This is a genomic window from Marinimicrobium alkaliphilum (assembly GCF_003259155.1).
Classification (GTDB): Bacteria; Pseudomonadota; Gammaproteobacteria; order Pseudomonadales; family Cellvibrionaceae; genus Marinimicrobium_A; species Marinimicrobium_A alkaliphilum.
The window spans coordinates 57,672-173,014 of sequence record NZ_QGMQ01000001.1 but is presented as its reverse complement, the minus strand read 5'-3'; the positions used below and the strand labels follow the sequence as shown (position 1 = coordinate 173,014).

The 115,343-nt window shown below is 59.5% G+C and carries 111 protein-coding genes and 1 pseudogene (2 of these 112 cut by a window edge); 41 read left to right on the top strand and 71 right to left on the bottom strand.

Translation table 11 applies throughout. The features are described 5' to 3' along the window. From DKW72_RS16305 to DKW72_RS00735, 18 genes and pseudogenes are all read right to left on the bottom strand, one after another. Positions 1-1,555, bottom strand: partial view of a DUF6701 domain-containing protein gene (locus DKW72_RS16305; protein ID WP_157960348.1) — the 5' portion only. Its footprint begins 1,235 nt before the window's first position; 1,555 of the gene's 2,790 nt are visible here — the first part of the coding sequence; the start codon lies at positions 1,553-1,555; its stop codon lies beyond the left edge, outside the window. Positions 1,556-1,801: 246 nt separating this feature from the next. After that, the gene (locus DKW72_RS16655) at positions 1,802-2,230 is read right to left on the bottom strand and encodes a type II secretion system protein (RefSeq protein WP_111640425.1); all 429 of its coding nucleotides are present in this window, start codon (positions 2,228-2,230) and stop codon (positions 1,802-1,804) included. A gap of 11 nt (positions 2,231-2,241) precedes the next feature. Beyond that, positions 2,242-2,721, bottom strand: coding sequence for a pilus assembly PilX family protein (locus DKW72_RS00805; RefSeq protein ID WP_111640424.1), 480 nt, complete (start codon positions 2,719-2,721; stop codon positions 2,242-2,244). Further along, complete coding sequence (locus DKW72_RS00800; protein WP_111640423.1) at positions 2,711-3,469, bottom strand: PilW family protein; 759 nt, start codon at positions 3,467-3,469, stop codon at positions 2,711-2,713. The genes DKW72_RS00805 and DKW72_RS00800 overlap by 11 nt, the downstream gene beginning before the upstream one ends. Beyond that, entirely contained in the window at positions 3,469-3,933 is a 465-nt protein-coding gene (locus DKW72_RS00795; protein ID WP_111640422.1) for a type IV pilus modification PilV family protein, read from the bottom strand. The genes DKW72_RS00800 and DKW72_RS00795 overlap by 1 nt, the downstream gene beginning before the upstream one ends. Then, entirely contained in the window at positions 3,920-4,201 is a 282-nt protein-coding gene (locus DKW72_RS16545; RefSeq protein WP_232522262.1) for a hypothetical protein, read from the bottom strand. The genes DKW72_RS00795 and DKW72_RS16545 overlap by 14 nt, the downstream gene beginning before the upstream one ends. A 75-nt stretch (positions 4,202-4,276) precedes the next feature. Continuing rightward, positions 4,277-4,360, bottom strand: a pseudogene (locus tag DKW72_RS16725) (prepilin-type N-terminal cleavage/methylation domain-containing protein); the annotation flags it as partial. Positions 4,361-4,386: 26 nt separating this feature from the next. Next, positions 4,387-4,782 (bottom strand): prepilin-type N-terminal cleavage/methylation domain-containing protein, encoded by a 396-nt coding sequence (locus tag DKW72_RS16650; protein WP_111640420.1) that lies wholly within the window; start codon positions 4,780-4,782, stop codon positions 4,387-4,389. Between the two features lie 43 nt (positions 4,783-4,825). Then, positions 4,826-5,377, bottom strand: coding sequence for a prepilin-type N-terminal cleavage/methylation domain-containing protein (locus DKW72_RS00780; protein WP_111640419.1), 552 nt, complete (start codon positions 5,375-5,377; stop codon positions 4,826-4,828). Then, a complete protein-coding gene (locus tag DKW72_RS00775) occupies positions 5,374-6,594 on the bottom strand; it encodes a type II secretion system F family protein (RefSeq protein WP_111640418.1) in 1,221 nt (406 codons plus the stop codon). Before DKW72_RS00775 ends, DKW72_RS00780 begins: the two co-directional genes overlap by 4 nt. 1 nt (position 6,595) lies before the next feature. Further along, positions 6,596-8,338: a GspE/PulE family protein gene (locus tag DKW72_RS00770; RefSeq protein WP_111640417.1), complete on the bottom strand. Its 1,743-nt coding sequence runs from the start codon at positions 8,336-8,338 to the stop codon at positions 6,596-6,598. A gap of 3 nt (positions 8,339-8,341) precedes the next feature. Beyond that, entirely contained in the window at positions 8,342-9,292 is a 951-nt protein-coding gene (locus tag DKW72_RS00765) for a tetratricopeptide repeat protein (RefSeq protein ID WP_111640416.1), read from the bottom strand. Between the two features lie 13 nt (positions 9,293-9,305). Further along, positions 9,306-10,223 (bottom strand): ExeA family protein, encoded by a 918-nt coding sequence (locus tag DKW72_RS00760; protein WP_111640415.1) that lies wholly within the window; start codon positions 10,221-10,223, stop codon positions 9,306-9,308. Positions 10,224-10,238: 15 nt separating this feature from the next. After that, positions 10,239-11,996, bottom strand: a complete 1,758-nt coding sequence (gene mshL, locus DKW72_RS00755; protein ID WP_232522261.1) for a pilus (MSHA type) biogenesis protein MshL — start codon at positions 11,994-11,996, stop codon at positions 10,239-10,241. Between the two features lie 33 nt (positions 11,997-12,029). Further along, on the bottom strand, positions 12,030-12,350 hold the full coding sequence (locus tag DKW72_RS00750; RefSeq protein ID WP_157960346.1) for a hypothetical protein: 321 nt from the start codon (positions 12,348-12,350) through the stop codon (positions 12,030-12,032). Further along, positions 12,343-13,020 (bottom strand): type II secretion system protein GspM, encoded by a 678-nt coding sequence (gspM, locus tag DKW72_RS00745; protein WP_111640413.1) that lies wholly within the window; start codon positions 13,018-13,020, stop codon positions 12,343-12,345. Before gspM ends, DKW72_RS00750 begins: the two co-directional genes overlap by 8 nt. Beyond that, positions 13,017-13,622, bottom strand: a complete 606-nt coding sequence (locus DKW72_RS00740; RefSeq protein ID WP_111640412.1) for a hypothetical protein — start codon at positions 13,620-13,622, stop codon at positions 13,017-13,019. The genes gspM and DKW72_RS00740 overlap by 4 nt, the downstream gene beginning before the upstream one ends. A 3-nt stretch (positions 13,623-13,625) precedes the next feature. Next, positions 13,626-14,561: a type IV pilus biogenesis protein PilM gene (locus DKW72_RS00735; protein WP_111640411.1), complete on the bottom strand. Its 936-nt coding sequence runs from the start codon at positions 14,559-14,561 to the stop codon at positions 13,626-13,628. A gap of 220 nt (positions 14,562-14,781) precedes the next feature. On the opposite strand from DKW72_RS00735, the gene trmL reads away from it, so the two are divergent. The 5 genes from trmL (at position 14,782) to DKW72_RS00710 (ending at position 18,786) form a co-directional block, all read left to right on the top strand. Further along, positions 14,782-15,294 (top strand): tRNA (uridine(34)/cytosine(34)/5-carboxymethylaminomethyluridine(34)-2'-O)-methyltransferase TrmL, encoded by a 513-nt coding sequence (trmL, locus tag DKW72_RS00730; RefSeq protein WP_111640410.1) that lies wholly within the window; start codon positions 14,782-14,784, stop codon positions 15,292-15,294. 96 nt (positions 15,295-15,390) lie between these two features. Beyond that, positions 15,391-15,837: a flavodoxin domain-containing protein gene (locus DKW72_RS00725; RefSeq protein WP_111640409.1), complete on the top strand. Its 447-nt coding sequence runs from the start codon at positions 15,391-15,393 to the stop codon at positions 15,835-15,837. Continuing rightward, on the top strand, positions 15,834-16,355 hold the full coding sequence (gene fldB, locus DKW72_RS00720) for a flavodoxin FldB (protein WP_111640408.1): 522 nt from the start codon (positions 15,834-15,836) through the stop codon (positions 16,353-16,355). The genes DKW72_RS00725 and fldB overlap by 4 nt, the downstream gene beginning before the upstream one ends. Beyond that, entirely contained in the window at positions 16,352-18,421 is a 2,070-nt protein-coding gene (gene mnmC / locus DKW72_RS00715; RefSeq protein ID WP_111640407.1) for a bifunctional tRNA (5-methylaminomethyl-2-thiouridine)(34)-methyltransferase MnmD/FAD-dependent 5-carboxymethylaminomethyl-2-thiouridine(34) oxidoreductase MnmC, read from the top strand. The genes fldB and mnmC overlap by 4 nt, the downstream gene beginning before the upstream one ends. Positions 18,422-18,474: 53 nt before the next feature. Beyond that, positions 18,475-18,786, top strand: a complete 312-nt coding sequence (locus tag DKW72_RS00710; protein WP_111640406.1) for a late competence development ComFB family protein — start codon at positions 18,475-18,477, stop codon at positions 18,784-18,786. Here DKW72_RS00710 and DKW72_RS00705 read toward each other — a convergent pair. Then, positions 18,725-19,405: a DUF502 domain-containing protein gene (locus tag DKW72_RS00705; RefSeq protein ID WP_111640405.1), complete on the bottom strand. Its 681-nt coding sequence runs from the start codon at positions 19,403-19,405 to the stop codon at positions 18,725-18,727. The genes DKW72_RS00710 and DKW72_RS00705 overlap by 62 nt on opposite strands. Before the next feature lie 57 nt (positions 19,406-19,462). Here DKW72_RS00705 and DKW72_RS00700 point away from each other — a divergent pair, with 57 nt between their 5' ends. The 5 genes from DKW72_RS00700 to DKW72_RS00680 all read left to right on the top strand — a co-directional run bounded on the left by DKW72_RS00700 (position 19,463) and on the right by DKW72_RS00680 (position 24,604). Continuing rightward, a complete protein-coding gene (locus tag DKW72_RS00700; RefSeq protein WP_111640404.1) occupies positions 19,463-20,239 on the top strand; it encodes a glutaminyl-peptide cyclotransferase in 777 nt (258 codons plus the stop codon). A 98-nt stretch (positions 20,240-20,337) separates the two neighbouring features. Continuing rightward, positions 20,338-22,479 carry a TonB-dependent receptor gene (locus tag DKW72_RS00695; protein WP_111640403.1) on the top strand — a complete coding sequence of 714 codons (2,142 nt, stop codon included), beginning with the start codon at positions 20,338-20,340 and terminating at the stop codon, positions 22,477-22,479. A gap of 121 nt (positions 22,480-22,600) precedes the next feature. Then, positions 22,601-23,335: a fumarate/nitrate reduction transcriptional regulator Fnr gene (fnr, locus tag DKW72_RS00690; protein ID WP_111640895.1), complete on the top strand. Its 735-nt coding sequence runs from the start codon at positions 22,601-22,603 to the stop codon at positions 23,333-23,335. 3 nt (positions 23,336-23,338) lie between these two features. Next, the gene (locus DKW72_RS00685) at positions 23,339-23,932 is read left to right on the top strand and encodes a DUF4202 domain-containing protein (protein WP_111640402.1); all 594 of its coding nucleotides are present in this window, start codon (positions 23,339-23,341) and stop codon (positions 23,930-23,932) included. Between the two features lie 156 nt (positions 23,933-24,088). Continuing rightward, a complete protein-coding gene (locus DKW72_RS00680; protein WP_157960345.1) occupies positions 24,089-24,604 on the top strand; it encodes a hypothetical protein in 516 nt (171 codons plus the stop codon). Positions 24,605-24,615: 11 nt separating this feature from the next. On the opposite strand, the gene trhO is transcribed toward DKW72_RS00680, so the two are convergent. The 6 genes from trhO to DKW72_RS00650 form a co-directional block, all read right to left on the bottom strand. Further along, complete coding sequence (trhO, locus tag DKW72_RS00675; protein WP_111640400.1) at positions 24,616-25,563, bottom strand: oxygen-dependent tRNA uridine(34) hydroxylase TrhO; 948 nt, start codon at positions 25,561-25,563, stop codon at positions 24,616-24,618. Positions 25,564-25,677: 114 nt separating this feature from the next. After that, a complete protein-coding gene (locus DKW72_RS00670; RefSeq protein ID WP_111640399.1) occupies positions 25,678-26,004 on the bottom strand; it encodes a BolA family protein in 327 nt (108 codons plus the stop codon). A 2-nt stretch (positions 26,005-26,006) separates the two neighbouring features. Continuing rightward, a complete protein-coding gene (locus tag DKW72_RS00665) occupies positions 26,007-26,585 on the bottom strand; it encodes a hypothetical protein (RefSeq protein ID WP_111640398.1) in 579 nt (192 codons plus the stop codon). After that, on the bottom strand, positions 26,585-27,319 hold the full coding sequence (locus DKW72_RS00660) for an OmpA/MotB family protein (RefSeq protein WP_111640397.1): 735 nt from the start codon (positions 27,317-27,319) through the stop codon (positions 26,585-26,587). The genes DKW72_RS00665 and DKW72_RS00660 overlap by 1 nt, the downstream gene beginning before the upstream one ends. Then, on the bottom strand, positions 27,303-28,580 hold the full coding sequence (locus DKW72_RS00655; protein WP_111640396.1) for a hypothetical protein: 1,278 nt from the start codon (positions 28,578-28,580) through the stop codon (positions 27,303-27,305). The genes DKW72_RS00660 and DKW72_RS00655 overlap by 17 nt, the downstream gene beginning before the upstream one ends. A gap of 98 nt (positions 28,581-28,678) precedes the next feature. After that, complete coding sequence (locus DKW72_RS00650; RefSeq protein ID WP_111640395.1) at positions 28,679-29,053, bottom strand: diacylglycerol kinase; 375 nt, start codon at positions 29,051-29,053, stop codon at positions 28,679-28,681. A 106-nt stretch (positions 29,054-29,159) separates the two neighbouring features. Here DKW72_RS00650 and DKW72_RS00645 point away from each other — a divergent pair, with 106 nt between their 5' ends. Continuing rightward, positions 29,160-29,690, top strand: coding sequence for a phosphatase PAP2 family protein (locus DKW72_RS00645; RefSeq protein ID WP_111640394.1), 531 nt, complete (start codon positions 29,160-29,162; stop codon positions 29,688-29,690). Continuing rightward, the gene (locus DKW72_RS00640) at positions 29,687-30,757 is read left to right on the top strand and encodes an MJ1255/VC2487 family glycosyltransferase (protein ID WP_232522260.1); all 1,071 of its coding nucleotides are present in this window, start codon (positions 29,687-29,689) and stop codon (positions 30,755-30,757) included. Before DKW72_RS00645 ends, DKW72_RS00640 begins: the two co-directional genes overlap by 4 nt. Here DKW72_RS00640 and DKW72_RS00635 read toward each other — a convergent pair. From DKW72_RS00635 to rpoE, 4 genes are all read right to left on the bottom strand, one after another. Beyond that, on the bottom strand, positions 30,739-31,215 hold the full coding sequence (locus DKW72_RS00635) for a SoxR reducing system RseC family protein (RefSeq protein WP_111640392.1): 477 nt from the start codon (positions 31,213-31,215) through the stop codon (positions 30,739-30,741). The genes DKW72_RS00640 and DKW72_RS00635 overlap by 19 nt on opposite strands. Next, a complete protein-coding gene (locus DKW72_RS00630; RefSeq protein WP_111640391.1) occupies positions 31,212-32,171 on the bottom strand; it encodes a MucB/RseB C-terminal domain-containing protein in 960 nt (319 codons plus the stop codon). Before DKW72_RS00630 ends, DKW72_RS00635 begins: the two co-directional genes overlap by 4 nt. An 8-nt stretch (positions 32,172-32,179) precedes the next feature. Then, positions 32,180-32,884 (bottom strand): sigma-E factor negative regulatory protein, encoded by a 705-nt coding sequence (locus tag DKW72_RS00625; protein WP_111640390.1) that lies wholly within the window; start codon positions 32,882-32,884, stop codon positions 32,180-32,182. A 102-nt stretch (positions 32,885-32,986) separates the two neighbouring features. Beyond that, entirely contained in the window at positions 32,987-33,577 is a 591-nt protein-coding gene (rpoE, locus tag DKW72_RS00620) for an RNA polymerase sigma factor RpoE (RefSeq protein WP_111640389.1), read from the bottom strand. A gap of 275 nt (positions 33,578-33,852) precedes the next feature. Here rpoE and nadB point away from each other — a divergent pair, with 275 nt between their 5' ends. Next, entirely contained in the window at positions 33,853-35,478 is a 1,626-nt protein-coding gene (gene nadB, locus DKW72_RS00615) for an L-aspartate oxidase (protein ID WP_111640388.1), read from the top strand. Between the two features lie 18 nt (positions 35,479-35,496). Here the strand turns inward: nadB and DKW72_RS00610 are convergent, their stop codons facing one another. Together DKW72_RS00610 and DKW72_RS00605 are read right to left on the bottom strand one after the other, a co-directional pair. Next, positions 35,497-36,018 carry a protein YgfX gene (locus DKW72_RS00610; RefSeq protein ID WP_332835780.1) on the bottom strand — a complete coding sequence of 174 codons (522 nt, stop codon included), beginning with the start codon at positions 36,016-36,018 and terminating at the stop codon, positions 35,497-35,499. Then, entirely contained in the window at positions 35,975-36,232 is a 258-nt protein-coding gene (locus DKW72_RS00605; RefSeq protein WP_111640894.1) for an FAD assembly factor SdhE, read from the bottom strand. Before DKW72_RS00605 ends, DKW72_RS00610 begins: the two co-directional genes overlap by 44 nt. Before the next feature lie 146 nt (positions 36,233-36,378). On the opposite strand from DKW72_RS00605, the gene ygfZ reads away from it, so the two are divergent. Both ygfZ and DKW72_RS00595 read left to right on the top strand, forming a co-directional pair. Then, the gene (gene ygfZ, locus DKW72_RS00600) at positions 36,379-37,281 is read left to right on the top strand and encodes a CAF17-like 4Fe-4S cluster assembly/insertion protein YgfZ (RefSeq protein WP_111640386.1); all 903 of its coding nucleotides are present in this window, start codon (positions 36,379-36,381) and stop codon (positions 37,279-37,281) included. A gap of 16 nt (positions 37,282-37,297) precedes the next feature. Beyond that, positions 37,298-38,137, top strand: a complete 840-nt coding sequence (locus tag DKW72_RS00595; RefSeq protein ID WP_111640385.1) for an HDOD domain-containing protein — start codon at positions 37,298-37,300, stop codon at positions 38,135-38,137. Here the strand turns inward: DKW72_RS00595 and ung are convergent. Further along, complete coding sequence (ung, locus tag DKW72_RS00590) at positions 38,134-38,832, bottom strand: uracil-DNA glycosylase (RefSeq protein ID WP_111640384.1); 699 nt, start codon at positions 38,830-38,832, stop codon at positions 38,134-38,136. The genes DKW72_RS00595 and ung overlap by 4 nt on opposite strands. 197 nt (positions 38,833-39,029) lie before the next feature. Here ung and DKW72_RS00585 point away from each other — a divergent pair, with 197 nt between their 5' ends. The 3 genes from DKW72_RS00585 to DKW72_RS00575 all read left to right on the top strand — a co-directional run bounded on the left by DKW72_RS00585 (position 39,030) and on the right by DKW72_RS00575 (position 40,905). Continuing rightward, complete coding sequence (locus DKW72_RS00585; protein WP_111640383.1) at positions 39,030-39,236, top strand: bacterioferritin-associated ferredoxin; 207 nt, start codon at positions 39,030-39,032, stop codon at positions 39,234-39,236. Positions 39,237-39,385: 149 nt separating this feature from the next. After that, positions 39,386-39,856, top strand: coding sequence for a bacterioferritin (gene bfr, locus DKW72_RS00580; RefSeq protein WP_111640382.1), 471 nt, complete (start codon positions 39,386-39,388; stop codon positions 39,854-39,856). A gap of 26 nt (positions 39,857-39,882) precedes the next feature. Beyond that, positions 39,883-40,905, top strand: a complete 1,023-nt coding sequence (locus DKW72_RS00575; RefSeq protein WP_111640381.1) for a 2-hydroxyacid dehydrogenase — start codon at positions 39,883-39,885, stop codon at positions 40,903-40,905. On the opposite strand, the gene DKW72_RS00570 is transcribed toward DKW72_RS00575, so the two are convergent. Genes DKW72_RS00570 through DKW72_RS00560 form a run of 3 tightly spaced genes read right to left on the bottom strand, consistent with a single transcriptional unit; the run spans position 40,865 to position 44,471 of the window. Then, complete coding sequence (locus tag DKW72_RS00570; protein WP_111640380.1) at positions 40,865-41,188, bottom strand: YqcC family protein; 324 nt, start codon at positions 41,186-41,188, stop codon at positions 40,865-40,867. The genes DKW72_RS00575 and DKW72_RS00570 overlap by 41 nt on opposite strands. Further along, complete coding sequence (gene dinG / locus DKW72_RS00565; RefSeq protein WP_111640379.1) at positions 41,185-43,311, bottom strand: ATP-dependent DNA helicase DinG; 2,127 nt, start codon at positions 43,309-43,311, stop codon at positions 41,185-41,187. The genes DKW72_RS00570 and dinG overlap by 4 nt, the downstream gene beginning before the upstream one ends. Positions 43,312-43,319: 8 nt before the next feature. Continuing rightward, positions 43,320-44,471, bottom strand: coding sequence for a 1-acyl-sn-glycerol-3-phosphate acyltransferase (locus DKW72_RS00560; protein WP_111640378.1), 1,152 nt, complete (start codon positions 44,469-44,471; stop codon positions 43,320-43,322). Positions 44,472-44,715: 244 nt separating this feature from the next. Here DKW72_RS00560 and DKW72_RS00555 point away from each other — a divergent pair, with 244 nt between their 5' ends. Beyond that, the gene (locus DKW72_RS00555; RefSeq protein ID WP_111640377.1) at positions 44,716-45,990 is read left to right on the top strand and encodes a diguanylate cyclase; all 1,275 of its coding nucleotides are present in this window, start codon (positions 44,716-44,718) and stop codon (positions 45,988-45,990) included. Here DKW72_RS00555 and pbpG read toward each other — a convergent pair. Both pbpG and DKW72_RS00545 read right to left on the bottom strand, forming a co-directional pair. Then, a complete protein-coding gene (pbpG, locus tag DKW72_RS00550; protein ID WP_111640376.1) occupies positions 45,979-46,959 on the bottom strand; it encodes a D-alanyl-D-alanine endopeptidase in 981 nt (326 codons plus the stop codon). The genes DKW72_RS00555 and pbpG overlap by 12 nt on opposite strands. An 8-nt stretch (positions 46,960-46,967) precedes the next feature. After that, positions 46,968-47,984: an aspartate carbamoyltransferase gene (locus DKW72_RS00545; protein WP_111640375.1), complete on the bottom strand. Its 1,017-nt coding sequence runs from the start codon at positions 47,982-47,984 to the stop codon at positions 46,968-46,970. Positions 47,985-48,199: 215 nt separating this feature from the next. Between DKW72_RS00545 and DKW72_RS00540 the strand changes: the two genes are divergently transcribed. Then, positions 48,200-49,108 carry a DUF2971 domain-containing protein gene (locus DKW72_RS00540; RefSeq protein WP_111640374.1) on the top strand — a complete coding sequence of 303 codons (909 nt, stop codon included), beginning with the start codon at positions 48,200-48,202 and terminating at the stop codon, positions 49,106-49,108. Between the two features lie 3 nt (positions 49,109-49,111). Here DKW72_RS00540 and DKW72_RS00535 read toward each other — a convergent pair whose 3' ends face one another. Beyond that, positions 49,112-50,272 (bottom strand): glycerol-3-phosphate dehydrogenase/oxidase, encoded by a 1,161-nt coding sequence (locus DKW72_RS00535; RefSeq protein ID WP_111640373.1) that lies wholly within the window; start codon positions 50,270-50,272, stop codon positions 49,112-49,114. Between the two features lie 62 nt (positions 50,273-50,334). Further along, a complete protein-coding gene (locus DKW72_RS00530) occupies positions 50,335-50,670 on the bottom strand; it encodes a DUF1820 family protein (protein ID WP_111640372.1) in 336 nt (111 codons plus the stop codon). 185 nt (positions 50,671-50,855) lie between these two features. On the opposite strand from DKW72_RS00530, the gene miaB reads away from it, so the two are divergent. The 8 genes from miaB to DKW72_RS00490 all read left to right on the top strand — a co-directional run bounded on the left by miaB (position 50,856) and on the right by DKW72_RS00490 (position 60,738). Further along, the gene (miaB, locus tag DKW72_RS00525; RefSeq protein ID WP_111640371.1) at positions 50,856-52,229 is read left to right on the top strand and encodes a tRNA (N6-isopentenyl adenosine(37)-C2)-methylthiotransferase MiaB; all 1,374 of its coding nucleotides are present in this window, start codon (positions 50,856-50,858) and stop codon (positions 52,227-52,229) included. Positions 52,230-52,353: 124 nt separating this feature from the next. Continuing rightward, positions 52,354-53,403 carry a PhoH family protein gene (locus DKW72_RS00520; protein WP_408631098.1) on the top strand — a complete coding sequence of 350 codons (1,050 nt, stop codon included), beginning with the start codon at positions 52,354-52,356 and terminating at the stop codon, positions 53,401-53,403. Then, positions 53,400-53,882: an rRNA maturation RNase YbeY gene (gene ybeY / locus DKW72_RS00515; RefSeq protein ID WP_111640369.1), complete on the top strand. Its 483-nt coding sequence runs from the start codon at positions 53,400-53,402 to the stop codon at positions 53,880-53,882. Before DKW72_RS00520 ends, ybeY begins: the two co-directional genes overlap by 4 nt. 5 nt (positions 53,883-53,887) lie before the next feature. Continuing rightward, the gene (locus DKW72_RS00510; protein ID WP_198411173.1) at positions 53,888-54,742 is read left to right on the top strand and encodes an HlyC/CorC family transporter; all 855 of its coding nucleotides are present in this window, start codon (positions 53,888-53,890) and stop codon (positions 54,740-54,742) included. After that, entirely contained in the window at positions 54,739-56,283 is a 1,545-nt protein-coding gene (gene lnt / locus DKW72_RS00505; protein ID WP_111640368.1) for an apolipoprotein N-acyltransferase, read from the top strand. The genes DKW72_RS00510 and lnt overlap by 4 nt, the downstream gene beginning before the upstream one ends. Positions 56,284-56,341: 58 nt before the next feature. Then, positions 56,342-57,169 carry an ion transporter gene (locus DKW72_RS00500; RefSeq protein ID WP_111640367.1) on the top strand — a complete coding sequence of 276 codons (828 nt, stop codon included), beginning with the start codon at positions 56,342-56,344 and terminating at the stop codon, positions 57,167-57,169. A gap of 141 nt (positions 57,170-57,310) precedes the next feature. Then, on the top strand, positions 57,311-57,856 hold the full coding sequence (locus tag DKW72_RS00495) for a hypothetical protein (RefSeq protein ID WP_111640366.1): 546 nt from the start codon (positions 57,311-57,313) through the stop codon (positions 57,854-57,856). Then, positions 57,853-60,738: a prolyl oligopeptidase family serine peptidase gene (locus tag DKW72_RS00490; protein ID WP_111640365.1), complete on the top strand. Its 2,886-nt coding sequence runs from the start codon at positions 57,853-57,855 to the stop codon at positions 60,736-60,738. The genes DKW72_RS00495 and DKW72_RS00490 overlap by 4 nt, the downstream gene beginning before the upstream one ends. Here DKW72_RS00490 and DKW72_RS00485 read toward each other — a convergent pair. Next, positions 60,735-64,337, bottom strand: coding sequence for a S41 family peptidase (locus DKW72_RS00485; RefSeq protein ID WP_111640364.1), 3,603 nt, complete (start codon positions 64,335-64,337; stop codon positions 60,735-60,737). The two genes, DKW72_RS00490 and DKW72_RS00485, sit on opposite strands and share 4 nt — an antisense overlap. 156 nt (positions 64,338-64,493) lie before the next feature. Between DKW72_RS00485 and DKW72_RS00480 the strand changes: the two genes are divergently transcribed. After that, complete coding sequence (locus DKW72_RS00480) at positions 64,494-67,316, top strand: insulinase family protein (protein ID WP_111640363.1); 2,823 nt, start codon at positions 64,494-64,496, stop codon at positions 67,314-67,316. On the opposite strand, the gene DKW72_RS00475 is transcribed toward DKW72_RS00480, so the two are convergent. Beyond that, positions 67,313-68,635, bottom strand: coding sequence for an amidohydrolase family protein (locus DKW72_RS00475; protein ID WP_111640362.1), 1,323 nt, complete (start codon positions 68,633-68,635; stop codon positions 67,313-67,315). The genes DKW72_RS00480 and DKW72_RS00475 overlap by 4 nt on opposite strands. Positions 68,636-68,748: 113 nt before the next feature. Here DKW72_RS00475 and DKW72_RS00470 point away from each other — a divergent pair, with 113 nt between their 5' ends. Continuing rightward, complete coding sequence (locus tag DKW72_RS00470; protein WP_111640361.1) at positions 68,749-69,225, top strand: NADAR family protein; 477 nt, start codon at positions 68,749-68,751, stop codon at positions 69,223-69,225. A 21-nt stretch (positions 69,226-69,246) separates the two neighbouring features. Here DKW72_RS00470 and DKW72_RS00465 read toward each other — a convergent pair whose 3' ends face one another. Continuing rightward, positions 69,247-70,203 (bottom strand): GGDEF domain-containing protein, encoded by a 957-nt coding sequence (locus tag DKW72_RS00465; protein ID WP_111640360.1) that lies wholly within the window; start codon positions 70,201-70,203, stop codon positions 69,247-69,249. A 180-nt stretch (positions 70,204-70,383) separates the two neighbouring features. Between DKW72_RS00465 and DKW72_RS00460 the strand changes: the two genes are divergently transcribed. After that, the gene (locus tag DKW72_RS00460) at positions 70,384-71,232 is read left to right on the top strand and encodes a DUF6279 family lipoprotein (protein WP_111640359.1); all 849 of its coding nucleotides are present in this window, start codon (positions 70,384-70,386) and stop codon (positions 71,230-71,232) included. Here the strand turns inward: DKW72_RS00460 and DKW72_RS00455 are convergent. The 7 genes from DKW72_RS00455 to pdxH form a co-directional block, all read right to left on the bottom strand. Next, a complete protein-coding gene (locus DKW72_RS00455) occupies positions 71,210-72,037 on the bottom strand; it encodes a hypothetical protein (RefSeq protein WP_111640358.1) in 828 nt (275 codons plus the stop codon). The two genes, DKW72_RS00460 and DKW72_RS00455, sit on opposite strands and share 23 nt — an antisense overlap. A 13-nt stretch (positions 72,038-72,050) precedes the next feature. Next, on the bottom strand, positions 72,051-72,350 hold the full coding sequence (locus DKW72_RS16300; protein ID WP_157960344.1) for a hypothetical protein: 300 nt from the start codon (positions 72,348-72,350) through the stop codon (positions 72,051-72,053). A 446-nt stretch (positions 72,351-72,796) separates the two neighbouring features. After that, positions 72,797-73,270: a hypothetical protein gene (locus DKW72_RS16295; RefSeq protein WP_157960343.1), complete on the bottom strand. Its 474-nt coding sequence runs from the start codon at positions 73,268-73,270 to the stop codon at positions 72,797-72,799. Positions 73,271-73,498: 228 nt separating this feature from the next. Continuing rightward, on the bottom strand, positions 73,499-74,059 hold the full coding sequence (locus tag DKW72_RS00440) for a dihydrofolate reductase family protein (protein ID WP_111640355.1): 561 nt from the start codon (positions 74,057-74,059) through the stop codon (positions 73,499-73,501). A 6-nt stretch (positions 74,060-74,065) separates the two neighbouring features. Then, positions 74,066-74,878 carry a PhzF family phenazine biosynthesis protein gene (locus tag DKW72_RS00435; protein WP_111640354.1) on the bottom strand — a complete coding sequence of 271 codons (813 nt, stop codon included), beginning with the start codon at positions 74,876-74,878 and terminating at the stop codon, positions 74,066-74,068. 42 nt (positions 74,879-74,920) lie between these two features. Further along, positions 74,921-75,889: an NAD(P)H-quinone oxidoreductase gene (locus tag DKW72_RS00430; protein ID WP_111640353.1), complete on the bottom strand. Its 969-nt coding sequence runs from the start codon at positions 75,887-75,889 to the stop codon at positions 74,921-74,923. A 10-nt stretch (positions 75,890-75,899) separates the two neighbouring features. Continuing rightward, a complete protein-coding gene (gene pdxH, locus DKW72_RS00425) occupies positions 75,900-76,538 on the bottom strand; it encodes a pyridoxamine 5'-phosphate oxidase (RefSeq protein ID WP_111640892.1) in 639 nt (212 codons plus the stop codon). A 227-nt stretch (positions 76,539-76,765) separates the two neighbouring features. Between pdxH and mobA the strand changes: the two genes are divergently transcribed. The 4 genes from mobA to DKW72_RS00405 all read left to right on the top strand — a co-directional run bounded on the left by mobA (position 76,766) and on the right by DKW72_RS00405 (position 82,848). After that, the gene (gene mobA / locus DKW72_RS00420) at positions 76,766-77,413 is read left to right on the top strand and encodes a molybdenum cofactor guanylyltransferase MobA (protein ID WP_111640352.1); all 648 of its coding nucleotides are present in this window, start codon (positions 76,766-76,768) and stop codon (positions 77,411-77,413) included. Between the two features lie 317 nt (positions 77,414-77,730). After that, on the top strand, positions 77,731-79,215 hold the full coding sequence (locus tag DKW72_RS00415; RefSeq protein ID WP_111640351.1) for a SulP family inorganic anion transporter: 1,485 nt from the start codon (positions 77,731-77,733) through the stop codon (positions 79,213-79,215). Positions 79,216-79,228: 13 nt separating this feature from the next. After that, a complete protein-coding gene (locus DKW72_RS00410; RefSeq protein WP_111640350.1) occupies positions 79,229-80,086 on the top strand; it encodes a universal stress protein in 858 nt (285 codons plus the stop codon). 89 nt (positions 80,087-80,175) lie between these two features. Beyond that, positions 80,176-82,848, top strand: coding sequence for a cation-translocating P-type ATPase (locus DKW72_RS00405; RefSeq protein WP_111640349.1), 2,673 nt, complete (start codon positions 80,176-80,178; stop codon positions 82,846-82,848). Here DKW72_RS00405 and DKW72_RS00400 read toward each other — a convergent pair whose 3' ends face one another. Next, on the bottom strand, positions 82,849-83,850 hold the full coding sequence (locus DKW72_RS00400) for an alpha/beta hydrolase (protein ID WP_111640348.1): 1,002 nt from the start codon (positions 83,848-83,850) through the stop codon (positions 82,849-82,851). Between the two features lie 156 nt (positions 83,851-84,006). Between DKW72_RS00400 and DKW72_RS16490 the strand changes: the two genes are divergently transcribed. The 3 genes from DKW72_RS16490 to DKW72_RS00390 are packed head-to-tail and all read left to right on the top strand — an operon-like array spanning position 84,007 to position 85,960. Further along, the gene (locus DKW72_RS16490) at positions 84,007-84,378 is read left to right on the top strand and encodes a response regulator (protein ID WP_198411172.1); all 372 of its coding nucleotides are present in this window, start codon (positions 84,007-84,009) and stop codon (positions 84,376-84,378) included. An 8-nt stretch (positions 84,379-84,386) separates the two neighbouring features. Next, positions 84,387-84,995 carry a histidine kinase gene (locus tag DKW72_RS16485; protein WP_198411171.1) on the top strand — a complete coding sequence of 203 codons (609 nt, stop codon included), beginning with the start codon at positions 84,387-84,389 and terminating at the stop codon, positions 84,993-84,995. Between the two features lie 2 nt (positions 84,996-84,997). After that, positions 84,998-85,960, top strand: coding sequence for a sensor domain-containing diguanylate cyclase (locus DKW72_RS00390; protein WP_111640347.1), 963 nt, complete (start codon positions 84,998-85,000; stop codon positions 85,958-85,960). A gap of 201 nt (positions 85,961-86,161) precedes the next feature. Here the strand turns inward: DKW72_RS00390 and aceF are convergent, their stop codons facing one another. The 5 genes from aceF to DKW72_RS00365 all read right to left on the bottom strand — a co-directional run bounded on the left by aceF (position 86,162) and on the right by DKW72_RS00365 (position 95,020). Beyond that, complete coding sequence (aceF, locus tag DKW72_RS00385) at positions 86,162-87,817, bottom strand: dihydrolipoyllysine-residue acetyltransferase (protein ID WP_111640346.1); 1,656 nt, start codon at positions 87,815-87,817, stop codon at positions 86,162-86,164. A 71-nt stretch (positions 87,818-87,888) separates the two neighbouring features. After that, positions 87,889-90,537 (bottom strand): pyruvate dehydrogenase (acetyl-transferring), homodimeric type, encoded by a 2,649-nt coding sequence (aceE, locus tag DKW72_RS00380; RefSeq protein WP_111640345.1) that lies wholly within the window; start codon positions 90,535-90,537, stop codon positions 87,889-87,891. 260 nt (positions 90,538-90,797) lie between these two features. Next, positions 90,798-93,659 (bottom strand): insulinase family protein, encoded by a 2,862-nt coding sequence (locus DKW72_RS00375; protein ID WP_111640344.1) that lies wholly within the window; start codon positions 93,657-93,659, stop codon positions 90,798-90,800. An 18-nt stretch (positions 93,660-93,677) separates the two neighbouring features. Next, a complete protein-coding gene (locus tag DKW72_RS00370) occupies positions 93,678-94,760 on the bottom strand; it encodes an AI-2E family transporter (RefSeq protein WP_111640343.1) in 1,083 nt (360 codons plus the stop codon). Positions 94,761-94,774: 14 nt separating this feature from the next. Then, complete coding sequence (locus DKW72_RS00365; protein ID WP_111640342.1) at positions 94,775-95,020, bottom strand: sulfurtransferase TusA family protein; 246 nt, start codon at positions 95,018-95,020, stop codon at positions 94,775-94,777. Between the two features lie 157 nt (positions 95,021-95,177). Between DKW72_RS00365 and DKW72_RS00360 the strand changes: the two genes are divergently transcribed. Continuing rightward, entirely contained in the window at positions 95,178-96,620 is a 1,443-nt protein-coding gene (locus DKW72_RS00360; RefSeq protein WP_111640341.1) for a M48 family metalloprotease, read from the top strand. A 3-nt stretch (positions 96,621-96,623) separates the two neighbouring features. Here the strand turns inward: DKW72_RS00360 and DKW72_RS00355 are convergent, their stop codons facing one another. Genes DKW72_RS00355 through DKW72_RS00345 form a run of 3 tightly spaced genes read right to left on the bottom strand, consistent with a single transcriptional unit; the run spans position 96,624 to position 98,424 of the window. After that, on the bottom strand, positions 96,624-96,860 hold the full coding sequence (locus DKW72_RS00355; RefSeq protein WP_111640340.1) for a SlyX family protein: 237 nt from the start codon (positions 96,858-96,860) through the stop codon (positions 96,624-96,626). After that, positions 96,860-98,065 carry a serine hydrolase domain-containing protein gene (locus DKW72_RS00350; RefSeq protein ID WP_111640339.1) on the bottom strand — a complete coding sequence of 402 codons (1,206 nt, stop codon included), beginning with the start codon at positions 98,063-98,065 and terminating at the stop codon, positions 96,860-96,862. The genes DKW72_RS00355 and DKW72_RS00350 overlap by 1 nt, the downstream gene beginning before the upstream one ends. Continuing rightward, positions 98,065-98,424 carry a c-type cytochrome gene (locus DKW72_RS00345; protein ID WP_111640338.1) on the bottom strand — a complete coding sequence of 120 codons (360 nt, stop codon included), beginning with the start codon at positions 98,422-98,424 and terminating at the stop codon, positions 98,065-98,067. The genes DKW72_RS00350 and DKW72_RS00345 overlap by 1 nt, the downstream gene beginning before the upstream one ends. A 114-nt stretch (positions 98,425-98,538) precedes the next feature. Between DKW72_RS00345 and yciH the strand changes: the two genes are divergently transcribed. Continuing rightward, positions 98,539-98,871, top strand: coding sequence for a stress response translation initiation inhibitor YciH (yciH, locus tag DKW72_RS00340; RefSeq protein WP_111640337.1), 333 nt, complete (start codon positions 98,539-98,541; stop codon positions 98,869-98,871). 79 nt (positions 98,872-98,950) lie between these two features. After that, the gene (locus DKW72_RS00335) at positions 98,951-99,490 is read left to right on the top strand and encodes an energy transducer TonB (protein ID WP_111640336.1); all 540 of its coding nucleotides are present in this window, start codon (positions 98,951-98,953) and stop codon (positions 99,488-99,490) included. A gap of 91 nt (positions 99,491-99,581) precedes the next feature. Here DKW72_RS00335 and DKW72_RS00330 read toward each other — a convergent pair whose 3' ends face one another. The 13 genes from DKW72_RS00330 to uppS form a co-directional block, all read right to left on the bottom strand. Next, a complete protein-coding gene (locus tag DKW72_RS00330; RefSeq protein WP_111640335.1) occupies positions 99,582-100,532 on the bottom strand; it encodes an acetyl-CoA carboxylase carboxyltransferase subunit alpha in 951 nt (316 codons plus the stop codon). 128 nt (positions 100,533-100,660) lie between these two features. Continuing rightward, a complete protein-coding gene (gene dnaE, locus DKW72_RS00325) occupies positions 100,661-104,176 on the bottom strand; it encodes a DNA polymerase III subunit alpha (RefSeq protein ID WP_111640334.1) in 3,516 nt (1,171 codons plus the stop codon). 29 nt (positions 104,177-104,205) lie between these two features. Further along, the gene (gene rnhB / locus DKW72_RS00320; RefSeq protein WP_111640891.1) at positions 104,206-104,811 is read right to left on the bottom strand and encodes a ribonuclease HII; all 606 of its coding nucleotides are present in this window, start codon (positions 104,809-104,811) and stop codon (positions 104,206-104,208) included. Beyond that, on the bottom strand, positions 104,811-105,992 hold the full coding sequence (lpxB, locus tag DKW72_RS00315; protein ID WP_111640333.1) for a lipid-A-disaccharide synthase: 1,182 nt from the start codon (positions 105,990-105,992) through the stop codon (positions 104,811-104,813). The genes rnhB and lpxB overlap by 1 nt, the downstream gene beginning before the upstream one ends. A gap of 7 nt (positions 105,993-105,999) precedes the next feature. Further along, positions 106,000-106,770: an acyl-ACP--UDP-N-acetylglucosamine O-acyltransferase gene (gene lpxA, locus DKW72_RS00310; RefSeq protein ID WP_111640332.1), complete on the bottom strand. Its 771-nt coding sequence runs from the start codon at positions 106,768-106,770 to the stop codon at positions 106,000-106,002. A gap of 49 nt (positions 106,771-106,819) precedes the next feature. Then, a complete protein-coding gene (fabZ, locus tag DKW72_RS00305) occupies positions 106,820-107,257 on the bottom strand; it encodes a 3-hydroxyacyl-ACP dehydratase FabZ (protein WP_111640331.1) in 438 nt (145 codons plus the stop codon). A gap of 48 nt (positions 107,258-107,305) precedes the next feature. Next, complete coding sequence (gene lpxD, locus DKW72_RS00300) at positions 107,306-108,334, bottom strand: UDP-3-O-(3-hydroxymyristoyl)glucosamine N-acyltransferase (protein WP_111640330.1); 1,029 nt, start codon at positions 108,332-108,334, stop codon at positions 107,306-107,308. Between the two features lie 10 nt (positions 108,335-108,344). Continuing rightward, positions 108,345-108,863 carry an OmpH family outer membrane protein gene (locus DKW72_RS00295; RefSeq protein WP_111640329.1) on the bottom strand — a complete coding sequence of 173 codons (519 nt, stop codon included), beginning with the start codon at positions 108,861-108,863 and terminating at the stop codon, positions 108,345-108,347. A 64-nt stretch (positions 108,864-108,927) separates the two neighbouring features. Continuing rightward, on the bottom strand, positions 108,928-111,579 hold the full coding sequence (gene bamA / locus DKW72_RS00290) for an outer membrane protein assembly factor BamA (RefSeq protein ID WP_198411199.1): 2,652 nt from the start codon (positions 111,577-111,579) through the stop codon (positions 108,928-108,930). A gap of 44 nt (positions 111,580-111,623) precedes the next feature. Then, the gene (rseP, locus tag DKW72_RS00285) at positions 111,624-112,979 is read right to left on the bottom strand and encodes an RIP metalloprotease RseP (RefSeq protein ID WP_111640328.1); all 1,356 of its coding nucleotides are present in this window, start codon (positions 112,977-112,979) and stop codon (positions 111,624-111,626) included. Positions 112,980-112,988: 9 nt separating this feature from the next. Continuing rightward, the gene (gene ispC, locus DKW72_RS00280) at positions 112,989-114,176 is read right to left on the bottom strand and encodes a 1-deoxy-D-xylulose-5-phosphate reductoisomerase (RefSeq protein WP_111640327.1); all 1,188 of its coding nucleotides are present in this window, start codon (positions 114,174-114,176) and stop codon (positions 112,989-112,991) included. A 7-nt stretch (positions 114,177-114,183) separates the two neighbouring features. Then, complete coding sequence (locus tag DKW72_RS00275) at positions 114,184-115,035, bottom strand: phosphatidate cytidylyltransferase (protein WP_111640326.1); 852 nt, start codon at positions 115,033-115,035, stop codon at positions 114,184-114,186. Then, a protein-coding gene (uppS, locus tag DKW72_RS00270; RefSeq protein WP_111640325.1) for a polyprenyl diphosphate synthase crosses the window boundary here: on the bottom strand, positions 115,028-115,343 show its 3' portion. It continues 416 nt past the right edge of the window; only the last 316 of its 732 coding nucleotides appear in the window; the start codon falls outside the window, past its right edge; the stop codon is at positions 115,028-115,030. The genes DKW72_RS00275 and uppS overlap by 8 nt, the downstream gene beginning before the upstream one ends.

The following is a 115,343-nucleotide window of genomic DNA, read 5'->3' as shown; positions in this document are numbered from 1 at the left end:
CTTCACCCTGCGCGTTGCGTGCTTCTACCTCCACCCTAAAAGGCATACCCGCCAACATTTCACTCCCGGGATCATTTGCTATCACCAGTGTGTGGGGCCGGACGACAAAACTGTGACTGGCGCCCAGAAGATCAATCGCTGGATCAGGGGGGTCCTCGGGCAACGACAGTTGAGCATGGAGCCCAATTCGCCCGACATCACTGTAGTGAAGCGTCAGTGGTGCAATACCGTTAGCGTCAAAGGTCAATGCCACGCTTGTCAAATTCGAGACCGAGCCCCCGGAATTCCCTGCGACAAGACTACCCGCGAGCTCAAGGCTCTGACTCGAATCGCAAACTGCCGGGTTCAGGCACTCATAACCCAGCGCCACTGTGCGCGTGCCGCTGACACGAGCCTCGCAAGCACCAGTCAAGGTATTGGTTCTGACCGCCCGCAAATTCACATCTGCAGGGACTCCGGCCACTTGTCCTGGTAACGCTTGTTGATCGGCATTGTCGCTGCGAGTGAATACCAAGCCGGCGGTAGAAAAAACTGAGGAACAACTGGCACTCTGAAGGCAGTCTACGCCGTCTGGACAACAGTAAAGACCCTCGACAGGGGACGCACTGACACCGGTGATAACAACCTCCGCCAACTCCCCTTCGCCGGCTTGCGGATACGAAAAGCTCCCTGACGCAACGCCATTGCCACCAAAGGCCAGCGTGATCGAATCGCCATTAAAGGCCGTCAGGGTAACGGTTTCTCCCGCGACCGAAGTATCCAGACTTGCACAAGGAAACGTATCATTGGCGCAGGCACGCACACTGACAGGAGTGGCCAAACAAGCAACACTACTACTGGGAACCAACAACTCGTAGTGATGCGTCGTGGAACTTCCGCCACACTCTTCAACCAACACTGTGTTTTCAGTACAAACTCCGGTCACACTGCTACTTTCATCGATGACAATGTCGGAATTACCGCCTCCAACTGCGATATTGCCACCTACGGTTGAATTGTTGCGCAAATCGACAGTGGATGAATTCTGGGCCGTAATACTACCGTCAACTGAGGATCCGTTGAGTATGATATCCGCGCCATTACCAGCAACAATGTCACCACAAACCTGCGAGTCATTCAGCTGCAAATTGGTTTGGTTGCGTCCGATAATATCACCACAAATCAGTGATCTATTAATATTCATCGAAAAATTATTATTGTCTGAGGCCCTCAAGTCTCCATAAACCGTAGAGTCCCCAATATTGAAGTTCCCATTGCTGCTGTAAAGTGAAACAGGTGTCGAGTCAGTACCTACATTCGCTCCATTCAAGGTAAAGCCACCCGCCGCCGATATCTCACTAGGCTCATTGGCTATGACGGTATCACCACTATTGAGCGTTACGCTGACATTGTTGTTGCCTGCACAAATATAGACACTTCCCTCCACAGCCCAAGTACCCGAGCACTGCGGAAACTGCCCCAGAGAAAGGTTGTAGACAGTGCCAGATTGAGCTTTGCCAGCCATAGACATCAACAATAAACACGCTATCAATACAAAGCTATTGGCTACCCGCATAACACAATTACTCCACTATGGGTTACAGGGTTCAAATGATCCCACTTCGAGATTTCGGGTGGCAACCAAGAGGCTTGGCTCCACCTCCCAACCGGCGGTAACTGATTCACGAGTCTGTGTCGCTGGAGCAACCGAAACCGGTGGTAACATTCGTGCACGTATAAAATAGCTGCACCTTACAGAGGTTTAGCCCCGTTCAGATTCATCGCAAGACGACAAAGCGCCGAAACTCCTGACTTTACAGTTCTAGGGTACAAAAATCGCGGTAAACTCCGCCGGCTCACCACGTTGGTCGACGCGTACAAAGCAGGTAAATGTATCACCTGCACTCACTGGGGAGCCGCTTCCCTCGGTAATCTCCCAGGCATTCGTATCGCCGACCATAAAATACACCAACCCCTCTTCAACCGACGGCGCTGTGCCTGTTCCCGCGGATCCACACACGCTCACAGCTTCTGCAAATTCATCGACCGGCAGCCCCGCCCGCTCCGAGATATAACGGGCGAAGTTAAGGTATAAGACACTTTCGATGGTTCCCGCCGCGGCCTGGTTTCGGGCACTCGCGGCGGCATCACTCAAATTCACAAATCGGGGGACGGCGACCGCCGCAATGATGCCCAATATGACAAGGACGGCTATCAATTCAATCAGTGTAAACCCTTTTGTGCGGCGCATGGCTGACCTCATCAATCAATAAAGGGAGAAAGCGTTCCCGCTTCCAGTGTTCGTTGCGCTGACAAGCTGCCCGATCCGCAGCTCGCCTCACTGAGCAAGCGATAATAGCTGATCTGCGCGTCGGGGTCCGTGCCGCAAGCAGCACCGTTTTCATCCGTGCAGATACAGGACAAGGCGACCGTGCAGCTAGCCAACCCGGTCGCGTCAAACGACAGGCCGCTGCTATTGATCGTCGAGCAGTTTGCGTCGGTCACCGCGCGGTCGTCGGCCTCGGGGAACAACAGGCGGCTGAATCCAGCCTGCAAACCGGATTCAGCCGCATAGAAGGTCTGAACGCTGACGAGCTCCTGAGTAGCGGCGACATGGGTCTGGCTACTGGTTCGGGCGATCGCCAGGGCCAAAACGCTCATGGCCACCAGAATAAACAAGGCCACGGGCAGCAAAAACCCGCGCTCACGGGAAACAAAAGAGTTAGTGACATTAAGGTACATTGCGGGTGTGTACCTCGTGGTCAAAGCTGATCTGATGACTGCCATCACTGAGCAGAAACTCAATGGAGATAATGGCGTTCTCGGATTCTGTCGCAGCCTGGAGCAGGAATGTCGGTCGATCATCCGGCTCCCGGGCGTCTTTGGCCAGCAGCACATAGCTGTCACTCAGACTGATATTCTCGGTGAGGCCGGGCAAGTCCCGGTAGAAGCGCAGTTCGTCATCAATCATACAGAACGCATGGAGCCGATCGAGCAGGTAAAAACGTCGACTGACCGAGTTGCGCGCCCACTGAATGGGATCAACACTGAGAGCGCTGCCGGAGAGCGCCTGAAAGCCGGTGAGTGATTCACCCGTGAGATAGACCTCGGCACTGCTCAGGGCACCAATGGCGACGTAAGCGGCATCGCCGCTGTAATCAATGGGGATGATGTCGATGGTGCCTTCCGCGGGCCGCCCGTTGCTTTGGTCCGGAACGGTTCCGGTGTAGACGCCCCCAGCGAGAATGGGCAGAAAACGCACGCAGCCGAGGGTATCCGTCTCCAAGCTGTAAGGCTGGGCATTGCGCAACTCCCGGTTCATGCGCTCCAACGCCAGGCGACCGGTATTGGTCAGACGGGCACGCTCCTGGGTCTGCTGGTAGGCATTGGTAGTACTGACAATAAAGCCGGTGCCAACCACCGCCAGAATGGAAAGCACCACCAGCACAGTGACCAATTCAATCAACGTGACGCCGCGCTGTACTCGCATCAGAAGTTACTCCGATAAACGGCAAGGGTGACGCTGGTGCCGTTAGGCGCGGTGGCGACGACGGTGACGCGCTTGGCGGCCTGGTTGTTCGCCAGATTCAGTTCATCCCCGGCAAAGGCGACGCTGACGCTGCGCTGGTAGTTGCCGTAGAGGGTTTCCACCTCGCCATCGAAGGCGCTCACGCCGCCGGTGTTGGCACAGGCATTGGCGTTGAGTGCCGCGCTGCCACAGGCGGGAATACCACCCGCCGGTGTGGCTCCGTCGTAAGGCGCGGCCATGACTTCATCGAGTTTGGACTGAGCCATTTCCAGGAGACGCACCTGTACCAGCGGATCAACGCTGCGAGTCACCGCCTGAGTGTACACGCCCACCAGGGCACCCAGAGCAACCGCGACCACAACAATGAAGACAATCAATTCAACGAGGGTGACGCCCTTCTGGCGCCGACGACTACCAGTGCACATAGCCGCTGCCCTCCAGGGTCAAACGGGTTTGGGCGCCGTCGCGCGCCAACACCAGTTCGACCCGGTTGCCGGTGATGGCCACATCACCGCGCTTGTTAAAAACATAAGTCCCCTGCCCCTGGGTAATCTGAACACCACTGGGCAAGGTAAAAGGGAATTCACCGGACGCGGTCGCCATGGGGGCGCCGCTCTCGGTCACGGCAACGCTGTTGCCGGATAAAGTCACGGCAATAGTGCTGTCGCGCACCATTGCCGTTTGTTGTGCCAAAGCAAAAGCCGCGACCAGTTGGTCGCGGCTGGATTGAAGCGATGCCGTCTGTGGTTGTGCTCTGACAACCAGTATCCCAGCGACAACCGAGACAATTAAGAGAACCGAAATCAATTCGATTAACGTAAAGCCTCTCTGCACCTTGACCTTGAACTCCATCACTTCAATCCTGAGTCACTGATAGCTTAGGGAGCTGCAGTCGCCCCATAAACCGTAGCCATCGCAACTGTGTCGCCGCCACTGACAATATCACACTCTGCAAAACTCCCAGCAGTAATCGCTTCATCCTCAAGGCTATAACCATCAGGCAACCCACCTCCCTGGACAAGGTTCAATGCTTCATTGCAGTTGGAAATACCGATCACAGGCTGGGTAACGTCCAGCCCTGCATTACGGGCAACTTCGTTAGCATAGTTTAGGGAGCTACCACTGGTTATCGAGGCAGCCGTAGCCCTAACAGACGCCTGCTCAGCAGCATTCGACAAATCCACAAACCGCGGCACAGCCACCGCCGCAATAATCCCCAAAATTACAATCACTGCAATCAGCTCGATCAGAGTAAAACCTGCTTGCTTTTTCATAGTCATGACTCCTTAGTCACTTGGTTATTGAACAATAGATACATCAAGGTTTGCGTGGGGTTACCACCGCAATCTCCCCGGTCGCGGGAGAATAGCGAAAGTAGTGCCCCTCACTCGTCGCCAGCTGGTAGCGGCAATGGTCGCCCTGCCAGCTGGGTTGGAAGCTGGGCGCCGACGTCGCGTCGCTCAGGTTCCGTAATCGATCCTGCACCAACAAGCCTCCCCACAATTGTTGGCAGTGGCGGTCACTCAAGGTGTTGCCACTCACCCGGTCCACACTCTGCGCGGCGACAGGCCAACCGCTGTCGTTGACGTAGATCCGCGCCCGACTCACCGGCTCGCCTTCATCGTCCAGAGACAGCGGTGCCTGAACCTCGACACCTTCACGCTGGACCTGCTCCGGCGCCAGATACCAGCGGTAACGCACCCCGCTGACACCCACGGAAAAACTGTTGGCCGCAATATCCACGCTGTGGTGGCGGATATCCCGGGTAAAATCCGCCGCCTTGTACACAAACACCCCGATCAGAGTCAGGATGATTGCCAGCGACAGCAGCAACTCCAGCAATGTCATTCCGCCCTGGCGCCGCATCATTGCTGAATGCTGTACATGTCCCACATGGGCAGGAAAATGCCCAGGGCCATCACCAATACAAAGCCTGCCAGAATAATGATGATTACCGGCTCGATCCGGTCACTCAGGCGTTTGATGTCGTAGTCCACTTCCCGCTCGTAGAAACCGGCCACTTCCGCCATCAGCTCATCCACCTGGCCGCTCTCTTCACCCACGGCAATCATCTGCAGCACCAACGGGGTAAACATGCCGCTGTTGCTGTGGGTGCGATACAGGCTTTCCCCGCGCTCGGTGGCTGCGCGAATGCCACGAATTTTTTGTGCCAGCCAGGCGTTGTCGATCGCCCGGGCACACAGTTCCAGAGTACTGATCAACGGCAGTCCTGAGCGCATCATCAGCGAGAAGGAACGTGCGTACCGCGCCATGGACGCACGCTCAATAATGTCGCCTACGATCGGAAGCCCCAGTCTCTTTCGTCCCCAGTAGAGGGCCCCAGCCTCGGTCTTCAGGTATTGCCGCCAAGCCACCGCAACCCCGGCAACAAGCACCAGAACAACGTGCCAGAAATTGACGAAAAAGCCCGACACCGCCAACAGAATGCGTGTCGGCAACGGCAGATCCGCGCCAAACTGGGCAAACATTCCAGCAAAGGCCGGTATTACCCAAACATTGACCACGGCGATGGCGATGGCCATGGCCAGAAGTACAAAACTCGGGTAGCGCAGCGCCGCCTTGATCCGCTGGCGGGTCTCCATATCCCGCTCCAGGTACTCACTCAGCTGATTGAAAGCATCTTCCAGCCGGCCACTGTTTTCCCCCACGCTGACAATGCTCACAAACAGATTGTCGAAAATACGCGGGTGGTGACGCATGGCTGCAGACAGTTCCTGACCGGTCTCCAGACGTTCGACCACATCTTCAAGTGCCTCCTTAAAGGTCACCTGTTTAAGGGTCGCGGCCATGCCCCGAATACCCCGGATCAGCGGAACACCGGCACGGGTGATGGTGTACATCTGCCGACAGAACAGAATCAGATCGGTGGTACTGACCCGACCGCTATTGCGCCAACGCTGCCAGCGCTCTTCCAGGCTTTGCTGTGGGCGGCGCTCACTCAGCGCGAGCGGGATCAATCCGCGCGCACTCAACTCGCCGGCGGCAGCCTCGGCGCTTTGCGCCTCCAGCTGCCCGGTCACGGCTTGCCCCTGGGCATTGCGGCCCTGGTAGTGATACACCGTCATGTCAGAGCTCCTCCCCTTCCAGCACCAGGGTTTCGTCTTCTACCTGGGCAGCAATCCGGGCCACCTCTTCCAGGCTGGTGGTCCCCTCCAGCGCCAGATCCAGGGCGCTAACCCCCAAGGGGTGGAAATCCGGACTCTTGAGCGCGGCCCGGGTAAACTTGGCGATATTGTTCTCGCGCAGCGCTTCGGCCATGGCGTAATTGACATCAAGCATTTCAAACACACCCACCCGGCCCCGATAGCCGGTATTGTGACAGCGCGGGCAACCCGCCCCCTGCTTGAAGACAATCCCGTCGAGCTCGCGCCCGGGCGCCAGGCCTTTGAGCAATTGCAGTTCGCCCGGCGTCGGCTGATGATCCTGCACGCAACTGTCACAGACTTTCCGGATCAGGCGCTGGGCCACAATGGTTTTCAGTGCAGTGGCCACCAGGTAGGCGTCGACACCCATATCGATCAAACGCAGACCGGAGGTCACGGCATCGTTGGTGTGCAACGTCGAAAGCACCAAGTGACCGGTCATGGCCGCACGCAGAGCGATCTCGGCGGACTCGGCATCGCGGATCTCACCCACCAGCACCACGTCCGGGTCCTGACGCAGAGCCGCGCGCAGCACGCTGCCAAAGGTCAGGCCAATACGGTCGTGCACCTGAACCTGACTGATCCGCGGCAAGCGGTACTCAACCGGATCCTCAACCGTAATGATTTTTTTGTCCGGCTGGTTCAGTTCGGACAAGGCCCCGTAAAGGGTGGTGGTTTTACCACTACCGGTCGGCCCGGTGACCAGAATCAGACCGTGGGGGCGTTTGATATCCCGGCGGAAGCGCTTGATAAGATTGGGCGGCATCCCGACTTTGTCGAGCGGCAGCACGCCGTCCGTGTGATCGAGCAGCCGCATCACCACCGACTCACCAAACTGCACCGGCATGGTGGACATCCGCACATCGATATTGCGACCGCGTACTTTCAGATTAAAGCGTCCATCCTGAGGCATGCGCTTTTCCGAAATATCCAACCCGGACATCAGTTTAAGACGCACCACCAGGGCTCCGGCGATGCGCTTTTCGTTCATCACCTGCTCGAGCAGTACCCCATCGATACGGTTGCGGATACGCAACACGGTTTCGTCCGGCTCGATGTGGATATCCGAGGCTTTGGCATTGATGGCTTCTTCAAAAATTTTCTGCAGCAGCCGCATCACCGGTGCGTCGGTGTCGGTGGTGTCGGCAATAAAGTCCGTGAGATCGACTGCCGAGCCTTCCAGTTCTTCATCCAGCTCTTCAGCCAAAGACGCGATTTCGCTGGCACGGCTATAGGCAATATCAATAATGTCGAGCAGTTCGGACTCGCGCACCACCGCCGGCTTGATGGTCCGGTTCAGCTGACGGTGGATTTCATCCTGGGAAAAGAGATCCGTGGGATCGGCCATCCCCAAAAGCACACCATCGTCATCTTCACGCAACAGAATGACCCGGTGACGACGGGCGAGCGTTTCCGGTAGACGCTGCACGGTAGGCGCGTCAAAACGGAATTGTTTGAGGTCCACAAACGGAATCTGCAACTGATCCGACAACAGGCCGAGCAATTGCTCCTCGCTCACGTAGCCAAGGGTGACCAGGGTATTACCCAACTTGCGTCCGCTCTGGCGCTGCTCGGCCAAGGCCTGCTGCAACTGCGCGTCGCTGATCAGACCCTTCTCGACGAGCAGGTCACCAATGCGAATTTTGCGGGTCGACGCTGAACTCATGATTTATTCGCCACCTGGGTTTGTCGGGGCATCGACGGCGCGCGCGCGCGTCAAGGCCACAATCTGCTGTTCAATATAGGCGACCACTGACGGTCGCTGTTCGCCCGCCCGGGCGCGACGATAGGCTTCGAGCGCGCTGGCCTGCTGATCCTGTTGATCCAACGCCAGGGCAAGACCCAGCCAGTACACTGGCTCCTCGCCAAAATCCGAAAGCAATCGGCGGTACTGATTGGCCGCCGCCGCATAGTCCCCTTGCTGAAACTGTAACCCGGCGGTAAGCGCCCGGTAGGCCTCATCGCCCTCGGCCGTTGCCAAGTGGGCTTCGAGCAGTTCCAGTGCCTGAGGCGCTCGCCCCGTTTCCACCAGGGTTTGCGCCTGATCGTACACGGCCCGGGCTTGCTGGCGATCCCGGGTCTCGCGCGTCGGTGCAATCGACACCGATTCTGGCGCAGTTGCCTGTTCAGGCTCCGGCGCGGGCTCGGGCTGCTGAGCGACTGGGGGCACTTCCTGCACCGGTTCGGCAACGGCGTTTTCAGGTTCTTCCGTCTCGGGCAACAGGTCGGCCACCTGCTCGGTCACCCGCTGCAATGCGTCGGATTCGATGGTCGCCGCCAGCGCCTCGGTATGGAAATTCACCTCGAAAGCCTGGGCTACCTGGGCCTCAATCTCGGCTAACCGCGCTTGCATCTGCGCCAGCTCAACCTCATTGACAGGCCCTGCCGGATCGACCGTCGCGGGCGTCGGTGCTGTGTCGCCCCGCTCTTCGGCGGCAGGCCAGAAGGCAAAGGTAATCGCCCCTACCACCAGTATCACCGTCGCGGTCACAACAGCTGGCACCCAAGCGGGCCGAGCCGGTTTTACCAGCGTCCCGGGGCCCGGCAACGCATCGCCACCGTGCTCCGGCCGGCGCTGTTGCGCGTCAAGGTCGCGCAGCAGATCATTGACCAGACTCATGTTCGGCGCCCCATTACCACACCCCCAGCCAGCGCGGCAGCCCTACAGCGAGCAGTGCGCCAGTTCCGCCCAATAACGGCCACAACCAGTAACCGCGCAACGCCTGCCAGCGGCCCCGGCGGCGACTCTCGGAGGTATCGAGTACCGCGCGCGCCAGATGCTTGCGCTGCACCCGCCGGGCACCGTCGCCATAGGCCGCGAGCAGCGCCTTGTGGGCGAGGATATTGATCAATCGCGGCACGCCACCACTGGCGTTATATAACAATGCGATCGCCCCGCCACTGAACAGGGGCGCCCCGGCGTAACCCGCCGATGCCAGCCGGTAATTGACGTAAGCCGGCAGGTTTTTGCGGGTGATCTCACGCAGGTATTCACTGAATACGATGCGCTGTTTGAGCTGACGCAGATCCGGGCGCGCCAGAAGCTCGTCCAACTCCGGTTGCCCGATCAGCACCACCTGGAGCAGTTTGCGCTTTTCCGTTTCCAGATTTGTCAGGAGGCGCAGGGCTTCAAGTGTTTCCCGGGGCATCGCCTGGGCCTCGTCCACCACCAGTACCACCTGCTTTTTATCCCGCGCCAACTCCAGTAAGCGCTGGTAAATCTGATCGAGCAGCTCGTAGGCCGGCATACCCGATTGATAGTTGACACCGACCTCTTTGGCGAGCAAACCCTTCAACTCTTCTGGCGTCAGGTAAGGGTTGGGAATATAGGCACTGATAAAGCCCTCCCCCAAACTCGCCAGTAACTTACGACACAAGAGCGTCTTGCCGGTGCCGACCTCGCCCACAATTTTGATAAAACCTTCAGTATGACGCAGCGCCAGCACCAGGGTGTTGAACACCTCCCGGTGGCTCTGGTTGTCGAAAAAGAACTGGGTGTCCGGCGTGAGCGAGAACGGCAGTTCTTTTAGGCCAAAATGCGTCAGATACATAAATGTCCCGAGCGATTAAAAGTTGCGATTGCGCTGGGCTTCGCCCATCTCACGCATGCGCTGGCGACCACGATCCAGCTCTTCCTGCCAGGTATCCTCATCCACGACGACCGGACGCAGCATGATGACCAACTCCGTTTTTTCGGTACTCTGCACGTTGCGTCGGAACAGGCCACGCACCACCGGGATATCCCCCAAAACGGGGACTTTCTCTTCGGTTGTTCTGGCATTCTCCTGCATCAGACCGCCGAGAATCACTACCTGGCCACTGCGCGCGCGTACGATGCTGTCGGATTCGCGCACGCCGCGCTGGGCGAGCGGCAACGAGAACTGTTCGTCGCCAATGGTGAAAACCTTTAACTGGTCGGTAACTTCACTCACCACCGGATGAATATGCAGAATGACATCACCGTCGCTGCCAATCTGCGGGGTCACATCCAGGGCGATGCCACTGAAGAAAGACGACAGCTCAATATTGGGCGCCGAGGTGACCGAGGCGACGTTGGCGGTGGTGTTGCTGGTAATGCCGGTAATAAAGTATTCGTCCGAGCCGACCCGAATCAGGGCTTTCTGGTTATTGACCGTAGACACACGCGGGCTCGACAAGACCTGCACATGGCCCTGACTTTCGAGCAGGGACAACAGATCGGTGATATCCCCCACCTGCAATATCGCCGAGAACATGTTTTCGCTGCCGGTGGTCACAGTATCGCTAAAGGTCAGAGCCCCGGAGGCAGCGCCGCCGGGTATATTCTGGGACGTTTGAAAATTCTCGTTGGTGCCCGTAGTGCGGCCGCGCTGATAGGTCTGCGCCAGCTCGCCACTAATGGCGCCCCAGTTGATGCCCGCCTCGTAGCCATCACTCAGACGCACCTCGACGATTTTCGCTTCCAGTATCACCTGGCGTTTGACACTCAGCTCCGAGCGCTCCAGAAAGTCGCGCACCGCGTTCAGCTCATGGGGCATGGCCTTGACCACCAGCATGCCCGCCTGGGGCGTGACCATGACCATACGCTCGCCCGACTCACCGCCAATGATGGCGCCCACGGTCTGCTTGAGTGACTGCCAGAAATCGGTTCGGTTCAGGGTCTGTACCCGTGCGCCGGGAGAGATCTCCGAGCCGCCGCCCAGGCTTTCACCACCGAGCATCGACAACAGATCAGCCCCCTCACTGCCGCTGCCACCGCCCTGGCCTCCGCCGCTAAAGCGGTTGCCGCCGCCCGAGGTATGCTGCCGACCGATGGACAGGTTGGTATCCGAGACCCCAACACGCTGGACATCCAGGTAATTGATCTGGAAGGTTTGGGTGCGCAACTCGCGCGGGTAGATGGTGTAAATGCCGTTACCCGAGCGCTGGTATTCGTAACCGTAAATATCGCGAATCACTTGCAGCACTTCATCCACGGTGACCCGCTTGAGATCGAGGGTCACGGTGCCCGCTACATCCGGATGCACCACGATATTGGTGTCGGTGCCATCGACCAGTCCGAGAAAAAAGGAGCGAGCTGGCACATTGTTGACGCTGATATCAAAGCGCTCTTGTTCTCGACTGGCTGCGGCACGCGGCGGTACCAACAGTGCCTGAGCGACGTCGTCCGGCAATTGCCGACCGCGTTCACGCTGCTCCTGGGCCAACTGCTCCATCACCAGCTCCGCAGCGGTTGGCTCATCGCTTTGCTCGGGTACGCTCGCGCAAGCATTCACCAACAGTGCCAGTGTTGCCGCCGAGAGCGCCGGGAGTCGGCGTCGCATGTGCATTATCAGGTCTGGCATTCGATCTGCCCTCATTGCATTCTCGATTGTTCGTTAATGGGTCCGGCGCACGGGTTGTTCGTGCAGGTGCAGCTGCCAGCGGCGGCTACCCTGCTGCACCGTCACGGCACCGCGTTCAATGCGCACGATACGCACACCGCCGGAGCCGGAAATTTCATCACGCTCTTGAAGCATTTGGCCGTTGATAACGGCCTGGCGGCGTTGCGCACTGACAAGAATCGAGTGCAGTGACAAGTCCACTTGTTCAAAACTCGCCGGCGCACCGCCGAGCGGCCGGGTCGGGTCACGCAAGGATTCCGCCCATGCAGGCAACGCAAGCGCGGTAATCAGAAAAAACATCATCACTCTAGACACCGAGCAAGCCCTCCTCTGCACTCAAGGTGTAAACCCGTACCTTCACCTCTGCTTTCGGATAGGTCTCTACAGCGTACTCCAGCTGCTCCCAATAGAAGCGCCAGGGCAAGTCCTCCAGTGCCTGCAAAAAGGCCAGCACCTCAAAATAAGAGCCACGCAAGGTCAGCGCGACACTGTGCTGATACACCCCCGTGCTTCCCTCATCGCCATTGATACCGCGCAGGCTGAGCATCTCAACGGGCAGGGTGCGCATCTGAATCAGTTCCAGTTGGCCCGTGGTGAGCAACACATCCTCGAGCAAACTCGGCAGTTGTTCGGCACTCACCAATCCTTGAGAGAGTGCTGCCAGTCGTTCATCCAGATTGTCGCGACGCGCCAACAAATTGTCCCGCTGGCGCTGAAGACTGCTGGGAGCACCGGCGGCATCACGCTGGGTCAGAGCGTCGAGCTGCAACTGTTGCGCCTGCTGCTCGCGCGCAACAGCGGCCTGCTCTGCACGCAGGGCCTCGCGCCGCTCGGCCACGGGATCCTGAACCAGCAATAGCCACAGGGCCACTACGACAGCAAGCGCACCCGCTGCCACCAACAACCGCTCGCGCAAGGAAAAGCCATCAAAGCGCTGCGCCAATTGCCGCCAGCGCGCCTGCAGGGGATGCTCGGGCTTACTCATCGGCGTCGCCCTCCTTCATTGACCGGTGGCGCCAGACTGAAGGGCATGGCCGCTCGTGACTCACCCTGTTCAACCTGCAACACGCCAAAGCGCACCTGGCGGAAACTGTCTTCGGTGCGCAAGCGCTGCACATACACGGGGATCTGATCGGCCCGGCGCGTCACCCCGCGCAACTCGGCGTATTCGCCGCCGCGGCGCAAAGCGAAGTGCTGCACCTGGACATCCTCCAGTGATTGGCGCGCCAGCGCACTCATCTGACGAGAGAAGCCCTGGGCGTTGCCGAGGTTTTGGCGGGTGATAACCGTGAGAATGCGCTCGCGCTGGGCAATGTCCTCTTCCAGGCGCGCCAGCTCACGCTCGATATCCGGGCCTCCGGTCACGCCCAAGGCATTCTGGGTACGGGCAACGTCGGCCCGCAACAGGTCCACTTGGGCTCGCTCAACAGCGATCGCTTCAACCAGGCGGTTGTTGCCCAGGTGGTTCCAGGTGGACCACACGCCCAGAGCGAGCGCCAACACCAGCGCTGCCACCGCCAGCTGCGACAAACTCAAACGCTGACGCTGGGGCCGAAATTCCGGCAAATACAAGTTGATCTGCTGCATGCGTCAGCCCTCCTTCGCCATGACGCTATGGCGCAAGGCGCCGCCAACCGCCACCCGGCTCAATGACAGGGTGTGCTCGACGATATCGTCAGCCAGTACCATTCCCGCGTGCATATCCAGCAAACCCGGTGCCACAGGCAAAGCTGCGCGCAGGCTATCGGTGAGCTTGTCAGCGCTGAGGTTTTCTCCACAAATCAACAACTGCCCCGGCGGGGGCTGACGCATCTGGCGCTCGAAGTAGTCGAGCGAGCGCTGAACTTCAAGTACCAGCGCATCCTCTGGGAGGTCATCGAGCAATCCACCGTTATACGAGAGTGCGAACTGGCGCGACAAATAAAGCTCGCCCGAACGGACAATCTGGACGCTTCCGGCACCCGCAATAACACGCACCAGCGCAACCCCACGCTGCGTGTCAGTGCAGGTGTGAATCAAATTGCGCAGGGCCAGCTCGGCGATGTCGATGCTCTGTAACTTCAGGTTTGCGGCCTTGGCTTGGTCGACCAGCTCTTCAATCACCCGACGCTCGCTCACGGCGACATAAGCCATACGGGCGCTGCCGGCGCGAACGCTGTCTTCAGGCAGTAGAAAGACATCCAGCACTGCATCGGTAACCGGAAAGTCGACCTGATCGCGAACGCGCCAGCGCAAGGCCTCGCGCAGCTCGCTGTCGGGAACCTTGGGCGCCTCCACCAGCAACAACTTGTAGCTGCCCGGTGCGAGTACCAGATTACAGGGCTGATGACTGAGTCCGCGGACGGCCAGGCGATTGCGCAGCAGTTCCACCGCTTCCGCGGGCGATTCAGCCGGTAGGAATTCACAGTGTGACAGGGTCGGCAGGCTCCCGGGCCGATGATCAACCAGGGCATAAGCAACCCCCTCAGCGCTGAATTTGACGCCAAGCAGACCGGAATTTTTCTTGCTTTGTCGGAATAAACCCAAGTGGATTGCCCCAATTAAACGGTGGATACTGTACGCTTAGCGCCTTGAATTCTTCCAGGCGACCACACTCAGAACCCGTAAGGCGTTCGGGTTGGCCGGCACATCAATAACCAAATGGCGCTTTACTTTAGGTCTCGACCCAACACTTATAACCAAATGTTATATATTTATACCGCTCAATAACAGTCAGCGACATTAACGAATATTTACAGTGGATGCAATGTTAAACATCACACTCTTCGAACCTGAAATTCCGCCCAACACCGGCAATATCATTCGTTTAGCGGCCAACTGCGGCTGCGCCCTGCATCTGATCGAACCCCTGGGCTTTGAGCTCGATGACAAGCGCCTGACCCGCGCGGGGCTCGACTATGCGGAGTGGCAAAGTATCCAACGCTACCCCAATTGGGAAAGCTACCTGCGCCAGACCCAGCCCCGGCGCATTTTTGCCCTGAGCACCAAGGGCCAGCGCCACCACAGCGACGCCCGCTTTGAACCAGGCGACCATCTGCTGTTCGGCCCCGAGTCCCGGGGCCTGCCCGCTGCCATCCGTGAAGCACTGCCGAGCGATCAGATTCTGCGCATTCCCATGCAGCCCGGGAGCCGCAGCATGAACCTGTCCAATGCCGTGGCGGTGATGGTGTACGAGGCCTGGCGGCAATTGGGTTACCCCGGCGCGCAGGCTCTTTCGTCCCCGGCCACCGCCTCCAAAGGTCAAAGCCCTGACGTATAATCCCATACTGCCACCTTATGGCACATAATTCATCATATTTCTGGCACTGGGTCAAATTTTCTTTATCATGGGCGCCCCTGACCAACGAGGTAAATCATGAGCAAATTTCAACTACTGGTCGGCAGCGTCATGGGCACCGCCGAAATGACCGCCGAAGCAGTCGCCAACGACCTGCGCGGCAAGGGTCACGAGGTCGATATCAACAAGCAGCCCCAGGCCGCTGATCTGGTGCGCGACGCCGACGAGATCCTGCTGATCTGCACCTCCAATACCGGCTCGGGCGACCTGCCGGACAATATTCGCCCCCTCTATCAGCAGATGGTCACCGAGTACCCGGCCATTGCCGGGCGCCGCTACGGCGTGATCAATCTGGGCGACAGCTGTTACGACACCTATAACGACGCCGGACGCCTGCTCGACGATACCTTTGAGGACCTGGGCGCCGTGCGCGTCGGGAACCCCCTGGTGCTGGACGCCAGCTCCGGTCAGGACCCGGAAGAAGGTGCACTCCTGTGGCTCAACGCCTGGATGCAAAAACTATGAGCCGCGCCCCTATCGCGCTGTTTTATGGCAGTTCCACCTGTTACACCGAGATGGCCGCCGAGAAAATCCGCGACCAACTGGGGGCGAATCTGGTGGATGTCTTCAATATTGCCGATACCCCCATTGTCACCGCCGGGTTTTACAACCACCTGATCATGGGCATTCCCACTTGGGACTACGGCGAACTGCAGGAGGACTGGGAAGAGATCTGGGATGAGATTGACGAGATCGACTTCACCGGAAAGAAGGTCGCCCTCTACGGCCTCGGGGATCAGGTCGGTTACCCGGAGTGGTTTCTGGACGCCATGGGCTACCTGCACGCCAAACTGGTCGCTCTGGGCGCCGAGCCCTGCGGCTATTGGCCGCGCGCCGGGTATGAATTTGAGGAATCCAAAGCCCTGACTCCGGACGGCGAGGCCTTCGTGGGCCTGGCGCTGGACGAAGAGAACGAGTTCGATCAGTCCGAGGCGCGCATCCAGCAGTGGTGTGCCCAGGTGCGGGAGGCCTTCGGCCTGTGACCGGAGACGGCACCGACGACCGCCAGCCCCCGGGCTACGCCCGACTGAGCTGGGATGAACAGGGCCAGCCGCACTCGAGCGCCTTTGACGATGTTTACTTTTCCAGCGCCGACGGTCTGGCGGAAACCCGCCATGTGTTTTTACAGCACAACCAACTGACCGAACGCTTTGATGCCCTGAGCGCGCCCCACTTCACCATTGCGGAAACGGGGTTTGGGTCGGGGCTGAATTTTCTGGCAGCCTGGCAGCTGTGGGAGCAACGCGCGCCCGCGAATGCGCAACTGCACTTCGTCAGTGTCGAAAAGTACCCGCTGCGCCCTGAAGACCTGTGCCGTGCCCTGGCGCTCTGGCCCGCGCTCGCGGACTACGCCGACGCGCTTTGTGAAGCCTACCCGCCAGAGCCCCTGCCCGGTTTCCACCGATTGAGTCTGGCCCGGGGTCGGGTGCAACTGACCCTGATTATTGATGACGCGGCTCAGGGTTTTGAGCAGCTGCTGGCCAGCAATCACCCCCTGTGGGCCAAGAGTGGCCCTTTTATCGACGCCTGGTTCCTGGACGGCTTTGCACCCGCCAAAAATCCCGCCATGTGGTCCGACGCGCTCTTTAGCGCCATCGGCAAGCTCAGCCGCACGGGCACGACCGCAGCCACCTTCAGCGCCGCCGGCGTGGTCAAGCGGGGCTTGCGCTCGGCTGGCTTTGCGGTCAAACGAGTCCCCGGCTTTGGCCGCAAGCGGGAGATGGTCACAGCAACTTTCGCCGGCACCACCCCATCAGACCTCGACCCAAAAGACTACGATCGGCCCATGGGCAAACACCCCTGGCCGCTGGCCTGGCACTTGAAGGCCGCGCCCGAGCCGACACCGACGCGCACCATCGCCATCATCGGGGCGGGCCTCGCCGGCTGCCACAGCGCCCGGGCTCTGGCAGAGCGGGGTTGGCAGGTCAGCGTCTATGAGCGCGCCGAGGCGCCGGCCACCCAGGCCTCCGGCAACCCCCAGGGTGTGGTCTACTGCCGGCTGTCACCCAAAGATGAACCCCAGGCCCGCTTCAACCTGGCGAGCTTGCAGTTTGCACGCCAGCACTACCGCCGCTACTGGGCGGACTGCGGTCGGGCTTGCGGCGTTCTGCAACTGGCCCATACCGGGAAGGAGGCCGCTGGCCAGGCACTGCTGCGTGAACGCTATGCTCAGGCGGCGCGCCTGGTGCAGTTTGTCGATGCGGCAGAAGCCAGTCGCCTGGCCGGTGTTCCCCTCGACTGCGGCGGACTCTTTCTACCGGATGCCGGCTGGCTGGACCCGCGCCAACTCTGTCGGCGCTTGCTGGCGCACCCCGCCATCACCCTTCACACCGGCGCGGATGTCGACCAGCTGGTCAGAGATGAAAATCAGTGGTTGTTGCTGGACAAGGCAGACAACACGCTGGGCCTGGCGCCGCAGGTGGTGATCGCAACGGCTGAGCACGCCCGACAATTCAGTCAGACGCAGCACCTGCCGCTTAAACCCATTCGCGGTCAAGTGAGCTATCTGCCGGCGACCGGCGCCAGCCGATCACTGCGTACCGTCATCTGTGGGGAGGGCTATCTGCCCCCGGCGCACAATGACCGCCATTGCATCGGGGCCACATTCAATCTGCACGAGACCAGCACCGAAACGCGCGTCGAGGATCATGCAGCCAACCTGGACAATCTGGCGGCCCACGCCCCGGCTCTGGCCGAAACCTGGGCAGGGCTGGCCCCTGAGCAGATCCAGGGCCGCGTCGGCTTCCGCTGCGCGACCCGCGATTACCTGCCGATCGTCGGGCCGGCCCCCATTGCCGACGCCTTTGACGAAGACTTTGCCGTTCTGCGCACCAACGCCCGGGCCGCCATCCCCCATCGAGGACGCTACTGGCCGGGGCTCTACCTCAATGTCGGGCACGGCTCCCGCGGGCTGGCCTACGCTCCCTTGAGTGCAGCGCTGCTGGCCGATACGCTCGAAGGCACGCCCGCGCCTGTGGCACAAGAACTGGTATTGGCCCTGCATCCGGGTCGATTTCTGATTCGGCAACTGATCCGCAACCAACGTTGACAGGCTGTTCTATACTCTGGGGACGACGTTGAACGCCAGACTTGGAGACCCCCATGCTCGCCAACCCCGGACACCATCATCCCACCGATGACAACCCCACCGACTCAATCCACAACTACTACGAACGCCTGGTGCTGGAACAGATTCGAGCGCAATTGAATGAATCACACCAGCGCAACGCCAATTTTATGGCCGATGTCGCCTGCGTGGCCCTCAATCGGCTGCCGCCGCGCTATATCCGGCACGACGTCGATATGACTTTTTTTATGTCGCAGGATGAATTGGCCGAAACCGAAGAAAAAGTCACTCGCGCGGTGAGTGAGGCGCTGGCGTATGTGGCAGGTCGTTCACGTCCTGAACAGTAACCGGCCCGGACGCCGGCGCGGTGATAATCTGCGAGCCACTGCCACAGGAAATCACCGTGCGCATGGCCGCTTCGACGGTGATATGGGCCAATATTTCCACGCACTCTGCCGGCAGATGATAAACCAGCCCGGACGACGGCACCGGAGCCGTGGGCACATACACCGTGTAGGTGCCATCATCATGTTTGGCGGTGATGATGGCTGTCATGGACACAGGATTTCCCGGCCCGAATACGTAGGCGCGACACACCTGCCCTTTGAGCAGGGACTCGTTGTCGCTGCCCCCCACAAACTGATTGACCACTTCGCGGATGGTTTTATAACCCGGCGCAAACTTGGTGAGCCAACGATCGATCCAGGAGTGCAGCCAACGGCCCACGCCCGTCTTGACCAACAAACCAACCGCAAAGCACAAACCCAGTGCCATCAAAATACTGATCAGATCAGCCAGATACTCATTGAGCGGCATCCAGCCCAAAAGCAGATTGCTCACCGGGCTGACGACATCGGCAATCATGCCGAACAGCCACTGAATCAGCAGCATGAAAATGGTGATCGGCAGCACTACCGTCAGGCCGCCCAGGAGCGTCAACCCCAAATAGGATTTCCAGGTCTTCATTTATCCTTACCCGTTCGCTAAGATGACCGACCGCACACCGACCGAGTATCGCGCGCAGTGAACCGACTGATTATTTGCCTCGCCTTACTTTACCCTTGGCTGGTCTCCTGTGCCAGTGCCGATAACCCTCTGCACTATGACTATGAAGTCATCGCCGAGCGAGATCACCCCATCCTTTTTACGCAGGGGTTGCTGCTGCACGACGGGTACTTTTACGAGAGCAGTGGCCTGTACGGACGCTCGCGTCTGGTGCGTTACCGCGCCGACGTCAACGCCGAGTCCACCCTGATTGCCCACTCCCGCACCCTGCCCCAGCGCTACTTTGCCGAGGGTCTGGCGCTTTTTGACGATCAGCTCTACCAACTCACCTGGCGGGAAAATACGCTGCTGATATACGACCGCGAGAGCTTTGACCTGCAAACAACCCGCCATTACCCGGGCGAAGGCTGGGGCCTGACCGAAGATGGCCAGCGCCTGATTCGCAGTGACGGCTCAGACCAACTGTTTTTTCACGCCCCGGACAGTTTCGAACTGCTCGGCCAAGTTGCCGTACACGAAGCCGGACGGCCGGTGCGCCGAATCAACGAGCTGGCTTATGTCGACGGCCGGGTGTGGGCCAACATCTGGAAAGAAAACCGCATTATCGCCATCAACCCCGACTCCGGCACCGTCGACATCACGGTCGATTTGAGCGATCTCGCCGCCCAGATCGACAAACCGGACAGCCAGAGCGTGCTCAATGGCATCGCCTACGACCCCGAGCAAGATGCCTTTTGGGTGACCGGGAAGAACTGGCCTCGACTCTTTCTGATTCGTCTGGTACCACCACACTAGCGCCGGGTGCGACAATCGGTCACTGTTGCGTTGAGACAGACCAGCCTAAACTCACTCCTGTTCAAAACCGTCACGCTCCAAACAGGATCAGGCTCACGATGAAACAGGAACCCGCGCACCACCCGCTGTTGGGTTTACCGGTCGCACTGCCACATCTTTTCTTACTCTGTTTAAGCGCACCCACACTGGCCGGACATCAAGACACAGGTCCACTGGATACCATCACCGTGACCGGCACCCGTGCCCAAAGCACGATCGGCAATACGTCGGCCAGCGTCGGCGTAATCGACCGCCAGACCCTGGAAGATCTGCACGCCACCCACGCCGCCGACGCCCTCAACCGCATTCCCGGTGTCAATATCGTCCAGCTCGGCAGCAGCGGCCCGGGTGTGTCGGCGTCCATTCGCCAACCAATAACCACCGGGCCGGTCTACCTCTATCTGGAGAACGGCGTCCCTACCCGTTCACCGGTTTTTTTCAACCATAACGCCCTCTATGAAATCAATCTCGCCCAGGCCGATGGCGTCGAAGTGATCAAGGGCCCGGGGTCGGCGCTCTACGGGAGCGACGCCATCGGCGGCGTGATCAACGTTCTGAGCAACCGCCCGATTGAGCACGACGCCCTGGCTCTGACCCTCGAAGGCGGCGACTTTGGCTGGCGTCGCGCTCAAGTGCGCGGCCAGGCGGTGCGCGGAGGCCAGCATCTGGCCGTGCGCCTGGAGGCCAGCGCCAGCGACGGCTGGCGCGACCATACGGACTACGACCGCCAGGCGGGCAACCTGGTCTGGCAAACCGGCATCGCCGGTTTCGACGTCAACACCGTCTATTCGGGCGCACGCCTGGATATGGCCAGCGGCGGGTCGGGTCTAAATGCCGAGGACTTTGAGAACAACCCCTCCCGGGCGGGCAATGTGGTGGGCTACCGGGATGTGAGCAGCCAGCGACTGTCAAGCGCCTGGCAACGCCCGGCCGGCACGGGCGAGCTGACCGTGACCCCCTACTGGCGCGAAAATCGGCTCGAGTATCTGGCCACCTGGACGCTGAATACCGGTCGCGAGGTCTACATTCCCTGGCGTGACATCTGGGCGCTGGACTCGCAGGACGCCCACATCAACCGCAGTGATGACCGCTCTCTGGGGTTGCAAAGCCAATACCGCCAAGACGTCGAGTGGCTCGACCAGGGGTTCTGGATCGCCGGCATTGATCTCGACCTCAGCCAGGGCAACACCCGACAAACCTATATTGAGCGCACCGATAATGACCCGGGCGACTACTGGCTCGCCTACCAGCCGGTGCGCCCCCTCTACGATTACCGGGTCAGTGTCCGCAGTGCCTCCCCCTACCTGCACTGGGAGGCCGACCTGCACCCGCGCTGGCGCGTCGACCTGGGTCTGCGCTACGACTGGCTCGAGTACGACTACACCAGCCGCATCGGCGCCGACCCCGAGCATCCGACCCACCGTCGCCCGGAGGACAGGGTACTCAGCATGGACCGCCTGAGCCCCAAGGCGGGTGCGATATTCCGGGTCAGCGAGGAACTGAATGCCTTTGCCGCCTGGCGGCGCGCTTTTCGCGTGCCGAGCGAGAGCCAGCTGTTTCGCTCTGGTGCCACCGCCGACTCGACCGACCTGGAGCCGGTGGTCGCTGACAGCAAAGAGGTCGGCCTGCGCGGGCGCCTGAACTCGGCCTGGCGCTTCGAGGCGACCCTCTACTGGCTGGAAAAATACAACGACATTCTAGCGGTCACAGAGGCCACCGGCACCCGCCGTCAGGTCAATGCGGGCGAGACCCGCCACCGAGGTCTGGAGCTGGGCACCGACCTGGACCTGGCCCGACATCTGACCCTGGGCGTCAGTTGGACCCGCGCCGACCATGAATACCGCCAATGGCAGGATAGCGATACCGACTACGCCGGCCATCAGCTGCCCAACGCACCGCGCAGCTACGGCAATGTGCGCCTGGAATACCGCGCCCCCTGGCTGAACGGCGGACGGCTCGAAGCCGAGTGGCTGCGCCAGGGCCGGCATTTTATCGACGAGGCCAATACGCTGACCTACGACGGCTACCAGTTGCTTAACCTGCGCGCCAACTACCGCTTTGACAGCGGCCTGGATGTTTACCTGCAGGGCTACAACCTGGGCGACACCCGCTACGCAGAAACCACCGGCCGCTGGGGCCCCATCTACACCCCGGGACGCCCCCGCACCCTGATCGCCGGCATAAACTTCGCGTTCGACTAAACGGTGGACAGCCGTCGCCGGGTAGCTATACTCGGTGATGAGCGGTTCAGTATCGGTTTACCCGCTTGTGCAAAGCTGCAACAATACGCACCGCCGCACACTGACGGATACGAGCAAGGCCATGACCCAAAGCGCACAACAGCACTGCCCCCACGATCGCCAAATCTCCTGCGGTAACTGCCGCCTGAGCAGCATTTGCCTGCCCATCAGTATGCATATATCCGATATCGACAAGGTCAACGATATCATTCAGCGCGGCCGTCCCCTGCAAAAGGGTGACTACCTGTATCGGGCCAACGAACCCTTTCAGTCGGTGTATGCGGTGCGCTCAGGTACCGTCAAGTCCATCACCCTGAGCGATGACGGTGAAGAGCAGGTCACAGGCTTTTACCTCCCTGGGGAAATCCTGGGTATGGAAGGCATCGCCCAGGACCGCTACACCAACTCGGCCATCGCACTGGAAACCGCCTCCATCTGCGAAATCCCCTTCCACAGCCTGGAAGATCTGAGCCTGCGCATCCCGAGTCTGCAGCGGCACTTCTTCCAGTTGATGAGCAAAGAGATTACCCAGGAACAGCAGCTTGCGGGCCTGCTTAGCAAGAGCACCGCCGAACAGCGGGTCGCGGCCCTGTTGCTGAGCATCTCTGCGCGCAACAAGGCGCGCCAACTGTCCGCGACGGCTTTCCGCCTGCCCATGTCGCGTACCGATATTGGCAACTTTTTGGGCCTGACCATCGAGACCGTCAGCCGGGTATTCACCCGCCTGCAGAAACAGGGCATTATCCGGGTCGACAAAAAAGAAGTGCAGGTCGAAGATATCGATGCCCTGCGCAAACTTTCCAGCGCCCTCGGATAAGCCATGAGCCGTTTACAGCGTACCCTTGAAGCCTTCGACGCGCTCAACCGGGAAGATCCCAACCGCGAAATGGTGGACGGCGAGGCCCAGCCCAAAGAGCTGGTCTACGGCCAACGTATGAGCGAGTGCCTGGGCCAGTTTTGCCCCGACGCTTCCGAAACCCTGCAACTGGCCGCCCGCAGTCAGCACATTCGCCGCTGGGCCATTGCCCGCAGCGATTACCCCATGGACCGGGCCGGCTACAAACGCTGGCGCACCGACCTGGCGCTCTACCACGGCGAAGTTGCCGGGCAGGTGATGGCGGAACAGGGTTACGACGATGCCAGCATCGAACGGGTCAAAGATCTGCTGCTGAAGAAACGACTCAAGCGCGACCCGGAAGTACAGACCCTGGAAGACGTCATCTGCCTGGTCTTCCTGCGCTTCTATCTGGACGATTTCGCGCGTAAACACGACGAAGACAAGCTGATCAGCATTATCCGCAAAACCTGGAACAAAATGTCTGACATTGGTCACGCCGAGGCCTTGAAACTGCCCTTGTCGGCGCCCATGCAGAGCCTCGTCGGCAAAGCGTTGGCGCCGGATGAAACCGATTAGAGTCGCATTTCCGCCCCAAAAATGTGACACAGGTCACAAAAAACGTCGCATTTATCCCTCTGTCCGGCCACACCCTTGACCCTTATCGCCATCTGAGATATATCTCTTAGTGATTGTTAAGAAACGCAAAATAACCAATAACCAAAGTGGCTGACTATGAAAAAGACCCTATCGCTAGTACTACTTACGCTCTGGGCCTCTTACTCCATGGCCTGCGATGAAGACTGCAAACGCGAACGCGCTATGGAAGAACACGGGGTAAGATTTGGAAGCCATCTGACAGTGCAGGCCTGCCGGGACACGGCGGTCGACTTTCTGATGACCGCCCGGCGCAACATGGAAAACTACCGGGCCGAGCGCCTTGAGGGTGGGCATCCTGCCGGGATGCGCAATATCCGCAATTTTATTGAGCAGCGCAAAAGCTGGCTCGACGAGTGCGATGAATATCTCCGCCTGACCGAACAGGGCCGTGTGTTCCGCACCGAGGGCATGACCGAGCGACTGTTCGGGGATATCAATGCAGTCTCTGAAGAGCTTATGAACCTGTACAACAACCGTCACAATCCCAGCCGGGAAATCGCCGAAGTTGCCCAACGTTTTGACACCTTGTTCCAAGCCATGGACGAGCATGTAGTCGACCTGCAACTGCGCGGTCAGATGGTGATTCGCTAAGCCCCTCGGCCTCAGGCCTTGCCTGAGGCTTTGAGTTGACGCGCCGGCGGCGCAGCGCCCAGGTGCTGCTCGTTGCGCTGGCGAGCCAGCTCCATCTGCTTCTGGCGCTCGGCAAAACGGGCCTTCTGTTCGTCTGTCAGGGTATCGTAGCAACGCGGGCAGCTGACCCCTTTCATATACTTTTCTGACCGCATATCGTCTTCCGTGATCGGGTGGCGACAACCGTGGCATTGATCGTAACGGCCTTTTTCCAACTGGTGATTGACCGCGACCCGGTTGTCAAATACGAAACACTCGCCGCGCCACAGACTCTCCTCCTCCGGCACCTCTTCCAGATACTTCAGAATACCGCCCTGAAGGTGGTAAACCTCTTCAAAGCCCTGCTCCTTCATATAGGCCGTGGCCTTCTCGCAACGAATACCACCGGTGCAGAACATGGCCACTTTCTTGTGTTGCTGGGGACTCAGGTTGTCTTTGACATAGTCCGGGAATTCGCGAAAGGTCGTGGTGCCCGGATCGACGGCCCGTTCAAAGCTACCAATGGCATACTCGTAGTAGTTGCGGGTATCCACCACCAGCACGTCGGGATCGCTGATCAGCTCATTCCAGGCGCTGGGCGGCACATAGGTACCCACCGTATGACGCGGGTCAATACCTTCGATACCCATGGTGACGATTTCTTTTTTCAGTTTCACCTTCATCCGATAAAAGGGCATACGCTCGTCAAGCGATTCCTTGTGCTCCAGTTTGGCCAGACGTGGGTCACTTTTGAGGTAATCGAGCAAACTGTCGATGCCTGCGCGCGTGCCGGCCACGGTGCCGTTGATCCCCTCATGGGCGAGCAACAGGGTGCCCTTGAGCCCCTGCGCCTCGCAGTGGTTCTTCAGGGGTTCGCTCATGGCCTCGTAATCGGGCAGAGACGCAAAGTGATAAAGGGCGGCAACAACGATTTGGCTCATAACAGTCCGGTACTTGTTCAGGCAGATAGACACAGGCGCGCTCGCGCGGGGCGCGCATTATAAACGCTTATTTTTTATACAGCCAGCCTGGCGCGAGGCTTCGAGCGGTGCTTTTCAGGCGGGATCGGCTTTGCTGCCACCCAGGCAGTTGGGGGAGTCGGGGGTATCACCCTGCTTGTGTGCCCACTCCTCGGGCGTGTGGGTATGCAGCGCCAGCGCATGCACCGGCCCATCCAGCTCTTCCCTGAGGGCGGCGTAGACCGCCTGGTGGCGCTGTACCAGACGCTGGCCCGCAAACGCCGGACTCACCAGCACAACCTTGAAGTGTGACTCCGATCCCGGGGGCACGCTGTGTTTGTAGCTTTCGTTGATCACCTCCAGGTGCTGGGGCTCGAACTCGGTTGCGATCTTGGCCCTGATGGCCTTTTCAATGGGTTGCATACTCATAACCTCTGAGACGTCGGTGCAGGTGGATGGGCGGCGCGGGCACTGACTTCACTGACCGGCACGGCCTCGCACAGTTCAGCGGTTTTGACCGGATACACCGGGTAGCGCTGGAGAAACGCCGACAACTCAAACCCGGCGCGTACCCGCTCGCTGTAGTCCCGGTGCCGGGTGCGGGCGCCATCGTAGCCTTTGAACTGCAACTGCTGCAAACACTCGCCACACACTTGCAATACCTGATTTTCGGGCAGACAGGTGCCGACCCAGAAATGCTGGCCCGGCTCGCTTCGGTTGCGGCCCTGCAATACCCGGCAAAAGGCCAGGTGGTAGGTAGGCTCCAATTGCTCGCGCTCAAGGATAACCAGCACCCGGCTGTTTTTGTAGGTCAGGGTGTAGTCGTGCAGACAGCGTAGCTGCGCCCACCCCAGATTCAGACCGGGGTCGGCGAGCGTCGTCCGTTCATCGGCTGTCAGGTGCAGGCGCGGGTCAAAAAATTCAAAGTGCCCCAACTGCTCGGCTCCCATCAGGGACCGGGCGCTATTGAGCGGTGCAAACCCGAGAAAATCCGGCAGCTCCATCAGCCGCCCCCGAGCAGTTGGGCAATGCGCGATTCGGCATCGGTGCGCAGGCGGAATTCGACCCGCCGGGACAGCTCCGAATCTTCATTGCCCTCGGCATCGAGCACGGGTTTGGACGACGAGAGTCCGTTGGCAGTGACATGTTCCTTGAGCCAGTCGCGGTGATCACTCACCGGCTCGAGGTTGAGCAGGTACTCCAGGGTCGAGCGGGTGCGGGCCTGAGACAGAGCCATATTGCGGATGTAGGCCACCTCCGGCGGTTCGGTTCCCCAGTCGCTTGAGGTATGGCCCTCAACCCGCACTTCAAGAATGTCGTTGCGGTAGCGGTCGGAGGTGATGATGCGCACGTAGCGTGGGAAAAAATCGCTCAATATGTCTTCAAACGCGGGCCGCAAGGCATCGTCGCCCTGGGCAAAAAGCACCTCACTGCGGTTAAAGCGCAGGCTCAGGTCTTCATCCAGTTCGGCGCCCCAGCGCGGCAGATCGTCGGCGAACTCTTCGTTCAGGTCTTCGTACAACTGGGTGCGCAAATGGTCGTAGAGAATCGCCACATCGCGAATGGTCCGGGTTTCCAGCTCCAACTGGACCATGTAGACCACAGCCATCAGCAAAAACACCATCATCAGGCCAGCCATCAAGTCACTGACCGAGACCCAGTGCTCTTCGTGCTCGACTTCCGCGGCTATCCCGGCCGTGTTGACCAGGCCGCCGTGACCGTTAGGATCGGCGCTCATCAGAACTCACCGCAGCGGTTGATTGCTGCTCGGCCAACTGTACCAGGGCCCGCAACCTGTCGGTGAGCGGCGCATAGTCGTTGACAAACTTTTCCGACAGGGAGGTCAACTGATAGCCAAAGGTGGTCAGGGATTTGGTCAACTCCGCTTCCAGAGCCTGGTCCAGCTTTTGGACCTGAGCATCGGTGCGTGCCACCATCGCTTCAATGCGTTCGGCCACCCCATCCTGGGACCGGGTCAGGCTCTCGGCCAGGTTCTGATTGACCTGCGCCGAGGTGTCGCGCAGCGCCTGTGCAGCCTGTTCGAGCACTTCACTCAACTGGCTCTGGTTGCGGGTCACGCTTTCCGCCAACTGAGTGGTCAGGGCATCCACGCGCCCTTCCAGTGAAGGCAGTCCGGCCGCGGCTTGTTCACCGACACTCGCCAGACGCGAAAGGTAGTTGTCCAGATCTTTGGACTGGGCCTGCAGGCCCGCCATCATCTTGCCCATGGACTCCGAAACCGTATTGAAGATCTCCGAGTGGGTCACCACCTTCTCGTAGGCCTGACTGGCCTTGTCGAGCAGCTCCCCGTTGGATTTCTGGGTCACCAGCAGCTCCTGCAACTCGATCTTGTAGGTCTGCTGCCAGAGCAGCATATTGCCCACCGCTTCGTTCAGTTCCCGGAAGTTATCGCCGTACTGGGTGTTGATCTGGGTATTGAAATCGCGCATCACGGTTTCGATGGCGGTAATGAAAGCGCGGGTGTTGGCCTCGGTCATGTTGGCCTGGTATTCACTCAGGGACTGACGCATCTGGCTCAGCTCGCGGCCCTGGCTCGCACGGAGGCTGGCGAGCTCCGCCAGCAAACCGCCCTCGGCGGGTTCGGTCAGGGCGGTGCGGATTCCCCCGAGCAGACTGGCCAGGTCATCGATGGTAGCTGCCTCATACTGGGCCTCCACGCGCCGCTGACGCATAACCGTCGCCAAGTGGCGGAACTTGACGATCAGAGCCCCGAGCAGACCTGCAATCGAGGTCCAGAATGCCGTCTGCAAACCCGCGATCAAGTCCGGCACGCTGGCCTGGATATCCGTGGTATCAAACCCGAGCAGCCCCAGGGCAACCCCCAAAAATGTCCCGAAAATACCGGTACTGGTGAGGATCGTGGGCGAGTGTGTCGCACTGTGGGCGCTATAGCCAGGGCCGACAAACCAGACCGTCATCACCACGATCGCGCCGAGTAAACCCAGGGTCAGGCCGGAAAAATTGAACAAAAAATCCATGAGGCGTCGCTATTCGAATAAACCGACGCAAAGTGTAGTGCATTTGGCTTGGGGGTAACAGCCTGACACGCCGCCTGGCGCCCGCCCGAACCCTGCGTTCAGACCGCAAAACGCTGGAAGATCACAATCCCCCAAACCAGCGCCAACAACAGCAGACTGGTGAGCACCAGCGCCGAGCCGATGTCCTTGGCGCGCGCCGACAGCACGTGCAGCTCGTGCCCGGTGCGATCGACCACCGCCTCTACCGACGAATTGGCCAGCTCCGCCATCAGCACCCAAAAGACACTGGCGATCAGCAGAATCAACTCGATATGACCCTCGGCTAACCAGAAAGCCGTGGGAATCAGCAGTGCGGCCAACGCCACCTCCTGGCGAAACGCCGCTTCAAAGCGCCAGACGGCGGCATAACCTTTCATCGAATAGCCAAAGGCGTGAACAATGCGGGTGACTCCCGTTTTTCCCGGTTTAGGCATAGCAGCTCCTCAATCACAAGCTGATGGGGGTTTTGTGGCTGGGTGTCACATTAGTTTCATCAAGGGTTGTTACAAAATGATGGTCACACCAACAACGGGTGCCAAAATGAATGCCTTATTTCAGAGAGTTCACCAGTTCGATACGCTCGCGTTTCTCTGGCTCCACGTCAATAAACGCCTCCCCTACCGACGCTCGGTACGCTGGATTTCACGCACCGGAGACGGTTATCTCTATCTGGTCATTGCTCTGCCGGTGCTCATCTTTGAACCGGTACTTGGCACCGCTTTTTTCGGGGCCGGGGCCATCGCTTATGCTCTCGACGTTAGTCTCTATCTGCTCCTGAAAAACCTGATCAAACGCGACCGACCGGCGGCCGCGTTTGATTTTTACGAGGCCTGGATCACGCCCTCAGATCAATTCAGTTTTCCCTCCGGGCACACCGCGGCGGCCTTCCTGTTCGCGCTGCTGATTGCCTGGTTCTACCCCGCCTTTGCCCTGCCCTGCTACCTCTGGGCCAGCCTGGTGGGCATCAGTCGGGTGCTCCTGGGCGTGCACTACCCGAGCGACATCGCCGCTGGCGCGGTGCTGGGCAGCGTGTGTGCATTGATCGGTATTTATCTGCAAGGGTGGCTGTGACAGTGGTTAAAATTCTCTACGGCGTGCAGGGCACGGGTAACGGCCATATCACCCGGGCACGGATCATGGCCCGGGAGCTGAGCGCTGCGGGGGCCGATGTCGATTGGGTATTTTCCGGCCGCGCGCCCGAGGCCTATTTCGATATGGACTGCTTTGGGGACTATCGGTGCTTTCAGGGTCTGACACTGGTGACCCTCAAGGGCCGAGTGTTTATGGGCAAAACCCTGATCCAGAGCAATCTGCGCCAACTCTGGCGTGATGTAAAAAACCTTGATGTCAGCGGCTACGACCTGATCATCAACGACTTCGAACCCATTACCGCCTGGGCCGCCAAGCGCGCTGGGCGGCCTGTGATCGGGCTCTCTCACCAAAACGCTTTTCAGTATCGTATTCCTAAACGGGGCAACAACCCGGCCGTCAGCCTGTTTATGCGCTACTTTGCCCCCACGGACCTGCCCATTGGCTGTCACTGGCACCACTTCGGCCAGCCCATATTGCCGCCCTTGATCGAGCCCTCGCACTATCCCAACGACAACCAGCCGGGCGACTATCTGGTGTACCTGCCGTTCGGCGACCTGAACGATACCCTGGCGTTACTGACACCCCTGACCGGCGCGGATTTTTATATCTATCACCAGGATGCCCGGCACGAGGATCGCGGACACCTGCACCTTCGGCCCTTTTCCCGAGAGGGCTTCCAACAGGACCTGCATCGCTGTGAAGGGGTCATTTGCAGCGCCGGATTTGAGCTGCCAAGCGAGGCGATTCAACTGGGGAAAAAGCTGCTGGTGCAACCGGTGCGCAAACAGATGGAGCAACAATCCAACGCCCTGGCGCTGAAACAGTTGGGGTATGCAGAGGTGAGTCAGAATCTGGATGAGGCCTTTATCGCCGCTTGGCTGAGTCAGCCTTTGCCGGCACCTGTACGCTACCCGAATACCGCCCAGGCACTGGTCCAGTGGTTGCTCAAAAAGGACGCGAGCCAACTTGCTATGGGCGATTTAGGGGCCTTACGCGATCAGCTTTGGCAGGAAACCCGCACCGGCGATTACCCGGCACTGGCCTGAGGGTCGAGCACCGTGACCCGACTGGTGTCATCGAGCAGCACCGGCTGTAAACGCGGGTCATTGCGTGTGGCCTGCGCACGCCAGCGCACCACAACGCCCCCGGCGAGCAGACCCAGTACGGCCATGGCCGCAGTGAGCCCTTCGTAAGCCCACAGGTTGTGGGCGACACCACTGAACAACAGCATGGCAAACAGTGGCACCAGGTAGACAAAGAGTGAGCCGGTCACGACAACCTGCTCCGGCACCCCGATACGCACCTGTTCACCCAATTGGAACCCCGACGGATCGCGACCTTCCAGCACCACCCGCAAATAGGATGTGTGACCCGCCAGACGTGCCAGCAGACTCTGGCCACAGCCTTTTTGCGCAGCGCAGTTGCCACAAGTGGAGCGCTGGATCGTCTCGACCCAGAGCCCATCGGATTCTACGGCGACCACGCGCCCGGTCTCAACAATCATGGCTGCGCCCCTTCAGCCACAATGCCATTGGCGACCTGCTCGGCCGTTTGCACCGGAACCTCACCCACCACTGTCACCCGAAAGCGCCGCTCACCCGCCGCCACCTGTCCCATGTAGGCATTGGTGGCACCGCGCTGGGCACGGCCTTCGATGGCCCGGTCACCGTCGGCGGGCGCGAGAAATACAGAAAAGGTTGACAGCCCGTCGGTGTACATCAACATCTCGGTGTCGTCCTGCACCGTCTGCTGGCCACTGAATACAAAGCCCGGTGGTAACCAGTCCAGGTGCCAGCCATCGGGCTGAGTCAATGCCGTCGGGTTGCAGGGACTCGGGTGGGCATTGGCCTGACGAAACAACTGTGCCCGGGGTTCAAGCCTGATCTCGGCCTGAGCCGGCGCCAACTGAATATCCACAAATTGGAAGCGCTCCAGTACCCGGCGCTGCTCATCAATCAACAATGATCGGAGCAGCAACCCGGTGTCTTCATCAACATCAAGCAGATAACCGTAGCGGTAGGTATCCCGGGGAATGATTTGAACCTGCCGGGTGGAGCGTCCGGCCACGCGTTCCTGGCCCGCCATATCGAGGTAGTAGTACTCGCCCAGGTCAGCCACCTGGCCGTCACTCAGGGTAAGACGGCCATGCCGCACCTGATCCCCTGCGCTCTGACAGTCCGCCGCCAGACCCTGGCGCAGCACCTCGCGCTCCGGGCCGCTCAAGTGCTCGAGACGCTCGTATTGAGCACCCTGATCTACCCAGCGGGTCAGTTTGAAAGTCTCCAGAGCAATGCCGTGTTCGTAGGTGAACAGCCCCTGGTAGCTAAGCTCACGATTGCTCTGGGCCATTTGTCCGAGCCAACGCTTGGCCTCAGCGGTCTCCGGCTGAGCCGACACGGCCTGAGGCAGCATCAGTGCCCAGGCCAGGATCAGGGGAGTAAAAGAAAAAACACGGATCACAAGCGACCTCAGTCTTCAAGCGCCTCTTGCGCGTCGGCTTCATCGGTTTCACCAACAACCGCGCGGGCAAAAGGCAGCATACCCTGGCCACTGTTGAAGGACGCGTGGTCGGTGTGCTCATCAATCAGCAGGTTCAGGTAAGCGCGAATCTGCTCGATGGGGATTTGATCGTTGGCTTGACGCGGCTCGAAAATCACCTGCCGCGCCTGCTGGGAGCGGCCATCAAAGCCGCTTTGAGCACTGACCGGACGCGCATTCAAGGCCGGCGACTGGAAGCCGGCTGGCGCGCTTGCAGAAGGCCGCAGCTCACTGCGCTCAGACTCTGCCATGGCTGGCGCCTCGCCGCCCACCGGTGCACTGCCACCGCCGTACTGCTGAACACCGAAAATCACCGCAGCCGCCACTGAGGCGGCTACCGCCACACGCCCAGCATTCTGCCACCAGCGGTTAAGCGCGCTCCCCCGGCCAGCGCCGAGAGCAGGTTCATCCGCAAGTGCCGCGCTCAGGCGCGCACCAAAGTCACTGGGCGCGGTTGCGGGCAAATCGCGACGCAGCGACGCGCTCGCCATCTGATAGCGGGACCAGGTGGCTTTGAGCTCAGCGTCAGACTCGCTCGCTTTGAGCAGGCGCTGCAGCTCCATCTCGTCGGCCTGATCGTCCATCAAGGCCGAGAGGGATTCGGCCAGCGGATGGTGGTGGGTCGGCTCTGTCATGGTGGGTATCACCTCTAAAGTACGTCGGGTTCAGCTTCTGTATTCACTGACCCGGAGCCACCCAAAAGGTTCAGCCCAGGGCCACATTTTCTTAACACTTGTTTACGCGGGATCCAATAGTGGCCGGATCTTCCGGTCAATGGCCTCCCGGGCACGGAATATGCGCGAGCGCACGGTGCCCACCGGGCAGTCCATGATCGCGGCAATATCTTCGTAGCTCAAGCCTTCCATCTCCCGCAGGGTCACCGCCGTGCGCAAGTCTTCCGGCAAATCCCGAATGGCCTTGTCCACGGTAGCCTGGAGCTCGTCGCGCATAAGGCTGTTTTCAGGCGTATCGATGTCCTTGAGCGCCTCGCTCCCGGTGTAAAACTCGGCGTCCTGAACTTCAACATCACTCGCTGGCGGGCGCCGGTTGCGTGCCACCAGGTGATTTTTGGCGGTGTTGATAGCGATACGGTATAGCCACGTGTAGAACGCGCTATCGCCGCGAAAGTTCGCCAGCGCGCGGTAGGCCTTGATAAACGCCTCCTGCGCCACGTCATGCACCTCGGCATGATCGCGGATGTAGCGGCTGATAATCGCAAAGATTTTATGCTGGTACTTGAGTACCAGCAGGTCGAACGCGCGCTTATCACCTTTCTGTACTCGTTCGACCAACTGTTGATCTGTAGTGGGCGCCTGCTGCGCTGCCATTCGATTTCCCCCAAGACCGCGGCTCTCGCCGGGGCATCATCCAGTGCTGATGTCGCTGGTGCTGGCCAACCCTCCGGTGGAAGGCGATTTTTGAGCCAGTGTTGACCGGGCGACAACCAAAAAGTTCTGCCGACAGTATAACGGTTTATGGCGTGTAGCTCAGCCCGGTCTGCGAGTGACCGTGGCGTGCGCCTATTACCCGAGCGCCAAGCTCCGTTATACTGGCGCTCTTCGGGCCGAGAGCCCTCACCTCCGACAGGATCTGGAACCGTTTAATGAGCACCCACTTTAACGCCGATGTTCTGGTGATCGGCTCCGGCGCGGCCGGGCTAACCCTGGCCCTGAGCCTGGCCGACAAGCACCGAGTCCATGTGCTGAGCAAGAGTCAGATCAGCGAGGGCTCCACCTGGTACGCCCAGGGTGGTATCGCTGCCGTGCTGGACGACGACGACTCGGTGGAGGCTCACATCGCCGACACCCTGGTGGCCGGCTCCGGCCTGTGCCATGAGGACGCCGTTCGCTTTACGGTTGAGCGCAGCAAAGCCGCGATTGGCTGGCTGATCAGTCAGGGGGTCAATTTCACCCGCAACAACGGTGGTGATACCTACCACCTGACTCAGGAAGGCGGTCACAGCCACCGGCGGATTATTCACAGCGCTGACGCCACCGGTCAGGCTGTGCACTCAACCCTGATCGAACGGGTCCGCAACCAACCCAACATCACCGTACACGAGCACCATGTAGCTCTCAATCTGATCACCCAGGCCGATACCGGCTCGCGCAAACTGCGCTGCTCCGGGGCTTATGTACTTAACAATCAGAACGACCGGGTGGAGGTTTTCCAGGCCAAGGCCGTGGTTCTGGCCACCGGCGGCGCCAGCAAAGTGTATCTCTACACCAGCAACCCGGACAGCGCCAGTGGCGACGGTATCGCCATGGCCTGGCGCGCCGGTTGCCGCGTGGCCAACATGGAGTTCAACCAGTTTCACCCCACCTGTCTGTACCACCCCAAAGCGAAAACCTTTTTGATTACCGAAGCCCTGCGGGGCGAAGGTGCGGTCCTGCGCTTACCCAACGGCGAGCGCTTTATGCCCCGTTTCGACAAACGCGCGGAGCTGGCGCCGCGGGATGTGGTGGCCCGGGCCATTGATCACGAAATCAAACGTCTGGGCTGCGATTGTGTGTACCTGGATATCAGCCACAAATCGCCCGAGTTTATTACCGAGCATTTCCCCACCGTCAAAGCCCGCTGCCTGGAGTTTGGTATCGACATCACCCGCGAACCTATCCCGGTGGTGCCCGCAGCTCACTATACCTGCGGCGGCGTGGTGGTCGACACCGATGGCCAGACCGACCTGCAGCAACTGTACGCCATTGGCGAGGCCTCGTTTACCGGGTTGCACGGCGCCAACCGCATGGCCAGTAATTCGCTTCTGGAGTGCATCGTCTACGCCCAGTCTTCAGCCGAACATATTGCCGCCAACCTGGACCGCATCGCCACACCCGACACGTCACCGGACTGGGACGAATCGCGCGTCACCAATTCCGACGAAGATGTGGTTATCTCTCACAACTGGGACGAGCTGCGACGCTTCATGTGGGACTACGTAGGTATCGTACGCACCCGCAAGCGCCTGGAGCGGGCCGCGCACAGGATCAAATTGCTCAAGCGGGAAATCGCCGAGTACTACAGCAACTACAAAGTCAGCAGTGATCTGATTGAGCTGCGCAACCTGGCAACCGTTGCGGAGCTGATTATCCGGTCGGCAGCAGAGCGCAAAGAAAGTCGCGGCCTGCACTATTCACTCGATTACCCCGAGCTGTCCCCGGTCGCCAGAGACACGGTACTGGTCCCCACCAACTTTGCCGGCCAGGACGTCATCGTCAGCAAAAACGCCTGAGTCCCAGACACCTAGCGCTCAGTGGATACGCTCGCGCCCGGCGGCGGTATTCAACCAGACACGCAGTCGTCGCTGGTCCTCAGCGGGCGCCGAATCCGGCCACCATACCAGGGTGCAGCGCTGCCCGTCGGCGCGTTTCAGCGGGACAATCACTAACCAAGGCCAGAGCAACACTTCGCCCGCAAAGCGCCAGTCTCCGGCGAAGCACCCGTTGGGCCCGGTGTGATCCTGCAGCTGCCAGCATCCGCCATACACAGCCGCTAGCCGGGGCAGACGCCGGTGCTGCCGGAGCGCATAGGCGGCATTGGCAAGTACGGCCGGCACTGCGACCAACAGGAGCAGAGCGAAACCCGGACGGGCCGGAATGAGTGGTAATACAGAGAGTATCAACAAGAGCACCGCCAGGGTGGCGATGCCAAGTAAAGCCCCCACATAACAGCGGGACGACCTTAGCGGGACGGGTGCCAGCTCTGGCAGTGGGCGCCGACGCGCGGGCTCACTGGGGGAACTTGGCGTCCGGGCCAGTGGTTTGTCGAACAAGGGTCACAATCCTTTGCAATTCCGGGTCCTCTGGGTCCTGGCGGCGCATAAACCAGGCAAACATATCCTGATCCTCACACTCCAGAAGCTTCCAGTAACTTTCTTTATCCGCTTGCTCCAGCGTCGGGTATACCCTTTCCAGAAACGGCATCAATACCAGATCCAACTCCAGCATGCCCCGTCGGCTACCCCAGAATAAGCGTTTTTCGTTCACCATCATTACCTGCGTTGTTAAGCGTGAGCAGAGTATAACGGAAAAGCCCCGGACTTGGGTGCCCCCCCCTTTTGCTTTGCCGGCTTTGGCTCTATGATGGCGCTTTCAATGATTGCGACGTCAGACAGCAGGAGTCCCGCGCCTCTATGAGCCAAACCAGTGCCAGCACGTGGATGTGCGAACTACAGCATCAGGGCCTGCTCGCCCTGGACGGCCCCGACGCCGAGCGTTTCCTTCAGGGTCAGGTGACCTGTGATGTACGAGAGCTCGACAGCCGCCAGACCCGCATCGGCCTGCAGTGTGACCTCAAGGGCCGGATACTGACCAGTTTTCGCGCCTGGCGCGACGGTGACGAGAAAATTGTGCTGCGCATGCACCGCGAGTTGGTGGATACCACCTGTGACGCCCTGGGCAAGTACGCTGTGTTCTTCAAGGTTACGCTGACCAACATCAGCGACGCCTACCTCGGGATTGGTATCGCCGGTCCCGACGCCCGCAGCCGAGTCGAGGCTCTGGTGGGCGGAGCCCCAGAAGCCGATGGCCAATTCTGGCACAACCACCACCACCGGGTGATCCAGCTTGACCCCGAGCGCTTCGAATGCTGGTTGGCAGCCGACCAGGCTCCGGCATTGATCCGCCAACTGCTTGAGCACTGTGGCGTCAAACCCGCGAGCGCCTGGCAGCTACTGGATATCCGCGCCGGGCATGCCGAAATCACCCCTCAGACCCGGGGCCAATTTACCCCCCAGGCGCTCAACTACCAGTGCCAGAATGCCATCAGTTTCCGCAAGGGCTGTTATACCGGGCAGGAAGTGGTCGCTCGCCTGCACTACAAAGCCAAACTCAAGCGGGTGATGTTTCGCTGTGATTTGCGTGAGCTGGCGTCGCTGCCAGCCCCCGGCAGTGTGATCGAGTACCCCGTTGCCGGTACGCTGGTCACCGCTGCCAGCGACGGTGACACAAACGAGGGCCTGGTGGTTGCCGGACGCGACCTGGATAGCGCGAGTCTGCTACCCTTACCCTACAGCCTACCCGAAGAAGAAGCCTGAAAGGACCCGACCGACTATGAGCCAACTGGTAGCCAAAGTTCGCCAGGACATCATCCACGCCATCGATAACGATCAGCTGGTACTGCCCACCCTGCCCGAGGTGGCATTGCGAGTGCGCGAAGTGGCCGACAACCCGAATTCCAGCCTCAACCAGTTGGCCGATGTCATCGGCAACGACGCGGCCCTGAGCGCGCGCCTGATCCGCGTCGCCAACAACCCCTTGATTCGCGCCAACCGCACCATCGACGACCTGAAAACGGCCCTCGGACGCCTGGGTATGGAGTATACCTGCAACATTGCGACGGGTCTGGCCATGCAACAGATGTTTCAGGCCACCTCCGACTTGGTGGACAACCGCCTGCGCGCGGTCTGGAGCCGCTCCACCGAAGTGGCGGGCATCAGCCATGTGCTCTGCCGCCACTACACCGACTTGCGCCCTGACCAGGCCACTCTGGCGGGGTTGATCCACCGGATCGGGGTGCTCCCGATTCTGACTTACGCCGAAGAACATCCCTCACTGCTGGTGGACAGCCTGACGCTTGACCGGGTCATTGAAGAACTGCACCCGGAGCTGGGCGACAAGATTCTGAACACGTGGGATTTTCCCGCAGAGCTGGCGCGCATCCCGTCCCAGCATCTGGATTTCGGCCGTGACGTAAAACGTGCGGACTATGCCGACATCGTGACGGTTGCAGCCCTGCAGAGCGCTATGGACAGCAACTCGACGCTGACCGAAGTGGACTACCGAGAGGTGAAAGCGTTTGCCCGCCTGGGCCTCGATCCGGATATGCAGTTGGCTGAAGCCGAGGACCTGTCCGACGAAATGGCGGCCGCCATGGCCATGCTTGAGGGCTAAAGCCGCCAGTCGATCGGGCGCTGTCCGCGCTCGCTCAAATAAGCGTTGGCCGCCGAGAAATGTCCGTTGCCGATAAAGCCCCGATGGGCCGACAAAGGCGAGGGGTGGGGCGAGCTCAGTACCTTGTGACGCTGAGCGTCGATAAGGCGACCTTTTTTCTGGGCGTAGCTGCCCCAAAGCATAAACACCAGCCCCTCCCGCGTCTCATTGAGCACCTGGATGACACGGTCAGTGAAAGGCTCCCAACCCTGGCGTTGATGCGAACCCGCTCGCCCGTGCTCCACGGTCAGCGTGGCATTGAGCAACAATACCCCCTGATCGGCCCAGGCCTGCAAGCAGCCATGCTCGGGCACTGGATGACCCAGGTCCCGCTCTATCTCCTTGAAAATGTTCTTGAGCGACGGCGGTGCGGGCACCCCCGGCGCGACGGAAAAACACAATCCGTGGGCCTGGCCCGGACCGTGATAGGGGTCCTGCCCCAAAATCACCACTTTGACCTGATCCAGTGGCGTGGAATTAAACGCATTGAAGATTTGTCCGGAGGACGGGTAAAGGGTCTTCCCCGCCTGCTTCTCGCGCCGCAGAAAAGCGCGTAGTGCCTGCATGTGCGGCCGCTCAAATTCCGGCGCCAGATGCGCCAGCCAGCTGGGATGCAAATCAATGGCTCTTTCACGGGCGATCCGGGCGTCGGTCATAAATAGCACTCGCACTTATCTGTAAATGTTGATGGGTGAAAAGCATACCAGAAGCTCCCTACCCTGTTGAATGTCGCGCAGCTCCCAAAGCTCCAATCTAAATGGCAATCCTTCTCATATAGTGTTGACATTGATTCTCAATAACAATAAACTGGGGTCATTGTTTGATCTTTAGCGCACCCGCGCAAGGCAGGGTTATGTACGTTTGTCTGTGTAAAGGTATCACCGACCGCCAGGTCGAAGCGGCGATCGACGAAGGCGCCACCACCCTTGGCAAGCTGCGCAAGGCTTTGGGTGTCGCGAGCCAGTGCGGCAAATGCGGTGTCACCACCCGTGAGATTCTCACCGGATGCTTGGCCGCTACGCCCGATAAGAGCCCTGCCCCCTTTTACGCCGCCGCCTGAGGGTCCTCAGGCGACCTGCCAGGAAACAAGAATCACTTGCCATTGAATTGTTTTTCCTTCCCTGACAGTGGCTTAGGCGCTGACGCGCTTGACAGCCGCACCTCCTCGGACCAGACTTGAGATCATTGCAACCCGGAGAGGATTTCATCATGAAAGGTGACCCCAAAATCATCGCCTGCCTGAACCAGGCGCTGGCCAACGAGCTCGTTGCCATCAATCAGTACTTCCTGCACGCACGCATGTACAAGGATATGGGTCTCAAAATCCTGGCCGACAAGGAATACGAGGAGTCCATCGACGAGATGAAACACGCGGATCTGCTGATTGAGCGCATCCTGTTTCTCGAGGGCTTGCCCAACCTGCAAGACCTCGGTCGTCTGCATATCGGCGAAAATCCCGAAGAAATGCTCCAGTGCGACCTCAAAATCGAACTCAAGGCCATTCCCGACCTGCGCGAAGGCATTGAGCTGTGCGAATCGGTCAAGGACTACGGCAGTCGCGAGCTGCTGGAGCAGATTCTGACTTCAGAAGAAGAGCATGTGGATTGGCTGGAAACCCAACTGGGCTTGATCAAATCTGTCGGCTTGCAGAATTACCTGCAATCCCAAATGGGCGCGTAGCCCACCGAGCAACGCGAGGCCCCAGTGTGAAGGTAGCCGTATTCAGCAGTAAGCCCTACGATCAGGATTTTTTGGAGCGCGCTAACCAGGGACAACACGAACTGGTTTTCCACATGCCGCCACTGAACCGCGACACCGCCCTGCTCGCCCAGGGCTGCGACGCGGTGTGCGGCTTCGTGAATGATAATCTCGACCGGGATACGCTGAACCAGTTGGCGGAACACGGGGTACGCTTGGTGGCGCTGCGCTGTGCGGGCTTCAACCAGGTCGACTTGTTGGCCGCAGCCGAATTGGGTATTACCGTAGCCCGAGTCCCGGAATACTCGCCCCACGCCGTGGCAGAGCACGCGTTGGCCTTGATACTGATGCTCAACCGCAATTTGCACCGAGCCTACAACCGGGTGCGTGAAAACGACTACTCCCTGAATGGCCTGCTCGGGTTTGATTTGGTGGGCAAGACCGTGGCGGTGATCGGTACCGGTAAAATCGGGCAGACCTTTGCGCAGATCATGCTCGGCATCGGCTGCCGGGTTGTCGCCTACGACCCTTTCCCCAACAGCGAGCTGACGGCCCGAGGCGTGGACTACCTGAGCCTTGAAGCTATTTGGGCGCAGGCGGATATCATCTCCCTGCACTGCCCGCTCAATGACGCGACTCACCACCTGATTGACGCCCAGTCTATCGCACTGATGAAGGACGGCGTGATGATCATCAACACCGGACGCGGCGCCCTGATTGATACCAAGGCTGCAATCAGCGCTCTCAAACAGCGCAAAATCGGGTATATGGGGCTGGATGTGTACGAGGAGGAGGCCGATATCTTTTTTGAGGATCACTCCAACCACTTGCTGCAAGACGATGTCTTCGCCCGGCTAATGACCTTCCCCAACGTTGTGGTTACCGGCCATCAGGCCTTCTTTACTCACGAGGCGCTCACTGCCATTGCCCGGATTACCCTCGCCAACATCACTTTTTTTGAACAGCAGAAACTGGACAAGGTTTGGCTGGTCAACCCGCCAGCACCTGATCCACAACCCGCAGGTGAATAATCAGTGTGTCGCTGTTGATCTCCAGGCTGCGAAAGTATTCTTCGGCCATCGGTGCAATACCGCAGTTGCGGGGTAGCGGCGCGCGCGCCTCGATCAGCTCATAGGCCCGGGGAATAAAAATAAACTGCAACCACTGGGGAAAGGTCAGGGTATCGATTGCAAAGGGTTGCATGCTGTCGAGCTTGTCGGACGCAGGCGTATGCCGCTGCCACAGTTCCAAGTCTCGCAGCTCTTTTTCAATGTCCATCAGAATGGACGCCAATTGTAGATGTTTGTCGCTCATCGATGAATCACCTGAGTGAAAGGCGGTAGGGCTTTAAGCAGTGCCTTACCATAACGTTTAGTCAAAATCCGCCGATCGAGCAAGCTCACCCGCCCGGTATCTGACTCGGTGCGCACCAGTCGCCCGCAGGCCTGAATCAGCCGCAACGAGGCATCGGGCACAGTAATTTCCATAAAAGGGTTGCGCCCCTGGGCTTCTACCCACTCGGACAAAGCCGCCTCGATCGGGTCGTCGGGCACCGCAAAGGGCAACTTGGCAATAATCACATGCTGGCAATAGTCGCCGGGTAAATCCACGCCTTCGGCAAAACTCGCGAGACCAAAGATGACACTGTTCTGGCCCGCATCAATACGCTTGCGATGTTCTGTGAGCATTGCCTGTTTGGACTTGTCGCCCTGGACGATCACTCGCTCACGCCAGCTGCCCGGCAAGCCATCAAAGACGTCGAGCATCTGCCGGCGCGAGGAAAACAGCACCAGGCTTGCATCGTCCTTGGCCAACCAGTCAGGCAGGTGCTCAACCAGGGATTCGGTGTGGGCCCGAGCATCATTTGCCTCCACCGCCCACCCGGGCACCTCGAGGGTCGAACGGCTGAAATCAAAGGGGCTGGGCACCGCTTCGTAGTGGCTGTCTTTGGGCGTTCCGGCGCGCATCGCAAAGCGATCGAAGCGCCCCAGCGCGGTGAGCGTCGCCGAGGTCACGACCGCACCGCAGCACTCATTCCAGAGTGAATACTCCAGCGTGCGCGCGGCCAGTATCGGGCTCGAACACACTTCGATATCCATCGCGCCCTGACGGTCAGCCAGGGTCAACCAGCGCGCCCGGGGTACGGCACCTTTCGGATCGGGCGTAGCGTAGCTCGCCCACAGTTCGCGGTTGACCTCAGCCCGGGCCTGCCAGCTGCCGAGCGCCGGGTAGTGGCGCTCCAGGTCTACCTTGGGCACCGGACAATGCGCGTCTTCCATGGCCTCGCCCACCTCCTTGACCATTTTGTTGAGCAGCTCACTCAATCGATCAAAGCCCCGATGCAACTCCACCGCCTGCAGGAGTATCTCCCGCGGAACCACGCCGTTCTCAAAGCGATAGTGACTCTGGCGGTCGTCCAGGGCCAGAGTCTGCACCAGGGCGTCGAACTGCGGATAAAGCTGATCCAGACGCTGCTTGCAATCCATCAAGGCGGCGGGCAATTGCTCACCGTAGCGGTCGATATTGCCCGCGCCACTGAGCTCCCCCAAGGTGGCGTCCAGCGCCCGATTGCACTGTTCCAGCCAGCGGCTGGTGCCGAGCATTCGGCTCTGATGAGCGAAATGATTGAGCGCCTTGACCGGCAGGTGGTGACCCTCATCAAAAACGTAAATCGTGTCCGCCGGATCGGGCAGTATTGCGCCGCCGCCCAGCGCCAGATCCGCGAGCACCAGGTCGTGGTTAGTCACAATACAGTCGACACTGCCAATCTGGTCTCTGGCCTTGAAGAAGCTGCAGGCGGAGACATTGGAACAGCGCCGGCCGGTGCACTGACGGTGATCTGTGGTGACCCGCTGCCACTGGGTCTGCTCCAGCTCTTCCGGCCAGGTATCGCGCTCGCCATTCCAGCGGTTGGCCGCCAGGGCATCAACCATCGACTGATAAATTTTAACCGCCTCTTCGGTCACGCTGGGCAGCTCGTCCTCGTACAGTGCCCGGGTCGGATTCAGACCGCTCTCACATTCGGCGAGGACATTGTCGAGTTTGGTCAGACAGAGATAGCGACCGCGACCTTTAGCCAGCGCAAAGTTGAACGGCAGATCGGTGGTGCGCTGCAGCTCCGGCAGATCCTTGGCGATAATCTGTTCCTGCAAGGCCACGGTAGCGGTGGCAATCACCAGCTTTTTGTTCATGGCCTTGGCCACGGCCAGCGCCGGCAGCAGATAACCGACGGTTTTTCCGGTACCGGTGCCCGCCTCGAGTACGCACACATGGCCACCGTTCTGGCGCACACCTTCCTCGTCCAACTCAATGGCACCGAGGGTTCGGGCAATCGCCGCAATCATCAATTTCTGGCCGTAACGCGGCTGAAGTTCCTTGCTGTTCAAAAATTGCCGGTAAGCGGACTGGATGCGTGCCTTGACCTGATCATTCAGCATAAAGGTTCTCAGGCGCTCGCCAGCTTGCTGGCCACCGGGTTGGCGTAGTTCTCAAGTGCAAGCCTGCGCTGCTCTGAAGGAATCGCCTGCATGCGCAGCTCAAACTGGTGCCGCTGGGCCCTGAGTGCGGCCGGATCGTAGGGCTCACGGTGGGGACCCCAGGTCACTCGAGGCACCTCGCCGTGCAAAAGCTCCCAGGCGAAGCAGTTAGTAGGCTGCAACACGTAGTGCTCAAGTATCTGCTGGTCAATCTCGCTCACTACCTGGTCATCGTCACTGTAGTCACCCTGCAGGGGGCGGCCAAAAGCGACGTGCACTCGGCCCTTTTGCCCGGATATGCCCAAAGCGATACTTTTGACGTCCTCATGCTGCTCTTTTTGATAACCGCCGCTGGTGCGCTGGTGATACACCTCGCGCGCCTTGGCGGCGTCGCAGGGGTCCCATTCATAAGAAATCGACACGGGGACAATATTGAGCTGATGCACATAATCCGCCAACGGCGCGGGCTTGGGCTTGCTCAGGGTCAACATGCCGATTACCGCAGGGTTGGTTTTGTCCTTGCCATCTTTGGCGCGCCCCTCGCGCTGGGCGATCCAGATATTGGCCCGGTCGTTGACGATGGAATGGTGAATGTAGGCTGACAGTTTCTTGGCTGCCTTGAACTTCTCCCGCGCCGCCTTGGCCGAGCGGTTGACGATAAAGCTCTTATTGAGCCGCATCAGGTCCGAGACATAGGGCTTGGTCAGTAAATTATCCCCGATCGCGATGCGCAAGGTATTGAACCCGGCGTGATACAAGGTCCAGTTGACAAAGGCCGGGTCCATGGCGATGTCCCGGTGGTTACTGATAAACAGGTACGCCTGTTGAGGATCGAGCCGATCCAGGCCCGACGTGGTCAAACCCGAGGTGGTGGTCTCGAGCATGGTGCGCATATACTTCTCGATGACCAATTGAAAATCGTATACTGATTGCACCCCCGCGAGTTGACGGCGCATAGCCCGACGCACCAGAGGACGCAGCAGCGGACCGACCAGGCGGCTGGCGCGGGGAAACTTCAGGCGCGTAACCGCCTCGGCCAACTCCGGGTCGGCCAGCAGGCGGTCGAGCACCGGGCGGACTTCGTGATCGTGGTAAGGGCGAATATCGTCAAAATCGGTCATTGCAGGGTCTGTTACCTTGTGGGAGCCAAGCCGGGAAAATAGCCGCACAATGTACCGAAAAAAGGCCTAAAATGCCACTGCTGGCTGGGTTTTGGCAGGAATCCGGGCACGTCGCCCCGCCAACCGATAAGCGGCGTGCGAAAGGCCTGAATGGACCGTTCTTCGGCACCCGTTGCAGTGGCTTTCGACGCCACCAGCCGATACACTATCGCCAACAATAAACAGGCATCGGATAAGGGACCCTATGAATATCCTGCTCGTTGAAGACAGCGCCACGTTGCGCCATGCTATGTCGCGCTACATGACCGATGCCGGTCATCGGGTGGTCGTCGCCCAGACCGGCGAAGCGGCACTGCAGCTGCTGGAAGATACGTCAGTTGACATGATTATCATGGACGTTGAACTGCCCGGTCTGAACGGTTTTGAAACCACCCGCCTGATTCGCGAATGGCTCGGCGATCATTGGATCCCAATCATCTTCGTCACCGGCCGCAACGAAGACGAGAGCTATCGCGAGGGTATTGAAGCCGGCGGCGACGATTATCTGATCAAACCGATCAGCCAAACCATTTTACAGGCGAAAATTCAGGCCATGGCGCGCATCACCGAGATGCGCGATCAGCTCAAGCAACTCAACACCGAGCTGGCGGCACTGAGCGAACGCGACAGCCTGACCCAGGTGCTCAACCGGCGTACCTTCAATGAACGCGCCGACCGGCTCTGGGCCCAAGCAGAGCGCCAGCAGACCGCACTGTCAGTCCTGATGATTGATGTCGACCACTTCAAGCTCTACAACGACCACTATGGCCATCCCGCCGGCGACCGCTGCCTGAAGCAGGTCTGCGATGCCATCAGCGCCTGCCTGCAACGCCCGCTGGACCTTGTCGGCCGCTACGGGGGCGAGGAATTTATTGTCGTCCTGCCGGAAACCGGGCGCAGCGGTGCCAACGAGGTGGCCACCAGCATCAACCAGGCCGTGGCGGCTTTGGCGGTACGCCATGAGGTGTCGCCCACGTGCCCGGTCGTCACCGTCAGTATCGGCGGCGCCTGCTGCGAAAGCACCGGCCGCCATTCACTGGAAGACCTGATCAAACACGCCGATCGGGCGCTCTACAAGACCAAACACGCCGGGCGCAACCACGCGCAGGTCGACGACGTCGAGACCCATAAAACCCTGTTGATTGTCGACAGTGACCATGAGCGTTTACAGTCTTCCGTGGACGCCATGCAGTCCCACTGTAATATCCTTACCAGTGACCGGGCCGACGAATGCCTGGAGATGGCGCTGGACGCCTCCCCGGATCTGATCATTCTGGAAAGCCGGCTGGCGAATCAGTTCAGCAACAAGCTGCAGCTGCAGCTGGCTCAGAACCCGAAAACCGCGCGCATCCCGCTGCTACTGATTGCGGACAGCCTGGCGCTGCCCCGGGAAGTGAACACCGATATGGTGAGAGATTATCTGGACGCACCCTTTACCCCCGGCACCCTGGTCGGCAAGGTACAGGAATTACTCAACTGAGCGGCGCGCACGGATCACCTGGGGCTGGTTCGGCGGCTGGTAGCTGGCCGAGCGCTCGCGCTCGTATTGGCGTGCCGACTGCGCGACGGGCCCACTGTCACCGGTTTCCAGCCAACGGCGGATACGCCCGGCATCGCCGAGCGGCGAACGCGAACCGAGCGAATCCAGCATCACATACACCAGCGGCTCACCGTCACCCTGGGCAACCATGACCAGGCACCGGCCTGCGGCCGATAAATACCCGGTCTTGCTCAGTTGTACATCCCAGCGTGCCCGGTGCACCAGAACATTGGTGTTGCCGTAGTCGAGTCCATAACGCGGGCTCCGGAAATTGACCCGGTGATAGGTGCGAGTAGAAAAGTCGGTCAGCTCCGGGTGGCTGTGAGCGGCGCGCACCAACTTGATCAGGTCAGCGGCGGTGGAAGTGTTCTGAGCCGACAACCCGGTAGAGTCGACAAAGTGGGTATTGTGCATCCCAAGCTCCCGGGCCTTGTCATTCATCGCCTGAATAAAAGCCGCGTACCCCTGCGGGTAGTGGCGCGCCAGCTGGTAAGCGGCCAGGTTCTCCGACGACATCAGTGCTATCGTCAACAGGTCGCGTCGCGTCGCCTGAGAACCGATACGAATGCGCGAATAGGCATTGGCCGGTGCCGGGTAGGCGCGCGGCAGAATTTCCAGCCATTCATCGAGCGGCTGCCCCGAGTCCATCACCACCAGTGCCGTCATCACCTTGGTGATCGAAGCGATGGGCACCACCCAGTCGGCCCGCTTATCGACCAGTAGCTCCCCCTCGGCCAGCGGTGCGGCCGCCGCGGCCAGCGACGCCAAACGCAACTTTTCCAGATCGAGGGCCGGACTATCGGCCTCCGCCGCCTGAGTCAGTTCTTCACTGGGTACCCGTGTAAACTCAAACTCTGCGACAGCCAACGCTGACCACAGACTCGCAACTACAAAAAACCACACCCGCATCACAGTTATTACACCTTACGCCGTGAATTGTACCAATTGACATCGCGGGCATATTTGTCCACCTGCTCGACCACGTCAAGAACCAGAGCAAACAGCGCCATACGCACTAACACGCCATTGTCTGCCTGACGAAAAATGGCCAGATTGGGATTCTCATCCAGGTCATTGTCCAGCTCATTGGCATCCGCACGCGAGTCTCTGGGCAGCGGGTGCATAATCACGGTATTGGGTTCACAGTACTGGGTGTAGATGGCCTGATTGAGACGGAAGCGCCCGCGGTACAGATCTGCTTCGTCCTTGGTGGCAAAGCGCTCTTCCTGAATCCGGGTCGAGTAGGCAATATCCACATGGCCGATACTCTGGGGCAGATCCTCAGTAATCGTCACCGAGTGCCCGGCCTGACGCAGCTGCTCGACGATGGCCTCAGGCATAGCCAGCTCACCGGGGGATACCAGAGTCAACTGCACGTTATCAAACAGGCACAACAGCTTGCACAGGGAGTGCACGGTGCGCCCGTATTTGAGATCGCCAATCATGGCGATGCGCAGCCCGTCGATATCGCGACCGTGGGAGGCCATCTCCTTGCGGATGGTGTACAGATCCAACAGCGCCTGGGTGGGGTGTTCGTTCTCGCCGTCACCGCCGTTGATCACCGGCACCCGGCTGGCATGAGCGAACTCCTTGACCGATCCAGACACCGGGTGACGCATGCAGATCACATCGCTGTAGCCCGAAAGTACGCGTGCTGTGTCGTGCAGAGACTCACCCTTGGAGATTGCAGAACTGGCAAAGCCGGTGGTTTCGCGCACCTCGCCACCGAGCAGATTGAATGCGCAGCCAAAGCTGATGCGTGTGCGGGTGCTGGCCTCAAAAAACATATTGCCCAGAATGGCCCCCTCGAGCACCCGCGTTACCCGCCGGCGCAAGGCGTAGGGCTGCATGCTGTCAGCGACGGCAAACACTCGCTCGATGTCGGCGCGCTCGAACTGGGCAATGGACAAAATATGGGCACCGGTAAAATTCACATTCTATCCTTAGCGGCTATCCGCTGATCTGACGGGTGGAAAACTCGGGCGCTATTTTAGCGGTATAGACCGCACCGGGGGAAGCGAATCGGCGAATTTACGGTGGACAAATGGGCGCTCAGGGCTTAACTTTTGCTGTTCACCGCCGCTATCCCCTTCAGTGGCGCGAAGGTTTCGATCGTCAATACCCAAAACACAAAATCATAGGATGCTAAGTGGCTGATCACCCCGATACGCTCTCGAAATACTGCACAGCCGACACCGCTCTGAAAATCCTTCAGTCACAGCGGTTGCGCTGGAGCGCCCCGCACCTGCTCGGCGATCCGTTTGAGCTCCACCACCGGACCACCCTGACCTTTGATCCCCACTCACTTCTCGATGCCGCGATTCAGACCGCCACCGCGATGATTTTTTCGCGCGACGCGCCCGTGGGCAACTCGCCGCTCACCACCGTGGTACGCCGCTGGCGCGACGAGGATCGGTTTTCGTCGCAGGAGGAGGCCGAGGAAGTGCTGCGCGACCTGATGGCGCGCATGGTCGACAAGCGCCAGGAGGCCATCGACGAAATGATGGCCGATTGGCGGCGCTTCACCCGTCACTTGCGCATCGTCAGCTTCAGCGCCAAGCCCGATAACCTGGCCTGCTGGCAGCGTTTTGCCGATTCCCACCGGGGAGCCGTGATCCGCATGCACTGCGGCGGTTACACCAACCTCAAAGAGCCGCACGCGGTGGAATATCGGGCCAATCGCCCGGAAATCAGCTCGCTCAAGGAACAGCTCAACGCGGTACTGCACAACGAGCAACCCAAAGTGCAACACAGCTTTGGCGACAAATTTTTGGTCAAGCCCCAACTGGCCAGTACCGAGCAGGAATGGCGCTGCTTCCACAATGCCGAACACGAAGCCAGCAGCCGCGAGAACGACGACAGCCTTTGGTACGACGACCGTCCGTTCGAGCGTGCCGATATTTCAGCGGTCTACTTCGGCGCGTTCATGCCCAGCGAGGACAAACGCAAGCTGTGGGATCTGCTGAAAGAGCAATACGCCGATGCCCGGGTCTTCCAGGCAGAACCGGCACCAGGTAAGTACGAAGTGGCGTTCAAGCGCATCACCCGCCAGGGCTAGAGCTCACTCAAGGGGCAGATCGGCGGTATCTGCCAGGGGCACCCGCCTGGGCAAGGACGGCGCGACGCGTGCCAACGCCTGTAGGGCTGTGGCCCGGTAGGTGGTCAATTTGCCACCGACCAGCGTTAACAACCTGGGCTGCTGCGGTCGATCCACGGCCATGATGACTTCGCGCGAACGCCCGGACGCACTGCCCTCGCCCTTGGGCAGCACCCTCAGGCCCGCAAAGCTGTCCATCTGTCCGGGGTCAATGTTCACTCCGGGGAAATAATGGCCCAGGGTTTCCAGCAAATAGGCCTGCTCATCCTCCAGACAGTGAGCCTTGGCGGGGTCACCGGTATACAGTGTTTCGGTGGTTCCGAGCAGCAATCTGTTCTGCCAGGGTAAGGCAAATACCCCCCGTCGATCGGCGGGGGCTTCCAGATAGTAGTGATGATTAAGGACCGGGGGCAGCAGCAAATGCGCACCTTGCACCAGCTCCACGGCCGGCATGGGCGGCGCAGGTTCAATGTGCTTGAGCAGTTCAGTAGCCCAGGGACCGGCGGCATTGATCAGCACCCGAGTACGCACCTGATGCTCGCGTCCGCCCTGGGTGTAAGCCACATCGCAACCCTCAGCATCGATGCGCCCCTGCAGAAAACGCGCGGGCAGGGCCAGCTCGGCGCCCAGGGCCCGGGCCGAGCGCATCACCGCGCGAGTCAGGGCGGCGTCATCGGTTTGCGCCTCGTAGTAGCGAAACACCTGCCGCAACTGGTCGGTTTTAAGGCCATCCAAATCGCCCCACTCGGCGCGGGGCACCCGTGAAAAACGTGCCTCTTTGGCCATGCCCGCCAGCAGGCGGTACAGGCTCAAGCCGGCCGCTAGGGTAAAGGGTGAGCGCGCGGAGTCGCGATAAACGGGGATATGCAGGGGGCTCAAGTGGACCAGATTGGGGGCCAAGCGCAGCAGAATGGTCCGCTCCTGCAAACTTTCACGCACCAGCCCCAACTGCCCGGTTTCGAGGTACCGCAAGCCGCCGTGTATCAGTTTCGAGGATTTACTGGAGGTACCGTTTGCAATATCACTCTGCTCCAGCACCAGCACCGAATAGCCCGCAGCGGCAGCCGCTTGTGCCACGCCAGCACCCTGAATTCCCGCACCAATCACAACGATATCGTACTGCATACGCGCTTCCCGCCCACTCGATGACTAGAGTCTAGCAGGCGCTTGGACCGCAGTGCGGGAAATTAATCCCCGGCGCCCGGCGGCGGGACGAAGTTGCCAAACGGCAGGTGTGCCACTTTGTCGCCTTTGAAGTCACTGATCTTGGCCGCGCCCTCTTTCTCCACTTCGTCGATCCGCAAAATGGCCTGCATGGGAATGTACGAGCGACGCACACCCGCGAACTCATTCTTCAGCTTCTCTTCCGACGGATCCACCACCACACTGGACCGCTCACCGAAAATGAATTCCTCCACCTCGATAAAACCGTACATATCGCTCTGGTAGATGGCCCCGGCGAAGACTTCGTAAACCTGGCCCTGGTTGATGAAAATCACTTTGTAGATGGGTTTGGCAGCCATAGTACTCTCGGAAATGACACTTGTTGGACGCCCGGCAGAGCCGCGGACGGTCAAGGGCGCGAAGGATAGCATAAATCAATACCGGATTTGATCGATTTTCGGCCTGTGGCGGTGGGCAGAAGCCTCCCGGCTCGCTATAATGCGCACCCGCTCGATTGCATATTTTTTAACCAGGTGTTTGATCTATGACCAGCCGCCCCGAAACCGGTGCCAAAAAGCTCTACATCAAGACCCACGGGTGTCAGATGAACGAGTATGACTCAGCGCGCATGCGCGATCTGCTGGGCGAGTCCCACCAGATGGTGGCCACCGAGAACCCGGAAGATGCCGACGTCATCCTGATCAATACCTGCTCAATCCGCGAAAAAGCCCAGGAAAAGCTGTTCCACGAGCTGGGCCGCTGGAAGCAGCTGAAGCAGGCCAAGCCAGAGCTGGTGATCGGCGTGGGCGGCTGCGTTGCCAGCCAGGAAGGGGACGCCATCGCCAAACGCGCCCCCTTTGTGGACCTGATTTTTGGCCCCCAGACCCTGCACCGCCTGCCGGAAATGATGGCGACCCCGCGCGACAACGGCGCCGTGGTGGTGGATATCAGCTTCCCGGAAATTGAAAAATTCGACCGCTTGCCAGAGCCCGAAGCCGACGGCGTCAGTGCTTTTGTGTCCATTATGGAAGGCTGCTCCAAGTACTGCACCTTCTGCGTCGTGCCCTATACCCGGGGCGAGGAAGTCAGCCGCCCGGTGGCAGACGTGCTCGCCGAGGTGGTGCACCTGGCGGGCCAGGGCGTGCGCGAAGTCAACCTCCTGGGGCAGAACGTCAACGCCTATCGGGGCGCTGGCGACGATGGCTCAAGCGTTGACCTGGCGGAGCTGATCACCTACGTGGCCGCCATCGACGGGATCGATCGCATCCGCTACACCACCTCTCACCCGGTGGAGTTCAGCGATGCCCTGATCGACGTCTACGCCGAGGTCCCGGAGCTGGTCAGCCACCTGCACTTGCCCGTACAGAGCGGCTCGGATCGCATCCTGATGGCCATGAAGCGCGGCCATACCGCGCTTGAATACAAGTCCAAGATTCGCCGCTTGCGCGCCATCCGTCCGGACATCAGCCTGTCCTCGGACTTTATCATCGGCTTCCCCGGGGAAACCGAGGCCGATTTTGAGGCCACCATGAAACTGATCAACGATATCGGGTTCGACACCTCGTTCAGTTTCATCTACAGCGCCCGCCCGGGTACGCCGGCGGCAGAGCTGCCGGACGACACTCCCATGGCAATGAAAAAGCAACGCCTGAAAATCCTTCAGGACCGTATCACTCAGCACGCGCTGGGTATCGGCCGCAAGATGGTGGGCAATACCGAACGTATTCTGGTCACCGGCTACTCGAAAAAAGACCCCGGCCAGCTCTCGGGGCGCACCGAAAACAATCGCGTCGTGAACTTTCGCTGCGATGACCCGTCACTGATTGGCCGGTTTGCCGATGTACTCATTGAGGAGGCCCTGCCGAACTCACTGCGTGGCACGCTGCTTGCCTCAGAATCCGATGCCGACTGGCAATAACAGCCGGTTTATTCCCGGCAGTTACTATAATCTTGGCGGTAATAAGAAAAAGGCCCTTAACTAACCTTTTACCGTCATGTTTTATGGTTTACGCTTTAAGTGAACTCAGCCACAAGAGACCCACATATCATTGAATAGTCATGCAGTAACAGCCCCCGATACTGTCACCCGACAGTTGACGCTGGAGCCTGACGACAATCGCCGTCTCGCGAGCCTCTGCGGCCAGTTTGACGAGCACTTGCGCCAGATCGAACAGCGCCTCAATGTGAAAATCCACAACCGTGGCAACCAGTTCTCCCTGACCGGGTCTGCCCAAACCACCCAAACCGCCGCCGCCGTTCTACACCAACTCTACCGGGATACGCACGAAAGCGAACTGACCCCGGATGAGATTCATTTGGTGTTGCAGACGTCTGGCGTAGAGGCCCTTATGAATCAGATCAATACCTCTGTTGACGAGCTCGATGACGTGGGTGACGGTCAATCCATTACCCTGATCCGCACCAAAAAATGCACCATCAAGCCGCGCGGCAAGAACCAGCAGCGCTATGTCAGGGCAGTACAGGGTCACGACATCAATTTCGGGGTCGGTCCTGCGGGTACCGGCAAGACCTACCTGGCGGTAGCCTGTGCGGTCGAGGCTCTGCTCAAGGAGGATGTGGAACGCATTCTGTTGGTTCGCCCGGCGGTTGAAGCGGGCGAGAAACTGGGCTTTCTGCCCGGCGACCTGGCGCAGAAGGTCGATCCCTACCTGCGTCCCCTGTATGACGCCCTGTTCGAGATGCTCGGCTTTGAAACCGTGGGCAAGCTGATCGAGCGCAACGTGATCGAGGTGGCACCCCTGGCTTATATGCGCGGGCGCACCCTGAGCAACTCCTTCGTGATTCTGGATGAAAGCCAGAACACCACCCGCGAGCAAATGAAGATGTTCCTGACCCGGATCGGCTTCGGCTCCACGGCGGTGATTACCGGCGACCCCAGCCAGATCGACCTGCCCAAAGGCCAGCAATCGGGCCTGCGCCACGCCATTGAGGTGCTGGAGAACGTCAACGGTATCAGCTTTACCCATTTCGGGGCCAAGGACGTGGTACGCCATCCGCTGGTACAACGCATCGTCGAAGCGTATGATGCCGCCGAAGACACGTCTCAGGTGGACACCAACCCGACCCCATGAATCTGCACATAGATACCCAGGTGGCGAGCGCCAGCGAGGCGCTGCCCACCGACGACGAAGTTGAGCGATGGGTGGCCGCTGCCCTGGCAGCGGCCGACTACGCCCGCCCTCACGCTGAAATCAGTCTGCGCATTGTCGACGAACCCGAGAGCCAATCCCTGAACCGGGACTATCGGGGCAAAGACCAGCCCACCAATGTGCTCTCCTTCCCTGCCGACCTTCCCCCCGAGTTGGATCTACCCCTGCTCGGGGACCTGGTGATCTGTGCGCCGGTGGTGGCGCGCGAAGCCCAGGAGCAGGGCAAGAACCCCACGGCACACTGGGCGCATATGCTCGTGCACGGAACACTGCACTTACTGGGCTATGATCATATCGACGACGCCGAGGCCGAGCTGATGGAGAGCCTTGAAACCCGCATTCTCACCCGTTTACACTACCCCGCTCCCTATGGGCACGAAGAGCCCCAAAACGACAGATGATAACCATGACGGACGACCCCACGAGTAGCAGCGTTCAGCGCCATCAGGACAAATCCTGGCTGCACAAGCTGGTGCAGGCTTTCAGCGCTGAACCCAAATCCCGCGACGAATTGCTGGAAGTGATCAAGGAGGCTGCCAACAATAAGCTGTTGGACCAGGAGGCCCTGAACATCATTGAAGGGGCACTGGATGTCTCCAGCCGGCAGGCGCGGGAACTGATGATCCCGCGTACCCAGATCGTCGCCATCCGCATCGACGAGACGCCCAAGGAGTTCCTGCCCAAAATTATCGAGTCGGGCCACTCCCGCTTTCCGGTGATTGGCGAGAGCTTTGACGATATCAAGGGCATCCTTCTGGCCAAGGATCTGCTGCGTCTGATGCTCGAAGGCACCACCGATTTCAAACTTGAGGACATCATCCGCACGGCCAACGTCGTGCCCGAGAGCAAGCGGGTCAACGTTCTGCTGCGCGAGTTCCGGGAAAAACGCTACCACATGGCGCTGGTGATCGACGAATACGGCGGCATCTCCGGCCTGATCACCATCGAAGATATTCTGGAAGAAATCGTCGGCGAGATTGAGGATGAGACCGACGAAGAAGTCAGCGACGAGACCATCAAAAAGGTGGGCGACGCCGATTACATCATCAAGGCGCTCACCCCGATTGAGGACTTTAACGACTACTTCAAGGCGGGCCTGAGCGATGAGGACTTCGATACCATCGGCGGCATCCTGATGCAGGAATTCGGTCACCTGCCCAAACGCAATGAAGTGGCTACCATCGACAACTACCAGTTCCGGGTACTCTACGCCGACAACCGGCAAATCCATCTGGTGCGCCTGACTTTGATGGACGCGTGAACCCGGCGCCCCTGAATCTCGATCGAACACTGTTGCACCAGCCCCTGTGGCTGGCCGCCCTGCTGTCCCTGATCGCCGGCACCCTGCCCACACTCTCGCTCGCGCCTTTCAACCTCTGGCCCCTGGGCCTGCTGGGCGCAGCGGTCTTTGCCCTGTGCCTGCATCAACGCAACGCTCGCACGGCCCTGGCGCTCGCCTTCTGCTTCGGCCTGTCTCACTACGGCGCCGGTGTTACCTGGGTCTACGTCAGTATTCACACCTACGGCAATGCCAGCGCGCCCCTGGCGGCGCTGCTCACCGGGCTGTTTGTGGCCTTTATGGCGGCGGTCTTTGCTCTGCCCTGGTGGGCCTGGGGCCGCTGGTTCAGCGCCCGCCCTCTGGGATTGCTGCTGGGCTTCCCCCTGTTCTGGCTGCTTGGGGAGTGGCTGCGCACCTGGCTGCTGACCGGCTTCCCCTGGCTCTATCTGGGCTATGCCCATCTGGATACCTGGCTCGCGGGCTGGGGGCCGGTGGGCGGCGTCATGGCCATCAGCCTGATTGTTACCCTGAGTGCCGCCACCCTGGCCCGCTGGGTGTGCGCCGACCTCTCGGCCGAGCGTCGCGCACTCTGGTGCACCAGTGCCCTTTGCGCCCTGCTCTGGCTGGGCGGCGGCGCCCTCAAGCCGGTGGCCTGGACACAACTGGACGAAGAACCCATCCGCGTCGGTATGGTGCAGCCGGACATTCCCCAGGACATCAAGTGGGACCCGGGCTTTGCCCTGCCCACCATGAACCTGCTGCGGGAAATGAGTGAGGAGCTGTGGCAGTACGACTGGCTGATCTGGCCTGAAGCCGCCGTGCCGGTCACCTACCACCGGGCCCTGCCGTTTCTCGACCAGATGAGCGCCATGGCCGAGGATACGAACACCGGTCTGATCACCGGTATCATCTTTGACGATCCCAATCGCCGGGTGTACTACAACAGCGTCGCCGGTTTTGGGCCCGCCATGGGTATTTACCACAAACGCCGCCTGGTACCTTTTGGAGAGTATGTGCCACTGGAAAGTTGGCTGCGGGGCCTGATCGAGTTTTTTGACCTGCCCACATCCATCATCACGCGGGGCCCGGAGGGCCAGCAAGGCCTGGACGTCGACGGTGTGGGTATAGCCGCCTCCATTTGCTATGAAATCGTCTATCCGGATCTGGTCGCGCGCGGCGCGCGGGACAATCAGGTGTTACTGACCCTGAGCAACGACGCCTGGTTTGCCGACTCCATCGGCCCCAAGCAACACATGCAGATGGCGCGTATGCGCGCCCTCGAAACCCGGCGCTACCTGGTGCGCAGCACCAACAACGGCATCAGCGCGATCGTCGACCCTCGGGGCGAGATCCAGGTCCAGAGCAACCAGTTTGTGGCCGAAACCCTGGCCGGCGAAGTCCACGCCGCTCACGGCAACACCCCCTTTATGCGCTGGGGCAGCATCCCCCTGGTCATCCTGCTGATCGCAGGACTGGCTGGACTGCCTCTGGCAGAATGGCGGCGCCGGCGTCGCGCCGGTTGAGCCGAGCGCACAGCTGGTTTATCCTCCCCGCCTCTCTCACTGCGGTTTAGCTCAGTCTATGGATACCACCCAAACCCTGCCCACCCCGAGTCTGCGCCAGCGCCTGGCGCGCTGGATCGACAGCCCCCGGGTGCAGAATGCCATCATCGCGATTATTGTCCTCAACGCCATTACCCTGGGCTTGGAGACGTCGAACCGGATAATGGCCACCGCCGGCGGCCTGATCACGGCCATTGAGCAGGTCGTTCTGGCGATTTTTGTGGTGGAAATCCTGCTCAAGCTGGTGGCCTTTGGGCCGCGCTTTTTCCGCAGTGGCTGGAATATTTTTGATTTTGCCATTGTCGGCATCGCCCTGATGCCGGCCACCGGGCCCTTTGCCATACTGCGGGCTCTGCGCATTCTGCGGGTCCTGCGCCTGCTCACCAAGATCGACCGCCTGCGCCATATCATCGAGTCGCTGCTCAAGGCCATCCCCAGCATTGGCTGGATCGTGTTCCTGCTGCTGATGGTGTTTTATATCTTCGGGGTCATGGGTACGCAACTCTTCGGTGAGTCCTTTCCCGAGCATTTCGGGCACCTGGGCAGGACCCTGTATTCCCTGTTCCAGATCATGACTCTGGAGAGCTGGTCCCAGGGTATCGGACGCCCGGTGATGGCGGTCTACCCCTTTGCCTGGGTGTATTTTATCAGCTACATCCTGATCACCGCCTTTGTGGTGCTCAACCTGTTTATCGGTATCATCGTCAGCACCATGCAGGAAAAACACTACGAGGAAGAGGCCCAGCGCACCGCTGAGATCGAGGAAAAGGCCCACAAGGAGCGCGAGGAGATGGTCAGCCTGATGCGCGAGATGAACGAGCGCCTGCGGCGGCTTGAGGAGCGCTAATCAATAGCTAAAAACTATTGTCGTCGAATATAGAATAAACCCGGCGTGCTACCTTTACACCCAACACTCGGTATACTCTAAAAAAAAGCCCCCTAACTATCAGGGGGCTTTGGAATCAATAACGAGAAAAAGGATATCGGTATGCGTTTATTCCATGCGCTGACAGGGGCATTTAGCCTTCTACTCCTCGCAGGGTGTGCCACCAAACTCTCCCCCCTACAAGAAGACGCCCTGCACCCACTGACCGACAAAAGCGGCCTTCTGGTTTTGGCTGTAGACTCAAACATATCACTCTACGAGTTGCGAATTACCGGCAACCGAACCCTACTATTCAATAAAGACGACCTAACCCGTGGCACACATTATTTGCTGGTAGAGGTGCCCGCTGGTCAATATCGAATAGCAAACATCGGACTGAGCGCGAATATTACCGTACGCCTGGACTTCGACCGGGACCTTTGGCGCTTTGAAGTACAGCCGGGCACAATCAACTACGTCGGGCATTTGCGCATGAACAACCGCCACCTGCTCGGAAGCGATATCCTGCTCACCAACAACGCATCGCTTGCGCTTGAGCACTTGGAGGAGCACTTTCCCCTATTGTTGAGCAGTCACGCGATCAATTACTCAGGCCCAGGCGAAGACAACTTTTTCCAAATAGTCGGCGCTGGCAAGGAGGCACCATGAAGTGTTCCATTGCCGTCATCACGCTAATGCTCAGCCTGTCGATGAACGCCTGGTCGTCACTTATCCCCGGCGAGCTGCTGTTTGAAAACCCACAAGTGCTCTCCTTCGATCTGAGCCCGGACGAACAGTACATAATAGCGGTACTACAGGACGAACACAGATATCACGTTGTGTTAACTCACCTGGAAAGCTTCCACAGTCAGCCCCTCTATTTTATCGGCAAAGAGGGACGGGCACGAATTGTCGAAGCACGCTGGCTTGAACAAGATACCTTTTATTTGCGCTCCATACTCACTAACGGCGATGTTGGACACGGATTTATATTTATCGAGCGGGACGAAAACGGCACTCCCAGGCCAATCATGCGAGGCATCCGTTCCGTAGGCTACATCGTCGACACACTACCCGATCACCCCGGCGAGGTTCTTTTCGCTCACACTGCGGCACACAACATAAATCTCAAGCGCCTTTATCGCGCGAGTTACCAAGAGATCATTGATGCCAACTTCAGAAGTGCTCGTTTGTTCGCCCGGCAACTGAATAATGCGACGCACTACTACCCCGGCAACATACGCAACGAACTCCTGGCACGCACCCACTCTGAAGGCACCAGCGAGTTCTGGCGACTCGACAAGGACACAGGACGGTGGAGCAGCCTGTTTGTCAACCCACTGGACGAGTATGAATTTACTCCCATTGGCTTTACCGACGACAACACAATGGCCGTTCTTACCAACCGGGAAACCAATCTCGTTGTATTGCAACAGTATGACCTACAAACGAAAACATTAGGCGACATCCTCTATCAACACAACACCTATGATTTAAGTGGTGCAGAGCTGTCTCGGGACGGTGATTTCATCATGTCAGTGTCTTATTACGATCACGGCCAGGAAGTCAACGAGTACTTTACCTTCTCAAACAGCGTGCTCGCGGCCATGATGCGTCAGCTATGGCCTGGCAAGCAAGTCGCCATGGTGTCAGGGGAAGGCAGTAAGCACCGTATCGTCAGAGTCTCTGCTGCCAACGCCCCGGGCACATACTACCTCCTTGACCTTGAAAGTTTGTCGGCGCGCGTGCTTTCTATCGACTACCCGGAATTGCGCGACTACTCACTCGCCAACAGTGAGACCATCACCATACAAGTGCAGGACGATATTACCCTCGAAGGCATGCTGACGCGGCCGCCAGCCAATAGCAACGGTGTACTTCTCGTGCACCCTCACGGCGGCCCGGTGGGAGTGCGTGATGTAATCGCGTTCGACCCACGAGTGCAATACCTCGTCAACCGGGGTTACTCGGTGCTACAGGTCAATTTTCGCGGCTCCTTCGGGTACGGCCTCGATTTTATGCGCAGCGGTGCAGGTCAGTTCGGCCGACTGATCGAAGATGACATCACGGCGATGGTAAACCATGTTCGTTCGCATCATGACTACCCGAAAATGTGCTCTATTGGGTACAGCTACGGAGGCTATTCGGCGCTTATGTTGGCGATCCGCCAACCCGAAGCTTACCAGTGTGTCGTCGCCCTGTACGGCATTTACGACCTGCCCTTACTTTATAACCAACACAATATTCAACAACTCGGCTGGGTACGCAGGGGGATCGAGTTAACGGTGGGCGAAGTCAACGAATCCACGCTATCCTACTCGCCGTTTCACCGCGCCGAGGATGTCAAGGTGCCAGTACTTCTGGTCGCCGGCACAAACGACGACATTGCCGGCTTTGAGCAGTCCAATCGGATGAAATACCGCCTGCAGCAACTTTCTGCCGACGTAGAGACTCTGTTCTATGAAGGTATTGGTCACGGGCACGACAACTGGCGCTGGCGACGCCACGAGATGTATATGATCGACGATTTTTTGCGCCGGCGCCTGAATATTTCCAGGCCTTACAGCACAGCCAATAACATCATTATCGCTAAAGAAAAACTGGCTATTGGTGATAGCCATCGCAGTGATGGCATTACTCCCCGTGACTACGCACTGGCCTGGCAGTGGTATGAGCGTGCGGCACAGCTGGACTTGCCCAAGGCCCATGCGCGCCAGGCAAGTATGTACTTGCGCGGACAGCATGTGGAGCGCAACCCCGAGCGGGCGGTAGAGCTTTACCGAGTAGCTTCAGCACAAGGCCTGGCCTCCGCCACATACAGCCTCGGCATCATCGCTCGCGATGGTCTGGCAGGAGAGCCTGACCACGAAGCGGCGTATCAGCTGTTTGTGAAGAGCGACGCTCAGGGCGACGATTGGTCACGTATGGAAATTGGCAGGGCTCACTGCCTTGGACAGGGTGCCAAACGGGATTTACGCCTGTGCCTTAGCCACATGTCAATTCCAGCGACTGCTACACGCGCGTACCGGCGCGAATGGCGCCAGGTCATAAGCGATATCTACTTTGACCCCAGTATTGAATACACCATCCGGGAAGGACTACTTGAGTACATCACCGACGAGTTCAAAGTGGGCGCTAGCCGAGGTCAAGTACTTGTCGATGGCCGGGGCGTCTTCAATAACGATGGCTACTATGGCTCGATGTTTTCGTACTCGGATACCTTTGCCGCTGAAGAGGGAATGCGCTTCGGTGTGGGTCTGAGTGCACGGGCACGATACGACACCCAGACTGACAACAACAACATGCTGGTAAAAATACAGTGGTTTCACCCACCGATTACCGACCGGCTGGGCAGGATAACAACGAGCACAGCCTACTTGCAGTCCTTAAACCTCCAGCGGCAGGGGCGACGCTACGGCTACACGAATGTACTGATGCACCTGGAGACACCCGGTCAGGTCCAGACCGGCACCTGGACGCTGCAAATCTATTCGCTGGATGATGAGCTCCTGGTCGAACGACACTTTCAAACGACACTTGAAGAGCGCTAGCGCGCTTGCTCCAGCTGCGCCAGCATCGCCTGCACCGCGGCACGGAGTTGGCGATCGCGCCCCGCGACTTCGTCCTCCGGCGTCTGGGCGACCCGAAGATCCGGTAACGCCCCGTTGTGCTCCATATCCGTACCGTCGGGCAAGTACCAGCCCCTAAAGGGGCGGCGCACCGTGGCGCCGTCGATGAGACGGTGACTGCCGGTGGAAATCACACCCCCATAGGTCTGCTCCCCCACCAGGGTGCCGCGCCCTTGCAGGTTAAAGGCGTGGGCCAGGATCTCGGCATTGGAATAGCTTTTCTCATTGGCCAGCATGCTGATCGGCAGGGTGTAACGCGGCGCGTGCAACCGGTCCTGGGGGTAGTGCCCGCGCGCATCGAGGCTCGCGCCGGCGGGCACGGTATAGGCGTGTTCGGGGGCATTGATGGAGGTCAGAATCCGGTCGGTGGTGTGGCCACCGCCATTGTTGCGCACATCGATGATCAATCCCTTCCGGGCGTGCGCTGCCGCGTACAGATCCCCGTGGAAGCGCTCCAAAGAGGCATCGTTCATGGCCTGGATATGCAGGTAGCCCAGACGACCATCGGACAGGTCATGCACCTTGCGCTCGGCCTGAGCGCGGAAGTCATCGTACTTGAGGCGGGCAAATTCGGTGTAATCCACCGGCGTCATCAACGCCCGGCTTTCAATACGCCGATTGCCGCTGCGCCGCTCAAAGGAGACGATCACCTCCTCGCCCACCCGTCCGCGCAGGCGCCGCTCCAGGGTATCGAGCGGGCCGAAGGCGTCCAGATCGATGGCGGTGATCACATCGCCCACCATCAGCGGGGTACTCGCCCGGGCAGCGGGGCTACCGGGTATCACGTGGGTCACCCGAAAGGCGGGCCTGCCATCGGAGCGCTCGATCGGCTCAAAATCCACCCCCAGACGCCCCGTGGGTTGACGCAGGGACGAGCCGGGGCCGGGATTGGTCACGCCGGTATGGGACGCCGCCAACTCGCCCATCAGGCGGTTGGCGATATCACTGAATTCGCTCGCCGTGCGCGCACGGCCGATCAGCTCGGCATAGTCATCAGTGAGCGCGTCCCAATCCAGGTCTTTCATCGTTGGGTGGTAGAAGCTCTCGCCAATCATGCGCGCCGCTTCGCGGAATTTTTGCCGCGACTGCTGGCGCAGATCGATACGAATCTGGTCACTGATCGCCGGGCTCTGATCGGGCTGCCCGGCGAGGTTGCGCACCAGTACCTGGCCGTTGGCAATGGTCACCAACCGATCGCCACGCAGGGTCATCTGCTGAACGTTGGCCAGTGGCCCCAGCACCCGGCGGCCGCTGCCGTCCCAGTTCATCACCACCAGCCCCTGGCCGGCAGAGTTGAACAGATAGCGGTCGCCGCTCGGGGTCATTTCATTGTCGTATTGGTGCGGCGGCACCGAGGTCATCCGGGTCACCCGCCGCCAGGCCCCGTCCAGATCCAGACTCGGAGGCTCACTCTGGGCGCCGGAATCACCCACCGCCAAAGGACGGCGGTTGGCCGCGGCCTGGCGCGCGTCGCGGTAATAGTGGGCCAACTCCCGCTGGTTGAAGTTCTCCAGCGATGGATCCAGATACACCCGGTAGATATCGTAGCTGTCGCCGCTGCGGTTCGAGGCAAAGGTCAGAATACGGCTGTCCGCCGACCAGCGCGGATTGATGTCGTTGCGCGGGTGGCGGGTAATATTGACGGGTGCCGCCGAGCCGTCAGCGGGCACGACAAAGATATTGGCGCTGTAATCCATATCGTTCTGGGAGTAGGCGATATGACGACTGTCCGGCGACCAGCGCCAATGCAGGCTGAAGTCCCAGCCCGACACCAGCGTGCGCACATCGCCACTGGCGGTATCGAGAATCATCAAATCACCCAGCCCCCGGCGAAAGGCCAGAGAGCGGCCATCGGGAGACGGCGATACACCCCGGTCGTTGTCCCCGGTCTGGACAACGGGTTGCACCTGAAACTGCACCGCGTCGTGCCAGCGGTTGGGGTCCAGACGTGTCGGGGTACCCTCGGGCACATCGGCCACGGGCTGTTCAGGCATAGGGTCTGGCACAGGCTCCGGCACGTCCGGCAGGAGCGGATCCACTAACAGGGGGTCCAGCGGTTCCGGCAGGGTCAGCTGCAAACGTGGATCAAAAGGCATGCCCGGGTCCACGGGACCGAAGGGGTCTTCCTGAACCGATGCCTGGAGGTCCGGCGCCAATTCATCGGGCACCCGCGCCGCACTGGCGGGCTCAGGCACCACCAGGGGCAGATCATCCAGGCGCAGAGGGCCGCCCCCGGGCTCTTCCGATGCAGGCTCCGGCAGCTCTTCAATGACCCGCTCGGCGCCCTGGCGGATATCTTCCCGAGTCAGCGCCACCTCGGCCCGGTAGATGGACCAGGTGGTATCCTCATCGTTGACAAAATACAGGTACAGACCGTCGGGAGACCAGGCCAGATCTTTGTGCCGGGCGTGGGTGCCCGGTGTTACGGCCCGGGTCGGACTGTGATCGTCCATATGGCGCATATACACCCGGCCGTAGGCAATGTAGGCCATCACCCGGCCATCCGGACTGAGTGCCGCCTCGGTCACCTCGCGGTCGATACGGCGCAGGGCATAGTCGTCCTGGCCGTCCATGCCCGCCTTCAGGGCCAACGGCACTGGCTCCGCTTCCGGGTCCCGCAAGTCGAGCGTGTAGAGCTGGTCCCAGACGTGCAGCACCACCCGCGACCCGTTCCGGGCCACATCAAAATGCTGAATATCTCGCCCTTCAAAGTGGGTCAGGCGGGTTATCGGCGGCTCGCCCTCGCCGTCTGCAGCGCCCAGGTCGGCGCGATAGAGGTTTACCGTGTCCAGCGCCCGATCGGACATGAACACCAGCGTCTGTTCATCGAGCCATTGGGCGTTGCCATCATCCCCTTCCCAGGACGTAATCTGGGTGAAGGCCTCGCCCGCACGGTCGTAGAGCCAGACCTCCATATTATCCGGCCCCCGATAGTGACGACGGCTCCAGTTGTGGTAAGCGCCGCCGCGGGTAAACACAATCCGCTCACCGTCCGGTGAGAGCCGGGGGCCGGCACCAAAGGCGTCGTGCAGACGGGTATAGGGGCCGCCGTCCGGCGCCATAAGGTAGGGGCGCTGTTCGCGGTACACATCAGCCTCCATGGACGAGGAGAAGGTCAGTACCGGTTCGCCATTGCGATCGCGTGCGTAGTCCGGGTGACGAATAAAACGATCGCCGAAGGTCAGCTGGGTCAAACCGGTGCCGTCGCGTCGAATACGCCACAGATTGAGGTGACCGTCGCGCATGGAGCTGAACACGATCCATTGGCCATCGGGAGACCAGCTCGAATACAGGTCATCGAGATTGTGTCGGGTCAAGCGCCGGGCATCCCCACCCTCGGCCGAACTCAACCACAGGTCACCGCGCCAGGAGAACACCAACTCCGACCCATCCGGGCTGATTGAAGGGAAGCGCGGCAGCTCCACCTCGCCGCTTTCGACCGCGCCCAGGCCGTGCCCCCAGAACCCCAACACCAGGACAACCACCAACCGGCGCCAACTGCGCCCCCCAATCACACCCATGAATGACTCCACTTTTGTTACGCGAACTCGTTTCTAAGGCTAAAGCCTAGAAGGAAAGTTCAGATTCATCCAACAGTTGTTCACCTTGACCAGAACACGCGGGCACACTACCCTGACCGACACTCCTCGTTTAGTCACTGGCAGAAGGAACTGATCATGCATCGTGTTAACAACGTGTTACGCAAATGTTTATGGGTTATCGTGGCGCTGATGATGAGCGCCTGCGCCCATCAGAGCACCGCACCGGTCTCGGTCGTCACCAGCGAACAGGACCCCCGCAGCTACCGTTATCTGACGCTGCCCAACGGGGTCAGCGTGATGCTGATTCAAGCCTCCGAAGCGGAGGCCGCCGCCGTGTCTTTGGCATTGCCCGTCGGTTTCTATCAGGACCCGCCCGAGTACCAGGGCTTGGCCCACTACCTTGAGCACATGCTGTTTCTGGGCACCGAGAATTATCCCGAGCCCAACGCCCTGCAGAATTATCTGAGCGATAACGGCGGCTTCAGCAACGCCTACGTATCCACCGATCACACCAACTACTTTTTTCAGATTCCTCACGCCCAGATTGACGGAGCACTGGACCGTTTCAGCGACTACTTCAAGGCGCCGCTGTTCGATCGCACCTACAGCGAAAAGGAACTGACCGCCATTCACAATGAATGGTCCATGGGCCGCAACCAGGACGGGCGCATTCGCTTTCAACTGGCCGGTCTGACCGCCAACCCTGAACACCCTGCCACACAATTGGGCGTCGGCAACCGCGAGACCCTGCCCAGCGGTGACGACAGCGGTCTGCATCAGGCGCTGCTGGATTTTTACGAGCGCTACTACGGCCCGTCTCAGATGGTACTGACCTTTGCCAGCCAGATAGACCTGGACGAGCAAGAGGCGCTGGTACGCGCCCACTTTGAAGCCATTCCCGCCCGTGACAGTGAACGCCCGAGCATCGATGTTCCAGGCCTGACATCCGCGCAGGAAGGCCAGCATATTCGCTACCGCCCGCAAACCGAGCAGCGCGAACTGGTGCTCGAGTTTGGCATCGACAACAACGCCGATCAGTGGCGCCTGAAAGCCAATCAGTACCTGAGCAATATCCTCAGTGCCGAAGAGCCTGGCACCTTGGCCTACTACCTGCGTGACCAGGGCTGGGCCAACGGCGTGGGCGTAAGCATTCAACCGGATTACTACGGTAAGGACGGTTTTGCCCGAATCCATATCGATGCAACCCGCGAGGGTATGGCCGAGCGCGATCAGGTCATCGCCGCAGCCCTGGCCTACATCGCGCAAGTGCGCCGTGACGGCATTCGCGCCGCCTACTATGAAGAGTACCGGGTACTGGCCGAGCGACGGTTTGCTGAACAACAACCACCCAACCCGCTCCAACACGCGGTACACACCAGCGTCCGCTTACTCAACTACCCGCCGCAATACATCAATGCGGTGGATGCGATCTTCGATGATTTTGACCCCGGCGCCATTCAGGCCGTTGCGGACCAACTGCGCCCGGAACGGCTGCGCCTGTGGCATATCAGTGGCGATGAGCCGGTAGACACCGACATTCCCCACCATGCCGGGCAATATGCCACCGCGGCGATCACTGACGAGGAGTTGGCGCACTGGCAAGCACTGGGTGAAACATTGGCACTTGAGCTGCCACCCGCCAATCCCTTTGCCGCCACCGGCGAAGGCGAAACTGTCAGCCACGACCTGCAAGAGTTCACCCAACTGATCAATGAACCCGGACTGGACGTCTGGTTCCGTCACGCTACCGCACACCAGAACGGCCATGGCTACCTGCACTTTGTCTGGAACAGCGACCTGGGCGTCACTGACGCGCGCCACTTTGTTTTGGGTGCGATGGTCAACGGACTGCTGAACTCCCGCAATGCCGGATTGATGGATCGTGCGCGCCGTGCCGGTATCCATGTGAGCTTTGACCGCTCCAACAGCAACATGCAGAACCTCACCGTGCGCGGTCCGGCCGAGCGTCACCCCGAACTGGTCAGCGAGCTGCTGGACAGCGTCGGCAGTCTGAGTTTCAGCGACTCGGAACTGGCCCGCGAAATTGATAACTTTGAGCGTTGGCTGCGCAGCGAACCGCAAGACGCGCCGGGCCAGCAAGCGATTCGCTGGCTCAACCGGGAGGTGCAGGCTTTTGACTGGGATCGGGAGGCCTTCCTGCGTGAGAGCGCCAGCGTGAGCGCCGACGAGGTGCGCCAGTATCACCGGACGCTGATGGAGGTCAGCACCCTGCGGGTCTACGGTTTTGGTCACTACCTGCCCGAACAGGTCAAAGCGATGGCCCGCCACGGCGAGCAGGCCCTGGGCAGCGCGCGCACGCCAGGAGCCATTCACGTCACCGAGAGTATTGACCTTGAGGCCGGCGACCGGCGCGCCATCGCCCGCGACGTTGAACACGCCGACGTCGCCTGGGTCAGAGCCTTCGTTCCGGGGGTTGAGCGCGACGAGCGCGTGCCAGCCCATGCCGCCCTGATGCTTCTGGGACGGCTCATACACCAACCCTTCTTTACCGAACTGCGCACCGAGGAGCAGTGGGGCTATTGGGTGCAGGCCGGCACCACCTGGCTGGCGGACTACCCGGCATTTGTCACCATCGTACAGAGCTCTGAGCGCAACCTGTCAGCCATCCAGGCTCGTGTGACCGAGTTCCTGGAGAACTATGACGAGGCTCTACAGGCTCTGGAGCCCGCGGTATTCGAACAGTTACGCGCCAATATTGTGAGCGATTACCGCCAGCGCCCCAATGACTTCACCACCGAGGCCACCCGCGCCCGGCATGACTTTTACCGCAACGACGGCAACTTCAACACCCACGCGGAAACCGCCGATGCCATCGAAGCCACGACCCTCGAGGACGTGCAGCAAGCGCTACGCCATTGGGTGTTGGGCGATGGGTCTGCAGTGATCACCGCGCAGGCCAAAGGCAGTGCCTTTAGCGAGGACGACTTCGCGCCCTAGCGATAGGGCGACTCAAAGGCCTGCCCGGCCAGATACACCGCGTCGATCTCACGCAGGTTATCGATCGAGATCAGGGGGTTGGCGGACAGCACCACAAAGTCCGCCCACTGCCCCGGGGCCAGAGTACCGACCTCCGGCAAGCCCATACACGCCGCAGCGTTGCGCGTGGCACTGATCAGCACCTCCTCCGGGGTCATACCCGCTTCGACCATCATGGCCATTTCCAGGTGCTCAAAGTAGCCCTGGAAACGCGCGGGCGGCCCGCTGTCGGTGCCCATGGCCACACGCACACCGGCGCGGTGCAGGCGCATCATATTCTCTTTGGCCAACGGCAGGGCTTCACGGTAATAGTCGGCGTCGGACCCGCGAAAACGCGCCTGCACCTCCTCCCGCTGTAACTGTTCCAGCACGGCCTCATCGGCGGCTTCGAGAAAAAACGGATCGTCAAAAAAGTCCGGTCGCTCGGCGTAGACAAAGACCGAAACCTCCCGGGTCAGGGTGGGCGTAATACAGATGTCCCGCTCCCGCATCAGATCGATCAGGACCTGATCGACTGGCCGGTCGCGCACGCTGTGTGCCAACAGGTCAGTGCCCGCGCGCATCAGGCCCTTGGCATCCTCCAGGGTCACCATGTGGGAGGCTAAAGGCTTGTCGTGGTCGTGACTGGCTTCTATGACAGCCTCATAGACCTCGCCCGGCATGGCTTCGCGTCGCCCAAGCTGATCGTCCACCCGGATTTTCAACCAGTCCGGGTTCTTGTGCACAGCGTCGGCGACAACCGCCCGGGCCGCTTCGGGAGAGTCCGGATTCAGTACATCCCCGGCGAGCCAGAGGCGCGCATAATGGGGTCGCGCCGGATCCTGGCGGTCGCGCACCTGAAACGCTTCCGGAGGTTCATCCCCCAGACTGGCCACACCGGTGATACCGTAGTGGGCATAGAGACGCAGCTGGTCACGCACATTATCCTCGCTGTGCACCGCGGCCCCGGTTTCCAGTCCGCGCGCCATGCCCACGTGACCGTGGGCGTTGATCAGCCCCGGGATGATTACCTTGCCACTCACATCGTGATAGGGAATGCCCTCGGGCAAGGGCCGCTCATCCAGGTCGTACACAAACACCACACGGCCGTCACGTACCACCAGCGCCGCATTCTCGCGCAGGCCCGCCGGCTCCCCGGTCCATATCGATGCACCGGCCCAGATCTCGGCGTCCTCAAAGGTACCGACCAACGGGTGTTCCTCTTGCTCGGGGGAGCAGGCCCCGAGCAGCATCGTGGCTGACACCAATATCAGTGCTGTGAGCGCGTGCGGGTGCTTCATGGGGTTTTCTCCAGGCTGTGTGTTCAGGCTTTAATCATAGCAGGCGCGCGCACTACCGCCGGGCACAGCCGGCAGTGTAGAATCTGGATTTCCCCCACTAGCCGGAGTCACGCATGTCCCTGTTCGCCGTCGACGATAAATCCAACGCAGTCACGGTATCGCGCCTGCAACCCGATGACCCTCTGGGCTGCGCCGCGGAGCGACCCTTTCTGCTGGATGATCATCGCTGGCCCACCGCCGAACACTACTACCAGGCCATGAAGTACCCCGGTAAGGCCCGGGCAGAACAGATCCGCAGCGCCGCAACCGTCGTCGAAGCGCGCAAGATAGGGCGCGGCTGGCTAAAACGTCCCCGCGCCGACTGGCCCAAGGTCCGCACGGTGGTCATGACCCGTGCGATCTATACCCAGTGCCGCACCTGGCCCGAGTTTGCCGAGGCGCTGTTGGCCACGGGCGACAAGGAGATACTGGAGGTGTCGCTGTACGACCGCTACTGGGGTATCGGCCGCGACCAGCGCGGCGACAATCAGTACGGCAAGCTATTGATGAAGGTGCGCGATAAGTTGCGGGAAGAACAAGCTCAGGATTGAAGCGCGAATCGCTATCGGTACCTAAAGTCCGACGATGCGATTGCGCCCCTGCGCCTTGGCGGTATAGAGCTGGCGATCCACGGCCTCGATAAAGTGCCGGACATCGTCATCATGGGTCGGCACCAGCGTGCCCACCCCCAGGCTGACGGTCAACACCGGCGCTATGGGCGAACTGGAATGGGCAATCTGCGCTTTGAAGATCAGCTGCCGACAGCGCTCCGCGACCGTGGCCGCCGCCTCGGCATTGGTTTCCGGTAACAACAACACAAACTCCTCGCCACCAAAACGCGCCATAAAGTCCTTGGCCCGGGTCGCCGCGCCACCCAAAATGTCTGCAACCTGACGCAGACAATCGTCGCCGGCAATGTGGCCATAGTAATCGTTGTACTGTTTGAAAAAGTCGATATCCAGCAGAATCAGTGACAGCGGCTGGCGGTTGCGCCGGGCGCTCGCCCACTCCTGCTCCAGGGTCGAGTCGAACAGGCGACGATTGGGCACGCCGGTCAAGCCGTCTTTGAAGGACAACTCCTCCAGCTCCTTTTGCAAGCTCAACAACCGCTCCTCGGTTTTTTTGCGTTCGCTGATATCGAACATGAAACCGATCAGGCAGTCGACCTCACCATCCGGCGTGCGCACCACGTGCACCACATCGCGAATCCAGACGTAGTCGCCAGCGGCCGTCAACGCCCGGTAATCGGCTTCGTGGTCGCTCCCGGCCTTGGACTGGGCCACGCAGAAGTTGACCACCCGATCGCGATCCTCCGGATGCATGCGCTCGGCCCAATCCTGAATCCCGGTCCAGCTGTCCCGGGGCCAGCCCAACAGCGCTTCGATCTGTGGACCGATGTAGCTGAAGGTCAGGGTTTGCCAGTCAATTTTCCACGGAATCGCCCGGGTGGACTCCAGCAGGGTTTTGTAGACCTGGGGGTCCTCATCCAGAGGAAGGTCGTCGCTCCCGGAGAACGTCGGCTGTGTCATGGCAGGCACCCAGTGGCTGGAGACCGCAAAAAGGCTTGCGGCAGATGGTCAAATAATAACCTATCTTCACAAAGATGAATACTTTGACGCCAAACTTTCCGATGAGCAGCAAACTCTTTTGCCCGCACTAGGTCAAAGACCCGACGGACACGTATACTCTTTCATTTTGGAGCCTGGCCCATGCCCAGAACCCTGCTCGTAGTGTTGTTGTGCGCCCTGCTGCTGACTGCCTCTGGGTGCAGCAACCGCATTGGCTACAACTTTCTCGACTGGTACATGAGCTGGCAGGTACGCCAGTACATACGACTCGATCGCCCCCAACGCAATCTGGTGCGCACCGAGATCCGGCAATTCCACCAGTGGCACCGGGAGACCCAACTCCCCCAGTATGCGAACTTTCTTGAGCAGGGGCTTGAGCGACTGGACACCGTCGACGAGGTGCGTCCGGAGCACATCCGCGCGCTGAGCGATCAGGCCACCCCCCTGTGGCAAAACCTGCTCGATTACGCCCGGGAGCCCGCCGCCAAGCTGTTCGAAACCCTGTCTGATCGCCAGGTAAACCAACTGCTCGACAATGTGCGCGAGCAACAGGCGGAGTGGCGCAAACCCAAACGGAACGACCGCACGCCCGAGGAGCGTATGCGCGAACAGGTAGGCGAGTGGTTTGGCGAAGTCACCGAGGAACAGACGGCCTATATTGAGACCTGGTCGGAGAACCTCAAGCCCACCGTCGACCAACGCGAAACCTTACACGGCCGCTGGCTCGCTGAACTCGAACAGGTACTGGCACGACGCGACGACCGGGAGGCTCTGGAAAAAGGCCTGCACCGACTCCTGATCGACACCGACTGGGTCTACGAGGCCCTTGACGAGCAACCCGAAGAGAAAGAAAGCGACGTCTACAATCAGGACATCGCCCTGATACTACTGGCACAACTGCTGAACAGTCGCACCGAAGCGCAGGATCGCCATTTTCGAGACAAGGTCACCGGTTATATCAACGATTTCAGGGATTGGGCAGAGCGCTGAGTTCCGGTGCCCCGCCTCCGACGAAGGCGTTTACCGCATCGACATCGTCAGAAATGCGATCATCAAAGTCCCCTAAGCCAAGGGCATGACGAATATTGAGCAACTCGGCGTGGCGCCGCTCGGCCATTTCCTCAAACAACCGCCGCTCATTTGAGGACAGTTCGATATCGTGGCGTTCAAACCTTTGCTGTAACCATGAGGCGGCAAACGGATCGCCCCGCCGTCGCGCCACCTCCAGCCAGGATAGGGCCCCCAAAAGACTTTCGCGCAGCATGGCGTCATCCTCTTCCAATCCGAGCGTTTTCAGGCTGGCAACTTCTCCCACAGCAATACCGATCAACAATTTGGTGGAGCCGTAAGCGGCGCCCATCCAATGCAAGGTTGTTGCACGCTCGATATCGCCGTCGGCAACCACCTTATCAAGGAGCAAATCGAGCGCCAACAAGTCACCCTCCTCCGCTAGCGCTTGCAAGGTAGCACGCGAGTAGCCGGAATAGCCTGATAGCTCCTCGGAGGTAAAGTAGCCGCGCTCGCGAATGTGTACCTGCCAATGATTAAAAGCGTTCAAGTGTCGCTCTACGTCCCCCCAAAGCACCTCAGCTGGCGCCTCCTCCCCTTCGGGGTACTCAGCCAGCTGTACGGCGGGCTCGCTACCAGACACAGAATGTTCGAGTCCAGACTCCCCTGCGGCGCCTTCCTCCTCCGGCGCCGTCTGCGGCGGACCTGCCATCCGATTGGCGCCAATGAACACCAAGACGCCAAGCAGTGCAGCAAACAAAAAAATTCCTGCCCTGAGTGGTTTCATCACGACCTCCTGTCTAATGAGAGAAAACCAGATCACATAACAGTTGCCGCTGCTGATTTTCAACTTCGCAGCTAGCTTTCTCACTCTCTTTAAAAGACTGAACCATGTACATACAATGGCCGAACTGTGCCGGTCCAGAATAACTAATTTGCGCCAAATCGCCATAGTTCAATGTTGCTGTAACACTTGAAAACAAGGAATAACAAGCTGACGCGTTTCTTGAGGCATTATCTGCCACACGCTCATTACATCGCATCTCGACCATTGCCGAGCGCCCCATACAAATACCGTGCTGCTGCCGCATCTCAGACATTCTAGCCTCGCGAAGCACTTGATAGTGCCTGGCTCGTTCCTCTGACAACATACGGCGCATCGCATCTAATTGTAACTGTTCAACGATACCAATGACGGACCCACTATTGGGAACCGAGCTTGGATCGCCCAGAACGAGAATGTCATCTCCGGAGGCTAGAACAGGTGAAAACGAAATTAAAAGCGTGGTAATTGCAAAAAAACTTGCGCGAAATATTTCTTATTGTCACGTAGGCTACTCCCTTAGATGGATAAATTAGTACTTCCATTAACTACAACACCAAGCCTACTAGAAACCGGTTACATGTCAAGTAAAATTGCCCCATTATTTCAGCAACAGTATCCGTTTTTAGCACCACGACTACCACCTGCGTAAAGTCACCGGTTATATCAACGATTTCAGGGATTGGGCGGAGCGCTGATTTGAAGAATAGCCAAAAGGCGACTCTAGAACTGATATAAGCCAGTATATGGAATCATAATTTCTCCTGAATCACTGTTGTAATTCAGATGATAAAGATTTTTCAGGGGCAAAAGATCGATGCTGACGTGAGTGGTGACAACAGCCTCGCAATTGTCCTCGGTATGGTGTGTCAACCGGGTATTGATTTGCAGCGGCCAACTCTCCATAAAAGGTGGCGCCACGTGCAAATCAAAGCGATGCTCGTCACAGCCTCCGCTGTGCTCCAGGACAAGCTCCGCCACATCCTGAGATATCTCACTATCAAGTACCGTGACCCCGCCGGAGGACTTCGGTAGCTGCTCAATGGAATCATGTACAACTATTGGCCTGGAGGCCTCCGCAAGCTCATCCTCAAGCTCGCCACAAACAGACTGAAAGCTGACAATGGCGTCCTCAACAGTCGCTTCACAAGTGTTGCCGAAAGTTCGATAGCGATACTCACCATTATCGTCGGCCAAGGCACAGACAGGCTGATACTCTGTAGGACAGGCAAAATCCTGGCCAAGGGTTTGGTACTCCTGCGGAGCACTGTCGCCGCCGCAAGAGACGACCGCCAGCCCGCAGATGAGTAACAGCGCAACATTAAAAAATATCGGCTTGTCTTTCGGGTTTTTCTACAGTTTCAACGCCTTGCTCACCGGAAAGTTGCGAGCGCTGCGAGTGATTTTTCCGCGTACAGCAAATTGTTAGCCGCGCACACGCCGGTAGTGCATAGAGACTGCGCCGTTACTAAGCGGCTTCGCCGAAACCAACTCAAGCCGTCGAGTGTTGGGCAGCCCGCTCTGATAAAGGGTCGGACCGTGGCCAGTTATCCTTGGGTGAATAAGAAACTTGTACTCATCGATCAGGCCCAGCCGATCCAGCTCGGCTGCAAGCCTACCGCTACCAAGGAGTACACCAGCCGGGGTCTCGTCCTTGAGCTTTTGCACGCCCGAACGCAGATCGCCAGCGATGTGGTGGCTATTGGTCCATCGAAAGTCCGTTCGCGTCGTTGAAACGACGTACTTCGGCTTGATCTCCAACTTTACCGCCCACTCGTGCACTGCCGGCGGCGCACCCACATCCCCGCGGGCGACTGCTGGCCAGTAATTCTCCATCATCTCATAAGTGGCACGGCCCCACAGCATCGCCCCGCAATCCTCCATTAGGCTGGTGAAAAAAGCGTGGGTTTCATCGTCGGCAATTCCCTCCTCGTGATCGACACAACCGTCCAAGGTGAGATTGAGGCTGAAGGTCAAAAGTCCCATGTAAATCTACTCAGACTTAGGTGATCCTAGGCTGTCGAGATACAGACGGCCTTCGGAAAAGGTGACCGCCTGCCCTGTCAGGAGCACCCGCTCGGCAGCAAGCTGGCACGTCAGTTCGCCGCTGCGGCGGGAAACCTGGCGGGCACTCAGTGTGGCGCGCCCCAGGCGTTCTGCCCAGTAGGGCACCAACTGGCAGTGGGCCGAGCCGGTAACCGGGTCTTCGTCGATACCAAATTTTGGGGCGAAGAAGCGGCTGACAAAGTCCACCCTATCGCCCGGTGCGGTGACGATAACGCCCCGCCCGTCCAGGCGTCTAAGCTGGGCCAGGTCCGGCGCCAGGGTTTCCACCTGTGTCTGGGTTTCGAGCACGGCCAGGTAATCCACCGCCTTGAGTACCGCTTGCGGGGTCAGCCCCAACGCCTGGGCAAGAATGGCCGGAGCATCACCCGCCACCGCTTGCGGCGGCTGCGCAGGAAAATCCATCTGCAAGCCCGCGTCTACCGAGCGCACCTGAAGTTCGCCACTGCGGGTAAAGAACCGCAGCGGTTCCGCCGTCACTCCCAGATGGGTGACCAGTACATGGGCCGTCGCCAGGGTGGCGTGGCCGCACAGATTCACCTCTCTGACGGGGGTAAACCAACGCAGCCCATAGCCCTTACCTTCAGGGACAAAGAAGGCGGTCTCCGACAGGTTGTTTTCGGCGGCGATGGCCTGCATCAAGGTGTCGTCCAACCAGTGGTCAAGGGGTACCACGGCGGCCGGATTGCCACCAAAGCGCGAGGCGGTGAAGGCGTCTACCTGGTATTGTGTGAGTGTCATAGCGAGCATCCTTTGCGTTGGCAGTCTACGGCGGGAATCGGGTCAATGGCAGGTTAGCACAATCTTGCCCACAGACTGGCGTGAGGCCATGAGCGCGTGGGCCTCGTCGGCCCGGGCCAGGTCAAAGGTGGCAGCGATGACCGGCGCCATGGCGCCTTTTTCGATCAGGGGCCAGACCTGTTCGCGCAACTCCCGGGCGATCCGGGCTTTGACGGCGGCTGACTGGGCGCGCAGCGTGGAGCCGGTGAGCGTCAGGCGTTTGAGCATGACCGGCAAGAGGTCGATCTCCACTTTGCTGCCATTAAGATAAGCGATATTGACGATACGTCCCTCGCGCGCGGCGGCGTAAAGATTCTGTTGAATAACATCGCCGCCCACCATATCCAAGATCACGTCGACCCCGCGCTTGTCGGTGGCTGCTTTAACGGCGGCAACGAAGTCTTCGTCATGGTAGTTGATGACCATGGCCGCACCCAGTTGTTCGCAGGCCCTGCACTTGGCGTCACTGCCGGCAGTGACAAACACGGTAACCCCAAGGGCCGTCGCCATCTGTATGGCGGTGGTACCAATGCCACTGGCACCGCCGTGTATCAGCAGGGTTTCTCCGGCGCTGAGGTGTGCCCGCTGCCAGAGGTTGTGCCATACGGTGAAACAGGTTTCCGGCAGGGCTGCCGCCTGGGTCAGCGTCAGCCCCTTTGGCACGGGCAGGCACTGGTCGGCGGGCGCCAGCGCATACTCGGCATAACCGCCGCCGTTGACCAGTGCGCATACGACGTCACCCACACGCCACCCGCTCACCCCAGTGCCGCGGGCAACCACCTCCCCGGCCACTTCCAGACCAAGTATCGGACTGGCGTCAGCAGGTGGCGGGTACAGGCCCTGGCGCTGTAACAGGTCCGGGCGGTTGACCCCCGCCGCCGCTACGGCAATCAGCAGCTCTCCCGGACCCGGCTCAGGCCGGGCGCCCGTCGCCACGTGCAGTTCGCGGTCACGGCAGTCGATATAGCGCATGTCGTCCGGCCTACGGTTGAAGCCGCTGGATGTCCCACTGACCACCGGCGAGGCGCCGATAGGTAAAGCGGTCGTGCAGGCGCTGGCCCCCGCCCTGCCAGAATTCAATCAGCTCGGGCACCACCCGGTAGCCGCCCCAGAAGTCGGGCAGCGGAATCTCATCTTTACCCCATTTGGTCTCTGCCTCGGCAAAGCGCGTATCGAGACTCGCGCGCGAATCCACCGGCTGGCTCTGGCGCGAGGCCCAGGCGGCGATCTGGCTGCCCCGGGGGCGGCTCGCAAAGTAGCGCTGGGAGGCCTCCCGATCCAGGCGCTCGACGTGGCCCTGAACAATCACCTGACGTTCGAAAAAGTGCCAGGGGAATAACAGGCTGGCCTTGGGGTTGGCGGCAATGTCCCGCCCCTTGTGGCTGTCGTAATTGGTAAAGAACACAAAGCCCTGATGATCCCGCTGTTTCAGCAAGACAATACGTTGGCTCGGCTGGCCGCTGGCGTCGGCCGTGGCCAGTACCATAGCGGTCGGGTCGCTGATGCCCGCCTCCACGGCCTGAGCCATCCAGCAATCGAACTGGTCAAAGGGGTTATCGTTCAGGTCATTGCGGCGCAAGCCGCCCTTGAGGTATTCCCGGCGCAGGTTTTCCAAATCCAAGGCCATAACTCTCTCTTCCGGTGGGGTTAGGGGTAATGGTAATGCGACTGTCCACAAATGTCATGATTTGCGGTTACGGCGATATTTGCCAAGCGGTTCACAAAACCATCAATTTGGGGTATTTAAGCCGAAATGAGCACTACACTTGAAGCACTGGCCCCCTTATACTGGAGGCACATGATTCATCAAATAAAATGAACGGTATATCAGCAGCGAACAGGGTGACCATGACACAACACACGGACATTACCGGGGTACTTCTGGCGGGCGGGCAGGCGCGACGCATGGGCGGTGGCGACAAGTGCCTGCTGCCTCTGGCAGGCGAAACGCTGCTCAAGCGCAGCGTTGCCAGAGCCCAACCTCAGGTCAGCCGACTGCTGTTGAATGCCAACGGCAGCCATCTGCGCTTCAGCCGCACCGGGCTGACCGTGATCTCCGACCACTATGATGACTTTCGGGGTCCCCTGGCCGGCATCCATGCCGCCCTGGCCTGGATGAAAGACCACCAGCCCCAGAGCGATTGGCTGGCGAGCTTCGCCTGCGACACGCCTTTTTTCCCGGAAGATCTGGTCGAGGAGCTGAGCCAGGCTGCACATCGAGACGGTAGCCGACTGGCGGTTGCCCACAGCCAGGGGCGTATGCACCCGATTTTTGCGCTCTGGCACAAGAGCCTGCTCGATGACATGGGCCGAACGCTGAGCCGCGGCCAAGTGCCGCGCATGCAGGACTGGGTCAATGCCCGCGCGCCCTCGCGCGTGACCTTTGACAACAGCCATACCGACCCCTTCTTCAATATCAACACCCCGCAGGATCTCTACTCCGCCGAGGAGGAGCTGCTGGGAAAGCTCCCTGAGGCACTTAAGCAGGGTGCATAAAGCCCCCTGCTCTGGTATACTCCGCGCCCTTCGAACGCGCAGCCCGGGTCTCCCGCCTGCCAACCCGAGTTTTAAAACTCTTTTTCGAGAAGTGATACTCACAATGACGGCTGTCTGTCCGCCATAGCGCATTTCTTTTTGCTTCGACCCCGCGTAAGCCTCGGCCACGCTACTGCGCCCGCGCGCGCGCCTTCCACAATTGATACACAACAGCACAGTCGCTGAAGCCGCATAGTGCTATGCCTGCGATGGTTTTCTATCGGGGTGATGCAGACTTCCTTTGTGTTGAACAACTGTTTTAACGGGACACTAACTCAATGAACAACTCAATACGCCAAAACTGGTTTTCGAACGTGCGTGGGGACGTGCTCGCGGGCATGGTGGTGGCGCTGGCCCTGATCCCCGAGGCCATCGCCTTCTCGATTATTGCCGGTGTCGACCCCAAGGTCGGCCTCTACGCCTCCTTCTGCATCATGGTGGTGACTGCCTTCGCCGGTGGCCGTCCGGGACAGATCTCCGCCGCCACCGGAGCCATGGCCCTGCTTATGGTGACACTGGTGCGTGAGCACGGCCTTGAGTATCTGCTCGCGGCCACCGTGCTTTGTGGCCTACTCCAGATTCTGGCGGGGGTGTTTAAACTGGGTCTGCTGATGCGCTTTGTCTCGCGCTCGGTGGTCACAGGTTTCGTCAATGCACTCGCAATCCTGATTTTCCTCGCACAACTCCCCGAAATCACCGGTGACAATGCGACCTGGTTGGTCTACACCATGCTGGTGGCCGGCCTTGCAATCATCTACGGTCTGCCCTACCTGACCAAAGCTGTGCCCTCGCCACTGATCTGTATTGTTGTACTGACGGGTATCGCGCTCTTCTTTGGCCTCGATATCCGCACAGTAGGAGACATGGGAGAGCTCCCGGACAGCCTCCCGGTGTTTCTGATTCCGGATATTCCGCTCAACGTCGAAACACTCATGATCATCTTCCCTTATTCCGTCACCCTTGCCATCGTCGGCTTGCTGGAGTCCATGATGACCGCGACCATTGTCGATGACCTGACTGACACGCCGAGCGACAAGAACCGGGAGTGTGTGGGCCAAGGCGCGGCCAACATAGGCGCAGGCTTTATGGGCGGCATGGCCGGTTGTGCCATGATTGGACAATCGGTCATCAATATTAAATCCGGCGGCCGCACGCGCCTCTCAACGTTAACCGCGGGTGTTTTGCTACTAATCATGGTGGTGTTCCTGAACGAGTGGGTGGCGGCTATCCCCATGGCCGCGTTGGTGGCGGTGATGTTCATGGTGTCCTTTGGTACCTTCAGCTGGGAATCCGTGAAGAACCTTAAGGTGCACCCGAAGAGTTCCAGCGTAGTGATGATCGCTACCGTAGTTATCGTCGTGTTTACGCATAACCTGGCCATTGGTGTCCTGGTGGGTGTACTGCTCAGCGCCCTGTTTTTTGCCCGCAAAGTGGGTGATATTCTCTATATCGGCTCGACTTTGGATGAAAGCGGCGAGCACCGCACTTACAATGTGGTAGGTCAGGTATTCTTTACCTCAGCGGACCAGTTTGTCGATGGCTTCGACTTTAAGGAGGCCATCGACAAGGTTACCATCGACCTCAGCCGCGCCCACTTCTGGGACATCACCGCCATCAGCTCGCTCGATAAGGTGGTCATCAAGTTCCGCCGCGAAGGCACCGATGTCGATATCGTGGGCCTGAACGAAGCCAGCGCCACCCTGGTAGACCGCTTTGCAGTGCACGACAAACCCGACGCTGTTGAACGCCTGATGGGCCACTGATAAGGATAAGACTATGCACAACAAAGTTATTGCCTGTATTGACGACTCCCAGTACGCCGAATCGGTATGTGACTACGCCGCCTGGAGCGCGCAGCGCATGAGTGCGCCCCTGAGCCTGCTGCACGTGCTCGATCAGCCCCACGGCGGCGACGACAAACGCAACCTGAGTGGTGCCATCGGTTTAGGGTCTCAGGAGGCCCTGCTGCAGGAACTGGCGGAACTTGACGAGCGCCGCGCCAAGCTCTCGCTCGAACACGGCAAACACATGCTCAAAGCCGCGCGCGCGCGCGCCGAAGGCCAGGGCGCTGAGGGTGTCGAAACCCGCCAGCGCCACGGCGACCTGGTATCGACCATCGCCAACATGGAACCGGAAACCCGCATGCTGGTGGTGGGCAAACGCGGCGCCGATAATACCTCGGCGCACGGCCATATCGGCAGCCACCTGGAAGGCATCATCCGGACCATGCACAAACCCATTCTGGTGGCCCAACAATCCTTTGCACCGCCGGAGAAAATCATGATCGCCTTTGACGGCAGCGCCACCATGAAAAAGGGTGTCGATAGGGTCGCCGCGAGCCCGCTGTTCAAAGGTATTCCCTGCCACCTGGTCATGGTAGGCCCGGATGTCGAGGCCTCTCGCGAGCCACTCAAGGCAGCGCAGAAAGTCCTGGAAGATGCGGGCTTCGAGGTATCGGCAACCATCGTCCCCGGCGACCCGGAAACTGCCCTGCCCCAATACCAGGAAGAAAATGACATTGACCTGCTGATCCTGGGCGCCTACGGTCACTCGCGCATCCGGCACTTTTTCGTCGGCAGTACCACCACCTCAGTGCTGAGCAAAACCCGCACATCAATGATGATCCTGCGCTAGTTGGGCAAGGCTCGGCAGGCGCCTCCCTTTACCGGAGGCGCCTGCTATCCTAAGGTAGTAGTGACCGAAGCCCTTGGGATACCCCTTTCATGTCCGAACCACAGCGCTATTATTCGCTCGAGATCGACGCCGCTCTGGCCGATGTAAAAAGCACATCCGAAGGCCTCAGCCAGGCCCAGGCCCAACAGCGACTCCACCGCTACGGCCCCAACCGTCTGGAAACGGTCAAACCCCTACCCCGCTGGCGACTGTTCCTGCGCCAGTTCCACAATCTGCTGATCTATGTATTGATCGCCGCTGCGTTCGGCACCGCTTTACTGCAGGAGTGGATTGACACCGCCGTGATCATTGCGGTGGTCATCATCAATGGCCTGGTGGGCTTTATTCAGGAGGGCAAAGCGGAAAAAGCCCTCGCCGCGGTGCGTGATCTGCTCGCGCCTCACGCCTATGCCCTGCGCGACGGTAATCTGACTGATCTGGAGGCCACCGAGCTTGTGCCCGGTGACATCGTGCAACTCAAAGCCGGGGACCGGGTACCCGCCGATATCCGCCTGCTCGAGGTCAACAACCTCAAGGCCGACGAAGCTCTGCTCACCGGAGAATCCCTGCCCGTCGAAAAAGCGACCGATGCCCTCGACGGCGACCTGGCCGTAGCCGACCAGAACAATATGCTCTGGTCTGGCACGCTGGTGTCCTCCGGGCGCGGGCGCGGGCTGGTGGTGGCCACCGCCGACAACACCGAGCTCGGGCGTATCAACGCCATGCTCTCCAACGTCAGCAGCCTGCAGACACCGCTGCTGCGCCAACTGCAGGTGTTCGGTAAACAGCTGACCTTCGTGATCGTCGGACTCGCCATCATCGCCTTTGCGCTGGGTTTCTGGATTCAGGACTACGAAGCCCGGGAGATGTTCATGGCCGCCGTCGGGCTCGCCGTTGCCGCCATTCCCGAGGGGCTCCCCGCCGTCGTCACTATCACATTGGCACTCGGGGTACAGACCATGGCCCGACGCAACGCCATTGTCCGGCGGCTGCCCGCCGTCGAAACCCTGGGCTCGGTCACCGTCATCTGCTCGGATAAAACCGGTACCCTGACGCGCAACGAAATGACCGCGACCTGCCTGCAACTGCACGAGCAGGCCTACACGATCAGCGGCACTGGCTACGGCAGCAAAGGGCATATCGAGCCAACACTGAGCGACGATGCCCAGTTGATGTTACGCACCGCCTTGCGCTGCAACGACACCACACTCAGCAAGGCCGACAAGGGCTGGAAAGCCGAGGGAGCACCTACGGAGATGGCCCTGGCGCTGGCCGCGGTCAAGGGTGGCCTGAACCCGGAGACCCTGGCCAAACAGTGGCAACGAATGGATATGATCCCTTTCGATAGTGCCCATAAGTTCATGGCAGTGCTCGACCGGGACACGGACAGCAGCGAGCAGTTGATTCTTATGAGTGGCGCACCTGAGGTACTCATGCAACGCTGTACCCACGCGCGTATTGACGGTACCGACCACCCCCTGAAGGAAGACGATTGGCACCAGTTGATTGACAAATTGGCCAACGAAGGGCTTCGCACTTTGGCACTGGCGATTAAAACAGCGTCGCCAGACCGGCGCGAGTTGAGCATGGATGATCTCGAAGAGGTCACTCTGCTGGGCCTGGTGGGTATTATCGATCCTCCGCGCGACGAGGCGATTACCGCAATCGCCGCCTGCCGCAGCGCCGGTATCCAGGTCAAAATGATCACCGGCGATCACGCTGGCACGGCCAAGGCCATCGGCAAGCAACTGGGCATTCCCAGCGACGAGGCAATCACCGGCAAAACCCTGGATGCCATGAGCGAGCGCGAGCTGCGCGACTGCGCTGAGAACACCCACATCTTTGCCCGCGTCAGCCCGGAAAACAAACTGCAATTGGTCACGGCGCTACAGGCTCAGGGTGAAGTGGTGGCCATGACCGGTGACGGCGTCAACGATGCCCCCGCGCTGAAGCGCGCCGACATCGGTGTCGCCATGGGGAAAAAAGGTACCGAGGTGGCCAAAGAAGCAAGCGAAATTGTGCTTGCTGATGACAACTTCGCCTCCATTGAGCGGGCGGTGGAAGAAGGCCGAACGGTGTACGCCAATATCCGCAAGTCCATCGCCTTTATCGCGCCCACCAACGGCGGTCAGGCATTGGTCATTTTGGCGGCCATTCTGATCGGCATGACCATCCCCGTCACGCCCGTGCATATCCTTTGGGTCAATATGGTCACCGCCGTCACCCTGGCATTGGCACTGGCGTTTGAGGCGACCGAAAAGGACACTATGCAACAACCGCCACGCAACCCCCAAGCGGGGCTCATCGACGGCTTTATGCTCTGGCGGATTATCTTTGTGTCACTGATTATTGTGACCTTCACCTTCGGCCTGTTTACCTGGGTTCAGGCGCAGGGCGCAGACCTGGCCACGGCGCGTACGGTCGCCGTCAACACCATTGTGGTATTGGAAATTTTTTACCTGTTCAACAGCCGCTTTATGACCGCCAGCAGCTTGTCTTTCGACGCCCTGCGCGGCAATCCCTACTGTTGGTACGCCGTCGGCGCGGTGCTGGTCCTGCAGTTGCTGTTCACCTACCTGCCCTGGGCTCAGGCGGTCTTCGACACCCGGGCCATCAGCCCCGGGTTGTGGGGCCTGATGGCTATTGGCGGGGTGATTCTGTTTCTGCTGGTGGAGCTGGAGAAAGTCTTGTGGCGCGCCCGGTACAGGCGCACGCAAAGGTAATCAGTGTCGATTCAGAAACTCGGCCATAACCTCAGCGGTTTCTTCCAGCCAGGGGTCGAAGAGCCAGAAAGTGTGCGGAGTGTCGCCCATCGCGTGCACCTGATAGGGCACCCCGTAGCCCTCCAGGCGCTCGACCAGCGCGTCCTGGCCCACACTGAAACGGGGGCGTCCACTGTCGAAAAACAACATGGGGGGTGCCGACGCGCTGACGTGGGTAATCGGTGACGCCTCATGCCAACGCTCGCGCTGCTCGGCATACCGGCCGCCTAGCCAAGCCCCGGCCGACGACGGGTTCTTGCTCGGGTCATCCTCATGACGACGGGCTTCTTCCGAGGTAAAGTCGGACAGCCCATCAATATTCACAATGGCCTGTACGCGACTTGAAGCCTCGCTGCTCTGCGCCTGAGGATCAAATTCATCGCGGCCGTTGGTCAGACCGACGAGCGCCGCAATCTGGCCACCGGCAGAACTGCCCGCAATTGCGATGCGATCCGGATCTGCCCCGTAAATACCCGCGTGTAAGCGCAGCCAGCGCACCGCCGCTTTGGCGTCGTGAATCGCCGCCGGATATTGAGCCTCCGGCGACAGGCGATAGCTGATGGTCGCCGCGACAATACCGCGATCCGCCAGGGCGATGGCCAACGGCGTCAGGTTTTCACGCACGCCATCACGCCAGCCACCACCGTGCACCAGAATCACCCCGGGTGTTGAGCCGTCGGCATCTTGCGGCTGGTACAGATCCAGCTGCAGGACCCGGTTGCCATAACGCACATAACTGATATCTGTGTACGCGATAATGCCGGGCCTCAGGTCACTGCTGGCAATCTGAATGAACGGAAAGTTCTGCACCTCACGAGCGTAGGAGGACTGTGCCGTGTAGGTATTTTGTGCCGCGTAAGGAGACTCAGTGATCAGGTCACGCTCACCAATATCCGGCGCGGTTCTCACACAGCCAGACAAACCCACAATCAATCCCCACAACGCCCATTGATAACGGCTCATTAGACCCCCAGTGATTATTTTCTACCGTATTTTGGAACATCCTAGCACAAGCCGCGTCAAAATCCCGTCTACCCAATCACATTCAAACAGAAAGGTGTATTGAAGCGCCAAAAGCGGGTAAACTTTGCACGATAACGGCCACAACAGGGAGCTGGCATGTCCACTACCGTCCTTATTTGCGACGATTCAAGTTTTGCCCGCAAGCAAGTCAAGCGCGCACTGCCGCCCGGGTGGCAGGTAGACATCAGCTTTGCCGGCAACGGCCGTGAGGCGCTCTCGGCCATCGAGGCAGGTAAAGGTAACATCCTGTTTCTCGATTTGACCATGCCCGAGATGGATGGGTTCGAGACATTGGAGCAGATTAAAAGCCGGGACCTCCCCACGCTGGTTATTGTGATCTCGGGCGATATCCAACCCGAAGCTATGGCGCGCGTGAAAAAATTGGGCGCCCTGGACTTCATCAAGAAACCGGTCGATGCCAAACGTCTAGAGCAGGTGTTGACCGATTTTGGCCTCTACTCGGGTTGAGCCAGCTTATGATTGTTTCCGACCTCGACGAAGAACTGCGCGACGCCTATCAGGAAATAGCCAATATCGCCATGGGCCGAGCGGCCGACCTCCTGGCTCGATTACTCGACAACTACGTGGTGTTGCCGATCCCCAAGGTCAACCTGCTTGAGCGCTCCGAACTGAATATGGCGCTGGGTTCTCTGGAGGAATTCGACTCGGTGAGTGCCGTGTGTCAGGGTTTCGTGGGCTCGCGTATCGCCGGAGAGGCGCTGCTGATATTCAACGACACCAGCTTCCAGGATATTGCCGAGCTGACCAACTTCGCCGGCGAAATCACCCCCCAGATCGAACTCGAACTGTTAATGGATATCGCCAACATTCTGATCGGCGCTTTCCTCAAAGGATTGGCCGAACAGTTGGACGTCAGTTTCAGCCAGGGTCAACCGGTCATTCTCGGTCAGCACCTCAATTTACTTGACCTCGCCAACCGCGACTACGGCAACTGGAAGCAAGCGCTCACCATCGAGATCCCCTATCGACTGGAAGGGCGCGGCGTCGACTGTGATCTGTTACTACTGTTTACCGAAGACAGCCTTGAGGTATTGGAAGGCAAAGTCCGTTACCTGTTGGAGTAATCATGTCTCAAATGCACGAATCGGTGTCAGACTTTCACTGGCTGCTGGATGTCCTGCAAACCATCGATGTCGGCATTCTGGTTCTCGATCTGGATTTCAATATCGTGACCTGGAATGGCTTTATGGAAAACCACAGCGGTATTCCCCCGCGGGAAGCGCTGGGCAAGAACCTGTTTTCAGTTTTTCCGGACATTCCCCAGGAGTGGTTCGAACACAAATCCCGCACCGTCATCCAACTCCGTAACCGCGCCTTCACCACGTGGGAGCAACGTCCCTATGTGTTCCGCTTTCGCAATAACCGGCCGATTACCGGGTTGGCCGAGTACATGTACCAAAACTGCACGTTTATTCCTGTCAGCGGCGTACGCGGCGAAGTCGAGAACCTGTGTGTGATTGTCTACGATGTCACCGACGTCGCTGTCAGTGACATGGAGTTACAGAAGGCCAACAACCAACTCCAGCGCATATCGCGTGTCGACGGCCTGACAGGGTTGTTCAACCGGCGGTTCTGGGAGGAGCAGTTGGTAGCGGAGTTCCTCCGCTTGAGCCGCAGCCCGCACCCCACCAGCCTGATCATGTTCGATATCGATCACTTCAAAACCTTCAACGATACCTACGGTCACACCGCCGGTGACGAAGTGATTCGGGCCGTGGCACGGGTTACCCGAGAGAGTGTACGCGAGAGCGATATTGCCGGGCGCTACGGCGGCGAGGAGTTCGCCATACTGTTGCCGGACACCGCTGCCGAAGACGCCTTGCAGATGGCCGAGCGGCTGCGGGAAACCATCGAAAACACCGTGGTTGAATCCGAGGGCAGTCGGCTCAAGGTCACCGTCAGCCTCGGCGTTGCCGGTTGGTGCGACAGCTTTCGCAATCATGCAGAGTGGATTAAGCGCGCCGATCAGGCTTTATATCGTTCGAAGGAGCGGGGTCGGAATCGTGTATCGACTGAAGAAAAGGCATAAAACATGGGGTTGGTGCCACAGCGTCGGATTACGGCTGCGCCTAATCCGACCAACTCGAACAATGGCAGCCGTTCCCGGTAGGTCGGATTAGCCCAAAGGGCATAATCCGACACACATACCACCATACCAGAACAGCGGCACCACTTTCCCAGTAGGTCGGATTAGCCCCTAGGGCGTAATCCGACAGCCCCAGTCACAACCTTAAAGCAACAACCGCCGAACGTCGGAGATGACTGCATTGAGGTAGGTAAAGAAGCGACCGGCATCTGCACCGTTAATGGCGCGGTGATCGTACGACAGCGACAGGGGCAGCATATTGCGCGGCACAAACTCGCTGCCGTTCCAGACAGGCTTCATCTGCGCCCTGGAAACACCCAGAATGGCCACTTCCGGCGTATTCACGATCGGCGTAAAGCCATTCCCGCCCATCGCGCCCAGACTGGAGATGGTAAAGCAACCACCCTGCATGTCCGACGGCATCAGCTTGCCTTCGCGTGCCTTTTTCGCCATTTCGTTGATCTCGTCAGTCAACTCCCACAGGCCTTTTTTGTCCACGTCGCGAATGACGGGCACCATCAGACCGTTGGGCGTATCGACTGCAATACCGATGTGCACATAGTGCTTCTGTACAATGTGCTCACCGTCGTGATGCAAGGAGACGTTGAAGCTCGGCTCGGCCACCAACGCGGCCGCACAGGCCTTGAGCAGGAACGGCAACGGTGTCAGCTTGCTACCGCGTTTCTCTGCGTCAGCCTTGAGACCCTTGCGGAACGCTTCCATATCGGTGATATCAGCATCGTCAAACTGGGTCACATGCGGCACATTGAGCCAGCTGCGGCTCATATTGTCGCGCGTGATTTTCTTGACCTTGCTCATTTTCACCATCTCGATCTCACCAAACTTGGCAAAATCGACGGCGGGCACCTGCGGGATACCGGAACCTGTGGCCTGACCGGACTGCTGGGCTGTAACAATGTTTTTCACATAGTCACGGACATCGTCTTTGGTCATACGTTGACGCGGACCCGACGGCTTGACACGGGCCAGATCAACGCCCAGCTGACGACCCAGTCGACGCACGGCGGGGCCTGCATAGACCTTGCTGCCACCGGTGACTTCGTCCGCAACCGCAGCGGCTGTGACCGGAGATGACGTCGCCTCGGCGGACTTGGCTTTACCGGAATCCGCGGCCTTGGGTGCTTCAGGCTTGGCCGGCGCGCTCTCGCTTTTGCTCGGTGCCGGCTCAGCTTCCTCGGCATCACCACCGGCTGCGCTTTGCATCATGGCAATCAGGTCGCCTTCGGATACCTTGTCGCCTTCTTTTACTTTCAGTGCGGTGATTTTGCCCGCTGCCGGAGCCGGAATCTCCATGGACGCCTTGTCGGTTTCCAGAACGATCAGAGAATCGCCTTCGGCGACCTCGTCGCCTTCGCTCACGCACACTTCAATGACTTCAACGCCTTCAGAGCCGCCAATATCCGGTACCGGCACTTCTCTCTCGCTGCCGCCCGAGCTGGATTTGGGCTTATCTTCGGCTTTGGGTTTATCCTCGGCTTCAGGTTTCTCTTCAGCGGTGTCCTCGGCCTTGGCCTCAGATTTGTCGTCGCCGGCGCTGTCGCCTTCGGCTTCCACTTCGATCAGCACATCGCCTTCAGAGACTTTATCGCCTTCTTTCACTTTGATTGCGGTCACTTTACCCGCAGCAGACGCGGGGATTTCCATGGACGCCTTATCGGTTTCCAGGGTCACAATCGCGTCTTCCAACGCAATGGTATCGCCCACCGCTACGGTGATTTCGATGACTTCTACACCTTCAGAGCCACCAATATCCGGGACCTTAATTGTTTCAATTGCCACTGTAATTCCTCGCAAGTGTTCTTTGTGTTGTCCGACTCAAGCCGCTGTTAAACGATCGCGCTTAGGCGCGATCACACAGTGATGGGCTCGGGCTTCTCCGGATCAATACCAAATTGCTTGATCGCTTTGCTGACCACATCCGCCTTGACTTTGCCCTGGTCGGCCAGGGTCTTGAGTGCGGCAATAACCACAAAGTGACGATCCACTTCAAAGAAGTGACGCAGCTTCTGGCGGCTGTCACTGCGGCCAAAACCTTCGGTTCCCAATACAGTGTAGTCGCTGGGAATGTAGGCGCGCAGTTGTTCGGCGTAGGTTTTCAGGTAGTCGGTGGCGATGACGACCGGACCGTCCTGACCTTCCAGTTGCTGAGTAATATAGGGCTTGCGGGGCGTCTCGCCCGGGTGCAGCATGTTCCAGCGGGTAGCGCGCTGTCCGTCACGGGTCAGCTCGTTCACACTGGTGACACTCCACACATCCGCCTCAACACTGAAGTCCTTACGCAGGATTTCGGCCGCGGCGCGCACTTCGTTCAGGATGGTGCCGGAGCCCATCAATTGAACGCGATTTTTCTTCTTGCTGGTGCCTTTCTCGAGCAGATACATACCCTTGATGATGCCTTCTTCGGCACCTTTGGGCATATCCGGGTGCTCGTAGTTCTCGTTCATCAGAGTGACGTAGTAGAAGCAGTTTTCCTTGTCCTGGTACATGCGCTTCATACCGTCCTGCACGATCACCGCCACTTCGTAGGAGAAGCTCGGGTCATAGCTGCGACAGTTCGGAATGGTGTTGGCCATCACATGGCTGTGACCATCCTGATGCTGCAGGCCTTCGCCGTTGAGCGTGGTGCGACCGGCGGTGCCGCCGAGCAGGAAGCCACGCGCCTGAGCGTCACCGGCCAGCCAGGCCAGATCGCCAATACGCTGGAAACCAAACATGGAATAGTAGATGTAGAAAGGGATCAGGGGCTTGTCGTGGTTGCTGTAAGAAGTTGCCGCGGCAACCCATGAGGACATGGCACCGGCTTCGTTGATACCTTCTTCCAGAATCTGACCCTTTTTGTCTTCCTTGTAGAACATGATCTGAGCCGCGTCCTGCGGGGTGTACTTCTGGCCTTCGGCCGAATAAATACCGATTTGACGGAACATGCCTTCCATACCAAAGGTACGGGCCTCATCGGGAACAATCGGCACAACCTGCTGGCCAAGGTTCTTGTCTTTAAGCAGAGTATTGAGCATGCGCACAAAGGCCATGGTGGTAGAGATCTTGCGATCGCCAGTACCTTTGAGCTGGGCTTTAAACGCGTCCAGTGTCGGAATCTCAAGCGCATCAAAGTCGGCTTTGCGCGCCGGCAGATAGCCGTTGAGTTCCTTGCGACGCTCCTGCAGGTACTTCATCTCCGGGCTATCTTCAGCGGGACGGTAGTAAGGAATTTTTTCCACTTCCTCGTCGCTGAACGGCAGGTCAAAACGGTCGCGAATCTTGCGCAGTGCTTCCAGGTCGAGTTTCTTCACCTGGTGCGCATTGTTGACCGCCTCACCGGACGGGCCCATACCGTAACCTTTAACGGTCTGCGCCAGAATCACCGTCGGTTGACCTTTAGTATTCACAGCATTGTGATAGGCGTTGTACACCTTCTGGGAGTCGTGACCACCACGTGCCAGGTGCATAATGTCGTCGTCGCTCAGGTCTTTGACCAGCTCGAGCAGCTCCGGGTACTTGCCGAAGAAATGCTCGCGGGTATAGGCGCCGCCGTTGGCCTTGTAGTTCTGCATCTCGCCATCGACAACTTCGTCCATGCGCACTTGCAGCAGACCGGTTTTGTCTTTCTTGAGCAGTTCATCCCAACCGGAACCCCACAGTACTTTGACCACGTTCCAGCCCGCGCCACGGAAAACGCCTTCGAGCTCCTGAACGATTTTACTGTTGCCGCGCACTGGGCCGTCCAGGCGCTGCAGGTTACAGTTGATGACGAAAATCAGGTTGTCCAACTTCTCGCGCCCTGCGAGAGAGATCGCACCCAGGCTTTCCGGCTCATCACACTCACCGTCTCCCAGGAATGCCCAGATTTTGCGGTCGCCTTTGTCAATCAGACCACGGGCGTGCAGATAACCCATCACGTGCGCCTGATAGATGGCACCGATGGGACCCAGGCCCATGGAAACGGTGGGGAACTGCCAGTAGTCAGGCATCAACCAGGGGTGCGGATAAGAGGACAGGCCTTTGCCGTCCACTTCCCGACGGAAATTATCCAGGTCTTCTTCGCTCAGGCGACCTTCAACAAAGGAGCGCGCGTACATGCCGGGCGAGCTGTGACCCTGAAAGTAAATCAGGTCGCCGGGGCCGTTTTCGTTGCCGCGGAAGAAGTGGTTGAAACCCACCTCGTAGAGCGTCGCAGCGGACGAGAAAGAGGCAATGTGGCCACCCAGCTCGTCATCGTTCTTGTTGGCACGCACCACCATGGCGATAGCGTTCCAGCGAATCAGTGCACGGATCTTCCGCTCCAGACCCGGGTCGCCCGGATGCGGCACTTCATCAGTGTTAGGGATCGTATTGCGATAGGGAGTCGTAATCGCCGAAGGCTGGTCGATGCCGTGATCAACGGCAGTTTCAGACAGCTGCTTCAGCAGAAATGTCGCACGCTCTTTACCGGCGTGACGAACTACCGATTCCAGGGCATCCAGCCACTCTCTCGTTTCCAGGGCATCGATATCTTCTAGCATTAAAATCTCCTCAGTTGTGCACTGACTGGCACTTATATAATCGTTGCTACTTAGCAAAGTTCAGGAATTTGGAAACAGGTATACCTGGCCCTCTGGAGCCCCTGTTGTGTGCTGTTATGGCGGGGTACGGGCGTCGCAGCTCTGATGCAGAAGCCGGAAAATCCGCGAATTCTTACATATTTACGGCATTTTTACCAGTCTTGGGCGACCACCCGCCAGGCGGCGCCACGCCTGGCTTTGCCGCCATTCAGGGCATCCGGCTAAGGAAATATCAGCGCATCCAGACCACGCCGGAACTCAGCCGGGTCGGTAATTTCCTCGAAACCGGCTTCCGGATTGAACTTGTCCGTGGTCAACCACAGGCGCCGGGCCGGCTGCAAGAGCACTGCCTCATAATATGCCAAGAGCGATTCTGGCGTCACGGCCGCCACGGCATCCGCCAGCTGATCGCGGCGCGCAAAACTGACATCCCCCAGCACCAGACTGTCCCAATAGCGCCCGGATTGCTCCGCAAGCGACTGGGCAGGCTCGCGCAGGTCCCGCACCATCGCCTGCTGATTCAGCACCAGCCCCGCCAATACGTGCTCTCTCTGGCTTTTGAGAAAGGCCTCAATCTCTTCGATCAACTCCGCTTCCGGGGTATCCGGCGACTGAATGACAAACATTTTGCCCTGTAGGTCACGCAGCGGCATATTCCAAAGGGCGACAACATAGCCCAACTGCTTTTCTGTGCGCAATTCGTTGTAAAACGCCGGCTGTACGATTTGCTGCAACAGGCGCATATGCGCCGTATCGCGGAGGCTATTACCCAACCCCTGAATATAAAGCAGTGCGACATGGTCGGGGTGGTCAATACGATGGCGATAAAGCGCAGGCTGGCCTTCGGGCACCGCCTTCATTTTGAACACCCGCCCAGGGACTTGCGACCGCCCGGTGCGCGGCCCCAGCAGCTGATGCTCGGCAAAGGCGGCCAGGCGCACACCTTCCTGCCGGAAAAGGTTACCGTAGAACAGCGCTTCCATGCGGGCGTCGTGCAGCAGCCGGTTGGCAAACTGCTGAAAACTCTGCCGGTCCAGCCCCTCAAGTACGCCGATCAACGCGTCGTTGCTGTGATAGGGGTCAAACTGCAGCACCGGAATCTGCCAGGCAAGAACGGAATAAGGGGTGACTTGATTCTCGTTGCGCAACCGCCGAATCAGGTCCGTGCGCACATTATCGAAGCGATCCGAGGCGAACTCGCCCTGACGAATGGACTCGGCGATCCGGGTGATCAACAACCCTTGGCGACTGCTGTAGCCGGCAATTCGAATATCCAGGCCACGCATGGTCCCTTCCACGGAAAAATCCAACCCCGCAAGCTTGGCCGGATAGGCAAACTCATTCAGATCATCCATCACCAGCTCGGCAAACAACCGGGCTTGAGCGGCACCCTCAACGCTGCTGGCCACACGGGGTGAATACAGGCGCATATTCAGGTGCGCCTTGGGAACCCGAAAGGTCTGGTCCTGTTGGAACCAGGCACGCAGCCGTTCGCTGTCCACAATCAGCTCGGGACGATCACTCTCGGCCCCCGAGGCAGGCAGCATGGGCGCAGCCTTGACGTTCAGGCGCTGGGGAATAAAATCATTGGCCTCCGGAAACGACAGCTGCCGGCGCACCGACAGCTTGATTTCAGGGTGCTCACGCGCAACGTCGCCAAGTGCATAGGGCGTCTCGTAGAATGCGGATACCCGATCGGTATCCAGATCGGGGGCAACCAGACTCACCAGCACATTGTCCGGACGCAGGTGCGACAGAAAGCGCTTGATCAGTCGCTCGTTGTAGCGAGCGTATTGGTAGTCCCCATAAAGCACATCCTCCGGGGCATAGCGGTGCAGGCGATTCGCCAACGCACTGACCGTACGCATCGGGTCGACGCGCTCCTGGAACCGGAAGTCGATGTCCGCCAACTGCTGCAACTCCCGGTAGCGCCACTCGCGCACACCGCGGGCGTCCAGGCGCTGAATGACATAGTGCACCAACGCCTGAATCTGATCCTGGGCGCGCACCCCAAGTTCGGTGAGCTCGACCGTCAGCTGAAAGACCCCATCATTGCGGCTGGAGAGCCCGCGGCCAGCCTGGATTCCTTCGGCCCAACCCAGGTCTCGCAGCAACGACAAGAGACTGCCCTCGCCTTCGTGGCCGAGCATATGTGCCAGGTAGTGCACCGGTTTTTCCCGGTAATGGCGGCCATCATCAGGAATCGGAAACAGAAATGACAGCGTCCGGGTTTCCTGCCGGGGCTCGATCCTGACCATAGCCGGCAGCGCATCCTTGGGAAACAGCGGGGGGTAGCGCTCGGGCAGGGAGACGTCCCGACGCTTGATCTCGCGCAGGCGCGGCACCGCCAGCTTCTCCAGGTCATCGAGCGACTCGCGCCCGAGCACCACCGCGCTCATCAGGTGCGCCGAATAAAAGCGCTCGTAGAAGGCAACCAGATCATCGCGCACCGCGCCATCTTCGCGATCGGCGAGCGTATCGACATTGCCGACGGTAAAGCGTGACGCCGGATGCTCAGGGTTGAACAGCTCTCGGTATACGTCCCGAGTGCGCCGGGCGTCTTGGTTGATGTTGGTGGTAAACTCCGAGTGCACGGCCCGGCGTTCGCGCTCGACGTAATCCTCGTCAAACAGCGGTGCAATAAAAAACTGGGCAAAGCGATCAAACGCCGGCTCCAGGTAGTCCGGATCAATTCTAAAAAAATAATTGGTATTTTCAGCGGCGGTATAGGCGTTATGGCTTCCGCCGTGCTGGTTGATAAAGCGCTGATACTCTCCCGCATCCGGGTACTTTTTGGTGCCGAGAAACAGCATATGTTCCAGAAAGTGAGCCAGCCCCTCGCGTCCCGGCTCGTTCTGGTGACTACCGACACGCACATCCACAGCCGCCGCAGCCTTGTCGGCCTCAGGGTCGGAAACCAACAACAACTGCAGGCCGTTGGGCAACGTCAGATACCGGTACTCGCGCTCGTCGGATTCACTCTGAATAACCGTGGTCGCCAGCGCCGAGGCGGCGCCGGACAAACCGAGCGCCACAAGCAGCAGTGCAACGCAGTAACGGGTCGAGCGTACAACACACTTCATGCAATCATCGCCTTGGTTTTACTCGGCAGCGGCCTCATCCGCCCGCGCCTGACTCTTACCCTTGGGCCAGGCGTAAAGAATCGCCTTGACCAGGGTGGCCAGCGGGATGGCAAAGAATACTCCCCACAGGCCCCAGATGCCACCGAAGACCAGAATCGCCAGGATGATCGCCACCGGGTGCAAATTCACCGCTTCGGAGAACAGCAGTGGCACCAGAACGTTGCCATCAAGCGCCTGTATGATCCCGTAAATGATCATCAGCCAGACAAATTCGGAACCCCACCCCCACTGGAAAAACCCTACCAGCGCTACAGGGACGGTCACCACGGCGGCACCGATGTAGGGGACAACCACCGAGAGCCCGACAAGGATCGCCAGCAAGGCCGCATACTGTAGCCCCAGCAGCGCGAAACAGACATAGCTGATGGCGCCCACAATTAGGATTTCGATGGCCTTGCCACGCACGTAATTCGCCACCTGAACGTTCATTTCCGCCCAGATTTTGCTCATCAAGGGGCGCTTCTTGGGGAGAAAGCCTGCGGCCCAGTCGACGATCTGACGGCTGTCCTTGAGAAAGAAAAATACCAGAATGGGAACCAGCACCAGGTAAATCAGCAGCGACATCAAGACCGGCAGACTGGACATGGAGTAGCTGACGATGGTCTGCCCAAACTGCCCCGCCTCGCGGTTAATGGCCGACATCAACTCCTGCACCTGACGCTCGCTGACCAGGTTGGGGTAACGCTCGGGCAACAGCAGCATGACATCCTGCCACTCGTTGATCATGCGCGGCAACTCGCCGAAAAACCGCGCTGCCTGCTGCCAGATAATCGGCACCAGTACAAACAGAAAGGCGACAAAGCCCGCCATCAACAGGAAGAAGGCAAGCGAGACCGCCAGCCAGTGCGGGCACCCCCAGGTGCGCAGGCGCACCACCACGCCCTGCATAAGAAAAGCAATAATAATGCTCGCAATCATGGGCGCGAGCATGGCACCCAGGGTGAGCACGACTACAAAGCCGATGAGTAACAGGACCAGAAGCAGAACGGCTTCTTCGTCAGAGAAATAACGGTCGATCCAGTTGCGGAAAATATTGAGCATAAGCGATCAGACCCTTAGGTTCGCTTGATAAGCAGGTAGGTATAAACACCCTCGACGCTCGAATGCTGGACCAGCTGATGACCGCTGAGCTCCGCAAACGCGTGGAAGTCCCGCACCGACCCGGCATCGGTGGCCTCAACCCGCAGGCACTGGCCAGCGTCCATGGCATTGAGCGCCTGCTTGGCGCGCAGCAGTGGCAACGGACAACGCATGCCCTTGGCATCCAATTCTACATCAATAGCCGGTTCGGTTTGATCCATCGTTTATACCTTCTTTGACACTAACAGAAAAACCTTTGACCTCGGCGATGAACAAAGTGCCAGGCCGCCAGTCAAAGGTTCCGGCGGATAGCGCAAATCCTGCAAAAAGAGTAGAGTTATCGTGCAAGTTAACCGCAAGACCGGAGCCTTACATCCCGTGCAACAACGACTAATCCGTTTTCTCCTGGCCACGCTTCTGTGCGTCCCGCTGACCGCTGGCGGCAGCAATGAGCTCCAGTTACCGACCTTGGGTGACACCAGCTCAGGCATGATTTCCCATCGCCAGGAATACCAGCTCGGGCGCGAGTGGCTGCGATTGTACCGCAGTCAGGTGCCGACGTCCTCTGACGCCCAGATTCAACTCTATACTGAACAATTATTGAACAAACTGGCACAGCACAGCGAGCTCAACAACCCGGATCTGGAGGTGGTCGTCACGGTCAACAGCTCCATCAACGCCTTCGCCGTCCCCGGTGGCGTCGTGGGTATCCACACCGGACTGCTGACGGCCGCCGAGAACGAGCACCAATTCGCCTCGGTGCTGGCCCACGAACTCGCGCATTTGAGCCAACGCCACTACGCCCGGCGCCTGGAGCAGCAGCGCAATATGGCCCTGCCCTTCTACACCGCCCTGCTCGGTAGCTTGGTGCTGGCCGCCACCACCGGCAGCGATGCAGGTATCGCTGCAATAATGTCCACCCAGGCCGCCGCCCACGATGCCCAACTGCGCTTCAGCCGTCAAAATGAACAGGAGGCCGACCGCATCGGGTTCCAGACCATGGTTCGGGCCGGTATGGACCCCTACGCCTCAGCCAATATGTTTGACCTGATGCTCCGGCAAAGCCGCTACAGTCGTCGCCCCCCGGAATTTCTGCTGTCTCACCCGGTGACCGAGAGCCGGATTTCAGACGCCCGCAACCGCGCCATGCGCTACCCGCGGGACGAATTTGAGGAAGATGTCGAATATCACCTGATGCGCGCCCGGGCCCGCCTGCTGCATCAGGACTCACCCCAGATGGCCGTGCGCCGCTTTCAATCCGAGCTCGAGGGCGAGCGCCTGTCCGCCGAGGGCAGCCGCTACGGCCTGAGTCTGGCCCACCTGCGCGCCGGGCACCCGGAGCGGGCCATGGAGGCCCTAGAGCCGCTCCTGGCACAGGATCCGGACCGACTGACCTATCAACTCCTGAAGGCCGAGATTCAACTGGAAGCCGGTGAGGAAGACGAGGCGCTGGCCTTGCTGAACCGGCTGCACGAGAACGACAACCGTCACCACGCCATTAACATGGTGTATGCCGACGCACTCATGCGCGCGGGCAAACACGAGGAAAGCACCCGGATTCTTGAGCGCCACTCCCGAGTGCGCAGCGATGATCCCCACGTCTGGTACCTGCTGGCCGAAGTCAGTGGTCTGGCGGGCGATATTTTGCAGGTCCACCGGGCGCGGGCGGAGTACTTTATCGCCATGGGCGCCTACCCCCAGGCCATGGCGCAGCTGCGCAACGCCCAGCGCCACACCCGCGACAGCGATTACCTGGCCGCGTTGATCAACGAGCGCATGCGCAATGTCGAAGATATGCAGCGCAGCTCGCGCTTTCGCTAGAACTCAGTAGTGCGGGGGGCGCTCGTCAGCGGGCTTGGCGCCGCCGCTGTCCTGGCTGTAGAGATGGTCGTCAAAGCGTTTGCCCAGCACCCGCATCTGGGCCTGCATTTTCTGCAATAAGGCGTCTTGGCCGGCCACCACATCGTTGAGGTTGTGGATCAGCTCCTCCTGAAACACCAGCCGACTTTGCAGATCCTCAATTTGCGCCTGTAGCGCATCCGTCATTTTTTCAGCGGCCATCAGTGACGCTCCACCAGTGAATAAAGGGTATCGATCAGCCGCGCCGCGCGCGGGTCGACCAGAATTTGTTGGCCCATACGCGCCGTGACATAGCCAAAACCGATACCGTAGTCGGGATCAGAAAAGCCGAGAGAACCGCCCGCCCCCGGGTGCCCGAAGGCCCGAGCGCCCCGCCCGAGGCGACAATCGGCACGTTCCTGGGTGAGCATAAAGCCATGCCCAAAGCGCAGCGGCAAGCCCAGCACCCGGTCGTGTTCAAAACTCAATTCGGCACCGCACAACTCAACGGCATCGGGCGGCAAAAGCGCCACACCAACCTCTTCGCTGTAACCCTTATTGGCCAACGCACCGTAGATTGCCGCCAGTGATCGGGCACTCATATGGCCATTGGCGGCCGGAATCTGGGCGCCTCGCCACTCGGGTGTGTTGGTAGCGGTCATCAGACTCATGGGATTGGCGAAGGCCCGATTGGTCACCCCGCGCGGGTCCGACTTCATCAATTGGCCGAGTGCGGCGCTGTCGGCACTGCCCTGCGCGACCAGCGCCTCCAGCCCAGACTTGAGGGGGCGGGCATCGGCGACCCGGTGCTGCTCGCTGTCCGGCACACCGAAGTAGGCCTCAACACCCAGTAAACCGGTCACTTCGCGCTGAAAGTAACTGTTGAAATCCTCACTCCCGCTGCTACGACGCACCAGCTCGCCCAGCACCCAGCCGTAAATAAACGGTGAATAACCCTGCGCCGTACCCGGCTGCCACCAGGGTTCGGCGCGGGCGATCTGCTCAAGCATGGCGTCCCAGTCAAATATGGTGGCATCTCGCTGACGCTTGTCCAGGGCCGATAGACCGCTGCGGTGAGACAGCAACTGGCGCAGGGTGATCTCTTCCTTGCCGCCCTGAGCGAAGGCTTCCCAGTCGTCGGCCACTGGCCGGTCCAGCGCCAGACGCCCCTCGGCAACCTGCTGTAGGACGCTCAGCGCCACCAGCCCCTTGCCCGCCGAGAAAACATTGACCGGGGTATTTTCCTGCCAGGGCTTTTGCGTGCCATCATTGCGGAACTCACCCGCCCACAGGCTTGCCACCGGCTCGCCGCCGCGATAGACCGCCAGCGCCGCGCCCTCCTCGCCCGCCTTATCAAAAAGCTCGGCAAAGGTATCCGCCAGCGGCTGCCATGATTTGGGCCAAAAGCCCTGAATTTCGACCGCCATCAGCGCGGCTCCGGCGCGGGCTGGGCGGCGTAGTAAATCGCCAAGGCCCGGATCGCCTCATCGTCCAGGTTACGCGCTACCGAGACCATCATAGGGTCGTTGCGCTCGCCCGAGCGAAAGGCCTTGAGCTCGGTCACCAGGGTCTCCTTGGACAGACCCGCCAGATCCGGATAGGAGGCTACCCGGGAAACGCCACCGGGGCCGTGACAGCCCATGCAGCTACGCGAGCGCCGCTGGCCGAGCTGCAGCAGCCGCTCCTCCTCGCTCAGGGCCTCCTCGGCGGGCGGCGAACCACCGTCGCAGCCTGCAAGCAGTACCACCAGGACAATGCCCCCCACTTTATTCAGTAACCGTTGCACACTCACCTCTCCACTCGCCACGGGAAAATCGGCAGGGATTCTACCACGGCAACGTCTGGGGGCCGACTGGCCGTGCTACCATTTGCCAATGTTCAATCCGATAGCGGAGGCCCCGTGAGCCGCAAAGACACCTCTACCCGCCTGGTTTACAGCACGGACCAGGGTCGCATAAAAGCCACTGAACCCGAGTCAGCCCCCCCCGAGGGCGATGGCATCGTCCGTATCCGCCGGGAGACGGCTGGCCGCAAAGGCAAGGGGGTAACCACGATCAGTGGCGTGCTGTTAGCCGAGAAAGAGCTCAAGACCCTGGCCAAGACCCTCAAGCAGCAGTGCGGCACGGGCGGCTCGGTCAAAAATGGCATTATTGAGATTCAGGGCGATGTGCGCGACAAGGTCAAAGCGCTGCTGGAGGCCCAAGGCCACACGGTAAAACTCGCTGGCGGCTAAAGGTGAGCCATGGCCCGAAACTTGCAGAATTCCCAGTAAATCCGAAGACTGACAAGTTTCTGACAGCGAGGCCGAAGCCGTGGACAATGCGCTTCTGATCCAAATTCTAGACACCTCTTTCAAAGTGGCCCTGGGCGCACTGATTGCCATGGGCGCCGGTTGGTGGGTAAGCCGTCGACAGCGACCGCCGGTAACCGAAAAGGAGTCGCCGGAAAGTCGACGCCTGGCCATGCTCGAGGGTATTTCCTCTCAGGTGGGGCAGATTGCCCATCTGTTCGGCAAATACGCCAGCCTCGCAGCGGAGTCGACACAATACGGCGAGCGCTGGCCCCTGCCCCGTAAAAAAGAGCTGGAACAGATCAATGCCGAGCTGGTGGACGAATTTCGCAAGCTTGCCGATGCCGAGGCCAAGCTGCTGATGCTGGGGGAGAAAAACCTGGAGCGCTGCCTACGTCTCTACACCCTGAAGATGGCCAGTTTCCGCAAGCAGGTGTATGTGGGGCGCAAGGATATCACGCCGGAGCAGATTGCCGGGTTGAAGCAGGATATCGCCATGGCGCGGGAGAAGTTTTACGATATGTTGAGCAAGAAGTACGACCGCTTGTTGGTGAGCGCGTGAGCAGGTCGGATCAGGCGCAGCCGTAATCCGACAAAAGCGCACCCAACCCGAAACCTGTCAGGTACAACGGCCCTGCCGGGCCGCAACGCGGTTACGGGTTACCGTAACTCATCAAACGCTGGTAACGGCGCTCCAGCAACTGATCAATGGGCTCGCTGGACAGGCGATCAAGCTGCTCGGACAGACGTCCCCGCAACCGCTCCGCCATACCCTCGATATCCCGGTGAGCGCCGCCCATGGGCTCGGGAATGGTCTCATCGACAATACCCAGCTCCGCCAACTTGCTTGAGGTCACACCCATGGCCTCGGCCGCAAGCGGCGCCTTCTCCACAGTCTTCCAGATGATATTCGCGCAACCTTCGGGCGAGATCACAAAATACGTGGAGTACTGCAACATGTTCAACTGATCGCCGACACCGATCGCAAGCGCGCCACCGGAGGAACCTTCACCAATCACCGTGCAGATGATTGGCGTGCGTAGACGCGACATCACCGCCAGGTTCTGGGCAATCGCCTCACTGATGCCCCGCTCTTCCGAGTCGATGCCCGGATAGGCCCCGGGCGTATCAATCAGGGTCAGGATCGGCAGCTTGAAGCGCTCGGCCATCTCCATCAGGCGCAGCGCCTTGCGGTAACCTTCGGGTTTGGGCATACCAAAGTTGCGGTGTACTTTTTCCTGCACGCCGCGCCCTTTTTCCTCACCGATAACCATCACCGGCTTGCCGTCAATGCGGGCCACGCCACCGATGATGGCGTGATCGTCACCAAAATGCCGGTCGCCGTGCAGCTCATCCCAGTCGGTGAACATGCGCTTGATATAATCGGCGCTATAGGGGCGTTGCGGGTGACGGGCAACCTGAACGATCTGCCAGGGAGTCAAGTTGCTGTAAATGCTTTCGGTGAGCTTGTTGCTCTTATCCCGCAGCTTGTTGATTTCCTCAGTGATGTTGAGGTCGTTGGCATTACCCACCATCTGCAATTCCTCGATTTTTCCTTCGAGGACGGCGATGGGCTGCTCAAAATCCAGATAGTTCAGATTCATAGTTCGCTGTTTCAATCCGGTTTAATTGTGGGCCTAATGGGAGCGGCGCTGCCGCGCAGGGGCGGTAAGATACGCAAAAGCTCCCCCAGTGTCGACCGTTTGTCTGCAAAATTGGCGATAACAGCCGCTCAGTATACCAGACGCACCTTGTCGGAGCCGTAGGTATCGCGCAGCCGCTCCAGCAGGTCATCCTCAGGGCGTACGCGCCACCCCTTCCCCAGGCTCAAACGGGCCCGAGCATCCGCGCGCCGATAATCAATCACAATCGGACAGCGCGCTTCCTGACCAGGCGCCCCGCGGTAGGGGTCGAGCAATTGCTCCAGCTGGCGGGAGAAATCCCCTGATAGCTGTGGAGCCGCCAACTCCAGACACAATTCCCGGGCCTTGTCCTGGCGCAGCGTGGCCAATAGGTGAACCTTGTCCGCGCGCATTTTTAACATGCCACTGTAATCATCGTAGCTGACCTGACCGTCAATCACCAGCAAACTGTCCTTGGTAAGAATATCCCGACATTCCCCAAAGGCATCACTGAACACCGCCACCTCAATGCGGCCGGTGCGGTCATCCAGGGTGACAAAGGCCATACTGTCGCCGCGTTTGGTTTTCATCAGGCGCATGGCGACTACCAGCCCGGCCACGGTCTGGCCGCCCTTTTCCGCCTTCAGATCGCTGATGCGCGAACTCACCAGGTGATTGAGCTCGCTGTCGTACTCGTCGATGGGGTGCCCGGTCAGGTACAGGCCCAGGGTTTCCTTTTCCGCGTGCAGTCGCTCTTTCATGCTCCAGGGGCGCACCCGATGGAACTCACTGTAGGCGTCGCCGCCTTCGGCATTGCCCGGCACCACATCCCCGAACAGATCGACCATCCCGGCGCTGGCATTGGCCGACGCCTGCTCAGCGGCTTTGACCGCTTCATTCATGGCCGCCATCATCACGGCCCGATCGCGGTCGATGCCCTCCCCGGAACCCAGGTTATCGGCCGCACCCGAGCGGATCAGCGCTTCAATGGCGCGCTTATTGACCTTGCGGGGATCGATGCGGGCGCAGAAGTCGAACAGGTCACGGAACGGGCCGCCGGCTTGGCGCGCGGCGATAATACTGTCCACAGGCCCCTCGCCCAGGCCCTTGATGGCACCCAAGCCGTAAATGATGTTGCCTTCGTCGTCGACGGTGAATTGGAACTCCCCGCTGTTCACATCCGGCGGCAGCAGGGTCAGCCCCATCTGCCGACACTCTTCGATAAAGGTCACCACCTTGTCGGTTTTATCCATGTCCGAGGACATGGTGGCGGCCATAAAGTGGGCGGGGTAATGGGCCTTGAGCCACGCGGTCTGGTAGGAGACCAGTGCGTAGGCGGCAGAGTGCGACTTGTTAAAGCCGTAACCGGCGAATTTCTCTACCAGATCGAAGATTTTCATCGCCAAATCTGGATCAATGCCCTGCTCTTTTGCACCCACAGCGAACACTTCACGCTGTTTCGCCATTTCTTCCGGTTTTTTCTTGCCCATCGCCCGGCGCAGCAGGTCGGCGCCACCGAGGCTGTAGCCTGCCAGCTCCTGGGCGATCTGCATCACCTGCTCCTGGTAGACGATAACCCCGTAGGTGGGCTCCAGAATCGGCTTCAGGCGCGGGTGCTGGAACTTCGCGTCCGGATAGGCCACCTGGGCCCGGCCGTGCTTACGGTTGATAAAGTCATCGACCATGCCCGATTCCAGCGGGCCAGGGCGGAACAGGGCCACCAGCGCGATCAGATCCTCCAGCGAATCTGGCTGCATGCGTTTGATCAGGTCTTTCATGCCCCGGGATTCCAGCTGGAATACAGCGGTGGTCTCCGCGCGCTTGAGCAATTTGAAGGTGGGGGCGTCGTCGAGGGGAATCGCCGCGATATCCAGGGGCGGTTCGTTCGTGCGTGCCCGCTGGCGATCAATCATCTCCCGCGCCCAGTCGATGATGGTCAGGGTACGCAAGCCCAGGAAGTCGAATTTGACCAGGCCGGCGTCTTCAACATCGTTCTTGTCGTACTGGGTCACCAGGCCGCCGCCCGCATCGTCGCAGTACAGAGGCGCAAAATCGGTGAGCTTGGTGGGCGCGATCACCACCCCGCCCGCGTGTTTGCCAACGTTGCGCGTCAGGCCTTCAAGCTGCTTGGCCATATCCCAGATTTCCTGGGCTTCACCATCGGTTGCCAGGAACTCGCGCAGGATTTCTTCCTGTTCGAGCGCCACATCCAGGGTCATACCCGGGGTCGGGGGGATCATCTTGGAAAGTTTGTCTGCCAACCCGTAGGACTTGCCCTGCACCCGCGCCACATCGCGCACCACCGCCTTGGCCGCCATGGTGCCGAAGGTAATGATCTGGCTGACGGCGTCCCGACCGTAGTTGTCCGCGACATAGCTGATCACCTGGTCACGGTTGTCCATGCAGAAGTCGACGTCAAAGTCGGGCATCGAAACCCGCTCCGGGTTCAGAAAGCGCTCGAACAGCAGGTCGTACTGCAGCGGATCGAGATCGGTAATTTTGAGCGAGTAGGCCACCAGCGAACCGGCACCGGAGCCCCGTCCCGGCCCCACGGGAATATCGTGATCCTTGGCCCACTGGATAAAGTCCATCACGATCAGGAAGTAGCCGGGGAAGCCCATGGAGTTGATGATGTCGAGTTCGAACTTGAGCCGGTCCAGATAGCCCTGTCGACGCTCGGCATAGTCCGCCGCGGCCGGGTCGAGAATCGTTTTCAAGCGCTCGTCGAGACCCTCATAGGAAATTTTCTCGAAGAACTGGGCCTCCGTCATCCCGTCGGGAATCGGATAGGCAGGCAGAAAGTATTCACCCAGACGAATATCCAGGGAACAGCGTTTGGCAATCTCGACAGTGTTTTCCAGCGCTTCGGGGATATCGCTGAACAGCTCGGCCATTTCTTCCGGCGAACGCAGGTACTGCTCGGCGCTGTAGCGACGCTCGCGCCGGGGATCGTCCAGAGCGCGACCCTCGGAAATACAGACCCGCGCCTCGTGCACTTCAAACTCATCGGCGGCCAGAAAGCGGACATCGTTGGTGGCCACCACCGGGCACTGAGCCTCGGCCGCCAGCGCCACCGCCTGATGCAGGTAGTGCTCATCGTTATCGCGGCCGGTGCGCTGCAGCTCCAGGTAGAAGCGACCGGGAAAGTCCGCCATCCAGCCCTGCAACAGCTCCGCCGCCTGCACGGCGCGCCCACCCAGAAGCGCGCTGCCCACATCCCCGAGCTTGCCACCCGAGAGGGCGATAACCCCAGCACTGCACTCGCTCAGCCATTCCCGGCGCAGGTAGGCCTGACCGTGATGCTGGTTGTGCTGCCATGCTCGAGAAATCAGCGTAATGATGTTTTTGTAGCCCGGCTCATCCATCGCCAGCAACGTCAGCAGCGTCGGCTTGGTTTCACTGTCGCCGTTCCAGAGCATAAAGTCGCTGCCGGCAATAGGCTTGATACCGGCGCCCTGGGCCGCCTTGTAGAACTTTATCAGGCCGTAAAAATTGCACTGGTCGGTCACCGCCACGGCGGGCATGCCCAGCGCCGCCACCCGTTTTACCAGGGGTTTCACGCGAACCAGGCTGTCCACCAAAGAATATTCGGTGTGCAGGCGTAAATGCACAAAAGGTGTCGTCATAAGCCGTCAGTCATCGCCCGCAGGCGTTATCAGAAGAGTTCGATCTGTTCCAGGAGCGCCTTGACCGGCCCGAAGGACGTCCGATGCACGGGCGTCACCCCAAGGCGCTGCAAGGCGTCCAGATGCGTTTTAGTGGGGTAGCCCTTGTGTCCGGCGAAGCCATAACCCGGGTAGCGCTGATCCAGCGCAATCATCTCCCGGTCCCGGCAGACTTTGGCCAGGATCGACGCCGCGCTGATCGCGGGCACCCGGCTATCGCCTTTGACCACCGCCTCCGCCGGGTAATCCCAGCGGGGAATTTTATTACCATCCACCAGTACGTGCTCGGGCTGTGTCGCCAGCCCCTGAACCGCCCGGTGCATGGCCAACAAGCTGGCCTGAAGGATATTGATTTTATCAATTTCGGCCACGCTCGCGCGGGCGATACACCAACTCAGGGCCTTAGCCTGAATCTCATCATACAGCTGTTCCCTGCGTTTTTCTGTGAGCTTTTTTGAGTCGTTGAGGCCGTCAATGGGCTGGGCCGGATCGAGAATGACCGCCGCCGCCACCACGTCGCCCGCCAGTGGCCCCCGGCCGACTTCGTCGACGCCCGCGAAACACGTGCCCGGGTAGCAGGACACAAAGGGCTCGATCACAACACCCCCTCGTCGGCTGTCTCCAGCTCACCCCGGCGTGAGCGAATCAGCTCGGCCACGGCCTCGGCGGCGCGCTCGCTGGCGCCCTGACGCAACGTCCGGTGCAGCTGGTAGAAACGCTCTGTCAGCAAGCGGGCGGCACTGGGGTCATCAATATAGGTCATCAGTGCCCTGCCCATCTTCTCGGCCGTGGCGTCCTTCTGCAAGAGTTCGGGGACCAAGGCCTCACCGGCCAAAATATTGGGCAACCCCACCCAGGGCGATTTGACCAGACGCTTGAGGATCGCGAACGACAAACCCGCCATTCGGTAGGCGATCACCATCGGTTTTTTCAAGAGCAGGGCTTCGAGCGAGGTCGTCCCCGACGCCATCAGAACCACATCCGCCGCTGCCATGACTGTGCGCGATTGGCCGTGAACCATCTGAATGGGTAATTCGGTATACCCCGCCAGTTGATGATGCAACTGACGGTAGCGCAGCGGGTTGGCGGCAGGAATCACAAACTGAAGTTTGGGGTTTTGTTTGAGGCACCAGGCTGCTGCCTGCATAAACAAAGGCCCGAGGCGCTCCACTTCGGAAGCCCGACTACCCGGCAGCAATGCGATCACGCGCGCATCTTCGGCCAAGTTGAGCTCGCGCCGAGCCGCGCTCTGATCCGGGTCAAGAGGCATGGCATCGGCCAGGTGGTGGCCGACAAAAGTCACCGGCACCTGATGATCGCGGTAGAAATCGGCCTCGAAGGGAAACAACGTCAGCATCAAATCTACCGAACGGGCGACCTTGTGAACCCGCTTTTGGCGCCAGGCCCACACAGAGGGGCTGACGTAGTGGACGGTGGGTACCCCCACCTCCTTGAGCCACCCTTCCAGAGTCAGGGTAAAATCCGGGGAGTCGATGCCGATGAAGACGTCCGGTGGGTTTTCGGTGTAGTGGCGTCGCAAAAAGCGACGGATCCTGAGCAGTTCCGGTAGGCGTTTGAGCGGCTCAACCAGCCCCATTACCGCCAGACGTTCTTGGGGAAAGAAAGAATGGAAACCCTGCTCCAGCATACGTGGGCCACCGATGCCGGAGAACTCTGCCTCCGGAAAATGGTGACGCAAGGCCTTGATCAGCGCGCCGCCGAGAATATCCCCCGAGGCCTCGCCCGCCACTATGCCAATTCGCAGTCGCCGCGCCATGGCTGTATTAACGCAGAATGCCGCGCGAGGAGCTGCGCAGGGACTCGATCATCGGGGACAGACGGGTAAATTCCTGGGTCAGGACTTCCAGTTGCGCAATCGCTTCATCCAGGGTCAGACCCCGACGGTAGATGATCTTGAAGGCACGGGTCAGCGCGGCCAGCTCATCTTTGCTGAACCCCCGTCGGCGCAGACCTTCCACATTGATACTCTTGGCCGCAGCCGGGTTGCCCGCCGCCATGATATAGGCAGGCACATCCTTCCCGATGGTGCTGCCCATACCGGTAAAAGCGTGAGCGCCAATTTTGCAGAACTGGTGCACCAGGGTGAAGCCGCCCAGTATCGCCCAGTCGCCAACGTGCACATGCCCGGCAAGCGCGGCGTTATTCACCAGGATACAGTGATTGCCAACGATGCTGTCGTGTCCGACATGGACATAGGCCATGAGCAGGTTGTGGTCACCAATGGTGGTTTCCGAGCGATCCTGTACGGTGCCCCGGTGGATGGTCACACCCTCGCGGATAATGTTGTGATCGCCGATTACCAAGCGCGTTGGTTCACCGTTGTATTTCAGGTCTGGCGTGTCCTCCCCGACCGAGGAGAACTGGAAAATGGTATTGTGTTTACCGATGCGGGTTGGCCCCTTGATCACCACATGGGAGGCAATTACCGAGCCCTCACCAATCTCCACATCGGGGCCGATCAGGGTCCAGGGCCCGACGCTCACGTCATCGGCAAGGCGGGCACTGGGGTGGACTATCGCGCGCGAATCAATCAAAGCAGGTCTCACGGTTCAGTGATAGAGTTTGGCATTGATCCCATTATAGTCACACTTTGCGATCAGCACACATGATCGTAGCTGATGCCGCGAGCTGGTCATCGACGGTGGCCCGACACTCGAATTTCCAGATGCCGCGCTTCACCGACTTGACCTTCGATTCCAGTGTCAGGCGGTCACCGGGAATCACCTGACGCTTGAAGCGTACGTCATCGATGCCGGCAAACAGGTAAATCGAGCCGTCTTCCGGCTTCTTCCCCATACTGACAAATCCCAGTACGCCGGAGGCTTGCGCCATGGCTTCCAGAATCATGACGCCCGGAAAAATCGGGGCCTGGGGGAAATGACCATTAAACACTTCTTCATTAATGGTGATGTTTTTGTACGCCACAATGGACTCGTTCTCAACCAGCTCAATCACACGGTCAATCAGCAGGAACGGGTAGCGGTGCGGCAAGTACTCACGAATTTCGTTAATATCAATCATTGCATTAAGCCCTAGATGGGCAGCCACTGCTGCCAGGAGGGAGGAGGTTTAATCAGTTTTGCTGTGCTTTTCGAGCTTCTTGACCCGAGCGGCCAGCGCATCCAGCTGACGGAAACGAACGGCGTTTCTGCGCCATTCGGTGGTGGGCGCGAGCGGCGTACCGGAAGAATACGCCCCGGGCTCGCTCACATCGCCTGATACCAGGCTTTTGCCCGTAAAGTGAACGCCGTCGGCAATACTCACATGACCGGCGATGCCAACCTGCCCAGCGATGGTGCAATTTTCACCGACTGTGGAGCTGCCTGCAATACCCACCTGTCCGGCAATGGCAGTATTTTTCCCAACACGCACGTTGTGGGCAATCATGACCAAGTTGTCAATTTTGACGCCATCCGCGATTTCCGTATCGCCCAGAGCACCCCGATCAATGGTGGTACAGGCGCCAATCTCAACGCGATCACCGATCACCACGCCGCCCAACTGATGAATTTTGTGCCACTGATTCTGGTCTGGCGCAAAGCCGAAGCCGTCGGCGCCAATAACTGCACCACTGTGTACGATGCCATCCCGACCAATCGTCACACCGTGGTAAACCGTGACATTGGCACGCAGCTCGGTACGGTCGCCGATCGCAGAACCGTCGCCAACCACGGTATTCGCGCCGATCACCACATTTTCCCCCAGTACCACATCCTCACCCAACACCACATTGGCACCGATACAGGCGCTCTCGGGCACCCGGGTATCAGCCCCTATCTGAACACTGGGATGCACACCGGGCAGAGCCGGACGACGGCTATCAAAGAGTTGCGTCAGGCGGGCAAAACCGAGGTAAGGGTTGTCCATGACCAGCTTGTTGGTCGCGGTTTCTGAGCGCCAATCGGCCTTCAGAATCACAACACCTGCGCGGCTGTCGGCCAGCTGTGTACGGAAGCGGGAATTTGCGATGAAAGCGGCTTCGCAGGGGCCAGCCTGCTTGAGGGCGTTGATCCCGGTAATTCGATACTCCGGATCGCCCTCCAGCTCGGCCTCAAGCTCGCGGGCCAGTTCGGCCAGCGTATAGGACTTAGGCTGCACTCACTCGCCCTTAATCGGCTTTGTTCAGCAGTTCAGTGACTTTGTCCGTGATATCAGCGGTATCAGTCGCCCGGAAAACACCCTGACTGTTGAGTACAACGCCAATATTTTCGGCTTCCATCAGCTCATCCAGAATCTGGTTGACTCGCGGCGCCAAATTTTGAACCACCCGCTGCCCAACCTCTTGGCGTTCAGCCTGAACTTTCTGGGCTTCCTGCTCAAAGTCTGACCGCAGGTAGTTGGCACGACGGTTGTTGGAGGCACGTTGCTCCTCCGACCAGGTCATGCCGTCACGTTCTGCAGTCTGCTGCAATTCTTCAAGTTCGGTGCGGATCTCTTCCAGGCGGGCAATCATCGCCCGGTACTCGGCATTCTGCTCAAGGCGCGCAAAGCTCTGCTGCGCCGCACTTGAACTCAAAATGGCCGCCTGCAGATCCAACACGACAACCTTGCCATTATCAGCCAGCGCAGCGCCGGTCATCAGCATCAGGACGGCCGCTGCCATCAGTTTTTTTATAATCATACTCATGTTTACTATTGCCTCTATTACTCTACTTTTACTGACGCCGAACAGAATGACTGCTTCGGCGGGGTTAGAACGCGCCGCCCAGCGAGAACTGGAAGAACTTCGCCCGCTCAATATCGTTCTTGCGGATCGGACGGGCAACACTGAAGGTCATAGGGCCAAAGCCCGTGATCCAGGTCAGCCCAAGCCCACCGGCAGCACTGATATTCGAAGGATCGACATCATAACAGTTTAACTGCTCAGGGCCACAATTTGTGCTGAAAACGTTGCCGGCATCAATGAACGCGGTAGCCTGGAGCATGCGCTGATCCTGGATAAAGGGCAGCGGGAAGATCACTTCTGCACCGCCCTCAAGCAGAATGTTGCCACCGAAGGGGTTGCCTCGCTCACGACGCAGGGTCTGAATCTGCCGGCGCTCGGAAATAAACTGCCCTGGCCGACACACGGTATTGCCTGCCACCAGGGTTTCCTCAGCCTCACACAAGACGTAGGCAGGCTGGCTCAACTCGTTGTTCTGCTGCTGGCCGTCGCCATTGACGTCCTCCCAGGCTGCAGCCTGGGTAATATAGACCTCGGCAGGCGTACTGCGCGGCCCCAGCGTGTTGCGATCAAAGCCACGCACCGAGCCGAAACCGCCGGCATAAAAGTGCTCGAAGAAGGGCAACTGACTGGTGTCACCATAAGATTCCGCATAACCCAGTCGCGTGCGCAACCGCAGCGTCAGCTGATTGGTCAACGGAAAGTGGCCCTGGGCACTGTAATCGAGCTTCAAGTATTCCAGATCACCCAAGGGTGTGCTGATTTCGAGACCCAGGCGCTGTTGAGCACCGCGCGTCGCCAGCATTGGGCGATTCAGGGTCGAGCGCACCCAGTAGAGCTCGGCAATAAAGTCCCGGAAGCGATCGCCGTTCTCGTCAATAAACCCGCGCCCTTCCGGCACCATATCCTCCTGGATGGGATAGAGCGGATACGTGCCCGGCGGGTAGTCGATCTCATTGGCCTGATCCTGCTGCATGGCCAAGGCATCGCTCTGGGTAATATAGCCGTTGACACCATCACGCAGGCGCGGCGAGGTGAAAATTTCCTGCACGGCGAACTGACCGGTGGTCAGCTCCAGATCGCGGAACCCCAGATCGAAGCCGATACGCTCGATTTCCGAGACCGGATAGCCGAAGCGCACTTTCGCACCAAAGGTGTTGGTGCCAAAGCTGGCGACCCCATAACGGGCAAAGTCGCGTTTCTGGTAGTAAAGGCTGTAACCACGGCTGACGCCGTCAATGGTGAAATAAGGATCGTTGTAATCAAACCGGTATACGTCCTGCCAGCGGCTGGTATTGATCGACATCCCAACCTGCTTACCGGTACCGAACCAGTTGTTCTGTTGAATATTGGCGCCAAACATCAGACCCGTGTACTGGGCATAGCCAATTTGTAGCCCCATGCTCCCGGAAGGCTGTTCCTCAACCGTGTACTCAACATCCACCTGATCCGACGTCCCCGGCACTTCGATGGTGTCCGCCGTCACTTCTTTAAAGAAACCCAGGCGCTCAAGCCGCACCTTGGAAAACTCGATCAGTGATGTGGATGCCGACGCGCCTTCAATCTGGCGCATCTCGCGGCGTAGCACTTCGTCGATGGTGCGGTTGTTACCTTTGAAATTCACGCGGCGCACATACGCGCGCTGGCCCGGATCTATAAAAAAGGTGATCTCAACCGTATTGTCTTCGCGGTTGGGTTCAGGCATCCCCTCAACGCTGGCAAAGGTATAACCCTCGTTGCCCAAGCGGCGGGTAATGTACTCGGAAGACAAGGTCATCAACTGCTGGGAAAAGGTATCCCCTTCCTGCATAAATATCAGGTTACGTACATGGCTTTCGGGGATTTTGGGGTCGCCCGCCAGCTCGACACCACTGATGGTGTAAATTTCGCCCTCGGTGATATTGATGGTGATAAACACCTGGGATTTATCCGGGCTCAGGGCTACCTGGGTGGAATCGACACTAAAATCCAGATAACCGCGGTCGAGGTACCAGGATTCCAGGCGCTCAATATCACCGGTCATCTTCTCGCGTGAATAGCGGTGATCGCCGGTGATAAAAGAAAACAGTCCGGTCGTGCGCAGCTCGAAGAAGTCGAGCAGGTCGTCATCGGAATAGGCGTCGTTGCCGACAATATTGATGTGCTTGATGGTAGCAACCTTGCCTTCATTGACATCAATTTTGATCCGCACCTGGTTGCGCGGCAGGTCTTCGATCTCCACGGTCACCGAGGCACCGTAGCGCCCTTGAGCCACGTACTCACGCTCCAATGCCTGGCTGATGCCATCCAGGGTCGCCCGCTGGAAGATCTGCCCCTCGGACAAGCCGTTGTCGTGCAGACTTTCCATCAGCGCTTCGGTCTGAATAACCCGGTTGCCCTCAATGGTAATCTCGTTGATCGCCGGACGCTCAGTGACAGTCACCACCAGCACATCGCCGTCACGAGCCATGGCAATATCGGTGAAGTAACCGACGCGGAAGAGCTCTCGCGTGGCCTCCTGAATATCCGCCTGATCAGGCGTGTCGCCGACCCGGATCGGAAGTGCACTGAACACCGTACCTGCCGATACCCGCTGCAGCCCCTCAACCCGAATATCACTGACGCGGAAGCTTTGTGCCTGCACCACTACAGATACAGTCAACAACAGCAGACAAGCCAGAATACGCATCACATTTTGCATCATAAAATCGATTCTTAGAGTGAGTTCGCGGCACAGCCCCTGAGCTAGAACCGCATAATATCGTTATAAATTGCCAGCACCATCAACCCGAGTACCATCACCAGGCCAACCTGATAGCCCACGACCTGGACCTTTTCCGATACCGGACTGCCCTTGGCCACCTCAATGAGGTAATACATCAGATGCCCGCCGTCCAATACTGGAATCGGCAGCAGGTTAAACACCGCCAGAAATACACTCAGCAAGGCTACAAAGGCGACAAATGCCTTGATCCCGCTCTCGGCCGAGGAGCCCGCCACCTTAGCAATGGTGATGGGCCCGCTCAAGTTTTTCGTGGAAATTTCTCCCACCACCAGCTTCTTGATCGACAGCAGTACAAACCCCGTGGTGTCCCAGGTGCGTTCTACCCCGGCCACAAAAGCGCCCGGCACGCTGTAGCGGTATTCGCGCAACATCTCATCGGGCCAGGGTTCGCCGCGCAGCCCCATACCAACCCGACCGATACTTTGGCCCGCTTCGTCCTCAGCCCGTTCGGGCGTGACTGTGAGACTGACAGTTTCGCCTTCGCGTTCCACCTCGACCACAATTTCCTGGCCCGGGCGCGCACTGACATAGTCAACCCACTCACGCCAGGTATCGATAGCACCGCCATCAGCTTGCATTACCCGGTCTCCGGGCTCAAAACCCGCCCGCTCTGCCGGGCTGCCCGGCAACAGGTTGCCCACGATCGCACGACTCACCGGCCGGTAGAGCGTCAACCCCAGACCCGCGAGAGGCTCCGGGTCGGCGACTCCGCGCAGCCAGTTGTCGAGATCGGCCTGGGAGTGATACTGAAGACTGGAGCCGGGATAACGCACCACAAAATCCATGGTGCCACTCTCCCCCAAACGCCGCAGCAGTTGCTGATTGAGCGCCTGCCAGGTGGGTGTAGGCTCGCCGTCGACCGCAAGAATCTCCTGGCCATGCTCCAAACCCGCCTGGGCCGCGACCGAGCCCGGCTCAACCTCACCGACGATCGGAATCGCATCCCGGAATCCGGGGATACTCAGAGCCCAGAACAGCAGCACCGCCAGAATAAAGTTCGCCAACGGTCCGGCGGCAACAATCGCGATGCGCTTCCAGACGTTCTGGCGATTGAACGCCCGGCCAAGCTGGTCTTCAGGTACATCGCCCTCACGCTCATCGAGCATTTTGACGTAGCCGCCCAAAGGAATCGCGGATACCGCGTATTCAGTCTGCTGGCTATCGCGCCAGCGGAATAACACCTTGCCAAAACCGATAGAAAAGCGCAGCACCCGGACACCGCAGCGCCGGGCGACATAAAAATGGCCAAACTCGTGAATAGTCACCAGAATGACAATGGCTACCAGGAACCACAGTATCGTTTGTAACAGAGCCACAAACACCTCTTAGAGTGTGTCGATTACCGCCTCTGCCGCCACTCGGGCGTCTGAGTCGGCGGTTTGGACAACGGTCAACGTATCAGGTTCAGTCACCGGAACCCGGTGCATGGTTTCGCGGATAACCACGGGAATATCAATAAAGCCAATGCGTCCGGCCAGAAACGCCGCCACCGCCACTTCGTTGGCAGCGTTGAGCACGGCCGGTGCTGTCCCTCCGGTGCGCACGGCCGCTTGTGCCAGCGCCAAACAGGGAAAACGCTCGCTATCCGGGGCACAGAAATCGAGCCTCGCGGTGGCGATCAGATCGAGCCCAGCGACGCCGGAGTCGATCCGCTCAGGCCAAGCCAGCGCATGGGCAATCGGGGTGCGCATATCCGGATTGCCCAGCTGCGCCAGCAGCGAACCATCGGCATACTCCACCAGCGAGTGAATAACGCTTTGGGGATGCACCACCACTTCTATCTGATCCGGCCGGGCGTTGAACAACCAGCAGGCCTCAATCAGCTCCAGCCCCTTGTTCATCAGCGTGGCCGAATCCACTGAAATCTTCTGTCCCATGCTCCAGTTGGGGTGCGCACAGGCCTGCGCTGGGGTTACCGTCGCCAGCGTTTCGGCACTGGCCGTACGAAACGGTCCCCCCGAGGCGGTGAGCAGTATCTTGCGCACGCCGCTGGCGGTCAAGCCCGCGCGCAGATAATCTGGCTGGTGGTTGGGCAGGCACTGGAAAATGGCGTTGTGTTCACTGTCGATCGGGAGCAAGGTCGCACCACACTCAACCACCGAGCGCATAAACAGGCCACCGGCCATGACCAGCGCCTCTTTATTGGCCAGCAGCACCTTCTTGCCCGCTTTGACAGCAGCAAGCGTGGGCAACAGCCCCGCCGCTCCGACAATCGCGGCCATCACGGTATCGACCTCGGAGGCCGAGGCTACCTCAGCCAGAGCCTCCTCGCCCGCCAGCACCTGGGTTTCGCAACCCCGCGCCCGGAGATGCTCACGCAGCTGCTCGGCCGCCTGAGCATCGCGCAATACGGCGTAGCGCGGCGCAAAGCGCATGACCTGCTCCGCCAGCAAAGACCACTGGGTGTTGGCTGCCAAGGCGTACACGCAATAACGCTCCGGGTGGCGCGCCAGCACATCGAGTGTGCTGACCCCAATAGAGCCGGTAGAGCCGAGAATACTGACCTGCTGCATAGGCGAACTACCCGAGGGTGCCCCCGGCAACCAGCAACACCAGTGCGTACACCGGGGCAGCAGCGGTCAAACTGTCGACGCGGTCGAGAATGCCCCCATGCCCAGGCAACAAAGCGCTGCTGTCCTTCACGCCTCGGTGACGCTTCATCATGCTTTCGACCAAGTCACCGAGCACTGACACCAGGCTGGTAGAGAGCACCAACACCAACAGCAATGGCAAGCTCGCACCGGAGACCAGGGCCACCAACAACGCCAGAATCAGGTTGGCCACCAGCCCGCCCGCAAAACCTTCCCAGGTCTTGCCCGGGCTGACCTTGGGGGCCAGCTTGCGCTTACCCCAGCGGCGACCGGCAAAATAACCCCCGATATCCGCAAAAGCGACAATCGCCACCGCCAGCAAAATCAACCACACGCCCTGATCGAGCGCACGCACGTAGCTTAGCGCCACCCATGCCGGGATCAGAGTCAACAGGCCCATGATCGCGCGGGTAAACGGCTGCCCCCACAGGAGCGCGCTGTTTGGGTAGGATTGCACCCACAGCAGCGCCACCGCCCACCAAATGCAGCCCATCATCAGAATCCATTGGATGTCCTCCTCACGGGAGGCTTCAAAGGGGACCGCACCAAGGCTGACAAACTCAAACCGAAGGGCCAGAGCCACCAAGGCGCCGGCAGCGATGGCCACGTACAGCCCGCGCGCCCAACGCTGAACAAAACCGGCCAGGTTGGCCCACTCCCAGGCCCCGATCAATACCACCAGCGCGGCAAAGGCACTGAACAGCGGAACGGGCAGAAAGACCAGCGCCGCCAAAAACGCAGCCGCCAGAATAACGCCAGTAATGACCCGCTGTTTAAGCATGATGTTGTCCTTTTATTTGTTCCGTGGTCTTGCCGAAGCGCCGCTGCCGGCGACGGTAATCCTCAGCCGCAGCGTGCAAGGCTGCGCCACCAAAATCCGGCCAGAGCGTATCGGTAAAGTACAATTCGGTGTAAGCGCTCTGCCAGAGCAAAAAGTTACTGATGCGCACCTCACCCCCGGTGCGGATCAGAAGATCCGGCGCCGGCAATGCCGCCGTCGTCAGGCGCTGGCTCAGCAGGGCCTCGTCGATCGCCTCTGGCGCCAAACGGCCCGCAGCCACCTCAGCCGCCAAAGCCTGAGCCGCCTGC

Coding starts and splice junctions, on each gene's coding strand:
- DKW72_RS16655 (WP_111640425.1), bottom strand. CDS start 2,230: ATGCGCCGCACAAAAGGGTTTACACTGATTGAATTGATAGCCGTCCTT.
- DKW72_RS00805 (WP_111640424.1), bottom strand. CDS start 2,721: ATGTACCTTAATGTCACTAACTCTTTTGTTTCCCGTGAGCGCGGGTTT.
- DKW72_RS00800 (WP_111640423.1), bottom strand. CDS start 3,469: ATGCGAGTACAGCGCGGCGTCACGTTGATTGAATTGGTCACTGTGCTG.
- DKW72_RS00795 (WP_111640422.1), bottom strand. CDS start 3,933: ATGTGCACTGGTAGTCGTCGGCGCCAGAAGGGCGTCACCCTCGTTGAA.
- DKW72_RS16650 (WP_111640420.1), bottom strand. CDS start 4,782: ATGAAAAAGCAAGCAGGTTTTACTCTGATCGAGCTGATTGCAGTGATT.
- DKW72_RS00780 (WP_111640419.1), bottom strand. CDS start 5,377: ATGATGCGGCGCCAGGGCGGAATGACATTGCTGGAGTTGCTGCTGTCG.
- DKW72_RS00775 (WP_111640418.1), bottom strand. CDS start 6,594: ATGACGGTGTATCACTACCAGGGCCGCAATGCCCAGGGGCAAGCCGTG.
- DKW72_RS00770 (WP_111640417.1), bottom strand. CDS start 8,338: ATGAGTTCAGCGTCGACCCGCAAAATTCGCATTGGTGACCTGCTCGTC.
- DKW72_RS00765 (WP_111640416.1), bottom strand. CDS start 9,292: ATGAGTCTGGTCAATGATCTGCTGCGCGACCTTGACGCGCAACAGCGC.
- DKW72_RS00760 (WP_111640415.1), bottom strand. CDS start 10,223: ATGTATCTGACGCATTTTGGCCTAAAAGAACTGCCGTTCTCGCTCACG.
- mshL (WP_232522261.1), bottom strand. CDS start 11,996: ATGCCAGACCTGATAATGCACATGCGACGCCGACTCCCGGCGCTCTCG.
- gspM (WP_111640413.1), bottom strand. CDS start 13,020: ATGAGTAAGCCCGAGCATCCCCTGCAGGCGCGCTGGCGGCAATTGGCG.
- DKW72_RS00740 (WP_111640412.1), bottom strand. CDS start 13,622: ATGCAGCAGATCAACTTGTATTTGCCGGAATTTCGGCCCCAGCGTCAG.
- trmL (WP_111640410.1), top strand. CDS start 14,782: ATGTTAAACATCACACTCTTCGAACCTGAAATTCCGCCCAACACCGGC.
- DKW72_RS00725 (WP_111640409.1), top strand. CDS start 15,391: ATGAGCAAATTTCAACTACTGGTCGGCAGCGTCATGGGCACCGCCGAA.
- fldB (WP_111640408.1), top strand. CDS start 15,834: ATGAGCCGCGCCCCTATCGCGCTGTTTTATGGCAGTTCCACCTGTTAC.
- DKW72_RS00710 (WP_111640406.1), top strand. CDS start 18,475: ATGCTCGCCAACCCCGGACACCATCATCCCACCGATGACAACCCCACC.
- DKW72_RS00705 (WP_111640405.1), bottom strand. CDS start 19,405: ATGAAGACCTGGAAATCCTATTTGGGGTTGACGCTCCTGGGCGGCCTG.
- DKW72_RS00695 (WP_111640403.1), top strand. CDS start 20,338: ATGAAACAGGAACCCGCGCACCACCCGCTGTTGGGTTTACCGGTCGCA.
- fnr (WP_111640895.1), top strand. CDS start 22,601: ATGACCCAAAGCGCACAACAGCACTGCCCCCACGATCGCCAAATCTCC.
- DKW72_RS00685 (WP_111640402.1), top strand. CDS start 23,339: ATGAGCCGTTTACAGCGTACCCTTGAAGCCTTCGACGCGCTCAACCGG.
- DKW72_RS00680 (WP_157960345.1), top strand. CDS start 24,089: ATGAAAAAGACCCTATCGCTAGTACTACTTACGCTCTGGGCCTCTTAC.
- trhO (WP_111640400.1), bottom strand. CDS start 25,563: ATGAGCCAAATCGTTGTTGCCGCCCTTTATCACTTTGCGTCTCTGCCC.
- DKW72_RS00670 (WP_111640399.1), bottom strand. CDS start 26,004: ATGCAACCCATTGAAAAGGCCATCAGGGCCAAGATCGCAACCGAGTTC.
- DKW72_RS00665 (WP_111640398.1), bottom strand. CDS start 26,585: ATGGAGCTGCCGGATTTTCTCGGGTTTGCACCGCTCAATAGCGCCCGG.
- DKW72_RS00660 (WP_111640397.1), bottom strand. CDS start 27,319: ATGAGCGCCGATCCTAACGGTCACGGCGGCCTGGTCAACACGGCCGGG.
- DKW72_RS00655 (WP_111640396.1), bottom strand. CDS start 28,580: ATGGATTTTTTGTTCAATTTTTCCGGCCTGACCCTGGGTTTACTCGGC.
- DKW72_RS00650 (WP_111640395.1), bottom strand. CDS start 29,053: ATGCCTAAACCGGGAAAAACGGGAGTCACCCGCATTGTTCACGCCTTT.
- DKW72_RS00645 (WP_111640394.1), top strand. CDS start 29,160: ATGAATGCCTTATTTCAGAGAGTTCACCAGTTCGATACGCTCGCGTTT.
- DKW72_RS00635 (WP_111640392.1), bottom strand. CDS start 31,215: ATGATTGTTGAGACCGGGCGCGTGGTCGCCGTAGAATCCGATGGGCTC.
- DKW72_RS00625 (WP_111640390.1), bottom strand. CDS start 32,884: ATGACAGAGCCGACCCACCACCATCCGCTGGCCGAATCCCTCTCGGCC.
- rpoE (WP_111640389.1), bottom strand. CDS start 33,577: ATGGCAGCGCAGCAGGCGCCCACTACAGATCAACAGTTGGTCGAACGA.
- nadB (WP_111640388.1), top strand. CDS start 33,853: ATGAGCACCCACTTTAACGCCGATGTTCTGGTGATCGGCTCCGGCGCG.
- ygfZ (WP_111640386.1), top strand. CDS start 36,379: ATGAGCCAAACCAGTGCCAGCACGTGGATGTGCGAACTACAGCATCAG.
- DKW72_RS00595 (WP_111640385.1), top strand. CDS start 37,298: ATGAGCCAACTGGTAGCCAAAGTTCGCCAGGACATCATCCACGCCATC.
- ung (WP_111640384.1), bottom strand. CDS start 38,832: ATGACCGACGCCCGGATCGCCCGTGAAAGAGCCATTGATTTGCATCCC.
- DKW72_RS00585 (WP_111640383.1), top strand. CDS start 39,030: ATGTACGTTTGTCTGTGTAAAGGTATCACCGACCGCCAGGTCGAAGCG.
- bfr (WP_111640382.1), top strand. CDS start 39,386: ATGAAAGGTGACCCCAAAATCATCGCCTGCCTGAACCAGGCGCTGGCC.
- DKW72_RS00570 (WP_111640380.1), bottom strand. CDS start 41,188: ATGAGCGACAAACATCTACAATTGGCGTCCATTCTGATGGACATTGAA.
- dinG (WP_111640379.1), bottom strand. CDS start 43,311: ATGCTGAATGATCAGGTCAAGGCACGCATCCAGTCCGCTTACCGGCAA.
- DKW72_RS00560 (WP_111640378.1), bottom strand. CDS start 44,471: ATGACCGATTTTGACGATATTCGCCCTTACCACGATCACGAAGTCCGC.
- DKW72_RS00555 (WP_111640377.1), top strand. CDS start 44,716: ATGAATATCCTGCTCGTTGAAGACAGCGCCACGTTGCGCCATGCTATG.
- pbpG (WP_111640376.1), bottom strand. CDS start 46,959: ATGCGGGTGTGGTTTTTTGTAGTTGCGAGTCTGTGGTCAGCGTTGGCT.
- DKW72_RS00535 (WP_111640373.1), bottom strand. CDS start 50,272: ATGCAGTACGATATCGTTGTGATTGGTGCGGGAATTCAGGGTGCTGGC.
- DKW72_RS00530 (WP_111640372.1), bottom strand. CDS start 50,670: ATGGCTGCCAAACCCATCTACAAAGTGATTTTCATCAACCAGGGCCAG.
- miaB (WP_111640371.1), top strand. CDS start 50,856: ATGACCAGCCGCCCCGAAACCGGTGCCAAAAAGCTCTACATCAAGACC.
- ybeY (WP_111640369.1), top strand. CDS start 53,400: ATGAATCTGCACATAGATACCCAGGTGGCGAGCGCCAGCGAGGCGCTG.
- DKW72_RS00510 (WP_198411173.1), top strand. CDS start 53,888: ATGACGGACGACCCCACGAGTAGCAGCGTTCAGCGCCATCAGGACAAA.
- DKW72_RS00500 (WP_111640367.1), top strand. CDS start 56,342: ATGGATACCACCCAAACCCTGCCCACCCCGAGTCTGCGCCAGCGCCTG.
- DKW72_RS00495 (WP_111640366.1), top strand. CDS start 57,311: ATGCGTTTATTCCATGCGCTGACAGGGGCATTTAGCCTTCTACTCCTC.
- DKW72_RS00490 (WP_111640365.1), top strand. CDS start 57,853: ATGAAGTGTTCCATTGCCGTCATCACGCTAATGCTCAGCCTGTCGATG.
- DKW72_RS00485 (WP_111640364.1), bottom strand. CDS start 64,337: ATGGGTGTGATTGGGGGGCGCAGTTGGCGCCGGTTGGTGGTTGTCCTG.
- DKW72_RS00480 (WP_111640363.1), top strand. CDS start 64,494: ATGCATCGTGTTAACAACGTGTTACGCAAATGTTTATGGGTTATCGTG.
- DKW72_RS00475 (WP_111640362.1), bottom strand. CDS start 68,635: ATGAAGCACCCGCACGCGCTCACAGCACTGATATTGGTGTCAGCCACG.
- DKW72_RS00470 (WP_111640361.1), top strand. CDS start 68,749: ATGTCCCTGTTCGCCGTCGACGATAAATCCAACGCAGTCACGGTATCG.
- DKW72_RS00465 (WP_111640360.1), bottom strand. CDS start 70,203: ATGACACAGCCGACGTTCTCCGGGAGCGACGACCTTCCTCTGGATGAG.
- DKW72_RS00460 (WP_111640359.1), top strand. CDS start 70,384: ATGCCCAGAACCCTGCTCGTAGTGTTGTTGTGCGCCCTGCTGCTGACT.
- DKW72_RS00455 (WP_111640358.1), bottom strand. CDS start 72,037: ATGAAACCACTCAGGGCAGGAATTTTTTTGTTTGCTGCACTGCTTGGC.
- DKW72_RS16300 (WP_157960344.1), bottom strand. CDS start 72,350: ATGTCTGAGATGCGGCAGCAGCACGGTATTTGTATGGGGCGCTCGGCA.
- DKW72_RS00440 (WP_111640355.1), bottom strand. CDS start 74,059: ATGGGACTTTTGACCTTCAGCCTCAATCTCACCTTGGACGGTTGTGTC.
- DKW72_RS00435 (WP_111640354.1), bottom strand. CDS start 74,878: ATGACACTCACACAATACCAGGTAGACGCCTTCACCGCCTCGCGCTTT.
- DKW72_RS00430 (WP_111640353.1), bottom strand. CDS start 75,889: ATGCGCTATATCGACTGCCGTGACCGCGAACTGCACGTGGCGACGGGC.
- mobA (WP_111640352.1), top strand. CDS start 76,766: ATGACACAACACACGGACATTACCGGGGTACTTCTGGCGGGCGGGCAG.
- DKW72_RS00415 (WP_111640351.1), top strand. CDS start 77,731: ATGAACAACTCAATACGCCAAAACTGGTTTTCGAACGTGCGTGGGGAC.
- DKW72_RS00410 (WP_111640350.1), top strand. CDS start 79,229: ATGCACAACAAAGTTATTGCCTGTATTGACGACTCCCAGTACGCCGAA.
- DKW72_RS00405 (WP_111640349.1), top strand. CDS start 80,176: ATGTCCGAACCACAGCGCTATTATTCGCTCGAGATCGACGCCGCTCTG.
- DKW72_RS00400 (WP_111640348.1), bottom strand. CDS start 83,850: ATGAGCCGTTATCAATGGGCGTTGTGGGGATTGATTGTGGGTTTGTCT.
- DKW72_RS16490 (WP_198411172.1), top strand. CDS start 84,007: ATGTCCACTACCGTCCTTATTTGCGACGATTCAAGTTTTGCCCGCAAG.
- DKW72_RS16485 (WP_198411171.1), top strand. CDS start 84,387: ATGATTGTTTCCGACCTCGACGAAGAACTGCGCGACGCCTATCAGGAA.
- DKW72_RS00390 (WP_111640347.1), top strand. CDS start 84,998: ATGTCTCAAATGCACGAATCGGTGTCAGACTTTCACTGGCTGCTGGAT.
- aceE (WP_111640345.1), bottom strand. CDS start 90,537: ATGCTAGAAGATATCGATGCCCTGGAAACGAGAGAGTGGCTGGATGCC.
- DKW72_RS00375 (WP_111640344.1), bottom strand. CDS start 93,659: ATGAAGTGTGTTGTACGCTCGACCCGTTACTGCGTTGCACTGCTGCTT.
- DKW72_RS00370 (WP_111640343.1), bottom strand. CDS start 94,760: ATGCTCAATATTTTCCGCAACTGGATCGACCGTTATTTCTCTGACGAA.
- DKW72_RS00365 (WP_111640342.1), bottom strand. CDS start 95,020: ATGGATCAAACCGAACCGGCTATTGATGTAGAATTGGATGCCAAGGGC.
- DKW72_RS00355 (WP_111640340.1), bottom strand. CDS start 96,860: ATGGCCGCTGAAAAAATGACGGATGCGCTACAGGCGCAAATTGAGGAT.
- DKW72_RS00350 (WP_111640339.1), bottom strand. CDS start 98,065: ATGGCGGTCGAAATTCAGGGCTTTTGGCCCAAATCATGGCAGCCGCTG.
- DKW72_RS00330 (WP_111640335.1), bottom strand. CDS start 100,532: ATGAATCTGAACTATCTGGATTTTGAGCAGCCCATCGCCGTCCTCGAA.
- dnaE (WP_111640334.1), bottom strand. CDS start 104,176: ATGACGACACCTTTTGTGCATTTACGCCTGCACACCGAATATTCTTTG.
- lpxB (WP_111640333.1), bottom strand. CDS start 105,992: ATGGCGCGGCGACTGCGAATTGGCATAGTGGCGGGCGAGGCCTCGGGG.
- fabZ (WP_111640331.1), bottom strand. CDS start 107,257: ATGATTGATATTAACGAAATTCGTGAGTACTTGCCGCACCGCTACCCG.
- DKW72_RS00295 (WP_111640329.1), bottom strand. CDS start 108,863: ATGAGTATGATTATAAAAAAACTGATGGCAGCGGCCGTCCTGATGCTG.
- bamA (WP_198411199.1), bottom strand. CDS start 111,579: ATGCAAAATGTGATGCGTATTCTGGCTTGTCTGCTGTTGTTGACTGTA.
- ispC (WP_111640327.1), bottom strand. CDS start 114,176: ATGCAGCAGGTCAGTATTCTCGGCTCTACCGGCTCTATTGGGGTCAGC.
- DKW72_RS00275 (WP_111640326.1), bottom strand. CDS start 115,035: ATGCTTAAACAGCGGGTCATTACTGGCGTTATTCTGGCGGCTGCGTTT.